Annotated in this window: 111 protein-coding genes, 3 tRNA genes and 1 pseudogene (1 of these 115 running past the window's edge); 55 read left to right on the forward strand and 60 right to left on the reverse strand. The window is 66.8% G+C overall.

Annotation, left to right across the window (positions count from 1 at the left end):
- Positions 1–1,392, reverse strand: the 5' portion of a protein-coding gene (locus MU582_00775; protein ID UPK75203.1) for an MFS transporter. Its footprint begins 6 nt before the window's first position; the window shows 1,392 of its 1,398 coding nt (coding positions 1–1,392); the start codon lies at positions 1,390–1,392; its stop codon lies beyond the left edge, outside the window.
- A gap of 175 nt (positions 1,393–1,567) precedes the next feature.
- Between MU582_00775 and MU582_00780 the strand changes: the two genes are divergently transcribed.
- The gene (locus MU582_00780; protein UPK75204.1) at positions 1,568–2,677 is read left to right on the forward strand and encodes a hypothetical protein; all 1,110 of its coding nucleotides are present in this window, start codon (positions 1,568–1,570) and stop codon (positions 2,675–2,677) included.
- A 9-nt stretch (positions 2,678–2,686) separates the two neighbouring features.
- A complete protein-coding gene (locus MU582_00785) occupies positions 2,687–3,712 on the forward strand; it encodes a hypothetical protein (GenBank protein ID UPK75205.1) in 1,026 nt (341 codons plus the stop codon).
- Between the two features lie 6 nt (positions 3,713–3,718).
- Here the strand turns inward: MU582_00785 and MU582_00790 are convergent, their stop codons facing one another.
- A complete protein-coding gene (locus MU582_00790; protein UPK75206.1) occupies positions 3,719–4,288 on the reverse strand; it encodes a TetR/AcrR family transcriptional regulator in 570 nt (189 codons plus the stop codon).
- Positions 4,289–4,380: 92 nt separating this feature from the next.
- Here MU582_00790 and MU582_00795 point away from each other — a divergent pair, with 92 nt between their 5' ends.
- The 7 genes from MU582_00795 (at position 4,381) to MU582_00825 (ending at position 12,489) form a co-directional block, all read left to right on the forward strand.
- Positions 4,381–5,631, forward strand: a complete 1,251-nt coding sequence (locus tag MU582_00795) for an SfnB family sulfur acquisition oxidoreductase (protein UPK75207.1) — start codon at positions 4,381–4,383, stop codon at positions 5,629–5,631.
- A 54-nt stretch (positions 5,632–5,685) separates the two neighbouring features.
- Entirely contained in the window at positions 5,686–7,230 is a 1,545-nt protein-coding gene (locus MU582_00800) for a methylcrotonoyl-CoA carboxylase (protein ID UPK75208.1), read from the forward strand.
- A 2-nt stretch (positions 7,231–7,232) separates the two neighbouring features.
- Positions 7,233–9,263 (forward strand): ATP-grasp domain-containing protein, encoded by a 2,031-nt coding sequence (locus MU582_00805; GenBank protein UPK75209.1) that lies wholly within the window; start codon positions 7,233–7,235, stop codon positions 9,261–9,263.
- A gap of 73 nt (positions 9,264–9,336) precedes the next feature.
- Complete coding sequence (locus tag MU582_00810; GenBank protein UPK75210.1) at positions 9,337–9,783, forward strand: AraC family transcriptional regulator; 447 nt, start codon at positions 9,337–9,339, stop codon at positions 9,781–9,783.
- Positions 9,784–9,785: 2 nt separating this feature from the next.
- On the forward strand, positions 9,786–10,265 hold the full coding sequence (locus MU582_00815) for a VOC family protein (protein UPK75211.1): 480 nt from the start codon (positions 9,786–9,788) through the stop codon (positions 10,263–10,265).
- 13 nt (positions 10,266–10,278) lie between these two features.
- Positions 10,279–11,217 carry a hydroxymethylglutaryl-CoA lyase gene (locus tag MU582_00820; GenBank protein UPK75212.1) on the forward strand — a complete coding sequence of 313 codons (939 nt, stop codon included), beginning with the start codon at positions 10,279–10,281 and terminating at the stop codon, positions 11,215–11,217.
- 114 nt (positions 11,218–11,331) lie between these two features.
- Complete coding sequence (locus tag MU582_00825) at positions 11,332–12,489, forward strand: hypothetical protein (GenBank protein UPK75213.1); 1,158 nt, start codon at positions 11,332–11,334, stop codon at positions 12,487–12,489.
- Here the strand turns inward: MU582_00825 and MU582_00830 are convergent.
- Complete coding sequence (locus MU582_00830) at positions 12,486–13,172, reverse strand: EcsC family protein (protein UPK75214.1); 687 nt, start codon at positions 13,170–13,172, stop codon at positions 12,486–12,488. The two genes, MU582_00825 and MU582_00830, sit on opposite strands and share 4 nt — an antisense overlap.
- 88 nt (positions 13,173–13,260) lie before the next feature.
- Here MU582_00830 and aat point away from each other — a divergent pair, with 88 nt between their 5' ends.
- From aat to MU582_00845, 3 genes are read left to right on the forward strand one after another with little or no spacing between them, the layout of a single operon-like run.
- Positions 13,261–13,941, forward strand: coding sequence for a leucyl/phenylalanyl-tRNA--protein transferase (gene aat / locus MU582_00835; GenBank protein UPK75215.1), 681 nt, complete (start codon positions 13,261–13,263; stop codon positions 13,939–13,941).
- A gap of 57 nt (positions 13,942–13,998) precedes the next feature.
- Positions 13,999–14,277: an HU family DNA-binding protein gene (locus MU582_00840; protein UPK75216.1), complete on the forward strand. Its 279-nt coding sequence runs from the start codon at positions 13,999–14,001 to the stop codon at positions 14,275–14,277.
- Positions 14,278–14,311: 34 nt separating this feature from the next.
- Complete coding sequence (locus tag MU582_00845; protein UPK75217.1) at positions 14,312–15,178, forward strand: Fpg/Nei family DNA glycosylase; 867 nt, start codon at positions 14,312–14,314, stop codon at positions 15,176–15,178.
- A gap of 171 nt (positions 15,179–15,349) precedes the next feature.
- On the opposite strand, the gene MU582_00850 is transcribed toward MU582_00845, so the two are convergent.
- Entirely contained in the window at positions 15,350–15,664 is a 315-nt protein-coding gene (locus tag MU582_00850; protein ID UPK75218.1) for a rhodanese-like domain-containing protein, read from the reverse strand.
- 118 nt (positions 15,665–15,782) lie between these two features.
- Between MU582_00850 and MU582_00855 the strand changes: the two genes are divergently transcribed.
- The 3 genes from MU582_00855 (at position 15,783) to MU582_00865 (ending at position 18,703) form a co-directional block, all read left to right on the forward strand.
- Positions 15,783–16,796 carry a hypothetical protein gene (locus MU582_00855; GenBank protein UPK75219.1) on the forward strand — a complete coding sequence of 338 codons (1,014 nt, stop codon included), beginning with the start codon at positions 15,783–15,785 and terminating at the stop codon, positions 16,794–16,796.
- Positions 16,796–17,740: an SEC-C domain-containing protein gene (locus MU582_00860; protein UPK75220.1), complete on the forward strand. Its 945-nt coding sequence runs from the start codon at positions 16,796–16,798 to the stop codon at positions 17,738–17,740. Before MU582_00855 ends, MU582_00860 begins: the two co-directional genes overlap by 1 nt.
- Positions 17,741–17,899: 159 nt before the next feature.
- On the forward strand, positions 17,900–18,703 hold the full coding sequence (locus tag MU582_00865; protein UPK75221.1) for an alpha/beta hydrolase: 804 nt from the start codon (positions 17,900–17,902) through the stop codon (positions 18,701–18,703).
- On the opposite strand, the gene MU582_00870 is transcribed toward MU582_00865, so the two are convergent.
- The 8 genes from MU582_00870 to MU582_00905 all read right to left on the reverse strand — a co-directional run bounded on the left by MU582_00870 (position 18,695) and on the right by MU582_00905 (position 29,221).
- Complete coding sequence (locus tag MU582_00870) at positions 18,695–19,897, reverse strand: arginine deiminase (protein UPK75222.1); 1,203 nt, start codon at positions 19,895–19,897, stop codon at positions 18,695–18,697. The genes MU582_00865 and MU582_00870 overlap by 9 nt on opposite strands.
- On the reverse strand, positions 19,894–21,912 hold the full coding sequence (locus tag MU582_00875; protein UPK75223.1) for a hypothetical protein: 2,019 nt from the start codon (positions 21,910–21,912) through the stop codon (positions 19,894–19,896). The genes MU582_00870 and MU582_00875 overlap by 4 nt, the downstream gene beginning before the upstream one ends.
- On the reverse strand, positions 21,909–22,997 hold the full coding sequence (locus MU582_00880) for a glycosyltransferase family 4 protein (GenBank protein ID UPK75224.1): 1,089 nt from the start codon (positions 22,995–22,997) through the stop codon (positions 21,909–21,911). Before MU582_00880 ends, MU582_00875 begins: the two co-directional genes overlap by 4 nt.
- Positions 22,998–22,999: 2 nt before the next feature.
- Entirely contained in the window at positions 23,000–24,616 is a 1,617-nt protein-coding gene (locus MU582_00885) for an MATE family efflux transporter (GenBank protein UPK75225.1), read from the reverse strand.
- On the reverse strand, positions 24,600–26,738 hold the full coding sequence (locus MU582_00890) for a hypothetical protein (protein UPK75226.1): 2,139 nt from the start codon (positions 26,736–26,738) through the stop codon (positions 24,600–24,602). The genes MU582_00885 and MU582_00890 overlap by 17 nt, the downstream gene beginning before the upstream one ends.
- Before the next feature lie 115 nt (positions 26,739–26,853).
- Positions 26,854–27,462, reverse strand: a complete 609-nt coding sequence (locus MU582_00895) for a LysE family translocator (protein ID UPK75227.1) — start codon at positions 27,460–27,462, stop codon at positions 26,854–26,856.
- 47 nt (positions 27,463–27,509) lie between these two features.
- Entirely contained in the window at positions 27,510–28,742 is a 1,233-nt protein-coding gene (nhaA, locus tag MU582_00900) for a Na+/H+ antiporter NhaA (protein ID UPK75228.1), read from the reverse strand.
- Positions 28,743–28,870: 128 nt separating this feature from the next.
- Positions 28,871–29,221, reverse strand: coding sequence for a helix-turn-helix transcriptional regulator (locus MU582_00905; GenBank protein ID UPK75229.1), 351 nt, complete (start codon positions 29,219–29,221; stop codon positions 28,871–28,873).
- 54 nt (positions 29,222–29,275) lie between these two features.
- Between MU582_00905 and MU582_00910 the strand changes: the two genes are divergently transcribed.
- The 3 genes from MU582_00910 to MU582_00920 all read left to right on the forward strand — a co-directional run bounded on the left by MU582_00910 (position 29,276) and on the right by MU582_00920 (position 30,756).
- Positions 29,276–29,695, forward strand: coding sequence for a DUF4440 domain-containing protein (locus MU582_00910; protein UPK75230.1), 420 nt, complete (start codon positions 29,276–29,278; stop codon positions 29,693–29,695).
- A gap of 42 nt (positions 29,696–29,737) precedes the next feature.
- Positions 29,738–30,199, forward strand: coding sequence for an SRPBCC family protein (locus MU582_00915; GenBank protein ID UPK75231.1), 462 nt, complete (start codon positions 29,738–29,740; stop codon positions 30,197–30,199).
- Between the two features lie 131 nt (positions 30,200–30,330).
- Positions 30,331–30,756, forward strand: a complete 426-nt coding sequence (locus MU582_00920) for a DUF4446 family protein (GenBank protein UPK75232.1) — start codon at positions 30,331–30,333, stop codon at positions 30,754–30,756.
- A 1-nt stretch (position 30,757) separates the two neighbouring features.
- On the opposite strand, the gene MU582_00925 is transcribed toward MU582_00920, so the two are convergent.
- From MU582_00925 to MU582_00940, 4 genes are all read right to left on the reverse strand, one after another.
- The gene (locus tag MU582_00925; GenBank protein UPK75233.1) at positions 30,758–32,011 is read right to left on the reverse strand and encodes an amidohydrolase; all 1,254 of its coding nucleotides are present in this window, start codon (positions 32,009–32,011) and stop codon (positions 30,758–30,760) included.
- A gap of 5 nt (positions 32,012–32,016) precedes the next feature.
- On the reverse strand, positions 32,017–32,739 hold the full coding sequence (locus MU582_00930; GenBank protein UPK75234.1) for a trimeric intracellular cation channel family protein: 723 nt from the start codon (positions 32,737–32,739) through the stop codon (positions 32,017–32,019).
- 5 nt (positions 32,740–32,744) lie between these two features.
- Entirely contained in the window at positions 32,745–33,293 is a 549-nt protein-coding gene (locus MU582_00935; GenBank protein ID UPK75235.1) for a hypothetical protein, read from the reverse strand.
- A gap of 808 nt (positions 33,294–34,101) precedes the next feature.
- Positions 34,102–35,142 (reverse strand): SIS domain-containing protein, encoded by a 1,041-nt coding sequence (locus MU582_00940; protein UPK75236.1) that lies wholly within the window; start codon positions 35,140–35,142, stop codon positions 34,102–34,104.
- Between the two features lie 112 nt (positions 35,143–35,254).
- On the opposite strand from MU582_00940, the gene MU582_00945 reads away from it, so the two are divergent.
- Together MU582_00945 and MU582_00950 are read left to right on the forward strand one after the other, a co-directional pair.
- The gene (locus tag MU582_00945) at positions 35,255–35,965 is read left to right on the forward strand and encodes a beta-phosphoglucomutase family hydrolase (protein UPK75237.1); all 711 of its coding nucleotides are present in this window, start codon (positions 35,255–35,257) and stop codon (positions 35,963–35,965) included.
- Positions 35,962–38,451 (forward strand): glycoside hydrolase family 65 protein, encoded by a 2,490-nt coding sequence (locus MU582_00950; protein UPK75238.1) that lies wholly within the window; start codon positions 35,962–35,964, stop codon positions 38,449–38,451. The genes MU582_00945 and MU582_00950 overlap by 4 nt, the downstream gene beginning before the upstream one ends.
- Before the next feature lie 2 nt (positions 38,452–38,453).
- On the opposite strand, the gene MU582_00955 is transcribed toward MU582_00950, so the two are convergent.
- Positions 38,454–39,260 (reverse strand): MerR family transcriptional regulator, encoded by an 807-nt coding sequence (locus MU582_00955; protein ID UPK75239.1) that lies wholly within the window; start codon positions 39,258–39,260, stop codon positions 38,454–38,456.
- Positions 39,261–39,325: 65 nt separating this feature from the next.
- Entirely contained in the window at positions 39,326–40,222 is an 897-nt protein-coding gene (gene bla / locus MU582_00960) for a class A beta-lactamase (protein ID UPK75240.1), read from the reverse strand.
- Between the two features lie 105 nt (positions 40,223–40,327).
- Here bla and MU582_00965 point away from each other — a divergent pair, with 105 nt between their 5' ends.
- The 4 genes from MU582_00965 (at position 40,328) to MU582_00980 (ending at position 44,157) form a co-directional block, all read left to right on the forward strand.
- The gene (locus MU582_00965) at positions 40,328–41,212 is read left to right on the forward strand and encodes a LysR family transcriptional regulator (protein ID UPK75241.1); all 885 of its coding nucleotides are present in this window, start codon (positions 40,328–40,330) and stop codon (positions 41,210–41,212) included.
- The gene (locus MU582_00970) at positions 41,209–42,135 is read left to right on the forward strand and encodes a class A beta-lactamase-related serine hydrolase (protein ID UPK75242.1); all 927 of its coding nucleotides are present in this window, start codon (positions 41,209–41,211) and stop codon (positions 42,133–42,135) included. Before MU582_00965 ends, MU582_00970 begins: the two co-directional genes overlap by 4 nt.
- 192 nt (positions 42,136–42,327) lie before the next feature.
- Positions 42,328–43,521 (forward strand): acyl-CoA dehydrogenase family protein, encoded by a 1,194-nt coding sequence (locus MU582_00975; GenBank protein ID UPK75243.1) that lies wholly within the window; start codon positions 42,328–42,330, stop codon positions 43,519–43,521.
- Positions 43,522–43,530: 9 nt separating this feature from the next.
- Positions 43,531–44,157, forward strand: coding sequence for a SagB/ThcOx family dehydrogenase (locus MU582_00980; protein ID UPK75244.1), 627 nt, complete (start codon positions 43,531–43,533; stop codon positions 44,155–44,157).
- Here MU582_00980 and MU582_00985 read toward each other — a convergent pair.
- From MU582_00985 to MU582_00995, 3 genes are read right to left on the reverse strand one after another with little or no spacing between them, the layout of a single operon-like run.
- Positions 44,146–45,198, reverse strand: a complete 1,053-nt coding sequence (locus MU582_00985) for a HAMP domain-containing histidine kinase (GenBank protein UPK75245.1) — start codon at positions 45,196–45,198, stop codon at positions 44,146–44,148. The two genes, MU582_00980 and MU582_00985, sit on opposite strands and share 12 nt — an antisense overlap.
- Positions 45,195–45,920: a response regulator transcription factor gene (locus tag MU582_00990; GenBank protein ID UPK75246.1), complete on the reverse strand. Its 726-nt coding sequence runs from the start codon at positions 45,918–45,920 to the stop codon at positions 45,195–45,197. Before MU582_00990 ends, MU582_00985 begins: the two co-directional genes overlap by 4 nt.
- Positions 45,886–47,565, reverse strand: coding sequence for a beta-lactamase family protein (locus MU582_00995; protein UPK75247.1), 1,680 nt, complete (start codon positions 47,563–47,565; stop codon positions 45,886–45,888). The genes MU582_00990 and MU582_00995 overlap by 35 nt, the downstream gene beginning before the upstream one ends.
- A gap of 166 nt (positions 47,566–47,731) precedes the next feature.
- Here MU582_00995 and MU582_01000 point away from each other — a divergent pair, with 166 nt between their 5' ends.
- Entirely contained in the window at positions 47,732–49,231 is a 1,500-nt protein-coding gene (locus MU582_01000) for an HNH endonuclease (protein ID UPK75248.1), read from the forward strand.
- 43 nt (positions 49,232–49,274) lie between these two features.
- Here the strand turns inward: MU582_01000 and MU582_01005 are convergent, their stop codons facing one another.
- The 8 genes from MU582_01005 to MU582_01040 form a co-directional block, all read right to left on the reverse strand.
- Entirely contained in the window at positions 49,275–50,534 is a 1,260-nt protein-coding gene (locus tag MU582_01005) for an IS256 family transposase (protein ID UPK77228.1), read from the reverse strand.
- 209 nt (positions 50,535–50,743) lie between these two features.
- The gene (locus tag MU582_01010; GenBank protein UPK75249.1) at positions 50,744–51,862 is read right to left on the reverse strand and encodes a winged helix DNA-binding domain-containing protein; all 1,119 of its coding nucleotides are present in this window, start codon (positions 51,860–51,862) and stop codon (positions 50,744–50,746) included.
- An 80-nt stretch (positions 51,863–51,942) separates the two neighbouring features.
- Positions 51,943–53,985, reverse strand: a complete 2,043-nt coding sequence (locus tag MU582_01015; GenBank protein UPK75250.1) for a CocE/NonD family hydrolase — start codon at positions 53,983–53,985, stop codon at positions 51,943–51,945.
- On the reverse strand, positions 53,982–54,977 hold the full coding sequence (locus tag MU582_01020) for an ABC transporter ATP-binding protein (GenBank protein ID UPK75251.1): 996 nt from the start codon (positions 54,975–54,977) through the stop codon (positions 53,982–53,984). The genes MU582_01015 and MU582_01020 overlap by 4 nt, the downstream gene beginning before the upstream one ends.
- On the reverse strand, positions 54,974–56,005 hold the full coding sequence (locus MU582_01025) for an ABC transporter ATP-binding protein (GenBank protein ID UPK75252.1): 1,032 nt from the start codon (positions 56,003–56,005) through the stop codon (positions 54,974–54,976). The genes MU582_01020 and MU582_01025 overlap by 4 nt, the downstream gene beginning before the upstream one ends.
- Entirely contained in the window at positions 56,002–56,895 is an 894-nt protein-coding gene (locus MU582_01030) for an ABC transporter permease (protein UPK75253.1), read from the reverse strand. Before MU582_01030 ends, MU582_01025 begins: the two co-directional genes overlap by 4 nt.
- Positions 56,892–57,842 (reverse strand): ABC transporter permease, encoded by a 951-nt coding sequence (locus MU582_01035; protein UPK75254.1) that lies wholly within the window; start codon positions 57,840–57,842, stop codon positions 56,892–56,894. Before MU582_01035 ends, MU582_01030 begins: the two co-directional genes overlap by 4 nt.
- Complete coding sequence (locus tag MU582_01040) at positions 57,842–59,452, reverse strand: ABC transporter substrate-binding protein (protein UPK75255.1); 1,611 nt, start codon at positions 59,450–59,452, stop codon at positions 57,842–57,844. Before MU582_01040 ends, MU582_01035 begins: the two co-directional genes overlap by 1 nt.
- 64 nt (positions 59,453–59,516) lie before the next feature.
- On the opposite strand from MU582_01040, the gene MU582_01045 reads away from it, so the two are divergent.
- Positions 59,517–60,158 (forward strand): TetR family transcriptional regulator C-terminal domain-containing protein, encoded by a 642-nt coding sequence (locus MU582_01045; protein ID UPK75256.1) that lies wholly within the window; start codon positions 59,517–59,519, stop codon positions 60,156–60,158.
- A 135-nt stretch (positions 60,159–60,293) separates the two neighbouring features.
- On the opposite strand, the gene MU582_01050 is transcribed toward MU582_01045, so the two are convergent.
- Genes MU582_01050 through MU582_01070 form a run of 5 tightly spaced genes read right to left on the reverse strand, consistent with a single transcriptional unit; the run spans position 60,294 to position 65,069 of the window.
- On the reverse strand, positions 60,294–61,274 hold the full coding sequence (locus tag MU582_01050) for a glycine betaine ABC transporter substrate-binding protein (protein ID UPK75257.1): 981 nt from the start codon (positions 61,272–61,274) through the stop codon (positions 60,294–60,296).
- A gap of 27 nt (positions 61,275–61,301) precedes the next feature.
- On the reverse strand, positions 61,302–62,096 hold the full coding sequence (locus MU582_01055) for an ABC transporter permease (protein UPK75258.1): 795 nt from the start codon (positions 62,094–62,096) through the stop codon (positions 61,302–61,304).
- Positions 62,093–63,085 (reverse strand): betaine/proline/choline family ABC transporter ATP-binding protein, encoded by a 993-nt coding sequence (locus MU582_01060; protein ID UPK75259.1) that lies wholly within the window; start codon positions 63,083–63,085, stop codon positions 62,093–62,095. The genes MU582_01055 and MU582_01060 overlap by 4 nt, the downstream gene beginning before the upstream one ends.
- Positions 63,082–63,726, reverse strand: a complete 645-nt coding sequence (locus MU582_01065; protein UPK75260.1) for an ABC transporter permease — start codon at positions 63,724–63,726, stop codon at positions 63,082–63,084. Before MU582_01065 ends, MU582_01060 begins: the two co-directional genes overlap by 4 nt.
- On the reverse strand, positions 63,723–65,069 hold the full coding sequence (locus MU582_01070; protein ID UPK75261.1) for an amidohydrolase family protein: 1,347 nt from the start codon (positions 65,067–65,069) through the stop codon (positions 63,723–63,725). Before MU582_01070 ends, MU582_01065 begins: the two co-directional genes overlap by 4 nt.
- Before the next feature lie 85 nt (positions 65,070–65,154).
- On the opposite strand from MU582_01070, the gene MU582_01075 reads away from it, so the two are divergent.
- Both MU582_01075 and MU582_01080 read left to right on the forward strand, forming a co-directional pair.
- Entirely contained in the window at positions 65,155–66,807 is a 1,653-nt protein-coding gene (locus tag MU582_01075) for a CocE/NonD family hydrolase (protein ID UPK75262.1), read from the forward strand.
- On the forward strand, positions 66,807–67,463 hold the full coding sequence (locus MU582_01080) for a GntR family transcriptional regulator (protein ID UPK75263.1): 657 nt from the start codon (positions 66,807–66,809) through the stop codon (positions 67,461–67,463). Before MU582_01075 ends, MU582_01080 begins: the two co-directional genes overlap by 1 nt.
- On the opposite strand, the gene MU582_01085 is transcribed toward MU582_01080, so the two are convergent.
- Entirely contained in the window at positions 67,457–68,086 is a 630-nt protein-coding gene (locus MU582_01085) for a superoxide dismutase (protein UPK75264.1), read from the reverse strand. The two genes, MU582_01080 and MU582_01085, sit on opposite strands and share 7 nt — an antisense overlap.
- A gap of 643 nt (positions 68,087–68,729) precedes the next feature.
- Between MU582_01085 and MU582_01090 the strand changes: the two genes are divergently transcribed.
- Positions 68,730–69,224 (forward strand): hypothetical protein, encoded by a 495-nt coding sequence (locus MU582_01090; GenBank protein ID UPK75265.1) that lies wholly within the window; start codon positions 68,730–68,732, stop codon positions 69,222–69,224.
- A 129-nt stretch (positions 69,225–69,353) separates the two neighbouring features.
- On the opposite strand, the gene MU582_01095 is transcribed toward MU582_01090, so the two are convergent.
- Positions 69,354–70,976, reverse strand: coding sequence for a phosphatase PAP2 family protein (locus MU582_01095; protein ID UPK75266.1), 1,623 nt, complete (start codon positions 70,974–70,976; stop codon positions 69,354–69,356).
- Between the two features lie 112 nt (positions 70,977–71,088).
- On the opposite strand from MU582_01095, the gene serS reads away from it, so the two are divergent.
- A complete protein-coding gene (serS, locus tag MU582_01100; GenBank protein ID UPK75267.1) occupies positions 71,089–72,372 on the forward strand; it encodes a serine--tRNA ligase in 1,284 nt (427 codons plus the stop codon).
- Positions 72,369–73,154 (forward strand): Cof-type HAD-IIB family hydrolase, encoded by a 786-nt coding sequence (locus tag MU582_01105; protein UPK75268.1) that lies wholly within the window; start codon positions 72,369–72,371, stop codon positions 73,152–73,154. The genes serS and MU582_01105 overlap by 4 nt, the downstream gene beginning before the upstream one ends.
- On the opposite strand, the gene MU582_01110 is transcribed toward MU582_01105, so the two are convergent.
- The 6 genes and pseudogenes from MU582_01110 to MU582_01135 form a co-directional block, all read right to left on the reverse strand.
- Positions 73,096–73,620 (reverse strand): DUF6220 domain-containing protein, encoded by a 525-nt coding sequence (locus tag MU582_01110; GenBank protein ID UPK75269.1) that lies wholly within the window; start codon positions 73,618–73,620, stop codon positions 73,096–73,098. The two genes, MU582_01105 and MU582_01110, sit on opposite strands and share 59 nt — an antisense overlap.
- The gene (locus tag MU582_01115) at positions 73,617–73,886 is read right to left on the reverse strand and encodes a hypothetical protein (protein UPK75270.1); all 270 of its coding nucleotides are present in this window, start codon (positions 73,884–73,886) and stop codon (positions 73,617–73,619) included. Before MU582_01115 ends, MU582_01110 begins: the two co-directional genes overlap by 4 nt.
- 72 nt (positions 73,887–73,958) lie before the next feature.
- Positions 73,959–75,524 carry a multicopper oxidase family protein gene (locus tag MU582_01120; GenBank protein UPK75271.1) on the reverse strand — a complete coding sequence of 522 codons (1,566 nt, stop codon included), beginning with the start codon at positions 75,522–75,524 and terminating at the stop codon, positions 73,959–73,961.
- Positions 75,521–75,961, reverse strand: coding sequence for a DUF6220 domain-containing protein (locus tag MU582_01125; protein ID UPK75272.1), 441 nt, complete (start codon positions 75,959–75,961; stop codon positions 75,521–75,523). Before MU582_01125 ends, MU582_01120 begins: the two co-directional genes overlap by 4 nt.
- Positions 75,958–76,221 carry a hypothetical protein gene (locus MU582_01130; GenBank protein UPK75273.1) on the reverse strand — a complete coding sequence of 88 codons (264 nt, stop codon included), beginning with the start codon at positions 76,219–76,221 and terminating at the stop codon, positions 75,958–75,960. Before MU582_01130 ends, MU582_01125 begins: the two co-directional genes overlap by 4 nt.
- Positions 76,222–76,361: 140 nt before the next feature.
- Positions 76,362–78,437: pseudogene (locus tag MU582_01135) on the reverse strand (MMPL family transporter).
- 358 nt (positions 78,438–78,795) lie between these two features.
- Here MU582_01135 and MU582_01140 point away from each other — a divergent pair.
- Both MU582_01140 and MU582_01145 read left to right on the forward strand, forming a co-directional pair.
- Complete coding sequence (locus tag MU582_01140) at positions 78,796–80,031, forward strand: histidine kinase (GenBank protein ID UPK75274.1); 1,236 nt, start codon at positions 78,796–78,798, stop codon at positions 80,029–80,031.
- Positions 80,028–80,717 carry a response regulator transcription factor gene (locus MU582_01145; GenBank protein ID UPK75275.1) on the forward strand — a complete coding sequence of 230 codons (690 nt, stop codon included), beginning with the start codon at positions 80,028–80,030 and terminating at the stop codon, positions 80,715–80,717. The genes MU582_01140 and MU582_01145 overlap by 4 nt, the downstream gene beginning before the upstream one ends.
- Before the next feature lie 17 nt (positions 80,718–80,734).
- On the opposite strand, the gene MU582_01150 is transcribed toward MU582_01145, so the two are convergent.
- The 5 genes from MU582_01150 to MU582_01170 all read right to left on the reverse strand — a co-directional run bounded on the left by MU582_01150 (position 80,735) and on the right by MU582_01170 (position 84,555).
- Positions 80,735–81,271 carry a hypothetical protein gene (locus MU582_01150; protein UPK75276.1) on the reverse strand — a complete coding sequence of 179 codons (537 nt, stop codon included), beginning with the start codon at positions 81,269–81,271 and terminating at the stop codon, positions 80,735–80,737.
- Positions 81,272–81,428: 157 nt separating this feature from the next.
- The gene (locus MU582_01155) at positions 81,429–82,007 is read right to left on the reverse strand and encodes a WhiB family transcriptional regulator (protein UPK75277.1); all 579 of its coding nucleotides are present in this window, start codon (positions 82,005–82,007) and stop codon (positions 81,429–81,431) included.
- A 156-nt stretch (positions 82,008–82,163) separates the two neighbouring features.
- The gene (locus MU582_01160) at positions 82,164–82,688 is read right to left on the reverse strand and encodes a bacterial proteasome activator family protein (GenBank protein UPK75278.1); all 525 of its coding nucleotides are present in this window, start codon (positions 82,686–82,688) and stop codon (positions 82,164–82,166) included.
- Between the two features lie 32 nt (positions 82,689–82,720).
- Positions 82,721–83,581: an aldose 1-epimerase family protein gene (locus MU582_01165; protein ID UPK75279.1), complete on the reverse strand. Its 861-nt coding sequence runs from the start codon at positions 83,579–83,581 to the stop codon at positions 82,721–82,723.
- A complete protein-coding gene (locus MU582_01170; protein ID UPK75280.1) occupies positions 83,578–84,555 on the reverse strand; it encodes an NAD(P)H-quinone oxidoreductase in 978 nt (325 codons plus the stop codon). Before MU582_01170 ends, MU582_01165 begins: the two co-directional genes overlap by 4 nt.
- A gap of 57 nt (positions 84,556–84,612) precedes the next feature.
- Here MU582_01170 and MU582_01175 point away from each other — a divergent pair, with 57 nt between their 5' ends.
- Positions 84,613–85,503 (forward strand): alpha/beta fold hydrolase, encoded by an 891-nt coding sequence (locus MU582_01175; protein UPK75281.1) that lies wholly within the window; start codon positions 84,613–84,615, stop codon positions 85,501–85,503.
- Positions 85,504–85,525: 22 nt separating this feature from the next.
- Here MU582_01175 and MU582_01180 read toward each other — a convergent pair whose 3' ends face one another.
- From MU582_01180 to MU582_01190, 3 genes are read right to left on the reverse strand one after another with little or no spacing between them, the layout of a single operon-like run.
- Positions 85,526–86,281: an ABC transporter permease gene (locus tag MU582_01180; GenBank protein ID UPK75282.1), complete on the reverse strand. Its 756-nt coding sequence runs from the start codon at positions 86,279–86,281 to the stop codon at positions 85,526–85,528.
- Positions 86,278–86,520, reverse strand: a complete 243-nt coding sequence (locus MU582_01185) for a DUF6457 domain-containing protein (protein ID UPK75283.1) — start codon at positions 86,518–86,520, stop codon at positions 86,278–86,280. The genes MU582_01180 and MU582_01185 overlap by 4 nt, the downstream gene beginning before the upstream one ends.
- Positions 86,517–87,068: a molybdenum cofactor guanylyltransferase gene (locus tag MU582_01190; protein UPK75284.1), complete on the reverse strand. Its 552-nt coding sequence runs from the start codon at positions 87,066–87,068 to the stop codon at positions 86,517–86,519. The genes MU582_01185 and MU582_01190 overlap by 4 nt, the downstream gene beginning before the upstream one ends.
- 34 nt (positions 87,069–87,102) lie before the next feature.
- On the opposite strand from MU582_01190, the gene MU582_01195 reads away from it, so the two are divergent.
- The 11 genes from MU582_01195 (at position 87,103) to MU582_01245 (ending at position 94,829) form a co-directional block, all read left to right on the forward strand.
- Complete coding sequence (locus tag MU582_01195; protein UPK75285.1) at positions 87,103–87,882, forward strand: carbon-nitrogen hydrolase family protein; 780 nt, start codon at positions 87,103–87,105, stop codon at positions 87,880–87,882.
- Positions 87,879–88,952, forward strand: a complete 1,074-nt coding sequence (locus MU582_01200; protein ID UPK75286.1) for a hypothetical protein — start codon at positions 87,879–87,881, stop codon at positions 88,950–88,952. Before MU582_01195 ends, MU582_01200 begins: the two co-directional genes overlap by 4 nt.
- 52 nt (positions 88,953–89,004) lie before the next feature.
- Positions 89,005–89,096, forward strand: a tRNA-Ser gene (locus tag MU582_01205).
- Positions 89,097–89,241: 145 nt separating this feature from the next.
- The gene (locus MU582_01210; protein UPK75287.1) at positions 89,242–89,730 is read left to right on the forward strand and encodes a hypothetical protein; all 489 of its coding nucleotides are present in this window, start codon (positions 89,242–89,244) and stop codon (positions 89,728–89,730) included.
- 69 nt (positions 89,731–89,799) lie between these two features.
- A tRNA-Ser gene (locus MU582_01215) sits at positions 89,800–89,886 on the forward strand.
- 76 nt (positions 89,887–89,962) lie between these two features.
- A complete protein-coding gene (gene ppk2 / locus MU582_01220) occupies positions 89,963–90,760 on the forward strand; it encodes a polyphosphate kinase 2 (protein ID UPK75288.1) in 798 nt (265 codons plus the stop codon).
- Between the two features lie 101 nt (positions 90,761–90,861).
- Positions 90,862–91,116, forward strand: coding sequence for a hypothetical protein (locus tag MU582_01225; GenBank protein ID UPK75289.1), 255 nt, complete (start codon positions 90,862–90,864; stop codon positions 91,114–91,116).
- A gap of 78 nt (positions 91,117–91,194) precedes the next feature.
- Positions 91,195–92,061 (forward strand): SDR family oxidoreductase, encoded by an 867-nt coding sequence (locus MU582_01230; protein UPK75290.1) that lies wholly within the window; start codon positions 91,195–91,197, stop codon positions 92,059–92,061.
- Positions 92,062–92,089: 28 nt separating this feature from the next.
- Entirely contained in the window at positions 92,090–92,863 is a 774-nt protein-coding gene (locus MU582_01235) for an isocitrate lyase/phosphoenolpyruvate mutase family protein (GenBank protein ID UPK75291.1), read from the forward strand.
- A gap of 98 nt (positions 92,864–92,961) precedes the next feature.
- On the forward strand, positions 92,962–94,191 hold the full coding sequence (locus tag MU582_01240) for a histidine kinase (protein UPK75292.1): 1,230 nt from the start codon (positions 92,962–92,964) through the stop codon (positions 94,189–94,191).
- A complete protein-coding gene (locus MU582_01245; protein ID UPK75293.1) occupies positions 94,188–94,829 on the forward strand; it encodes a response regulator transcription factor in 642 nt (213 codons plus the stop codon). Before MU582_01240 ends, MU582_01245 begins: the two co-directional genes overlap by 4 nt.
- Before the next feature lie 8 nt (positions 94,830–94,837).
- Here the strand turns inward: MU582_01245 and MU582_01250 are convergent, their stop codons facing one another.
- Together MU582_01250 and MU582_01255 are read right to left on the reverse strand one after the other, a co-directional pair.
- On the reverse strand, positions 94,838–95,485 hold the full coding sequence (locus MU582_01250) for a response regulator transcription factor (GenBank protein UPK75294.1): 648 nt from the start codon (positions 95,483–95,485) through the stop codon (positions 94,838–94,840).
- Entirely contained in the window at positions 95,470–96,708 is a 1,239-nt protein-coding gene (locus MU582_01255) for a sensor domain-containing protein (GenBank protein UPK75295.1), read from the reverse strand. Before MU582_01255 ends, MU582_01250 begins: the two co-directional genes overlap by 16 nt.
- A 111-nt stretch (positions 96,709–96,819) precedes the next feature.
- Between MU582_01255 and MU582_01260 the strand changes: the two genes are divergently transcribed.
- The 3 genes from MU582_01260 to MU582_01270 all read left to right on the forward strand — a co-directional run bounded on the left by MU582_01260 (position 96,820) and on the right by MU582_01270 (position 100,593).
- Positions 96,820–97,572, forward strand: a complete 753-nt coding sequence (locus MU582_01260; protein UPK75296.1) for an ABC transporter ATP-binding protein — start codon at positions 96,820–96,822, stop codon at positions 97,570–97,572.
- The gene (locus MU582_01265; GenBank protein ID UPK75297.1) at positions 97,569–99,944 is read left to right on the forward strand and encodes an ABC transporter permease; all 2,376 of its coding nucleotides are present in this window, start codon (positions 97,569–97,571) and stop codon (positions 99,942–99,944) included. Before MU582_01260 ends, MU582_01265 begins: the two co-directional genes overlap by 4 nt.
- Positions 99,945–100,008: 64 nt before the next feature.
- Positions 100,009–100,593, forward strand: coding sequence for a dihydrofolate reductase family protein (locus tag MU582_01270; GenBank protein ID UPK75298.1), 585 nt, complete (start codon positions 100,009–100,011; stop codon positions 100,591–100,593).
- 13 nt (positions 100,594–100,606) lie between these two features.
- On the opposite strand, the gene MU582_01275 is transcribed toward MU582_01270, so the two are convergent.
- Together MU582_01275 and MU582_01280 are read right to left on the reverse strand one after the other, a co-directional pair.
- Positions 100,607–100,903: a DUF503 domain-containing protein gene (locus MU582_01275; protein ID UPK75299.1), complete on the reverse strand. Its 297-nt coding sequence runs from the start codon at positions 100,901–100,903 to the stop codon at positions 100,607–100,609.
- A gap of 12 nt (positions 100,904–100,915) precedes the next feature.
- A complete protein-coding gene (locus MU582_01280) occupies positions 100,916–101,656 on the reverse strand; it encodes a hypothetical protein (protein UPK75300.1) in 741 nt (246 codons plus the stop codon).
- A gap of 167 nt (positions 101,657–101,823) precedes the next feature.
- Between MU582_01280 and MU582_01285 the strand changes: the two genes are divergently transcribed.
- Entirely contained in the window at positions 101,824–103,761 is a 1,938-nt protein-coding gene (locus tag MU582_01285; protein UPK75301.1) for an AarF/UbiB family protein, read from the forward strand.
- Here the strand turns inward: MU582_01285 and aroQ are convergent.
- Positions 103,742–104,206: a type II 3-dehydroquinate dehydratase gene (gene aroQ / locus MU582_01290; GenBank protein UPK75302.1), complete on the reverse strand. Its 465-nt coding sequence runs from the start codon at positions 104,204–104,206 to the stop codon at positions 103,742–103,744. The genes MU582_01285 and aroQ overlap by 20 nt on opposite strands.
- A gap of 119 nt (positions 104,207–104,325) precedes the next feature.
- On the opposite strand from aroQ, the gene MU582_01295 reads away from it, so the two are divergent.
- Entirely contained in the window at positions 104,326–105,246 is a 921-nt protein-coding gene (locus MU582_01295; protein UPK75303.1) for an NADP-dependent oxidoreductase, read from the forward strand.
- A 58-nt stretch (positions 105,247–105,304) separates the two neighbouring features.
- On the opposite strand, the gene MU582_01300 is transcribed toward MU582_01295, so the two are convergent.
- From MU582_01300 to MU582_01320, 5 genes are all read right to left on the reverse strand, one after another.
- Positions 105,305–107,131 carry a phosphoenolpyruvate carboxykinase (GTP) gene (locus MU582_01300; protein ID UPK75304.1) on the reverse strand — a complete coding sequence of 609 codons (1,827 nt, stop codon included), beginning with the start codon at positions 107,129–107,131 and terminating at the stop codon, positions 105,305–105,307.
- A gap of 286 nt (positions 107,132–107,417) precedes the next feature.
- Complete coding sequence (locus MU582_01305; GenBank protein ID UPK75305.1) at positions 107,418–108,455, reverse strand: glycoside hydrolase family 19; 1,038 nt, start codon at positions 108,453–108,455, stop codon at positions 107,418–107,420.
- Between the two features lie 69 nt (positions 108,456–108,524).
- A complete protein-coding gene (locus MU582_01310) occupies positions 108,525–110,105 on the reverse strand; it encodes a protein kinase (GenBank protein ID UPK75306.1) in 1,581 nt (526 codons plus the stop codon).
- Positions 110,102–110,857: a hypothetical protein gene (locus MU582_01315; GenBank protein ID UPK75307.1), complete on the reverse strand. Its 756-nt coding sequence runs from the start codon at positions 110,855–110,857 to the stop codon at positions 110,102–110,104. The genes MU582_01310 and MU582_01315 overlap by 4 nt, the downstream gene beginning before the upstream one ends.
- A gap of 121 nt (positions 110,858–110,978) precedes the next feature.
- Entirely contained in the window at positions 110,979–111,749 is a 771-nt protein-coding gene (locus MU582_01320) for a class I SAM-dependent methyltransferase (protein ID UPK75308.1), read from the reverse strand.
- Positions 111,750–111,859: 110 nt separating this feature from the next.
- Here MU582_01320 and MU582_01325 point away from each other — a divergent pair.
- The 5 genes from MU582_01325 to MU582_01345 all read left to right on the forward strand — a co-directional run bounded on the left by MU582_01325 (position 111,860) and on the right by MU582_01345 (position 114,617).
- A tRNA-Arg gene (locus MU582_01325) sits at positions 111,860–111,932 on the forward strand.
- Between the two features lie 214 nt (positions 111,933–112,146).
- Entirely contained in the window at positions 112,147–112,428 is a 282-nt protein-coding gene (locus tag MU582_01330) for a helix-turn-helix domain-containing protein (GenBank protein UPK75309.1), read from the forward strand.
- Positions 112,412–113,152, forward strand: coding sequence for an N-terminal phage integrase SAM-like domain-containing protein (locus tag MU582_01335; protein ID UPK75310.1), 741 nt, complete (start codon positions 112,412–112,414; stop codon positions 113,150–113,152). The genes MU582_01330 and MU582_01335 overlap by 17 nt, the downstream gene beginning before the upstream one ends.
- Positions 113,153–113,266: 114 nt before the next feature.
- The gene (locus MU582_01340; GenBank protein UPK75311.1) at positions 113,267–113,650 is read left to right on the forward strand and encodes a tyrosine-type recombinase/integrase; all 384 of its coding nucleotides are present in this window, start codon (positions 113,267–113,269) and stop codon (positions 113,648–113,650) included.
- A 118-nt stretch (positions 113,651–113,768) separates the two neighbouring features.
- On the forward strand, positions 113,769–114,617 hold the full coding sequence (locus MU582_01345; protein UPK75312.1) for a nucleotidyltransferase domain-containing protein: 849 nt from the start codon (positions 113,769–113,771) through the stop codon (positions 114,615–114,617).
- Positions 114,618–115,343 lie beyond the last annotated feature (726 nt).

Consider the following 115,343-nt stretch of genomic DNA (forward strand, 5'->3'; position numbering starts at 1 on the left):
CGAGGCCGTCGACGAGTCGCGTTCCGCAGCTGCCATCCGGTGAGCCTGCGCCACGCCGAACGCGGCCAGCGACGCTGCTGCTACGAAGCCGACGACGTACGCGATGCTTCCGCCGGCCTCGAGCAGCGCGAGGAAGGCGGTGCCGGTGACGGCCAGTGCGATCGTCGATGCGAGTGCGTCACTGATCTGTAGCGCCGACGTGTTACGCCCCTCGTCGCCTGCGTCGGACGCCGAAAGGGTGAGGAGAGACAGAGTCGGCATCACCATCCCCATGCCGAGTCCGGACAGCGCCCACGTCGGCAGCGCGACGAAAACCGGAACTTCGGGAATCGTCACCAGAGCCGAGCCGCCGATGCCCATCACAAGAGACAACGAGCCGATCTGAGCGATCCGCCAGCGAGGGATCGAGACAGCGTCTCGGCCCTGCCACCATGAGCCGGCAGACCATGCGATCGCAGCGGCGGTGAGGGCGAGCCCGGCGGTGCCGGGTGACAGACCACGCTCGCGATTCAGCAGCAGAAGTACGAGGACCTCCGCGGTGACGAAGGCGGCGGACACGACTCCGCGCATTGCGACGACGGCCGGCAACCCCGGGCGCATCCGCGATGTGCCCCGCGGGAGCAGCCTCGGTACGGCGACGATCAGTCCGGCGATGCCGATCGTGACGAACGCGACGGCCAAGAGGGCGCCGCTCTGCTCCTGGCCGGCGAGGTGGAGCGCGGTGGCCGCAACCGCCGCGACCACCGACCAGCCGATGCGCTTCTGGGCTTGGGGATCGGCCGGGTCCGTCCCCTGCTTGCGAAGACTGCCCGACAGGGACGGTACGAGTAGTCCGAGGGCGACGACGGCGAGCGCCGGAACGCCGAGGAACACCCAGCGCCATCCGATGTGCTCGACGATCAGCCCCGCTACCGCAGGCCCGACGAGTGCTGGAATCACCCAGGCCCCGGCGAATGCCGCGAACACCCGCGGTTGGAGAGTCGCCGGGAACCGTTGCGCGACGACGACGTACAACGCCACGATGAACACGCCACTCCCGAACCCCTGGACACCGCGTCCGAGGGCGAGCACGAGCATGTTCGGTGCAAGTCCGGCGGCAACGAGTCCGGCGGCGAAAACAGCGACGCCGCCCAGGAGCGAGCCGAACGGTCCGCGTACGTCGCTGCGGTTGCCGCCGACGGCCATGCCGACAATGCCGGCGGCGAGCGGTAACGCGAACGCGAGTGGGTAGAGCGCGAGCCCGTCCAGGGCGTCCGCAACCGTCGGCATGGCCGCGGTGACGGCCATGGCCTCGAATGCTGCGAGCGCGACGAGTGAGATCGTGCCGATAATGACAAGACGGTGGTCCCGGTCGAACAGACCGGCCCGCCCGACCGAAGTCGACGTGTGCATGCCCAGGACGCTAGAACTTGAACCATGGTTCAGGTCAAGCGAGTTTCCGGTCGGCCGCTGCGCTCGAAGCATCGTTCGTGCACGCACCGTAGTCGGTCGGTGACCTCATATCTGCAAAGCGGGTACAAGCCGCATCCGGCCATGCTCTAATGACCGAATCACACAGGGGGTAGTGATGAACAGACAAGGAACCCTGCTGATCGCAGGGGCAATGGCCGCGTCCGTCGCGTTCGCACCGGTTGCGCAGGCCAAGCCGTCAGAGTCGCCTTCGAGTCGCGCCGAGCCGGCGATCCACACGGTTCACGTCGATCCCGACCAGTTGCCCACCGGGCCGCTGCCCAAGGTGCCGTACTACCAGGAGGGTACGAAGGTCCTGCACGACGGCGACCGGGAGATCAAGGTCAAGTTGCCGCGCGACGACGCGCACGGCGCGAGCGGCCACCACGCGACGTACCCGGTGCGCGGCGGCTACATCGTGCAAACCCGCGCCTACAGTGCTCACCCGCGATTGTTCTATGTGCGTAAGAACGGCGAGCGTGCCCGTATCGGCGGCTTCGTGAACGGCTTCGAGGACCTCAACGTGGTCGTCGGAGCCGATCGCGCGCGAATCGCGTACATCCGTTGGCGGGGCGGCATCGGAGACCAAGTCGTCGAGGTTCGCCGCGTGAGCGACGGGCAGCTGGTCGCCCGGCGCGCGCTCGGTCAGGGGTCTTCGTACTCTCTCTCGCTGCTCGGTATGCGCGACGGCAAGCTCTGGTTCGCGGACGGCTACGGCACGCGGGTACGCACCTGGCACCTGGGCAAGCGCAAGGTCACGACCTATGACGCGCCACCGCGCGGTCGAGGTGGCCTGCGGGCGGATCTGTCCGCGCGCCGGGTGGTTGTCGATCGAGGGTTCAAACGCTGCGTGAGTGTGCTGAGCATTCCGAAGCGGCCGGCAAAGCGCTGGCTCTCGTGCGGCGGCGTCGTGCCGAAGGTGTGGTCACCCGACGACAGGTACGTGGTCGGGTTCGATGATCACGACACCGCGGTCGTCCGCAGGTCTGTCTCGGGCAAGCCGGTCGTCCGGTTCACCGGAATCACCGATGGCGGACCACTACCGGATGTCGTCTGGGAGTCGAACGACACCTTCATCGCCGATGCGTACGTCGAGACGGACGATCCGACGAACCCCGATGTCGCACTCGTGCGCTGCAACGTGAGCGGGGAGTGCGAGGTTGCCGCCCGGTGGTCAAGCCTCGACGACGATGAGCAGCTGTCCGTCGCTACTCGTACGCCGAGCTGAGGAGGCGTGATGAGACGACTGACAGGTTGCGTCGTACTGACGCTCACGGCTGCGCTTTCCATGACGGGTGCGCAAGCCCAGGCATCGGCGGACGTACGGCAACCGCCCGCGACGCCCGCGTACCTGAACACCAACACCATGGTGGTCAAGGACAACGGCCATCGCCGCGTTCTTGACGTCGACGGCTCCGCCGAGAGCTTCTACCGCACGGCACACGGCTATGCGGTCATGAGCGAAGTGCCGCGCGGTGACGATTCCGCGGTCTGGTTGACGATCTACGGCAAGCGCCGCGGTAGCGAAGTGTTGTCGCGTAGCGTCTCTCGAGCCTCTTACCCGACCGTCGCGGTGTCGGCGGACGGCAAACGCATCGCGTATGTGGCTCAACCGAGTACGCAAGGGCTCGCTCGACTCGTGGTGCGGCGCACCAGCGACGGCGGGCTCGTACGAAAGCGCCCGCTGGCCGATCCGAGCACCCGCGTTCTCGCGTTTCGTGCGGGCGAGGTGTGGTTCGCCCAGGATCGTCATTTCGCGGGTCGTTTCCAGGTCAGGTCGGGCAAGGTACGCCCGGTACGCAAGGGTCGCGCGCCGCTGATCGCGGTGTCTCCGGCCCGTGATCAGGCGGTGGTCCGCAACCTGACGACCCACAAGGCGTCGGTCGTGCCGCTGCCTCGTCACGGCCGGAAGGGCTGGCAGCTGCCGGAGCACGATGTGCTCGGCTGGTCGCCCAACGGCCGTTATGTGCTGACCTACAACTGGGACGACGAAGGTGTAGTGCGCAGGTTGGTCGTACGCAACTCCCGCAGCGGCCGACTGGTCCGAGGTGTTTCGTACAACTGGTTCGGAAGCCCGCCGCGGATCAGGTGGGCGTCGTCGAAGGCGTTCCTGGCGGTACGCGGCGGCGAGCACGGCGCGGAGCTGATGCGGTACGGCGCACGGAAGGGGGCGAAGGTGCTGGCAACCTTCCCGAGTTGGACGCCCGACGTGCCGGGTTGGCTTCCGATCGCTGCGCCGGGTCAGGGTGTCGCCACGGATTGATGGGTGTCAGCTGCCGTTGCTGCTTCGCCCGAGCAGGGCCGCGATGGCCATCTCCGTCAGCAGACTGCGCATCGCCTCGGCGCCGATCCGTGCCGAATGCGGTGTGGAGTTGATCAGTCCGAAGGCCGCCTGGGCGGCGGCGCGAGCCGAGCGTACGTCTCGTTCGGGTCTCAGCGAGCGCAACGCAGCGACCCAGAGGTCGATGTAGGCGAGCTGGGTCGCTCGTACGGTGTCCTGGCTCTTCTCCGGGAGGTTTCCCCACTCGCGTTCCTGCACGATGATCAGCGATGGATAAGTGAGCGCGAAGTCGACGTGCCAGTCGACGAGCGACTCGAGGGTCTCGAGCGCCGTAGAGGCCGCGTCCACTCGGCGCCCGCCCTCCTCGAGCAGGCGCTCGCTGATGTCGACGAGCATCTGCGCGAGGATCGCGACCTTGCCGTCGAAGTGGCGATACAGCGCGGGGCCGGATATTCCGACGGCCGTGCCGATGTCATGAACCGACACCCCATGAAACCCGCGTTCGGCGAACAGATCGGCCGCGGAGTCGAGGATCTGCTGCTTGCGGCCGTTACCCATGGCGCCAGGGTAGACCTCGCGCCGTCGTGCGCTCGGCGGCGCGATCTGTCGTGTGTACTTGATAAATAGTACCGAATTACTAGACTATCCGCATGACGGATACCGCAGCGCGCGTTCGACCCCTGGTCGCGACCAGCGCGGTCACGATCATCGGCTCCGATGACGAGGCCATCTCCGCCGCTCGTACGCTCGCTACGGAGTTCGCAGTCGACGCTGCCGAGCGCGATCTGAACCGGATCCTCCCGGCCGCAGAGGTCGATGTGATGTCCGCGGCGGGGCTGTTCGCGATCACGGTTCCGCGCGAGTACGGCGGGGCAGACGTACGCGCGTCGACGCTCGCGGAGGTGTTCCGGCTGCTCGCGACGGCAGATCCGAATATCGCGCAGATCCCGCACAGCCACTTCGTCTACGTGAACCTGCTGCGTCTCGCGGCCACATCCCGCCAACGCGAGCAACTCTTCGGGGAGATCCTGGCCGGCGGCCGGTTGGCGAATGCGCAGTCGGAGCGTACGAGCAAGACCGTTCGCGAGATCCAGACCATCCTCAAACCGATCGGCTCGGGCGGCTTCGTATTGCGGGGCACGAAGTACTACTGCACCGGAGCGTTGTTCGCCGATCGAATCCCGGTGCTCGCCCGCCTCGACGATCCGAACCAGGTCGCCGGCCTGCCTGAGGGCGAGTACGTCGCGTACGTACCGACCGCGACCGCGGGACTGACCGTCGAGGACGACTGGGACGCACTCGGACAGCGGCTGACGGCCAGCGGCACTGTGCGCCTCGACGATGTGCAGGTGGCGGCCGAGTGGTTGGTACCGCGTGACCAGGCTTTCGAGCAGCCGCACAGCTACGGTGCTCTGGCTCAGCTGCTGCACGCGGCCATCGACGTCGGTATCGCGCGTGGCGCGCTCGACGAGGCAGCCGCGTTCGTGAACACCAAGAGCCGTCCTTGGTACGAGGCCGAGGTGGAGCGGGCAGTCGACGATCCCCTCGTAGTGCAGCGATTCGGCGAGTTGGCCGTCGAGGTGGCGGCAGCAGAGTCGGTGCTGCGGACCGCCGGCGAACGGCTCGACCGCGCGCTGACGATGCCACACGAGCAGGCGGCGACGGATGCGTCGATCGCGGTTGCCACTGCCAAGGTTCTCGGCGAGAAGGCGTCGATTGCGACGAGCTCCGCATTGTTCGAGGTCTCGGGTACGCGCGCCGCCGCTGCGGAGCTGAACCTCGGTCGACACTGGCGAAACGCTCGTACGCACACGCTGCACGACCCGATCCGATGGAAGTACCACCACATCGGTAGGCACACCCTGTCCGGGATCGCCCCGCCGCGTACGGCTGTGATCTGAACAGCGCAGTCCACCGACTCGCCGTGGCGAGTTAACAACCGTTAACATGTCGCCATGCGAGAACTGGTCGACGAACTACGCGAACGCCTCGCCGTCGTACGACAAGGGGGCTCCGAGGCCGCCCGCGCCAAGCATGAGAGCCGCGGCAAGCTACTCGTACGCGAGCGTGTCGACCGGCTGCTCGACGCGGGATCACCGTTCCTGGAGATCGCGCCGCTGGCCGCCGGAGGCATGTACGACGACGCCGTGCCGAGCGCGGGCATCGTCACCGGGATCGGCCGCGTACACGGTCGCGAATGCGTGATCGTCGCCAACGACGCAACGGTCAAGGGCGGTACGTATTACCCGATGACGGTCAAGAAGCACCTCCGCGCGCAGACCGTTGCCGCGGAGAATCACCTGCCGTGCATCTACCTCGTCGACTCGGGCGGCGCGTTCCTTCCGATGCAAGACGAGGTGTTTCCCGACCGCGAGCATTTCGGGCGGATCTTCTTCAACCAGGCAACGATGTCGCAGCGCGGCATCCCGCAGATCGCCGCCGTGATGGGCTCGTGCACCGCCGGCGGCGCGTACGTGCCGGCTATGTCCGACGAGACCGTGATCGTCAAGGACCAGGGCACCATCTTTCTCGGTGGTCCGCCGCTGGTGAAGGCCGCGACCGGGGAGGTCGTCACCGCCGAGGAGCTCGGCGGCGGCGATGTGCACGCGCGTACGTCCGGCGTCGTCGATCACCTCGCGGGTGACGATGCCGAGGCATTGGCCGTCGTACGCTCCATCGTCGACACACTCGAGCCTCCGAAGGGTTCGAGCATCGCCCGGTACGAGTCGGAAGAACCGGTTGCAGACCCCGCAGAGCTGTACGACGTCGTGCCCACCGACTCGCGCACACCGTACGACGTACGCGAGATCATCTCGCGGATCGTCGACGGCTCGCGTCTGCACGAGTTCAAACAGCTCTACGGCGACACGTTGGTGTGTGGGTTCGCCCGCATCTGGGGTTACCCGGTGGCGATCATCGCCAACAACGGAATCCTGTTCTCCGAGTCTGCCTTGAAGGGTGCGCATTTCATCGAGCTCGCGAACCAGCGCGGCGTACCCCTCGTCTTCCTGCAGAACATCACGGGTTTCATGGTCGGCAAGGAGTACGAGAACGGCGGCATCGCCAAGGACGGCGCGAAGCTGGTGACCGCGGTCGCGAGCTCGGTCGTGCCGAAGTTCACCGTCGTGGTGGGCGGATCGTTCGGCGCCGGCAACTACGGCATGTGCGGCCGCGCGTACGACCCGAGGTTCCTCTGGATGTGGCCGAATGCGCGCATCTCCGTGATGGGCGGCGAGCAGGCGGCCTCGGTGCTCGCAACGGTCCGTCGGGATGGCCTCGAGGCCAGGGGAGAAGACTGGTCGGAGGCCGACGAGGAGGCGTTCAAGGCACCGATCCGCGAGCAGTACGAGCATCAAGGCTCGCCGTACTACTCGACCGCCCGGTTGTGGGACGACGGCATCATCGACCCTGTCGACACCCGGCGGGTGCTCGGTATGGGTCTGGCGGCCGCGTCTCATGCGCCTGTGCCCGAGCCGTCCTACGGCGTCTTCCGGATGTGATCATGAACCCTCCCGCGAAAACACCTTTCAGCACCGTCCTCGTCTCCAACCGAGGCGAGATCGCCGTGCGCATCGTCCGAGCGGCGCGCGCGGCCGGTCTGCGCAGCGTCGCGGTCTTCTCCGACGCCGACCGCGATGCGCAGCATGTACGAGAAGCCGACGCCGCCGTGCGGATCGGCCCGGTCTCGGCAGCGGAGTCGTACCTGTCGATCGACGCTGTCATCGACGCCGCATTACGCAGCGGCGCCGAGGCGATCCATCCCGGCTACGGCTTCCTGTCCGAGCGAGCGGCGTTCGCGCGAGCGGTCGAGCAGGCCGGGTTGGTGTTCATCGGGCCCGATGCAGACGTCATGGACGCGATGGGGCGCAAGGATCGCGCTCGCGAGATAGCAGTACGCGCGGGCGTACCCGTCGTGCCGCGGTTCGACGATGGCGGCGGCGAGCCCGACCCGGCGGCGTACCCGGTTCTGGTCAAGGCCGCGGCCGGAGGCGGCGGCAAGGGCATGCGGATCGTCCGAGAGCCGAGCGAGCTTCCCGATGCGATCGCGGCCGCGAAGCGCGAGGCCGCATCGGCGTTCGGTGACGACACGCTGCTGATCGAGAAGTACGTCGAGCGCGGTCGGCACATCGAGGTCCAGGTCATCGCCGACAAGCACGGCAACGTACTCCACCTGTACGAGCGCGACTGCTCGACGCAGCGGCGGCACCAGAAGGTGCTCGAGGAGGCACCTGCGCCGACGATCCCGGCGTCGGTGCGCGAGACCGTCACGGAGTCGGCGGTCGCCTTGTGTCGTGAGGTCGGGTACGTCGGCGCGGGCACGGTCGAGTTCCTGGTGTGGGACGAAGCGACGGATGCGCCGGGCTGCGCGTTCCTGGAGATGAACACCCGCCTGCAGGTCGAGCATCCAGTCACCGAGCTGGTGACGGGCCTCGACCTCGTTGCGTTGCAGTTCGCAGTCGCCGCGGGCGATCCGCTGCCGATCGCGCAGCGTGAGGTCACGTGCTCGGGGCACGCGATCGAGGCGCGCGTGTACGCGGAGGACCCGTACTCCGACTTTCTGCCGCAGGCCGGGCTCGCTCGCCTCGTACGCTGGCCAGCTCGCGATCGTGCTCGAGTCGATGAGGCCTTGCGATCCGGTCAGGAGGTCGGCACGGCGTACGACCCGATGCTCGCGAAGGTGATAGCGCACGGTCCGACCCGTGAGGCAGCCCGCCGTAACCTCGTCGCGGCGCTTGACGAGACCGCGGTGCTGGGTCTCACGACGAACGTCGGATTCCTGCGCAGGCTGGCCGCGAGCGATGCATTCCGCGACGCCGAGATCCACACGGCCTGGCTCGACCATGACCCTGCGGGCATCACCACACGCGAAGCCATGCCGGCCGCTGCGCTACCGATCGCCGCGTGGGCAGTCGCCCGGGTGAGTGTGCCGCGTGAGGCAGGCCATCCATTCGGCACCGCGGACGGTTGGCGGCTCGTCGGCACACCGGCTCTCGTACCGGTTGAGCTCTCGTACGACGACGAGAGCGTGACCGTGCACGTCGACCCAGGCACCGGACTCGTCACAACACCCGACGGTCGCAGCACGCGCATCGGCCTGGTCGAGCGCGTACTTTCGCCCGACGGGCAGGTCGAGCGAGTACGCCTCGATGTCGACGGCGTCACGCTCGACACGACGATGCTGGTCGATGCACACGAGATCACCGTGGCATTGCACGGTCAGCCGTGGACGTTCCAACGCCCCGACGCGTTCGGACCCGGCCTCGCTGCCGATGCCGGCGACGCCGATGTGGCCGCGCCGATGCCCGGGACCGTTCTGTCCGTCGGCGTCGAGGTCGGCGCGAGCGTACGCGCCGGTGAGGTGCTCGGCGTTCTGGAGGCGATGAAGATGGAGCTCGCGCTCAAGGCGCCGTACGACGGGACGGTTGCGCTCGTCCATGCGGAGACGGGTAAGCAGGTCGCGCTGGGTGAGGTGCTCTTCCGGGTCGACTCTGGAGACCCGCATGGGCACAGCCGGGTGGAGGAGGCCCCGTGAGCCGCACGTTTCGGCCCCAGATCTTGAGTTTTCGGGGCCGAAACGTGCGGGCCAGCGGGGGTACGGTGAAGGCATGGTGAGCGCGTCGGAGGATCAGAACCGCCGGATGCTGCGCGCACGCGATGCAATGGACCGCGACTTCGACAAACCGCTCGACATCGCTGCGCTGGCGCGGATCGCGTACGTGTCGGAGGCGCACTTCATCCGTACGTTCAGAGCGACGTTCGGCGAGACGCCCCACCGTTACCTGCAGCGGCGCCGGATCGAGCGGGCGATGTGGGACCTCCGTGCGACCAACCGGCCGGTCACCGAGGTCGCGTTGGGCGTCGGGTTCTCCAGCCTCGGCACGTTCAGCCGCACGTTCCGCGACATCGTCGGGGTATCTCCGAGTGGCTATCGACAGCGTACGGTCGGTGACGTCGGCCCCGCGCCGACCTGCTTCCGGATGGCCTGGGAGCGGCCACGAGAAGCGAGCAGTTTCGGAGAAGCGGATACTCGCCGCGGCGATCTAGTGTCATAGCCATGACGAAGTTCAACGCAATCAGCCATTCCGCTATCTACGTGACCGACCAGGACGAAGCCCTCGACTTCTACGTCGGCAAGCTCGGTATGGAGGTCAGCGCCGACGTCGATCTCGGCGTCATGCGCTGGCTCACGGTCTGTGTCCCGGGCGACGATCGACACGTACTCCTGGAGCTACCGGGCGGACCGGGTCCGTCGGGCGAGACCGCCGATCAACTGCGCGACCTGCTCAGCAAGGGCGCGCTCGGGCTCGCGTTCATCCTGACGACCGGTGACTGCAAGGCGACGATCGCCGATCTCGAGTCGAAGGGTGTTGAGATCACCCAGCAGCCCACCGAACAGCCGTACGGCGTCGACGCAGGCATCCGTGACCCGTTTGGCAACTACCTGAGGGTCACGCAGCCCGCCGCGGTGATGGGCGAGTTCACCCCCGAGGTGCTGGACAGGTACAAGAGCGAAACGATGGGTGTTTCCGACTGAACATGGAGCGACGATGACCCGACCTCTGCCGATGGTGGAGCCGACTGCCGGGCTACCCGGGCGTGTGACGATTTACGAGGTCGGTCCGCGCGACGGGTTGCAGAACGAGAAGACGGTCGTGCCGGTCGACGTGAAGGCCGAGTTCGTTCACCGACTGGTCGCCGCCGGGCTCCCCATCGTCGAGGCGACCAGCTTCGTGCATCCGAAGTGGGTGCCGCAGCTCGCGGACGCGGCCGAGCTCGCAGCGAGGCTCGACCTCGAGGGTGCGACGCCGATGCCGGTCCTCGTACCGAATGAGCGCGGTCTCGACCGAGCGCTCGAGGCGGGTTCGAAGCACATCGCGATCTTCGGCAGTGCGACGCAGACCTTCGCCGAGCGCAACCTCAACTCCGACCTCGAGACGCAGGTCACCATGTTCGAACCCGTGGTGTCGCGGGCTCTTGCGGCCGGTCTCGACGTACGCGCGTACGTCTCGATGTGCTTCGGCGATCCGTGGGAAGGCGCGGTGCCGATCGAGCAGGTCGTACGCGTGGGCAAACAGCTGCTCGAGCTCGGTGCATCGCAGCTGTCGATCGGAGACACCATCGGCGTCGCGACGGCAGGGCACGTCGGCGCGCTGATCGACGCTTTCGGCGCCGCCGGCGTCGGCGTCGAGCGGCTGGCGATGCACTTCCACGATACGTACGGGCAAGCCCTCGCCAACGCGTACGCCGCGCTCGGCAAGGGGATCACCACGTTCGACGCATCGGCCGGCGGACTCGGCGGGTGCCCGTACGCCAAGAGCGCAACCGGAAACCTCGCAACCGAAGACCTCGTCTGGATGCTCGACGGCCTCGACATCGACCACGGCGTCGACCTCGACTCGATGGTCGAGACGAGTGCCTGGATGGCCCAGCAGCTCGGCCGGCCGAGCCCGTCGGCGGTCGTCCGCGCGCTGGCCGGCGGTGCCTAGAGTTCGCCGACTTTTCGTTGTCACAGCGGGGTTTCCGCACCTGAAAGTCCGCGAACTCCGCTCAACGCGGGCGGGCCGGTGAGTGGTACGGAACGGAGCGGTAACCTTTCGGCCATGGCGAAGGTATTCCTGCATGTCGGGGCACCGAAGACGGGCACATCGATGGTGCAGGAGCTCCTGTACAACAACCGCAAGACGCTTGCCGAGCACGGCATCCTCTACCCGGGGCGACGACGAGACGCGCACTTCATGGCCGCGCTCGATCTTCTCGAACGCACCTGGGGCGGCCTCGAGGCCGATGCGCCTGGCTCATGGGACTACCTCGTCGGCAAGGCGCAGAAGTGGGACGGCACGGTCATCATCTCGCATGAGGTCTTCGCGGGTGCGACCGAAGAGCAAGCCAAGCGGGCCGTCAACTCACTCGCCGGGTGTGACGTGCACATCGTCTACACGGCCCGAGACCTGAGTCGTCAGGTTCCGGCCGAGTGGCAGGAGCAGGTCAAACACCGCAAGAAGCTCAAGTACGCGTCGTTCCTGAAGGATCTACGCCGAGAAGAGCCGCAGAGCTACAGCAGCCGCTGGTTCTGGGCCGTGCAGAACTGGCCCGACGTACTCCGCCGATGGGGTGCCGAGGTGCCCGACGAGAACGTCCACCTCGTGCCGGTGCCGCCGCCGGGTGCGCCGCGGGCCCTGCTCATCGACCGACTGATGAACCTGTGGGGCATCGAGTCGGAGTGGCTCACCGAGACTGCCGAGCGCGCGAACGTCAGTCTCGGTGCCGTCGAGACGACCGTCATCCGCAAGATCAACAAGCGCAACCCGCCGACGACGTACGAAGGCCCCTACTACCGCGAATGGGTACGTGAGCTGCTCGCGCACCGCACGCTGGCCGGTCGCGACGGCGCGCGGCGGCTGATTCTGCCGCCCAAGCATCGAGACTGGGCGCGTACGCTGACCGCGCAGTGGGCCGAGGAGCTACGCGAGCACGCGTACGACATCCGTGGTGACCTCGATGAGCTGGGCGTCGTTGAGGAGCAGGGCGAGTTCGTCGACCCGGACCAGGTCTCCTCCGGCGACCAACTCCGCGTTGCACTCGATGTCATCGACACCCTCCTGGCCGAGCTGGTGCACGAGCGCGAGCGCGGAGCGGGCGCGGCCAGGGAGGCCGAGCACCGCGGAGAGGTTCGACTGCAAGAGGCGATGGCCATGCATGCGAAGAAGCGCCGGCTCCGACGATTCGCCGGTCGGGTGCGGCGCAAGCTGCGCTTCTAGTTCTGTTGCAGGCGGCGTTCGCGGAGCTGTTTGCGCGCGTACGAACCGATCTGGTACGTCGAGAGTCCGTCGGTCGCAGCCGCGACTCCACCGCCCAGCAAGGGGATTCGGCGACTGACGACCAGTGCCGCCCGTCGCCCCGTCACCTTGGCGAGCAGCTCTGAGGTGACGGTACGCCCGATCATCGGATCGAGCTCGGGATCATGCACGGGCGAGGTCGCGATCGCCATCGGCGTGCCCGGAAGTCTCTTCTTCTTGATCAGCTCGTCGACGGTGTCCTCACCCAGCAGGCAGGCGAGGATCGCATTTCGTACGCGCGGGTCCGCGAGGTCGTAGCCGCGCAGATGCGCGATCGAGGCGACCAGATGGGACTGCAGCAGAGCCAGCCCGGTGACATTCGCCGGTATTGCGACGGCAACCGTGATGCCGCCTCCGAGATTGGTCACGAACCCCTGCATCCCGGCGTAGCGCACATGCTGGGAGATGCACGCATCGATGGCGTCTTCGACATCGCCGTCGGCACTGACCAGACGGGCGTCTGCTGAAGCGGCAGCAGCCTTGATCGGTCCGTAACCGTCGATCGCGCGCTCCAGGATCTCGCGCACGTACCCGGATGTGACCTTCGGCGCGACCTTCTTGCCGAGCGGCACGATGCCCTTTGCGGCCATCCGTCCTACGCCCATTGCTGCCTTTCGATGCGGGATACGACACCGAAAGAGTACCCGCGTGAGTTCCCGGCAGCGGGCGGCGCGGGGGTTACGCTGGCGCGCGATGTCACCTGTGTCCGACCTACCGCCGTCCCGGTGGACGTTCGACTCCGCCGCCTGGCCGGATGAGGATTGCGTAGCGGCCGGTGCCGACCTCGAACCGCAGACCGTGCTAGACGCGTACCGACATGGAGCATTCCCGATGCCGGTCGAGGAGATCGAGCCGATGCTGTGGTGGTCTCCAGTGAACCGCGGGGTGCTGCGGATCGCCGATGCCCACATCAGCCGGTCGCTGCGTCGCTCCATGCGCAGATTCGACATCACCGTCGACCGATCGTTCGCGGAGGTCGTGGATGCCTGCGGGGATCCACGGCGCCCCGGTGCCTGGATCACGACGGATATCCGCGACGCGTACGTACGGCTGCATGAGCTCGGTTGGGCACATTCGGTCGAGGCGCGTACGAAGGACGGCACTTTGGCAGGCGGCGTGTACGGGCTCGCAATCGGAGGCCTGTTCGCAGGAGAGTCGATGTTCCACCATCAGCGCGATGCATCGAAGGTCGCGTTGATGGGTCTCGTGGCGTTGCTCGACGACGAACACGCAGGTGAGCGGCTCATTGACGTCCAATGGCAGACCCATCACCTGGCGTCACTCGGAGTGACGGAGATGCCCCGACACGCCTATCTGAGTGCGTTGCCAAAGGTCTGCTCGGCGCCGTTACCGCGAGCCTTCGCAACGTTGTGAGGGTCCAATGCCTATGATCGTTCGTGTTTTGCACTCGAATCTGTCGAAGGAACTCACATGAACCGCTCTGAACTCGTCAACGCGCTGTCGGAGCGCACCGGCCGCACCAAGGCCGACGCCGACGCATTTGTCACCGCCCTCGGTGACGAGCTGATCGAGGCCGTCGGAAAGGGCGACAAGGTACAGATCCCCGGTCTGCTGACCGTCGAGCGCGTCGAGCGCGCTGCTCGCTCCGGCCGTAACCCGGCGACCGGTGAGCCGCTCGAGATCCCGGCCGGCTTCGGCGTCAAGGTCAGCGCCGGCTCCAAGCTGAAGTCCGCAGCCAGCGGTAAGTGACCTCTGGCTGTCTCATCTAGGGCACACTGAGGGAGTGCCAGAGCTTCCCGAAGTTGCTGCCCTGGTGGCAGACCTGCGACCTCGTCTCGAGGGGCGGGCGATCGTCAACGCGTACTTGACCGCGTTCAGTGCGCTGAAGACGTTCGACCCGCCCCTCGATGCGTTCACCGGACTCGTCGTCGACGGTGTGCACCGCCACGGCAAGTTCTTGGACATCGAGGCCGCCGGGCTCCACCTCGTCATCCACCTGTCGCGCGCGGGCTGGATCCGCTGGAAGGACGAGATGCCGGCCAAGCCGCCTCGTCCGGGAGGGCGTGCGCCACTTGCCCTGAGGGTCGTCCTCGACGACGACTCCGGATTCGACGTCACGGAGGCGGGTACGCAGAAGCGGCTTGCCGTCTATGCGGTCCGTGATCCGGCAGAGGTGCCCGGTATCGCCCGTCTCGGCCCCGATCCGCTCGATGATGCGTTCACGCGTGACGTGCTCGCACAGATCCTCACCGACGCCGGTCGCTCACAGGTCAAGGGCGTGCTGCGTACCCAATCGACGATCGCCGGTATCGGCAATGCGTACTCCGACGAGATCCTGCATGTCGCGAGGATGTCGCCGTTCAAACCCGCCAGCTCGATCGAGGGCGACGGTGTCGACGAGTTGTACGAGGCGATCGGCAGCACCCTGCGAGAGGCCATGGATCGTTCGGAGGGCGTCGCGGCCGCCGAGCTGAAGAAGGAGAAGAAGTCGTCGATGCGCGTACACGGGCGGGCAGGTCTTGCGTGCCCGGTGTGTGGCGACACGGTGGCCGAGGTGTCGTTCGCCGACTCCTCACTGCAGTACTGCCCGACCTGTCAGACCGGCGGCAAGAAGCTCGCCGACCGGCGGATGTCGAAGCTGTTGAAGTAGCGCCTGCCTAGGTCGTGTCTGGCAATTCCCCGCCGGGTCGCGTCCCTGCGCATCCGGACCGACTGCGTTGCGGTCCCTCGAAGGAGGATCGGCTACATCATCGCTCCCGCGCCTTGCCGGATCCGGCGCGCAGACCCGCTCCCTGTTCGACGCGGAATTGCCAGACACGACCTAGACGACCGCTCGGCCGGCGCGCTGCCAGGCGACGATGCCGCCGTCGAGGTTGACTGCGTCGATGCCGCGCTGCACCAGGTAACCGGTCGCTTGGGCAGAGCGTCCGCCCGAGTGACAGATCGCCAGGATCTGCTTGTCTGCTGGCAACTCGTCGGCGCGGGCCGGCAGCGATGCGAGCGGGATGTGCAGAGCGCCGTCGACGTGGCCGCTCTGCCACTCGTTGTCCTCGCGTACGTCCAGCACGACGACCGAATCCGGAAGCGGGTCGGGTACGCCCTGGATCTGCACGGTCGGGATCGAGATCTCGTTCATGGTCCCATCATGCCGGTGCGGACTGCGGCGCCGGCCGGTCGGTCGGCGCGCGATACGTCCAGACCAACTCTCCGATAGGCTGCGTGGCGACAGCACCGGAAGGAGAAGGGCCACGCCGATGCAGAACAACGATCCGAACACGCCGAGTGGCGGGGGCGGACGTCCGCAGCAGCCTTGGCCCGGTCACGCTGCTCCCCAGCAGTACGGTCAGCAGCCGCAAGGTCGTCCCCCCGGTCAGGTTCCGCCGCAGTACGCCCAACAGCAGTACGCGCAGCAGCAGAGCAGCTGGTCGCAACCGTCGGCCCCATCGGAGAGCGAGGGCCCGACGTCGTCGAAGCTCGGCGTCGTCGCCACCATCGTCGGCCTGTTGGCCGCACTGGCGGCGATCGTCTACGGAGCATTCGCCGCGATCATTCGCCGGGGGGTCTTCGCCGATCTCGCCGACGACAGCGGATCGGTTTCGGAGAGTGACGCCGCTGACAGCGACAAACTAGACATGTACATGATGTACGGCGCTCTCGCACTTGTGGTGATCGCCGTACTCCTGTGGCTCTTCGCCACCTTCTCGGCGCGCCGCGGGCGCTCCGGCCTCGGCTTCACCGGCCTTGGCGTGCTGGTTGTCGGCGCGATAGCGGCCGGCGTCGGCGCGTACCTCACCTCCGGCGACGATGCCGACAAGATCGCGAACGGCTACATCGCCGTCGGCGGCGGGTTCGTGCTGATGGGGGTAGGCCTGCTACTCGGGGCGGTTGCGCTTCGCCAACCCGATGAGACCCCGGCCGAGACCGGCGACGCGGGTCAGTACGAGGCGACGAAGCCGTTCGCCCAGCAGCCCAGCGCGTACTCCCAGCAACCGGCGGCCCAGCAGTCGCAGCAGGCAAGCCCGTACGGTCAGCAGCCGGTGTACGGTCAGCGTCCGCCGCAGCAGGGCGGCGGCTACAGTCAGCCGCCGCAGCAGGGCGGTCCGTACGGCAGGCCCGCGCAGGGCGGTCAACCGCCGCGAACGGGTCAACAGCCGCCACCGAGTGGGCCGCAGCAACCGCAGCAGGGTGGGCAGCAACCGCCGCAGGGCGGACAACAGCCGCCGCAAGGTGGACAACCGGGTAGTCCGTACGGAGGTCAGGGCAGTTGATGGCGAAGCGATCGCGCCGGCGCGTAGATGCACCGGCGACCACCGACGATCCCGATGCCCCTTCGCCGCGCCAGCCGTGCCCGTGCGGATCGGGTCGTCGATACAAGAACTGTCACGGTCGGCAGAATGCCAGCGCGCCGTTCGTCGCTCGTACCTTCGAGGGGCTGCCGGGTGAATGCGACTGGATCGCGCTCCGGGAGATCGTGCCGGCCGCTACGGCTCCGGTGACGCTGCGATCCGATCCGCAACGATCGGTGCAGGTGTGCTCGTTGCTCCCGATGGCGGCGCCGGCGATCGTACGCCCCGACGGTGCGATCTGGCTCGGTCTGCAGGTGCAGCACAACTTCGGCGATGTGAGCCGAGATCTGGCAGCTGTGCTGGAGCAGGCGCTCGAGACCGATCCCGGCACGACCGTACCCGCCGTCGATGATCCGGGCCCCGGAAACCGCCTACAGGATCTCGTCGACCCGGCAGGTGGGTTCGAGGTACAGGTCCATCCCGGCTTCGACTTCTGGGTGGCCGACGTCGATGACCCGTCCGGCGACGTCGCGGCCTCCTTGCAGGCGGCGAACGACGCGGCCGCGCCGACGGAGCGCCTGACGAGTGTTGACGCCGCGTACTGGACGCAGATGGGCGACCGCCGGTACCTGCGCTGGGTGATGCCGCACAGCGAGAGCACGCTGCTCGATGCGCTTGCCCGACTCCACGCGGTCGATGACGACCGGTTGGGTGACAGCACTCGACTGATCGGATCCTTCCGAGCGCATGGCGTACTCGTGCCGGTGTGGGAGCTCGAAGGCGATGTCGGTGCCGAGGCGCTCGAGGAGCCGGCGGAGGCATTCGCGGGGCGTCTCGAGGAGGCGTTGGCCGACTCGTCGACGCTGACCAGCGCACAGCGGTCGGCACGTGCGGGCCTCGCCAATCGGCAACTCACAATTCGCTGACGCGACTTGTTGTTGAGCACTTGCACAAGAGTGACCGCTCAATTACTGTAGATAGCACCCCGGTCGTCGTTGTATCCCCCGTCAGCGACGGCCGGGGCTTCCATGTCTCCGGACGGTTTCTCACTGCCGGCTGTCGGACGCGACTGCAAGACTCGACCCATGCACTACGTCGAGTACGGCACCGGCCGTCCGCTCCTCCTGCTACACGGCTTCAGCGTCGACCATCGTCTACTCAGCATGCTCGACGACCACCTCTTCGCTGACCGAGCGGAGTGGCGCCGCATCTATGTCGATCTCCCGGGCATGGGCCGCTCGCCCGCCGACTCGTCGATCGACTCGACCGACGCCGTTGCGCATGCGGTCGAGCGCTTCGTCGACGGGCTGCTGGGCGACGAGCCGTACGCGGTGTTGGGGCAGTCGTTCGGTGGTGCCATCGCCCGCTACCTCACCGCTCGTCACCGCGCCCGAGTACGCGGTCTCGCGCTGTTGACCCCGCTGATCGTGCCCCATCCCGACGTACGCCAGGTGCCGCCGAAGACGGTGCTGCGCACCGACCCCGACCTCATCGCCTCGCTCCCACCGGGCGACGCCGCCGACTACCTGGAGCTCGCGGTGATCCAGTCGGCACAGACCTGGGCGCTGTTTCGCGACTGGATCCTGCCGGGCGCTCAGTCGGCCGATGAGGCGGCGCTCGGCCGGATCAGGGCGCGGTACGCGCTCTCGACCTACCCTGAGTCGACCGTTCCGCCGTACGCCGGGCCGACCGAGATCATCTGCGGGCGGCAGGACCACGTCGCTGGCTACCGCGACGCGGTCGACGCGCTGCCTCATTACCCGCGAGCGAACCTCACCATCGTCGACGGCGCCGGCCACAACGCTCACACGGAGCAACCCGAGCGAGTCACCGAGCTCCTCGGCGACTGGCTCGACCGGGTCGCCACCGTCTGGGCCCACTCAGCGTGACGGTTGGCGCCGCACGATCGGGCACGACATGCATCGCGGTCCGCCGCGCCCGGAGCCCAGCTCCGAGCCGCTGATCGCGATCACCTCGATGCCCGATGCTTCCAGCCTTGCGTTGGTCTCGGTGTTGCGTTCGTACGCAACCGCCACCCGCGGCGCGATCGCCAGCGTGTTGTTGCCGTCGTCCCACTGCTCACGCTCGGCAGTGACCGGATCGAGGCCGGTGTCGATCCGCTCGAATCGGTCGATCCGCATCGCGACCGCGGCAGCGTCGAGGAACGCCTTCGGCGGGCCGACGGTCAACTCGTCACCGTCGCTGGTGATGGCGTACGCGACCAGGTTGTCGATGTTCGGATACATCACGACCTTGTCGACGTCGACCATCGTGACGACCGTGTCGAGGTGCATCGTCGCCCGCTCCTGCATGATCGGAACCGCGAGTACCGTCTCGGCGAGCCCGTGCTCGAACAGTTGGCGTGCGAACCTCTCCACTCCGGCGGGAGTCGTCCGCTCCCCGACTCCGATGGCGATCACGCCGGGTGCGAGCTGCAGTACGTCGCCACCCTCGACGTGTTCGAGCGAGCCGCCGTGCATCATCGGCGTACCCGCGAAACGCGGATGCTTATCGTAGATCAGGCCGGTCAGCTGGGTCTCGCGCCACCTTGCGGGCATCGCGAGGCTGGTGATCGCGACGCGGTCGCGTAGCCAGACCGACGAATCGCGCGTGAACAGCAGATTGGGCAGCGGGTCGATCAGGAAATCTTCCGGCGCCAGCAGGCCGGTCACGATGCTGTGCTCGAGGCGCACCTCGTCGTTGCGAAGACCCGCCGTCATCACGGCGGCGAGATCTTCGGGTGAACGGTCGCCGAGTGACTCGGTGAGGTACGCGCGCAACCTCGCGCCGAGACGCAGGCTGGCCGTGAGCTGCTCGATCGCGATCTGCCTGGTCTCGGGGTCACCGAGGGTCTCGATCAGCAGGTCGGTCAGGTACAGCACCTCGACGCCGTGCGTGCGCAGCGCATCGGCAAACGCATCGTGCTCATCCTGGGCGCGGTCGACCCAGGGGATTCCGTCGAAGAGCAGGGAGTCGTTGTTGCGAGGCGTGAGTCGCTTCAGCTCGGGTCCCGGGCGATGAAGCATCACGACCTCGAGGGCACCGACTTCGGTGTCGGCGCCGAGTTCGCGGGGTTCGCTCATTCCAAAACCTTATCCACCGCCGCGATCCACAGAGGGACGGCCACGGCACCCGCCGCGACCAACACCGCTATGCCCGAGTCGTTGATTGCCGTACCGAGGAGCGCGACGGTCGCGACGCCGACGTAGGTCGCGGCGACCGCGGGCGAGTAACGGCGCATGAGCATCCTGCCGGGAGCGTCGGCAGCGCGCAGCATCCACCAGGTCATGGCCAGCAACACCGGTACGAGCACAGCGACCGGGCTATGCAGCAACAGGTGCAGGTTGGCGTCCAGCTTGCGGTCGACGATCTGCCACGCCGTTCCATCGAGTACCTGACCGACGAACCTACCGAGATGCGTCTGGTCGGACTCCGGGCGCAGATGGTCGAGGATGGCGACTGCGCTGACGACCACCACACCGCCGGCGACCGCAGCCAGAACCCCTGCCCAGGTGAGTCGATGCCCTGCGGCCACGGCGGTCAGCAGCACGACCGCCGGCACGAGGGCCAGTACTCCGCCGAAGTCGGAGCCGACGCCCGGTGTGCCGTTCAGCGCGACCAGGGTGATGCCACCGATCGCGCCGATGACGTACGTACGACGTCGGTCGGCCGCACTCATCAGCGCGGCCAGCACGATCATCCCCGCCACCGCGTACACCGCGAACGGCATGTTGCCGAACCCGGTGAAGCGCCCGGCCACGATCGGGTTGTAGCCGAGCGTCGAGCCCAGCTGCAGTACCGAGCCGAGGGCGACGTCGATGCCGAGTACACCCACGGTGATGACGGCGACGGCGACCGGAGCGCCGAATCGAAGTCGTCGCCATGGTCCGAGCCAGGCTGTTGCGGTGACGAGCGCGGTTGCGGCCGCGATCGCACCGACGTACGCGGGCCAGTACGGATCGGCACGCCACCACGGGACGAGATTCGCCAGGAACGTGCCGACGGGCACCGAGGCGACCGCGACCCCGCTGACGCGGAGCAGCTCGGAAGCCCGACCACGATGCAACAGGACGACGGCCGCGATGCAGAACCCGGCGACCAGGAGGTCCCATGCCCAGAACGACGGGCTTGTCACCGAGCGATGCGCGTCCGCCTTGTCGGTGGCGTTGCGGAACGAGTCGATCCGATCCGCTGCGCTCGCGGGGGAATCGGTCGCTTGCCAGCTCCGGCCGGCCATCTCGGTCGGTTGGTCGATGCCCAATACGTCGAGGATCGTCGGCGCCACATCGATCAGCTGCACGTACGACGTGCGGCCGGTGCTCGCGGAGCGCAGCTCGCCCGCGGCGTCGCCGTCGGAGTCGAGGGCGATGGCGGCATTCAGGGTCGGTGCGCTGCCCGGTGTATCGGATACGCCGACGATGAGCAGCTGGGTGCTGTCGCTTCGGTCAAGCGCGTCCAGCAGCTCGCCGACGAGTCGATCGACACGGGCCAGCTGTGCAGGTCGCAGATCGCCATGCGTCAATGTGTGCGTGGGGATGAGAGTCAGCGGACACTCCTCCCACTGCTGCGCCCAGGTCTCGGCATCCGCGTCGCGAGGACGGTCCTTCGTGCGTACGTCGGCGCGGTCGGTGCCGTCGGAGACGGCCAACCGGGCGGCGTCGCCGAACACCGATGTGCACTTCACGCTGCGGCCGAGCAGCCCGACCTCAGAGCCGAAGGCGAGATCGTCGTTCTCGTTTGCGACGGAGCCAGGATCGATCGGATTCGCACGTTGCTCCGCACACCGCCGGCCGATATCGCTGTAGCGCGCGCGATTGCCCGCACCCAACGTCGTCCAGCCGTCGAGCGGACAGGAGAACGACGAGGCGCCGCGTGCGGTCAGTAGCCCACTCTGACCGCGTTGCACCGCGTCGGCAAGGTGTGGAGTCGTACGGGCATCGATGTCATCCCAAGTCAGCCCCGGTACGCCGAGCACAACCACGCGGTCGGCGGGTCCCAGCGGCTGTGCGTCGGGCCCGTCGGCGACGCGCGCCGCGGCCAACAGAAGTACGACGACCGCGGCCAGTAGCGCAGCGAGAGTTGCGTGCCTGCGCGTCATGGGGTCTGTCCGAGAAGTCGTACGTACTGGTCGACGATCTCTGCGACAACGGATTCGTCGGTCGGCAGTCGCTTCGCGGCAGCGCGGGCAGCATCGGACAACGCGGCCGCGTGTTCCGGCGAGTCGAGCACGCCGGCGATCGCGTCGGCCAGTGCGCGTGGGTCACGTGGTGCGACGAGCACGCCTGCGTCGCCGACCATGTCGGGCACCCCGCCGACCGACGTACCGACGAACGGCACGCCGGCGCGGAGGCACTCCGATACGACGAGCGGGCTCCCCTCCCACTCGCTCGCAAGGGCCATCACATCGGCGGCGCGGAGCAGATCGGGAATGTCGTCACGGTTGCCGAGTAGGCGTACGGGCGCGTTGGTTGCCGCGATCTGCTGCGCGATCGCCGCACGGTCAGGTCCTTCGCCCGCAACGAGGAACAGAGGCGCAGGCGTGCGCTCGGCGAGTAGGGCCGCAGCCGTCACGAGGTACGGATATCCCTTCTGAGCATGGAGTCTGCCAACCGACAGGATGACCGGCCGGTCGGCTGCACCGAGTGCGTTGCGTACGTCTGATGGCTCGGTATCGGACTCCGGCATCTTCGGCGCACTCACCGGTGCGAGGTGTACGTCGCGCCCGCTCAGGTCGCGTACGCGCTCGACCAGATCGGACGATACGCACAGCGTGGTCGATGCGCGACGGGCCACGTACCGCTCGAGTACGGCGTACGCCTGCCGCGCGCGTCCGGTCGCGAGAACCGCGTTGTGCCAGGTGACGACGAGCGGTGTGGAACGCGGCGTCGCAAGCCCGGCGACCGCACCAGCGCGAAGGCTGTGCGCGTGCACGATGGCGTTGGCCTTGGCCAGCCGGCGCAGCGTACGGACCGATGCCGCGGCGCCGACAGTCGGTCGGCTGCCGATCTCCACAGGTACAAAAGCAGCACCGGCCGCGGTGAAGTCGAACTGCTCCTCGGTCGTACGAGGCCCGCAGACCGTGACCTGCCAGCCTCTCTCGACGAGCCCGGCGGCGAGTACTCGCACATGTCTCCCGGTGCCGCCGGTTGTCGTCGCGATGACGAGAAGTACGCGTGGGTGCATGGTCAGGTCTCCGATCCGGCAGTTCGCAGTGCGCCGACAGCGTGGAGGATTGGTTGTCGCGCCACCGCGGCGACGATTGCGGTGAAGACGACCGCGGCGAGGAGTGCGGACGCCAGCCCCTGTAGGACCGCTGCCCAGGCGCTGCCGCCGTCGATGAGCCGCTCGAACCACCAACCTGCAAGCGCTGCTGCCAGTCCGGCGACGACAGAGGCGACTGCAACTCTTGAGACACCTGCAAGCGCGGGCGCACCCGCGCGGCGGAGTACCGCCAGCACCAGGCCGGCTCCGAGTACGGTCATGCCGACGCTGTTGCCGATCGACAGTGCGAGGACCCGGTGAGATTCACTCAGCGTCGATGCGAGCACGAGATCGGCAGCGATGACCACCATCCAGCCGGTGACGCAGGCGACGGCCGTCGTTGTGGTCTCGTGCGTCGCGTACAGAGCGCGAGACAGAAGTGCGAAGAGGCCGTAGCCGAGCAGACCGGGCGCGAAGCCGATCACCCCGGCGGTGAGCTCGTCGACGCTGTTCGTACCGGGCACTCCTTGGACCATCACCCGTGCGAGCGGCCGTGCCGCGGCAACGCTGGCGGCCGCGGAGGCGCAGGCCAGGACCACCACGACGCTTGTCGCTGCTCCGACCTGCGAGCGGTATGCCGACCTGTCGTCGGCTGCCCACCGGTCGGCGAGCCGCGGGAACACCGTCGTTGCCACCGGCACGGCGAGTACCGCCCAGGGCAGCAGATAGATCGTCTGTGCCTGTACGAAGACCGCCGTCGTGACGGGTGACACCGCGTTGCCGAGCAGAAGCGCAACGACCACCGAGGCCTGTTGTGCCACCAAGGCCGCGATCCCTGCGTACGCGAGTGCGCGGACGGAGCGGCCGACTCCGGTCGGGAACCGCATGGTCGGACGAAGCCGTAGACCGAGCCGAGACAGCGGTACGAGCAGACTCAGGCTCAAAGCGACAACGCCGAGGGTCGTGCCCACCGAGAGGATCAGCTCTTGTCCTTTGCTGATCGTCGCCAGGTCGGTGCCGCGGGGAGCCGCGATCGCGTACGTCAGGTACGCGCCGATGACGACCAGGCTGGACAACAGCGGGGCGAAGGCGGGTCCGCCGAATCGCTTATGTGCTTGGAGGATCCCGGTCAGCACGACGCCGACGCCGTAGAGCACGATCTGCGCGGCGAAGACCCGCAGCATGGATGCACCGATATCGACTCCCACACCGTCGCGGAGCATGAACCGTGCGATGGGCTCGGCCAGCAGGGCGATTGCCACGGCGATCGGTGTGAGAACGACGATCGTCCATGTCAGCAACGCCGAAGCCGTGCGGTTGACGTGCGAGCGGTCGTTCGCCTCGACGGCGTGTGCGAGCAGCGGTACGACGAGGCTTGCGAGTGCGCCGCCGGCCACGATCTCGTACAGGATGTTCGGGACCGTGTTGACGGTCATGTAGACGCCGTTGAGGTCGGTCTGACCCACGGTGTGGGCGAAGACCCAGTTGCGTGCGAAGCCGGCGATCCGAGCGAGGACGGTGAGCACGGTGATGAGGGCGGCGGCTCCGAGTACGGTGCCACGCCAGCCGGAAAGCCAGCGCCTGTCAGCGCGCTGCGTCATATGCGCTCACCTCGGTGCCGTGGGGTGACCTGGTGGCACACCACGCGCAGGTCGCGATCATCGGCGGCGCGACGGCGACCACCGCAAGGCCGGCGATGAGTACACCGGAGTCGTTGACCAGCGAGCCGATGCCACAGGTCACCGCGATCGCGATCAGCGCGGGCCGCAAGGCCGGCCACTCGGCGTACAGCTCGGCGAGCTCGGGTACGTGCAGGCGCCGGGGTCGTAACACCACCGCGATCCCGAGCGCGAACCCGGCGATCTCCAGCCACCCGACGGGCCCGCTGAAACTGGCGATGAGGGCGTCGATCTTGTTGGACAGGAGATCCCAGGCTTCACCGTTGCGCAGCCGGGCGACGAACGAGCCGAAGTGGCTTCGCTCGCCGGCGGGCCGCAGATAGTCGAGGTAGGACACGATCGCGACGACGATGGCGCCTGTAGCGGCCGCTGCGAAGAGTCGGCCGATCCCCAGGTGCACGCCCGCGAGGAGCAGCACGAGTACGAGCACGCCTGGCACGAGGGAGAGCATCCCTCCGAAGTCCGCCCCGAAGGTCGGCCAGCCGTCGACGGCGATCGCCACCAGGCCGATGCCCGCAGCGACGACCCACGGCCTAGACGTGTGGCGGCGAAGCTCCTGTGCGACGACGGCGGCGGTGAGCATCGCGCTCACGGCGTACACGACGAAGGTGACGTTGCCGAAGCCGAAGAACCTTCCGCCGTAAACGGGTCCCGCAGCGAGCAGGCTGCCGACCTGTAGCGGCGTCCCGATGACGCCATCGACGGTCAGTGCCGCGAACGTGATGCCCGACTGCACAGCGACGAAGCGGTACGGACGGTCCCAGCGGACGATGAGGCACAGCACCGTGATCGCGCCGGCGATCGCGACGACGACCGCGGCGAGGGTGACCGTGGGATGGTCCGTGTGCCACCACTGTGCCGCTGTCGCCAGGTACAGCGCGCTCGGGATCGCGGCGGCGAAGAGTGCGGCGACGATCCCGATCCGTACGAACAGCGGATGCCGCGCCCACGTTGCCCCACGGCGACGCGCGATCAGGGCCGCCAGGCTCGCCGCCATGACGGCGAGCGGTACGGCGACGATCCAAGCCCCGAACACCGGCCCGTCTTCGGGGATCACCTCGCTCAGCGCGGCGACATCCTCGCGATCCTCGACGGTCTCGGCGACCGACAGGTCTCGGTCTGCGGCAACGGTCATCGTGCGGGCGTCGAGCGCGGGCTCGATCTGTGTGGCCGCGAGTACGGTGGCGGCCACGTCGCTGAGGTGTACGTACCCACTGCGTCTGGTGGTCTCCGAGGTGAGCCATCCGGCCTCGTCCGAGCCGACCTGGTACGACATCGCGACCTGCGGCCGGGTGGGTACTCGAGCACTGTCAGCAGTTCCGCTGACGATGACGTACGACCCGTCGGGTGCGGCTCTGACGACGTCGGCAACCAGCGCGTCGAGACGGTGTAGCGCGCTGCTGGATGCGTCGTTGTAGCGGTCGGCGACAGCTGCCGCGTCGATCATGGTCACCGGGCACCGATTTTGCGCTTTCGAGCTCCAGCCGGCCGCGTACCGCTCGACGGATCCGTTTTTGCGCGCCAACGCCACGGCGGCGCCCGCACCGATCGCCGTACTGCACGTTTGCTCGTCGGACAACGCCTGGCCGAGCGTTCCCGGACGGCCGTACGAGCCGGTCGAGTCGGTCTGCAGGTCGACGTACTTCTGCCAGTCGGCCACCTGCCCATGCTCTACCGGCGGGATGGGCGGACACGACTGCGGCACTTCACCCTCGAGCTGGCCGGGGTTGAGGCTGCTGCGGTCGCCGGTCGGCTTCGCCGCGAGAGCCTTGCTGCCGGCGCTGATGCTGAGCCAGCCGTCGAGGGGGCAGGTCACATCGCGGGCGGAGCGTACCGACATCGACGCAACGGCCGACTTGCCGACGAGCCGCCAGAGGGTCGGCGTGATCTGCGGCGACAGCTGGTCCCACCGCAGGTTGCCGGTGCCGACGTACGTGACCGGTGCCGGCCGGATCTGATCGTCTGCCGTCGCCGCGGGCGCGTACATCCCGAGGCTCAAGACGACCAGGCACGTCGCGATGAGCGCCCGGCCGAGAGTGATCACTCCACCAGGCTAGGCGAGTGCGGGTATCGGGGCGGTGTGACATTCCGCCGCTGCCTCTCGGCGCGCTACCTCGACCGGTGCGACGCCCGTCGCTGTGGCCGGCAGGGGCAGCGGGCTAGCGGGAGCTGAACGCGAGCTTCGCTCCGAGTGCGACGAACGAGCCGGCGAAGACGCGCCGCATCCAGGCGAGCACCTTGGGCCGGCTGATGACCTGTTCGCGTACTGCGGCGGCGAAGACTCCGTAGACCGCGAACACGACGAACGTCACTGCCATGAACACGACGCTCAGCTCGACCATGGACAAGACTCCGTGCGGATCCGTCGGACTGACGAACTGCGGAAGGAAAGCGAAGAAGAAGATCGTCAGCTTCGGGTTCAGCACATTGATCAGCACACCCGACGTGATCACCTTGCGTGCGGAGTCCGGTGCCTTGTCGTCGACCGCCAAGGCACCGGTATCGCGCAGCGTGCGCCAGGCCATGTACAGCAGGTACGCGACCCCGAGGTACTTCAGCACGCTGAACGCGACCGCGCTCGTGTGCAAGAGGGCGGCAACGCCGGTGATCGCGGCGACCATATGCGGCACGATCCCCAACGTGCATCCGATGACTGCGATGAGGCTGGCGCGCGCGCCGCGGGTGAGCCCCGCGGCGAGGGTGTACAACACCCCGGTGCCCGGCGTGGCTGCGATGACGAGCGACGTGACCAAGAACTCGGGGCTCATGCGTTCGGAGCGTACTCCTGCCTCAGTGACCGGCAGCCCCGGGCAGCTCAGGCGCTGGCAGTACGTCGCGCGCGGAGCCGCATTCGTACCACGACCGAACCCGCCACGGCAGCGATGAACGATGCGGCGAGGACGGCGATGCGCGCGTGCTCACCGTGCGGATGATGGCCGAACGCCAACTCGGTGACCAGGAGCGAAACAGTGAAGCCGATACCCGCGAGCATGGCGAGTGCGAGCATGTCGGCCGGAGTGACGCCTTCTTCGAGATGCATCTTCGTCGTACGTACGAGGACCGCAACGGTGCCCCAGATGCCGAGGATCTTGCCGAGTACGAGGCCGGCAGTGACGCCGATCGCGACCGGATCGGTGACGAGGCTGTCGACTCCGCCGGCGTCGGCGACGGAGACACCCGCCGAGAAGAACGCGAAGACCGGAAGTGCCAGGCACTGAGACAGCGGACGCAGCGCGTACTCGAACCGGTGCGTCATCGCGTGCTGCTCACCGTCACGCAGGATGGCGGGAACGGTGAAGCCGAGCAGGACGCCGGCGATCGTCGCGTGCACGCCGGAGGCGTGCATGAGCACCCAGCAGACGATCGCGATGGGGGCCAGTACGTACCACGCCGTGACCCGCTTCTGGACCAGGAAGGCGAACAACGCGAGCGGTACGAGCATGCCCGCGAAGGCGAGGAACGAAAGGTCGTCGGTATAGAAGATCGCGATGATCGTGATCGCGAGTAGGTCGTCGACGACGGCGAGCGTCATCAGGAACGTTCGCATCGCGGTGGGCAGCCCTCGCCCGACGACCGCGAGCACGGCCAGCGCGAAGGCGATGTCGGTCGCCGTCGGAATCGCCCAGCCACGTAAGGCGTCCTCGCCCGAGACGAGCACGACTGTTGTGAAGATGATCGCCGGTGCGGTCATGCCGCCAACGGCCGCGATGATCGGCAGCGCCGCCTTGCGTGGATGTCGCAGCGAACCGGTGACGAACTCCGCCTTCAGCTCCACGCCGACCACGAAGAAGAAGACCGCCAACAGTCCGTCGGCCGCCCATTCGGCGAGCGACAGGTCGAGATGGATGGACTCGGGTCCGATCACGTAGCTCTGAAGGTCGAAGTACGCTTCGCGCCACGGTGTGTTCGCCCACGCCAGCGCGATCAGCGCGCCGATGATCAGCAGCGTGCCGCCGGTGGTCTCTGCTCGCGTCCAGCCGCCGCCGGAGCCGTACGCGCCGTAGACGTCATGGTCGGGATTGACCGGATCGGTGTGCTCTGCTGCCATACCTGCCTCGCTCGGGGTCGCCGGACTTGACGCCGACCAGACTTCCCGGCACACCAGGCGTCACTGTACCGAACGGCTCGATCAGGTGATCGTCGTGGCCGATCACGACCCCGCTGAGGCTGTATTCATCACGCGATGTCGTCTCGCAGCTCAGCGATCTTGCTGCCGGTGCGGTACAACTCGACCAGGAGCGGGCCGAGACTCTGCCCCGCGGGGGTGAGCGAGTAGCGGGTTCTGGAGGGGTAGCCGCGATGGACGTCGCGGTCGACCAGCGCCAGCGCACGTAGCTGCCTGAGTCGGTCGGTGAGGACCTTGTCGGACAGGGTCGGCAACGCGGTGCGCAGCTCGCTGTACGAGTGGGGACGGATCATCAGCTCACGTAGCAGCAATGTGGTCCAGCGGCCGCTTACGGCGGCCAAAGCGACCTCGACCGGGCAGTGCGGGTCGGGCCGCGGCACCTCGCCCCGGTCGTCGAGCACCAACTCCGAACGAACCGTTTGGTGAGGTACGTGCGCCGATGGGACTCTCGCAGCATGGACCATGCTCCCGAACGTATCCACCAGGGCCAACTGCGCCTGACATCCGTCGCACGCGAACATCCGCAGGTGTTCGCGGCGGCGTTCAGCTCCGGTGACCCCGACCTGTTGGATTCGGTCTACGCACCCGACGGAGTCTTCGTTGATCGCAGCGGTCGGGCGACGAGTGGTTCCGACCGGCGTGAGGCGAACGCCGAGTTCCAGCTACTGGGACTACCCATCGAGGTTCATGTACGTGAGGTCCACGAATGCGGAGACACCGCGCTGCTCATCGTCGACTGGCGGATCGACGGCGTACTTGCCGATGGCACCACATTTCAGCTGGCAGGAACGGCGACGGATGTCGCGCGCCGCGGCAGAGACGGACTGTGGCGCTACGTCATCGACAATCCCTTCGGCACAGCACGACGCGAATGAATTGATCTGGTGCGGGCGAGGAGCTGGTGCTTTGATTGGGGCATGAGTAGTCCCGAGGAGCCTGCGCGCATCGTCAGCGCCAGTCGTGAGATCGCAACTGACGCCGACCAGCTCTTCGAACTCATCGCCGATCCGTCCCAGCAACCCCGCTGGGACGGCAACGACAACCTGGCCGAAGCCGAGCAGGGTCAGCGGGTTCGGGCACTGGGTGCAGTGTTCTCGATGATGACGACCACGGGTGTCGTCCGGGAGAATCACGTGGTCGAGTTCGATGAGGGCCACCTGATCGCGTGGCTGCCGGCCGAGCCCGGCAAAGAACCACCCGGCCACCTCTGGCGCTGGGAGCTCGAGTCCGTCGGCCCGTCCCGAACGCGGGTCACCCATACGTACGACTGGACGCAGCTGACTGAGGAGAAGCGCCTGCCGCGCGCACGATCGACGACCGCGGACAAGCTCCGGGGCTCCATCGATCGTCTCGCGGCCTTGGTCGAGTCCGGCCGGTGACGCCGCCGGTCGAGATGCCGTCACGCAGCTTGAACGTACGCCCCGCGCTCTGATTCGTACCGCCGCAACTGGCCCGCAGCGGCCCGCGCGTTATGGACGGTCCGCGCACCGCCCGCGGTTAGGGTGAGCGCGTGCAGTCCGACTCCGTAGCGCTCGTCCTCGCCGTGATCGCGTGTGTGCTCGCCGTCGTCGGCGCGGCGCTCGCCGGCATCGCGTGGCGTGATGCGCGTGCGGTGCGCCGCCGCCGGGCGTCGACAGATGCGCTCCCTGCCGATGTCGAGGTGCTGCGAGACGAGGTGCAGGCCCTGCGCCAGGATGCTGCCGAGACGTTCCGGCACATGTCGGCCGTGCGCTACGACGCGTTCGGTGACATGGGCGGTCATATGTCGTGGTCGCTCGCATTGCTCGACGACGGTGGCGACGGGATCGTCATCACCTCGATCCACGGCCGCAGCGACTCTCGTACGTACGTCAAGAACATCGCCGACTGGTCGTGCGATCAGCAGCTCTCGCCCGAGGAGTCCGAGGCCGTCGAGCACGCGAAGGCCGGTCGCTGACTCACAGCCAGGCGAGCGCAGCGACGACCAGCGCCTGCGCGCCGGAGTCGAGCGTCGGCTGCATGACCGGTGCGAACGACGCCGAATGGTTGACCGGGATGTCCTCGTTGACGCGCCCCGACTCGACTGCCGCGCGGTACTGGTCGGGGTCGGTCCCACCGAGTCCCCAGTACGTGTACGGCGTGCCGAGCGCGTTCGGAATATCGCTGAAGTCTTCGCTGGCCGATTGCACGGGTAGCTCGCCCGCGCGTTCGCCGAAGAACTCGGCGAACGCCTCCGCCACCCGATCGGTGGTCTGAGCGTCGTTGTCGGTCAACGGATATTGGTCGTAGTAGTCGAACTCCGGCTCACTCGGTGATCCCGACGCCGCGCACTCGGCGGTCACGATCCGTTCGATTGCGCCGAGTACGTGGGTACGGGTGGCGTCGTCGTACGTGCGTACGTTCAGCTGCAGGGCTGCCTTGTCTGCGATGACGTTGCTCTTCGAGCCCGCCGTAACGCTGCCGACCGTGACCACCGCGGAGTCGCCCGGTGCGATCTCGCGGGCGACGATCGTCTGCAGCCGGAGAACGATCGACGACGCCAAGACGACCGGATCCACGGCCGCCTGCGGCATCGAGCCGTGCGCTCCGCGGCCATGCACCGTGATCCGCATGCTGTCCGCGGCCGAGAAGATCGCGCCCGCTCGCGTCCCGATCTGGCCGGCGGGCAGCGCGAGAACGTGCTGCGCCATTGCGACATCGACGTCACCGACCACCTCGGCGAGTGCGTCGTCGACCATCCCCCGAGCGCCGTCGGCGGTCTCCTCTGCCGGTTGGAACACCAGGATGAGGGTGCCCGACCATTGGTCACGCGCCGCGACCAGTACGGCTGCCGCCGCGAGCAGGCAGGCAACGTGAACGTCGTGCCCGCACGCGTGCATCGTGGGAACTTCCGTACCGTCGTCGTCGGTGCCCGTTGCCGTGCTCGCGTAGTCAAGGTCGGTCGCTTCTCGAACGGGAAGGGCATCCATATCGGCGCGCAACAGCACGCTCGATCCCGCTCCGTTGCGGAGGATCCCGACGACTCCGTGGCCGCCGATCCCCGAGCGGACCTCGTAGCCGTTGTCGCCGAGCCGATCGGCCACCAGGCGAGCCGTACGCTCCTGCTGATGCGACAGCTCGGGGTTCTGATGGAGGGTCCGGTAGGTGTCCTCCAGCTGCTCGCGGACCTCTTCAAGACCGGAACAAACCGTCCGTGCTCGCGACGTCGTCATGTCTCTCACCCTTCGTTGTTGTCGTCACCGTTGCGGCCCGAGCGGTTGCGCAGCCGTCTCGAACGGACGTACCGCCTGCGAACGGCAGCAAGCGCTACCCATTCGTCACCGGGCGGCAGCACCCAGTTCCGCCAACGGGCGATCAGCATGAGTCCGCCACCAACCAGGATTGCGGCGAACGAACCCAGCACCGGATACCCGGAGCGGTAGAAGATCACGAGCACTCCACTCCCAAGTAGTGCACACGTCGCGTACAGCGTGTTGCCTCCGAGGATCCCCGGGATCCGTTGCAGTACGACATCACGCGTGAAGCCGCCGCCGACGGCGGTGATCGTGCCGAGCATGACCGCCGGGAGCCAGCCCAGACCGAGATCGAGCGTCTTCTGGGCGCCCGCCGCCGCCCAACAGCCGAGCGCGATGGCATCGAGCCACGGCCAGAGGCCGTCCCAGACGCGTCCCCCGACGGGTAGGAGCAGCACGATCGTTGCACCCGCGACGGCAGTCAGCACGTACCAGTAGTCGGTCAGCGCAACGGGCGGACCGTTCTGCAGCAGTACGTCGCGGATCATGCCGCCGCCGAGCCCGGACATGATCGCGAGGATCGCGAAACCAACCGGGTCGAGGCGTGCGCTCCGGGCGATGACGCCGCCAAGAATCGCGTTCGCGAAGACCCCGGTCAGGTCGAGGACGCGCAGGAGGTCCGAGAGCGAGTCACTGCTGAGGTCCATCGGGGTCAGTCTTCGAGTAGCTGCTTCAGCACGCTCAAGCGCTCTCGCCACGTCGCCTTGGCGCGTTCGGCCGAATCGGTATCGGGCAGGCGCACCTGTTCGACGGCGACGACCGTGCGGTCGGCGTCCTTCGCATCGAACGTCACGTTCACCCGTGACCCGTCGCGCGCATCGAAGCGCACGGAGCGATGCGGCCGCGACGTACGTTCGCTCAGTTCCGGCTCGGACAGCCACTTGCGGCGACTCTCGGCGTCGGTGAACGACTCGAACACGGTCTCGGCCGGAACATGGATCGTCTTACTGGCGCCGCCGGCGAAGGTGCCTCCCGCCCGCGCACCCTTCTCCCGTACGCCGCGGCTCTGCTCGTACTCGACGATCAGCTTCTGCGCCCACCAGTCACTGACGCCCTGCCTCGTCAGCCACTCGACGATCTCGCGGTACGGACGCCCAGGGGGACTCCACTCGTCCAGGGCGGCGAACCAGGCTGCGTAGTCGCGGCCCGTGGCTTCCACGAGCGCATCGGACGAGCGAGGTTCCGGTGCGTGCGATGTCATGATGTCTCCCGTCGACGGCGGTTTGGTCTCACCATCTGTGTCGCGGCCGAGACCCCGGATTCGACATCAGGACTCGGATCTCTTCACCTCGTCTCGACGCGCATCGCGGATGCCGTCACGTACGCCGAGCCGGATGACCGAGTAGAGGAAGCACAGACCGAAGAAGCCGACCACGATCACAGCGAGTGCGTCCATGGGGGCACCCTAATACGTTCGCTGCGTGGTTTCCGGTTGCTCGGTGCGGCCACTCGTCTGCCTGGCTCCGGCCTCTTCTCGGTTCGACTACCCGTCTGCCCGATTCAGCGTCGCTGTCGGCCCTCGCCTTCTTCGGCTGGGGAAAAGACGCGGCGACGCGCGGAGGCGCCATTTCGGCTCGGTTGCTTGGCGGCTTTCCGCTCACCTTAATATGGGATCGGGGTAAGGTCCGGTTTGGGTGTCACACCAGTCTCGGTGGCCGCTTGCGTACCAGCGGGCATGGCAATCTGTCACTGTGCATGGCGTACGCGCCGTGCAGAGCGGAACGTTGCCGTGCAGAGCACGGAAGAAGTGGTGCTTCACCATGTTTACTTGGTGAACTACCACCACCGACCCCGCAAATGCCAACCGAATCGGGTTAGCCGGCAAGCAAGCCGAGCCCCGTAGCTGCGGCTCCCGCGTCGCCGCGTCTTTCACCCAACCGAAGGAGCAGGGATAGCCGACAGCGGCGAGAGGTGAAGCGACGGGATGTCGCCGAAGAAAGCGGGAAAGCCGACAGTGACGAGGAATTGGGCAGGCAGGCGGGTCGCACCGAAGCGAGCTCCGACCGCCGCTAGCGTTCCGTGTCGGTGCGGGTGACTTTCGAAAGCCCACGCGGTGCGTCGGGGTCGAGTCCGAGCGTACGAGCGAGCGACTCGATCGCCAGCTGTGCGGGCACGATGAGTCCGAGGGGTGCGACCGCCTCCGGCAGGTCTGGCCCGAGGAGGCAGGTGTCGCATGCGGTCCGGAAGTCTGCATCGCCGCCGATGCCCAGCACCGAGGCACCCCGTTCGCGCAGCTCGCGGGCGAGGTCGGTCATACCCGTGACCAGCGGGCCGTCGCCGGCGGCGACGAGTACCGCGAGTACATCGCGGTCGACGATCGCGATCGGGCCGTGCCGCAGATCGGCGTACGAGAGTCCGCGTACGGGGCGTAGGCAGGTCTCCTCGAACTTGAGCGCGGTCTCCAGTGCCGTGCCGAGCATGATGCCGCGACCGGTCACGAGCACCTCGCCGGCTCCGGCGAGCAGGTCGACCGCAGGCTGGGTTTCGGTGTCGAGGAGCCGCTCGACCTCATCCGGTACGCGAGCGAGTGCCGCGGAGAGGCTCTCTCCGTCGGGCATGAGCGCGTCGGTGACGACGGCGAGTGCGGTGAGCTGGGTGAGGTACGACTTGGTGGCGGGAACCGCGACCTCCGGGCCCGCTTGCGTCACGAGCGCGAGGTCGGACTCGCGGACCAGCCTGCTGCCGGCCACGTTCGCAATTGCGATGGTGGCTCCGCCGCGTTCGCGCGCCCACGCCTGCGTTGCGACGATCTCGTAGGTCTCACCCGACTGGCTGATCGAGACCACGAGCGTGTCCGATAAGTCGCGATCGCCCGCATAGTGCGTTGCGACGCTCGGCGCCGCGAGTGCGGCACTCAGACCGCAATGCGTCTCGATCAGGTAGCGCGCGTACACGGCGGCGTTGTCGGACGACCCTCGTGCGACGAGCAGCACGTGGCGGCGTCCCTGCGCCAAACGGGCGATCTCGGCCCGGTGCGGGAGCAAGGTCTGCAGCGTACGTGCGACCGCCCCCGGTTGTTCCGCGATCTCAGCGGCCATCTTGCTCGTCATGTGACCATTCCCTCCGATGTCGTGCCCATCGCGATACTTTCATCCGTCACCTGATGAGACGGGCGGGCGTCGCCTGGCCCCTACACACGGTGAACCCCTACGCTTGCTCGTTGTGAATTGGCAGGAATCCACGGCCGTTCTGTTCGACCTCGACGGCGTGCTCACACCGACCGCCGACGTGCACATGCATGCGTGGGAGCAGTTGTTCTCCGACTTCTTGTCCACTCGAGACGAGCAGGCGTACGAGACGGCGGACTACTACGCGTACATCGACGGCAAACCGCGTTACGACGGGGTGCGTTCCTTCCTGGAATCGCGGTCGATCGAGCTACCCGAAGGCGATCCGAGCGACCCGGTGGACGCTCAGACCGTATGCGGCCTCGGCAACCGCAAGGATGCGATGTTCAACAAGATCCTGACCGAGGAAGGTGTCGACCCGTACCCAGGTTCGGTTCGCTTCCTGGATGAGCTCGCCGCGCGCAAGACACTGGTCGCCGTCGTCTCCAGCTCGCGAAACGCACCCGGGGTGCTCGCGGCAGCCGGCATCGACGACCGGTTCGAGGTGGTCGTCGACGGAAGAGTCGCGTCCGAGCAGGGGTTACAGGGCAAGCCGTCGCCGGAGACGTTTGCGTACGCCGCGGAGCTTCTCGGCACCGACAATGCGCATTCGGTGGTCGTGGAGGACGCGTTGTCCGGTGTCCAGGCGGGCCGTGCCGGCGACTTCGGCCTGGTCATCGGGGTCGACCGCGGTGCGGGCGCCGACGCGCTGTACGGGGCCGGAGCCGATACCGTCGTAAGCGATCTCGGAGAGTTGGTCCAGTGAACATCGGCGCATCACACACACCGCCGCCCGTCGGCGACCCGCTCGACCGCAACCGCTTCCCGGTCGACCCGTGGCGGCTGCGCGAGACGGTCTTCAGCGACGACGACCTCGGTTCGACCGAGACGATCCTCTCGGTGGGCAACGGCTACCTAGGTATGCGCGGCAACGTGCCCGAGGGCCGCGAGAGCCACACGCACGGCACCTTCATCAACGGGTTCCATGAGACGTGGCCGATCCACCACGCCGAGGAGGCGTACGGGTTCGCGAAGGTCGGCCAGACGATCGTGAACGTACCCGACGCCAAGGTGATTCGGCTCTACGTCGACGACGAGCCGTTGCTGTTGCCCGTCGCGGACCTGATCGACTACGAGCGCAGTCTCGACTTCGCCGACGGCGTGCTGAGCCGAAACCTGGTCTGGCGTACGCCGGGCGGCAAGCGGGTGAGCGTGCGTTCGCGCCGGATGGTGTCGATGACTCAACGCCACCTCGCCGTCCTCACCTTCGAGGTGACGCTGCTCGATGCCTCGGCTCCCGTCGTGATCTCGTCGCAGATCCTGAATCGCCAGGATGGCGAGGACGAGTACCACGTACGGGACGCCGCGATGGGCGAAGGCATGGACCCGCGGAAGGCGTCGAGGTTCAGCGGCCGGGTACTCCAGCCGCAGTTCCAGGAAGCGGACGCCGGCCGGATGGTTCTGGGCTATCGCTGCACGAACTCCGGGATGACCCTCGCCTGCGCGGCCCATCACATCGTCGAGACCGACAATGCCCATCGGGTACGCACGTACGCCGAGGACGACATGGCGAAGACGACGGTTCGCGTCGACGCGAAGCCCGGCGTGCCCATCTCGCTGACGAAGGTCGTCACGTACCACACGTCACGCGGTGTTCCGGTGCGCGAGCTCGTCGACCGGTGCCGACGCACGATCGACCGCGCTCTGGACGAAGGCGTTGCCAAACAGTTCGATGACCAGCGCGCGTGGTTCGACGCGTACTGGCAGCGCGCCGATGTCGAGGTGGGTGGGCAGCCCGAGGTGCAGCAGGCGCTGCGCTGGAACCTCTTCCAGCTCGCGCAGGCGTCCGCGCGCGCTGAGGGCAGCGGCGTGCCCGCGAAGGGTGTGACGGGCTCCGGCTACGGCGGACACTACTTCTGGGACACCGAGGTGTACGTGATGCCGTTCCTCACGTACACGTCACCGCGGCTGGCGCGCAACGCACTGCGGTTCCGCTACCAGATGCTCGACGCCGCGCGTAAGCGTGCAGGTGAGCTCACCCAGCGCGGGGCGCTCTTCCCGTGGCGCACGATCAACGGTGAGGAGGCGTCGGCGTACTACGCGGCCGGCACTGCGCAGTACCACATCGACGCCGACATCTCGTACGCGCTGACCAAGTACGTCGCCGCAACCGGCGACGACGACTTCCTCATGCGCGAGGCGATCGACATCCTCGTCGAGACGGCGCGGATGTGGGTCGATCTCGGCTTCTGGCGTACGAACGGCGACGGCACGTTCCACATCCACGGCGTGACCGGGCCCGATGAGTACACCGCGGTCGTCAACGACAACCTCTTCACCAACGTGATGGCCCGCTTCAACCTGCGCCGTGCGGCCGCCGCGGTCGAGCATCTGCGTGACACCTGGCCGGAGGCATACCGGCGGATGCTCGCTCGACTCGACTTCGAAGACTCCGAGATCGCCGACTGGAGGCGGGCGGCTGAGGCGATGGCGATCCCGTACGACGAGCGGCTCGGCATCCACCCGCAGGACTTCCACTTCCTCGACCGCGAGGTGTGGGACCTCTCCAACACGCCGGCGGAGAACCGTCCGCTCCTGCTGCACTATCACCCGCTGGTGATCTACCGGTTCCAAGTGCTCAAGCAGGCCGATGTGGTGCTTGCGTTGTTCTTGCAGGGCAACCAGTTCACGCCCGAGCAGAAGCGCGCCGACTTCGAGTACTACGACCCGATCACCACGGGCGACTCGACGCTGTCGGCGGTCGTGCAGTCGATCGTCGCTGCCGAGGTCGGCTACCACGAGCTCGCGTTGCGCTACTTCAACATGGCGTTGTTCGTCGACCTCGTCGATGTGCACGGCAACACGACCGACGGTGTGCATGTCGCGTCGACCGGAGGTGTGTGGAGCGCGCTCACGTTCGGCTTCGGCGGTCTCCGCGACTACGACGGCAAGATGACGATCGACCCGCGCCTCCCGGAGTCGTGGGAGTCCCTGACCTACCGGATCACGTTACTGGGCACGCGGGTCCGGGTGGATGTACGCCAGTCGGAGGTCGAGCTGACCGTCGAGGACGGGTCGTCCGCATCGCTGTCCGTGCGCGGCAAACAGGTGACGGTCAGCGCCGGTCATCCGGTCGTCGTACCGCTCGCCGATCAGGGCCCGCGGCTCGCCGGCGGGCCGGGCTCGGCACCGCAGACCGGCGTACGCCGCGCCGACGGTACGTACATCACGGCCTCGGTGCCGCACGCCTGACCTCAGCCAGCAGACACCGGCTGTTGGAGCTCGGTCACCCAGTCGGACTGGTCGTGGTCGGGTGCTGCGCGTACGTAGAGTTCGCGGCACGGGCCGCTCGGCGTACGACCGCGGGCGATGATCTCGGCGTGGACGGCCTGCCACGATTCGGCGATCCCGTCCATCGAACCGAGGTGCACCCCGCATACCGCATCTTCGACCGCGGGCAGCTCGACGATCTCGATGCCCGGTTGTGCTTCGCCCGCATAGGCATACCCGACGGTGATCCTGAGCCCGCCCTCGCTCATCGCATACGAAGCGATCGGCGTGTCGAGAGCGCCGCCTTCCGCTGCGATGACGGTGGCGATCCGGTCGAACAACGGGCCGACAACGCCGGGCACCTCGGGTTGTTCGGTGACGACTGCGGTGCCTGCCGCGAGACGGACGGCGGGCAGGGACTTCTCGATGATCTCAACCGATGACATGGGACTCTCCTCTTCGATGAGCCGGAGCCTCCGCTCGACATCGACGAGCCGAGCCGACGCGATCGCGTGGTCCTGCTCGACCTCCGCACGTCGTACGCGCAACATCGCCTCGAGCCGATCCGGGCCGACGTCCTCGGCGAGGAAGACGGCGATGTCGTTGAGGTTGAAGCCGAGTTGGCGCAGCGCGACGATGCGGTGCAGGCGATCGAGCTGGGACGGATCGTACGATCGGTATCCCGTGAACTCGTCGATGTGAGCGGGTTCGAGGAGACCGGCTCGGTCCCAGTGACGCAGCATTCGGTGCGTCACCTGGCCGATCTGCGCGAAGGCTCCGATGGACAACATGACTCTGTTCTCCCGTCTGCCACCGTGTCAGGGTCAAGCCTGCCAGCAGACTTGCGCGTACGCATTCAACCCAGACGTTCGACGATCACCTGCGCGATGTCGCTGAAGAGGCCGTCAGGTGTCTCGGCGTCCTGCTCGTCGCGGCGGGTCAGCGCTGCGATCACGATCGGCTCGCCGGCCGGATTCCACGCGACTCCGACGTCGTTGGTGGATGCATACGCGCCCGCGCCGGTCTTGTCGGCCAACCGCCAGCCGTCGGGCAGCGAGTCGGCGAATCGCGATGTCTGATTGGCGAACATCCACTCGCGCAGCTGGCGCCGGTCGCGATGGTTGAGCGCGTCGCCAACGAGCAGTCGCTTGTACGTACGCGCGATCGCGCGCGGTGTCGTCGTGTCGCGTAGATCGCCTGGGCGCGCGGTGTTGAGCGCCTCCTCCCAGCGGTCGAGTCGAGTAGTGCGATCGCCGATCGAGCGGACGAATGCCGTCAACCCGCGCGGTCCGCCGACCTCACGCAGCAGCAGGTTGCCGGCGGTGTTGTCGCTGAGGGTGATCGCCGCCTCGCACAGTTCGCGTACGAGCATGCCGTCCTTGACGTGTTCGCCGGTCACCGGTGCGTACTCGAGGACGTCACGGTGCGGGTAGTACACCCGCCGGTCGAGCGTTTCGCCGGCGCGGTCGTGGTCGCGGAGGACGGCCGCGGCCACAACCGCCTTGAAGACCGAGCAGATCGCGAACCGCTTGTCCGGGCGATGCGTGATCCGCTTTCCGGTGCGTACGTTCCAGGCGACCACCCCGATCGTCGTTTCGTACGCACGCTCGAGGTCGCCGAACGCATTCGAGCGGCTCTTCGCCGCAGCAGGTGACGAGCTCACCAGGTTGGCGGCCGCGTACGCGGCTGGTGCCGCGGCTCCGACGCGGAGCAGGGTTCGGCGGGTGGTCGTCGGCTGGCCGGAATCGGGCACGGCATCTCCTCTGGTCGATGTGGATGCCTGAGCGTTGCCGACGATCGGGATCCATGTCCAAGACGGATCGGTCACCGATCTATGCGGTCTCGATATAGTCCCTGGATGGACTTGGTGTCACAGCTCGACGCGTTCGTCGCCGTCGCCGAGTCGGAGAGCTTCACCCGCGGAGCCGACGCCTGTGGCGTGCCGCAACCGGTGGTGAGCAGGCGGGTCGCGGCGCTCGAGAAGCGTCTCGGCGGGCGGCTGCTGAGCCGTACGTCGCGCAGTGTCGAGCTGACTCCCCTCGGCCGGTCGATCCTGCCGCACGCCGCCGATCTCGTGGCCAAGGCGGAGCACCTGCAGGAGCTCGCCCGCTCACATTCGGCCGAGTTCGTGTTCGGCGTACCTGCCGAGGTCGACGCCCGGGCTCTCGTCGCGGCGCGCCACGCCGCCGAGGCGGCCGGTCTCGCGCTCAAGTTCACGGAGGGCTCGGCCGCCGACCGGGCCGCGCTCGTCACGGCCGGCCGAGCATCCGCGGCATTGGTGCCGTGTCCACCCGATGAGGCGTGGATGAGCGCGCCGCTCGGAGCAGGTACTGCCGGCGACGACCTCCGCGGTCGACGGATCCATCTCGACCAGCTGCGTCGTCGTGACCGCACCGAGCGTCCCGGCCTCGTGCATGTCGACGCCGAAGATGACGTGCCGTGGATACGTGACGTGGTCCGTCGCGCCGCGCGTGGTGCGGGTCTGCGCCCGGATCAGGTGGTGGTCGGGTCGTCGCGTACTACCGCCCTCACCGCCGCGTACGAACATGGCGACGTGATCGTCTGCACGCAGGCGTGGGCGACTCGCAACGACCTGCGTTGGCGCGAGCTCGCCGGTGTAGAACTGCGCCGGTCGTACGCGATCGCGTTGGCGCCGGGCGCGTCGGTGCCGCATGGCGTGGAATCCGCGGCCCCGGCGCTCGCCCGCGCGGTCGGGCTGGAACCTGTGCGGGCGGCCTCGTGAACTCGGAAGCACAGTCGGCGTACGGCTATTCGGGTGAAGCGGTGCAAGTCGCCCATGAGGTACGCCGGATGTGGGACGGCGTCGGGCTGACGGGCGGGTTCGCTGCCCGCAACCTCGACACCGGGGAGGAGCTCGGCTTCGACGCCGACGTCGCGTACCCGCTCGCGTCAGTTGTGAAGCTGCCGCTCGCACTCGTGACGCTCGATCTGATCGCCAAGGGCGAGCTGGCCCGTGATCTCTGCGTCGAGCTGCGTCCGGAGGACCGTACGTCGGGTGCGACGGGTGTCTCCGCGTACCGGCACGCGACCACGGTTGCACTCGAGGACCTCATCTACTCGATGTTGGCCCTGAGCGACAATGCGGCCGCCGACGCGGTGTTCGACCTCGTGCCGCCGAAGCGAGTCACTGCGGCATTGTCCGGATGGGGCTGCGAGGGAGTCGTCATCCGTCATCCGGTCCGAACGCTCTTCGACGCGATCTACGCGGCCGCCGCCGATGAGCGGCTAGCGCTGGAGCTGGCGATCCGGGCCACAACGGGCGGCGGCGGACATGAGCTGCCTGCTCTCGATGTCGCGTCGGCGTCGTGCGGTACGGCGCGTGGTCTGGTGCTCGTGCTGGATCTGATCTGGACCGATCGGGTCAGCGTTCCCGAGGCGACAGAGCGCGTACGTACGCTGATGGCGCGTCAGCTCACCAGCAACCGGATGGCGCCCGCGCTCGCGTCGGACTCGGTACGTGTCGCCAGCAAGACCGGAACGTTCTTCAACCTGCGACACGACGTCGGCGTTGTGTCGACGGTCGGCGGCGACCGGATAGCGATCGCCGCGCTCACTGCCTCCTCGGTACCGGCCCTGCTGCAGCCAGAGGCCGACGGCGCGATCGGCGATGCCGCGCGATCGGCCGTTGACGTGTTGCGTCTCTAGCGGCGACACCGGGTTGACGATGGGCTGACGTCGCGGGCGTACTCGAACCGGCGTCCGGCGATCGGTATGTCCGCAGGTGCGGCCGGGTCGGTAGAAGCCGCGGAGTACGGTTGGTATACCAACGCCTCCGCCAGCGCTCGCGCAGCACTACGACGACGTCCGCCGTTCCCTGGCGGCCGAAACGAGGAGAACATGAGCACCGCAAGCACCCCGCCCGCGTTCGACCCGCTCGACCCTGCCGGCATCGACGCTCAACTGAGTGCCGACGAGAAGGCGGTACGCGCCTCCGTACGTCAATTGTGCGACGACAAGATCGATCCGTACGTCGCGGAGTGGTTCGAGGCAGGTGAGCTGCCCGACGTACGAGGTCTCGCGAAGGAGTTTGGCGCACTCGGCCTGCTCGGCATGCACCTGGAGGGCTACGGCTGTGCCGGGATGAGCGCGACGGAGTACGGCCTCGCATGCCTCGAGCTGGAGGCATCCGACTCGGGCATCCGGTCGATGGTCTCGGTACAGGGCTCCCTTGCCATGTATGCGATCTGGCGTTGGGGAAGCGAAGACCAGAAGCAGGCGTGGCTGCCGGGCATGGCCGCCGGTGATCTGATCGGCTGCTTCGGGTTGACCGAACCCGATCACGGATCCGATCCGGGCAACATGCGTACGCGCGCTCGACGCGACGGCGACGACTGGATCCTCGACGGTCGCAAGATGTGGATCACCAACGGCTCTGTCGCCGATGTCGCGGTTGTGTGGGCACAGACCGACGACAAGATCCGGGGCTTCATCGTGCCGACCGACACACCGGGGTTCTCCGCCCCCGTGATCAAGCACAAGATGTCGCTGCGTGCATCGGTGACCAGCGAGCTGGTGCTCGACGGCGTACGCCTGCCGGCCGACGCCGTCCTGCCCGAGGTCTCCGGACTGAAGGGCCCGTTGTCGTGCCTGAACGAAGCGCGGTACGGCATCGTCTGGGGTTCGATGGGTGCCGCGCGCTCGTCGATCCAGACCGCCCTTTCGTACGCGGGTGAGCGTGAGCAGTTCGGCAAGCCGATCGCCGGCTTCCAGCTGACCCAGGAGAAGCTCGCCAACATGGCCTTGGAGTACTCCAAGGGCGTACTGCTGGCCCTCCACCTCGGGCGGGCAAAGGACGACGGACGGCTGCGCCCCGAGCAGGTCAGCCTCGGCAAGCTGAACAACGTACGCGAGGCGATCGAGATCTGCCGCACCGCGCGTACGATCCTCGGCGCCAACGGCATCTCGCTGGAGTACCCCGTGATCCGGCACGCCAACAATCTCGAGTCGGTGCTCACGTACGAGGGCACGGTCGAGATGCACACGTTGGTCGTCGGCCAGGCGATGACCGGGCTGCCCGCGTTCCGCGGCTGAGCCCGAGTCATGACCGGGGGCCACGCCTTACCGGCCATCCGGCACGATGACCGGCTCGACCGCATCCTGCTCAGCCGTCGTTCGACGAAGGAGTTCACGGGCCGACCGCTGAACCTGGCCGATGTCTCGCACGCTCTGTGGACCGTCGCGGGTACGACGACGGGCGGGCGCCGCGTGGGTGCGTCTGCTCGGGCAACCTACCCCGTCGCCGCGACTCTGATTGCTGGAGACATCGACGGGCTTGCGATGGGCGCGTACCTCTACGACCCGGCCGAACACACCTTGGCGATCACGCGATCAGGTGATCAGCGGCAGGCCGTTGCGGACGCCAGTCTGGATGCCGGCAGTTGGCTCCCGGGCTGCCCGGCCGCGATTCTGCTGAGTGCCGATGTCGCCGCCGCTCGCGAGCGCTTCCCTGACCAGCCAGCGGACCACGGTGAGCGGTTCGCCTGGATCGAGGTCGGCCTCGCCGCACAGAACGCGTATCTCTGGGCTGCGGAGCGCGGTGTCGGCACTGTGCTGCTCGCCGGTCTCGACGATGAGCGTGCGGCCGGGTCATGTCGTGGACTCATCCCGCACCGACACGAGCTGCTCGGCATCCTGCCTCTTGGCGAGCCGGCGCAGTCAGCGCCGTAGGCGGAGCCGGAACTCACATCCGTCGCCGTCCGGCCCCGGCGACCGGAGGGTGACGTCGCCGCCGTGTGCAAGCGCGACCTGTCGCGCGATCGCGAGCCCGAGCCCACTACCGGACGCGGACTCGTCGGCACGACCGAATCGCTCGAATACGTTGTTCTGATCGGTTTCCGGGATACCCGGGCCGTGGTCGGTGACGGTGACATCGGCGTACGCGTCGGCCGCCGACACCGCCACGCGTACCGACGTACGTGCCGGTGCATAGCGGATCGCGTTGTCGACGAGGTTCGCCAATGCCCGCTGCACGGTTGCGGTGTCAACAGCACAGGCGAGGACTGCTGGTCCGTCGAGATCCAGGACGACCTCTTGCGACTCGGCGAGCACGCGTACGTCCGACGCAACCGATCGTGCGATCGACACCAGGTCGGCAGGTTTGCGATCGATCGTGCGCGCACGTCCGCGCGCGTCGACGAGAAGATCATCGATGGTCTCGCGCATCCGGGCGGCCGCCGATCGTGATCGTTCGAGACCTGCACGGTAGAGCTCGATCGATGGATCTTCGTGGTCGAGGAGTACGTCGGCATTGGTCGTGACGACCGTCAGCGGCGTACGCAGTTGATGGCTCGCGTCCTCGATCAGCTGTCGTTGGTCTCGAGCGGCGGTCTCCAAACGTTCGAGCATCGCGTCGAAGCTGTCGGCGAGGGCACGTATCTCCACGGGACCTGAGGTGAGGTCGATCCGCCGACTCAGATCGGATGCCTCGATGTCCTCGGCCACCCGACGTACGCGCTCGATCGGACGTACGGCGCGACCAGCGAGCCACCACGCGAGTCCGCCGGCAACGGGTAGCAGCGCGATCACCGTCCACATCGGCAGCGCGGAACCGTCCGACGTACTCGATGTGGTCGTCTCGCCGTCGCGGGTCACGGTCTGGTCGCTCTCGGTCGCGGACGTGACACCGAAGAGCAACAGCACCGGTACGTAGATCGCCAGAAAGCCCAAGACCGCGAGCTGCACCCGCAGCGACCGCCATGCGTTCCTCATGGTGCACTCCGCAACACGTAGCCCGAGTTGGTGATCGTGACGATCGGCGACGGATCGCCGAGCTTGCGCCGCAGTCGGCTGAGGATCACTCGTACGGACGCGGTGAACGGATCGGCGTTGGCATCCCACACGTGCTCCAGCAGGTCTTCCGCCGACAGCACCTCGTCCGGATGATGCATGAAGTAGCGCAATAGTGCGTACTCTCGCGAGGTCAGCGACAGGTCGGTGACGCCGCGGCTGGCTCGATGCGCTGCCAGATCGAGTTCCAGGTCGCCCACACGCAGTTTCGCGCCATCGGCGTCCTTGCGGCGAGAAAGCGCCCTGACTCGTGCTACCAGCTCCGCGAAGTCGAACGGTTTGACCAGGTAGTCGTCGGCCCCGGCATCGAGACCTGCGACGCGATCGGCGACGCTGTCGCGTGCCGTCAGGATCAGTACGCGGCCCGGACGGTTGAGCATTCTGTCGGTCCCCACGCGAGCGACGAGGTCTGCACCATTCCCGTCGGGGAGGCCGAGATCGATGCACGCAACGTCGTACGCCGTTGTCGTCAGCAGCTCGTCGGCCTGTGCGTACGTCCCGGCGACGTCGACGGCGTACGCCTCGTTGCGGAGGCCGAGTGCGACGACGTCGGCGAGGTCGGCATCGTCCTCTACGAGCAGGATTCGCATATCGCGAGTCTCCCAGGTTTCAGCCTGCCGCTCGGTCGGCGCGAACCGTGCCATCCGGCGAGGCGATGGCCACGTCCCGTTTCGAGAACGTGAGAGTCACGTCGGGGGCGTCTCCACTCGGGTCATCCGTACGGAAGCGGTCGCCGCCGATGGGTACGAAGCCCGCAGTCGGCGGATCGGTCGGCACCTCTGCTGCGGAGATCGCCCCTGCTTCGTCCAATGCGTACCATCCGAGCACGGACTCCGACTCCGTCTTCATCGTGACGTACGTACGCAGCTCGCCGTCGATGACCGCAGTTCCCGCAAGATCGATCTCGATGATCGTTCCGAAGTCGGATTCGAACAGCTCACGTTCCTTACGTCCTTCGGCGTTGTCGCCGTGCAGCAAATCGAGAACGGCATCCTCGTGCCGCGCCACGAGATCCGCCGAAACGCTTGCGGGCCTGGGAAAGAGAGCGTCGACTGCGTCCGGTCCATGTGGAGTCACGACGAGCTTGTCGTTGTGCACGGCGACGTCGATCGTGTCGTCGCCGAGCGTGTACGTACCCGCGGCTGCACGCAGGCGAGCCGGGTCGACGTCTACATCCGGTGTGCTCGGAGGCGGGACGGACTCGTCCTCGACGAGGGCGGGCGCGATCGCGACGAGTAGGTCTTCGGCGCGTACGACGGGGGTGTTGGATGCGATGGCGACGACGCGTTTGCTGCGCGGCAGCCAGGCGACGACTGCATCGTGGCCGATGTCTCCGCCGCCGCCCGAGGTCGCGATCACCGGCTCGCCGAACCGAGCCGCAGGGAAGCGAACCCAACCAGGCGTACCCGAAGATCCGTCCTCTCGGGTCACTCCAGGAGTGGCGATCGCGCGGGTCGAGCGCGGCGAGACGACGTCGTCATCGAACAGCGCGTATGTCCAGGACGCGAGATCGCGAGTCGTCATGGCCAGGTCACCATTGCCGGCGAGCGCCCAGTACGGGCCCACGAACTCGCCCAGCTGCGTCGACCTTCCGCCGTCGAGGTAGCCGATCGCGCGGGGGCATTCGGCAGCCGGTTCCCCGTCCCAGAAGCCGCGCGAGCCTACGCCGTCCGGTTGATCGAGAACCCGCGTCTCCTGGTAATCGCGGTAGTTCCCCGTCAGCTTGTCGATGATGAGCGCGAGCAGTGTGTACCCGGCGTTCGAGTACAGGAAGTGCTCCCCCGGCGGGTACGCGCGGTCCAGGCGTCCGAGGCGTCGGATCGCGGTGCGCCGCCCGAGGGGCGCGTGGTCGGCGCCGATGGATCCGGTGAGTCCGCTGGTGTGCAGCAACAGCTGTCGTACGGTTGCGTGCGCGGCCGGACCGCGTAGCGACGGGATGATCTCGCCGGCCGTCGCACCCAGCCGAAGGCGATGCTTGTCGACCAGGCTGTATATCCCCGCTGCGGTGAATGCCTTGCTGATGGAGCCGATGCTGAAGACGGTGTCGGGGGTGTTCGGTCGGTCGTCGGCCCGGTCGGCCGATCCGTATCCCGCAACGCATTCGAACACCCCGGCACGGGAGATGGCGACCGTACCGCTGAAGCCGGCCCTTGCCCAGGCATCAAGCCCCTCGGCGTACTTCTTCTCCGGGCACGATGCAGAAGTGCTCTCGGTGGGTGCTTCGTCGGAGTTGCTGCACGCCGATAGCAGCAAGGCCAATGTCATCAGGAGAACGAGAACTCGCGTCATGGCGACGACGCTAAGTCCGATGCTGTGAACCGGATGTAAACGCGGCGTCGCCTGATGCTCACCCACTTCGACTCGGCTACGACCGTAACCGAGTCGTGATACTCACCGTCGATTTGCGCCCTCTGTTCGAGCCGGACTGTCAGACCCAGGTGGGAGAGTGGGCGTCATGAAACCTTCCGCGCTTCCGTTGCCGTTCGCCGGTCCCGGCGATGCGTTGGAGCGTGCGGTTGGTGCGCATCGTCGCCTTGCCCGGGTGGAAGCAGAGAAGGTCGAGCATCTCGTCACGTATCTGCGCAAGGCCGCTGCAGAGGCCGCGGCTATGGATCCGTCAGCGTCGCCGGGCGCCGAGCGCGTGTGTGCGTACGGTGGCGAGGGGACACCCGAGGTTGCGGAGTTCGTCGTCTGCGAGATCGGCGCAGCACTCGGCATTTCTCAGCAGTCCGCCTCCCGGCTCGTGGCTGATGTGTTCGACATCGTCTACCGGCTGCCGATCCTGTACGCCGCTTTGGAAGACGGCCGCATCGAGCTGTGGCGGCTCCGCAAGGTCGCGGTGGCGACGCGAGACCTCTCCGAGCCGTTGGCCCACGAGGTCGACCTCCGGCTGTCGGCAGCGGGGAGTGTTGATGCGACGCCGCTGTTGGGGCGGGTGTCGACGGCACGGATGAAGCAGATCATCGATCAGGTCGCAGGAGTCGTCGACCCGGCCTCGCGTGATGACGAGATCAAGCAGAACCTCGAGAACCGCTTCGTCTCGATCACCGATGGTGAGCCTGGCGTCGCCGAGCTGAAAGCGTCGTTGTCGAAGGCCGACGCCGCGCGGCTGGATCAGCGTGTGCGAATCGTCACCGGCTGGTTGCGTGAGCTCGGCGACGAACGCCCCGTCGGGGTGTTGCAGTCCGAGGCGACCGGCTGGATCGCCGAGCCCGCCCGGCTCGCGATGCTGCACGAGCAGGTGCTCAACCATCGCTACATCGTCGCTCACACAGACACTCCCGACGATGAGCCTGCTGAGGCTGATGCACCGAACGAGGCCGACGTACCGAACGACGTCGACGATGATGGTGCCGCCGAGTCGGCCGCGACCGCTACGTCCTCCGGGCCTGCCGACGCTGACGTGCCCGCCGACAAGGATCCAGAACAGGCACTCCCCGATGCTTTCCGACGTGCGGCGATGCCCGCGACTCGGCTGTACCTTCACTGGGATCACGCCAGCGACACTTACAGCCCGGAAGGCATCGGAGCGATCAGCCGCGCCGAAGCTGCGGAGATCCTGAACCATTCACGGGTCACGCTCACACCGGTCATCGACCTGACATCGAACCCTACGTACACCGGCTACGTCGCTCCACCGCGATTGAAGGACCAGACGGCACTCGCGAACGCCGGGCTCTGCACCTTCCCTTCGTGCAGTAGGAGCGCCCGCACCGCCGAGTACGACCACATCACCGACCACCACGCGGTCGGGTCCACCGATGCCCGCAACGGTCATCGATTGTGCAAGCACCACCATCGATGTAAGACCTTCACCGACTGGCGCGTGTACTCTCCCGCCGCTGGCGTCTGGCTCTGGCGATCACCGAAGGGCCGCCACTATCTGGTGACCGCGGGCACCACCACGCGCCTCGACACCCGGCCCATCGACTGGGCCGCCGCTCACGCAGCCTGACCCGGGTCTGTCAGATGAACGGTGGATCTGACCTTGGCGGTTCTTAGTTGCTGGTCGGGTCCAGGCGTCCGGGGAACGTGATCGCGAACGCGTTCAGCGGCGCTTTCCAGCGCATCGTCCATCGTGCTCGGCCCTTCCCGGTGGGGTCAAGGGATCGGGTGACGAGGTACAGGCATTTGAGCGCCGCGGCTTCGGAGGGAAAGTGGCCGCGGGCCTTGACCGCGCGGCGGTAGCGGGCGTTGATCGACTCGATCGCGTTCGTCGTGCAGATGACCTTGCGTATCTCGACGTCGTACTCGAGGAACGGTACGAACTCGGCCCAGGCGTTGCGCCATAGCTGCACGATCGCCGGATACTTGTCCTGCCACTGTGCCGCGAACTCGTCGAACCGGTCCTTGGCCGCCTGCTCCGACGGTGCGGTATAGATCGGCTTGAGACCTCGCACGATCGCATCCCGGTGCTGGCGCCCGGCGTAGCGGAACGAGTTGCGAATCAGGTGGATCACGCACTGCTGCACGATCGTGTGTTCCCAGGTCGTGGTGATCGCTTCTGGCAGGCCCTTGAGCCCGTCGCAGACCGCGATCAGCACATCGGTCACGCCGCGGTTCTTGAGCTCGGCGAAGACCTGCAGCCAGAACCGTGCACCTTCGCCACCATCGTCGCCGGCCCAAATGCCAAGGATGTCGCGTTCACCGTTGGTGGTCACACCGACGACGACATAGAACGGCTTGTTCACCACCTGCCCATCACGGACCTTGATCACCAGGGCGTCGACGAAGATCACCGGGTAGATCGAATCGAGCGGCCGCGATGACCACTCGGCCATCTGATCGACGACCTTGTCGGTGATCTTCGAGATCGTCTCCTTGGAGACCTTGGCCCCATAGACCTCGTCGAAGTGCGCCGCGATCTCACCGGTGGTCAGCCCGCGGGCGGTCAACGACAGCACGACCTCGTCGATCCCGTCCAACCGCCGTTGCCGCTTACGCACGATCTTCGGGTCGAACGACGCGTCAGTGTCGCGGGGAACGTCGATCTCGACCGGGCCGATCTCCGTCAGCACTGTCTTCGACCTGGTCCCGTTGCGGGAGTTGCCGCTGTTGCGGCCCACCGGGTCATGGCGTTCATAGCCGAGATGGTCATCCATCTCGGCCTCGAGCGCCGTCTCCAGCACATTCTTCGTCAACTGGTTGAGCAGCCCGTCCGGGCCAACCAGATCGATGCCCTGTTCCTTGGCCTGCGCCAGAAGCTGCTCGGCCAACTGCTGCTGATCAATGCCCTCTTCGCTCACGGGCTCGATCATCTCGCCCGCTGCGACCTCACGATCTCTCGGATCGGTCGTCGTCATGGTCATTCCTCTCGGTCAGACCAAGACCAGATCCACCATTTTCCTGACAGTCCCCCTGACCCTGCGTACGGCCCTGTCCACGCGAAGGCGGAAGTCTGTCCTGACGGTGCCGGGCAGGTTTCTGAGCCACTGCGTCAGGGCTGGGCCGCGGTGTCGGCGGTCGATTAGCTGGCTGACCGCAGGTTCAGGTGGTCGTGGCCGAGGGCGGTTGCGAGGCGCGCGGCCTCCTGCGTGATTACTTCGTCGGGTCGATGTCGTTCGTCGCGCCAGGTGATCGTGAGTTCGTCGCGTTTGCATGACCATGTTCCGCGGACGACGCCGCCGACGATCAGCGGGTTGGCCTTGCGGGTGATGAGTTCCCGTCGAGATTGCGGGATGACATGGGCGTCTTTGGTACCGGTGCCCATCACCCACTGGTCATGTCCGGGAAGTAGCCGCACGCTTTGCGATGGCTGTGCGGCGACGAGGGAATCGACGTCCTCGCGTAGGACATATGTCGTGGTGCCTTCGATGTCGACCGCCACCAGCCGATCGCCTAGCCCGGAGATCCAGCTGTTGAGGCGTCTGCGGCCCGCGCTGAGTCCCTCGCCAAGCCAGTAGTGGAGTTGGTCGAGGGTCGCCGGCCCGTACGTCTGGAAGTATGCGGTGATGGCACGTGGACCGGCGTCGTCGAGGTCGGGGACACCCGGCCATCGTGGGTTGTCGTCGAGGCCTTGAACGGTGGGCCGTCCGTCGCGAGGCGGACCGAAGCTCAGGTCCCCTTGCCAGCTTAGGGGCTTGATCAGGGTGCCCGCGCCATCGTCGAATACCGACCTCAGGTGGCGGTACGCACGGTGACGTGTCAACACATCACCGAGCTCGGCAATCGTCAACGGCCCGCCGCTGACTGCGGCGCGCACCGCCGCTCGAAAGTCGGGCCAGTCCGACGGCGCGAGCTGGTAGTACTCGACCCAGCTCGGCAGCTCCCATTGCCGTCCAGCCGATCGGAGCGCGAGGTATATGCCGCCGTCCTCGGGCGTGACGTAATGCATCGAACCGCGAAACGCGAATACCTTGATCACGCTCCCGTCTGCCAGAGACCTCGCGAGCTCACCGGGCCGTGATGTCGCACGACGGGTCCGTACCGCGAGCTCAGCCAACGACTCATCCATCGATAGCACCGCACCGAGCCTGCGCACTACCCCGGCGGACGACTCCGAACCGACCGGGTCGAGCAGGTGCCGCGCCATCCGCCAGGCCAACGCCTGCGCCCAAGTGACCGTTGCTCCGACCGAGATCGTCATCCCCGGATACTCACACCGATCCCGAACCGAAACAACGGCGACCCGCCTGGCACCCACCGAACCACGTCATACCGCCGGCGTTAGGTGTAATCGCGTGCGAAGGACATTTCCCAGCGTCGTGTGAAGACTTCGTGGTCGTCGCTGTAGGCGTGTAGTTCCGTGGTTACGTAGAAGGTGTCGGTGTCGCAGGTCATCTGGGCGGTCGCTTCGATCCGCGTTCGCCAGGTGCCGCGCTCGATTTTGATCTCGCGTTCGGACGTTGCACGTGCGGCCGTGGGGTCGGTGTCCTCGATGTCGAATGTGTCGCGTTCCCATGCCCAGTGGGTAAGGCTGCCGTGTTCCTCGGGAAGGCGGTCGCCACCGCTGTTCTCGTACACGACCGTGGTACGCCCGCTGGCGAGGTCGCGGGTGACGGTTCCCGTTTCGTCGGCGGGGAGCTTGGTGTGTGAGTACGCGGCCTGTTCGGGAGCGGTGAACGGAAAGGGCACCTCTGCGGCTGGTACGTGGACGGGCAGGTGCACGGCGGACTGTGCGGCGGTGACTCCGAGCGTGACGGGCGTCGGCGACGGCCACACCATCGGCCAGAGAGTCGGCGCAATCGCTATGCGCAGTCGGTGACCGGGCGGGACTTTGTATCCGATCGCGTGCAAGGGAAAGCGGACGGTGATAGGTGTGTCGACCGGCACGTCCGTTGGTTCTTCGTGTGAGTCGCGGTGTGCGAGGTTGAGCAGTCCGCGGGTGATTAAGGTGGCCGTGCCGTCGGGAGCAACGTCGACGAGGCGGACGGCGACCATGGCACGGGGGCGGTTTGAGGTCAGAGTCAGTTCGGCTTCGGGAATGCCGAGAATGTCGAGTGGTTCGTCGAGGGGGCCGGTGTCGAAGCACAGTGCGTAGCCGTCGTCGATGCGCTGGTCGACGGCTTGTTCGTACGACAGGGAGTACCCGATCGAGCGCCCGCCTGCGATGCCGTGTGGTTGTACCGAGGTCACCGACAGGGTGCGGTCGTCGTTGGTTGCTTCGCCGTTCACGACCGCGGTTTGTTGTGAAGTCAAGCGTGCCGGCTGGACTGTCACGTGTTCGGACGGCCAGTGCTGGTCGGCCAGCCATCGTCCTGGGCGCTCGTCGTAGGACGCCCGCGGCGGCACGGTGTCTTGTAGATAGCTCAGGAGCACCGGTTCGTCCTCGATGCCGTTCGGCTCGTCCTTGAGCCAGCGATCCCACCAGCGCAGTGCCTCTTGGAGGAAGCCGATCTGCGGCCCGGGAGGCGCGACCTGCGGCCAGAGATGTACCCAGGGGCCGATGATGCCGCGACGTGGCACGGTCAGCGTGGCGAGCATCCGCAGGACCGCGTCGCGGTAGGCGTCTGCCCAGCCGCTGACGAGCATCACGGGACATTGGATTGCTTCGGGGTTCTCGCATACGGAGCCGTGCTGCCAGAACTCGTCGCGCCGCTGATGCGTCATCCACGTGTCGATGAACGGCGGTGTGGCGTCGAGGCGCTGCTTCCATGCGTCGAGCCAGCCGTCGCCCCACACGTTGGGGTCCGGCGGGCGCGCGTCGTAGGCGAGCATCGTCGTCGCCCACGACAGTTGCTGGTCGGCGAGGAGTTGGCCGCCGAAGTAGTGGACGTCGTCGGCGTAGCGGTCGTCGGTCGAGCACAGGGTGAGGACCGCAGCGAGTTCGGGTGGCTGTTCGGCGGCGATCTGGAGTCCGTTGAATCCGCCCCAGGAGATTCCCATGATGCCGACCTTGCCGAGGCACCACGGTTGCGCCGCGATCCATGCGATCGTCGCGACGCCGTCGTCGAGTTCTTGTTGGGTGTACTCGTCTTCGATGACGCCTTCGGAGTCGCCGGTGCCGCGCAGGTCGACGCGGACGACGGCGTACCCATGGCCGGCGAAGTACGGCGCCTTGGTGGCATCGTCCTGATGGGTTCCGTCGTTCTTGCGGTAGGGGATGAACTCGAGGATCCCGGGTACGGGGTTGTCAACAGCGTCCTCGGGCATCCAGATGCGGGCCGCGAGCCTGGTGCCGTCGGGCATGGGGATCCAGGTGTGCTCGGTCTCGGTCACGGAGCGGGGAAATGTGTCCAGGGGACGATCGGTGATCGCGGGCGAGGTCATGTGGTCGGTTCCTCCTTGGTGGCGTCGAGTACCTGGCTGCTGAGGTGACACGCGGAACGCCGAACCTCGGCGACGGGGAGTAGTTCTGGCGTCTTGGTGCGGCACCTGTCGAACACCAGGGGACATCGGGTATGGAAGCGACACCCCGGCGGTGGTGTGCGCGCACTGGGAATCTCGCCGCCGAGCAGCGGCTGGTCGCGGACGCGCGTCGGATCGGCTTCCGGGACCGCGTCGATCAGGGCGCGGGTGTACGGGTGCGCGGGGTGGTGTAGCACGTCGCCGACCGGCCCGAGCTCGACGATCGAGCCGAGGTACATGACCGCGATCGTGTCGGCGGCGAAGGCGACCGTGTTGAGGTTGTGCGTAACGATCATGGAGCCGATGCCGGACTCGGTCGAGACGTTCTTGATCAGATTCAAAATGTCGCCCGCCGCGGACACGTCAAGCCCGGCGGTGGGCTCGTCGGCCACCAGCAGCTTCGGCCGCAGCGCGAGTGCTCGCGCAATACCGACCCGGCGTGCCTGACCACCCGACAGTTCGTGCGGATACTTGTCCGCCTGCTCGGGGTTGAGACCCACCATTTCGAGCAGTTCGCCGGCGCTCCACCGCTCGGTCCGGGGGATCCGGTGGATCCGGTATGGCTCGGTGAGCAACGAGCTCACCTTCGATCGTGGGCTCAGGCTGCCTTGCGGATCCTGATGGACGAACTGCGCGGTGCGTCGCAGCCGCCGCCGGCTATCCCCTGTCAGGTGACGTACGTCGATTCCGTCGACGGTGATCGAGCCGTGGGTCGCAGGCGTGAGGCCGAGCATCGAGCGCGCCAGCGTGGTTTTGCCCGACCCCGATTCGCCGACGAGCGCGAGCCGCTCCCCGAACTGCATCGCGAGCGAGACATCGTTCACGGCCTGGACGGCGGGCGTACGGTCGAGCAGGGAACGGCGCGAGAAGTGGGTCGACACCGCCTTCGCCGACACAAGGAGAGATTCGCTCACTGTTCCGCCCCCACCACGAGATCGGGCTGTGCTCGGTACTCCGACTCCGGGTCGTGGATCAAACACCGGGCGACCCCGCCGCCTGCCGGTAGGAGCGCGGGCTCCGCGGCCGTGCACGCGTCGCGTACGGCGCCGCATCGGGGAGCGAACACGCAGCCGGGCAGTTCGTCGGTCAGCGACGGTGGACGGCCCAGAATCGTCGCGAGATTGTCCACTCGGCGCCGCCAGGACGGCACTGCCTCGAGCAGGGCCCGCGTGTACGGGTGCTGCGGTGACGCGTACAGCTGGCCGGTCGGCGCCGACTCGACGACGCGGCCGCCGTACATGATGGTGACCGCGTCGCACAACTGGGCGACGGATCCGAGGTCGTGAGACACGAATACGATCGCGGTGCCGTGGTCGTCGCGAAGTTTGCGCAGCAGCGTGAGGATCTGCGCCTCCATCGTGACGTCGAGCGCCGATGTCGGTTCGTCGGCGATCAACAGTTTCGGCTTCAGCAGCAGGGCCATCGCGATCATCACACGTTGGCGCTGCCCGCCGGACAGCTCATGCGGATGGGCCGCCATCGCGGCCGCGGCATCGGGGATGCCGGCCTCGGTCAGCGTCGCCTGTGCGAGTCGACGTTGCTCGCGACGTGATCCGCCGGTGTCGTGGGCGGCTTGGACGATGCAGAGCTGATACCCGACGGTGAATGCAGGGTTGAGGCTAGTGAACGGGTCTTGGAAGATCATCGACGCGCCGGGTCCGCGAAGCCTGCGCAGCTCCTCGCCGCCGATAGCCGCCACATCGGTTCCGCACACGTCAACGGTGCCGGCAGTGATTGAGCCGCCGGGCGGGAGGATGCCCAGGATGGCGGCGGCAAGGGTCGACTTGCCACAGCCGGACTCTCCGACGACACCCATGATCTCGCCGGGTCCTACGTCGAGATCGATGTCGCGCAAGGCGGCGTACTGCCGACCTGCCATGCGGTACGCAACGCCCAGGTCCCTTACCTGCAGTGCCGGTCTTGTTTCGATCGCGTTCGTCACAGCGCCTCGCTCTCGGAGTCGGTGCGTACATCGAGCACGTCGCGCAGCCGTTCACCGAGGAAGGTGAAACCGAGCGTCACGATCGCGAGAGTCAGGCAGGTCCACACCACGGGCCACGGTGACAGGAAGATCCGCTCGAAGCCCTCATTGAGGATGACGCCCCAATCCGGCGTCGGCGGCTGCACTCCTAGACCGAGGAACGCAAGGCCCGATTCGACGGCGACCGCGGACGGTATGTTCATTGCAGTCAGCACGAGCAGCGGCGCAACGACGTTGGGCAGCACGTGGACGAACAGGATCCGGAGGCGACCTGCGCCGAGACTGCGTTCGGCGTCGATGTACGCGTTCTGCTTGACGGTGAGCACCGACGCGCGCGTGACGCGCGCGAAACCCGGCACCATGGCGACGCCGATGATGAGGATCATGCCGGTCGTCGATGAGCCGAGCAGCGCGAGGACGGTCAGCGCGAGAATCACCGCGGGGAACGACTGCACCGCGTCGAAGACGATCACGAGGACGGTGTCCACGATGCCGCCGAGGTATCCGGCGATGAGTCCGAGGAGAACCCCGATCAACAGGCCGATCAGTACAGACACTCCGGCGATCTTCAGGGCGATGCGTGTGCCGCCGATGATCCGTGACAGCAGGTCGCGCCCGAGCTGGTCGGTGCCGAGCCAGAAGTCGGTCGAGGGTCCTTCCATGCGGCGGGGAACGTCGATCGCAGTCGGGTCGTACGGCGAGATCCACGGTGCGAAGATCGCGACCAGGATGACCATACCGACGACGACAATGCCGAACGTGCCGGCGCCGCTGCGGGCGACTCGGCGCACGAAACGCCCCGGAGCGCTGAATCTGCTCGGTCGTGTCGACGCGGCAACTGAATCTGTCATGACGCCGCCCCCTCCTTGGTACGCGGGTCGAGGGCTCGGTTCGCGAGGTCGGCGAGCAGATTCGCGACGACGAACAGCACGGCGATGGTGACCACCCCGCCGCGGATGACGGGATAGTTCCGGTCGGTGATCGCGTTGTAGACGAGCGTGCCCAAGCCGTCGCGCGTGAAGATGACTTCGATGAAGATCGCGCTGCCGATCAGCTCGCCGAGGGCGATGCCGAGGAGCGCCACCACCGGCATCATCGCGTTGCGGAGTGCGAGTTGGTACAGCACACGGCGCCTCGGGATTCCGTACGCGCGCGCGGACCGGATGTAGTTGGTCGACAACACCTCGAGCATCGAGGAGCGCACAATTCGGGCCAGGTACCCCACCCATACCAGGGCCAGCGACAGCACCGGGAGCACGAGGTGAGACAGGTAGTCGAGCGGGTCCGTCAAGTCGCCCGTACCGATGGCGGGAAACCACTCCAGCTGGACCGCGAACACCAGCAGGAGCAACAGACCGACGACGTACGCCGGGATCGAGAGGATGCCGACCGACGCCGTACCGACAATCCGGTCGAGCCATCCACCGGGGCGGTTGGCCGAGACGACGCCGAGTAGAAGCGAGCCGACGATCGCCACGCACAACGAGCCCACCGCGAGCAACAGGGTATGCGGTAACGCCTTGCCGATAAGGGACATCACCGGCTCGCGGCTCACAAAATCACGGCCGAGGTCACCGTGAGCGGCGCCGACGATGAAGTCCCATATCTGCGCCGGTATCGACGAGTCCAGACCCATCTCCTCGCGCGCCCGAGCCGACAGCGCCGGCGGCGCCTTTGGCCCCAGCATGAGCCGAACCGGATCTCCCGGGAGGATGTGCACCAGTACGGAGACCGCGGCGAGGAGAAGGAGAACGACCACGGCGGCCGACAGGATCCTGCGAAGCGTGTACGAGAGCATCAGGCCTGTTTCCTGAAGTTCCACGGCAGCATGCGGCCGTCTTTGCCGATGCTCGGCGCGACCTCGGTGTTGCCGGCGTAGGTCGTCGTCTGCCAGGTCACCCACACGGTGTTGCAGGCATCGTCCCAGCGGCGCTGCATCTCCACGTAGAGTCGATCACGTTCGTCCTCGTCCAACGTGCGGGTGGCACGGTCATTGAGGTGGTCGAACGTCTTGTCGCAGTAGCTTTGGTAGTTCCACTTGTCGATCTGGCTACACGTGAACCACACGGTGGAGTAGAACGGATCGGGCAGTCCGTTGAAGCCGGCGTAGAAGATCTCCCGCGCCGCCTGCACCCTGCCGCCGAGGGTGTAGAAGGTGCCGGGCTCCTGCATGGAGATCTCACTCGCGATTCCCGCTTCTCGCAGATTCGCCTGGACTACCTGCAGGACGACGTCCGACGCCTCCTGGTCGGTCGCGGCCGTCAGATTGAACGTCGTGTCGGTTGCACCCGCCTCGGCCATCAGCTCGCGCGCACGCTCAGGGTCAGGCTTTCGTACGGGGGCGTCCTCCCAGTAGCCGATTCCCATGGTGGGCGGGACGATCGCCGTCGCCCGGTCGTAGGCATTGTCGAAGGCTGCGGCGAGGATCGAGTCGACGTCGATGGCGGCGCGAACCGCCTCCCGCACGCGTTTGTCTTGCAGCTTCTCGTGTTTCTCGTTCATACCTATGAACGTGTAGTCGAACGACAGGTGTCGATCGACGGCGAACCCGTCGTCGCCGCGCAGACGGGGTGCGTCGATCGGCGCGATCGCTCCGTAGTCGAGCTCCCCGGTCGTCAACCCGATCGCGGCGGAGTTGTCGTTCAGGATTCCCCTGATCTCGATCTCATCCCAGATCACCGGGTGCGCGTACTCGGAGTTCGAACCCGAATAGCCGTCGAACTTGCGCAGTAACGCGTACTGCCGCGGTTCCCATTCGACAAACTCGTACGGGCCGGTTCCGATCGGACTGGTGGCGTAACGATCTCCGCGCTCGGTCGTCGCCCGCTTCGACAGCACGAATCCGGAGAACAGCGGCAGCGTCGTCCGGAACAGCGGCGCGAACGGCGCCTTCAGGCGAATCTCGCCCGTGTAGCGTCCGGTCACCCGGACCTGCTCAAGAGTCCCCCAGTCGAGGGCGTACGGCGAACTCAGATGGTGACCGTCGACACCGGCGATGCGTTCGAACGAAAATTTCACGTCCTCGGCCGTGACCTCGCCATACCCTGCGTGGAACCGTACGCCCGGCCGGACACGGAACCGTATCCGCGTACCGTCCTCGTTGACGTCCATTTCCTCGGCAATCGTCGAGACGGAGTGCATCGTGCCGGGTGGATAACCCACCAGACCCTCGTACACGCAGACCATCAGCTCGTAGTCCGGCTGACCGACGGCGAACGCGGGATCGAGGTTCGACATCTCGCCGAGCTGGCGAAGCACGAGGCGCTTACCCAGGCCGTCCGAAGTCGACTCGACACCACATGCGCTCACGCCGGCGCCGAGTAGCACCCCGGCCGCCGCAGCGGCACGCAAGAACGTCCGACGGTCGACGGAGCCCGCGCGGGCTTCCAATCGCTGCGACCAAGCCATCGAACTCTCCAGCCATCTCTATCGGGCGCGTGCCCAATAGCGTATTGGACACTCATCCAATAGCATGGTCGCCATGACGTCAAGCCCTCCACCGCAACGCACCCGTAAGCGTCCGGCCGAGCGCCGCGCCGAGATCATCGACGCCGCCACACAGTTGGCGTTGACCGAAGGCCTTGAATGCATCACGCTTCGGCGCATCGCCGACATGCTCCAGATCCGGCCAGGCACGATCGGGCACTATTTCCCCGTCGCCGAAGACCTCGTCGCCGAGACCTTCGGCACCGTCGCAGAAGCCGAACTGTCGAGCCTCTTACCTCTAAACGAAGACGACACCCCAAAGCAGCAACTCGCGCGGTTCCTATCACTCGCGCTCTCCGCGAAGTTCCATGACGTCAACCGCCTCTGGCTCAACGCTCGCCACCTCGCGCGCTACCGACCAACCCTTCGATCCCGCGTCATCGTCCAAGGCGACCACTGGCGCGACCGACTCGCCAAACTCATCCAATCCGGCGTCGACGCTGGCGACTTCGACACCGCCCAACCTGAAACCGTCGCGCTGAAAATCCTGGTCGCCGTCGATGGCCTGAGCGCCGACCTCAATGCCGACCCGAAGCTGCCACTCGAAGTCCTTCTAATGGCAACCGACGTCGCCGAGAAGGAACTCGACCTGCCACACGGGTCGCTCCGCGATCCGGCAGTTCAATAGGTCTGGTCACCGATACATGTGCAGCACGGGACCGATGTTTCGGATTCATGCCCCAAACGCTTGAAGACATGTGCGCCAGGGCAGTTGGACCTGCCCTGGCGCACACGCAGTCGTTTAGCGTTCTTGCGTCCGGCGTCAGCCGATGAAGTCGTGCTCCTGCAGCCATTCCTCGGCTGCGTCCTCGGGCTGGAGGCCGTCGATGTCGACCTTCGCGTTGAGCTTCTGGATCGCTTCCTCGTCGAGCGCGGCGGCGATCGGGTTCAGTACCTTGGCGATGTCGGGGTTGTCGGCGAGGACGTCCTTGTTCACGTTCGGTGCGGGGTTGTAGATCGGGAAGAAGCTCTTGTCGTCCTCGAGCACGGTGAGGTCGAGGGCGGGGATGCGGCCGTCGACCGACGTCATGTCGCCGAAGTTGCAGGGGTTGCCCTCGGAGACTGCCTTCGGAATGGTGCCCATGGCGATGGTCTTGACTGCGCTGGAGGGCAGCTCGAACCCGTACTTCTTCTCCAGGCCGGGCAGGCCGTCGTTGCGGGCCTCGAACTCCGAGTTCACACACATGGAGGCGTCATCGGGGTTGGACTTGGCGAGTTCCGCGTAGTCGCTGAGGCTCTTGACGCCGAGCTCGTCGGCCTTGTCGCTGGCGACGGCGATCGCGTACGTGCTGTTGTACTGCGCCGGATCGAGCCACTCGATGCCGTTCTTCTTCAGGTCTTCCTCGGCGACGGCGTCGTACTGCTTCTGCGCATCGGGGATCGGATCGGTGTGCTTGAGGTAGCTGATCCAGGTGGTGCCGGTGTACTCCCAGTACATGTCGATGTCGCCGGACTTCAACGAAGCCTGGGTTGTGTTGCTGCCGGCCAGCCCGCACTTGCGGTTGACGTCGGCGCCGGCGGACTCGAGAGACTGCGCGGTGATCTCGCACAAGATGAGCTGCTCGGTGAACTCCTTGCCGCCGACGGTCAGGCTGGCGCCGTCGAGGTCTGCGTCTTCAGCGAGGTCGCCCGACTTGGCCTTGGGTTCGTCGTCGAGTCCACAACCGGTCAGAACGAGGCCGATTGCGGCCAGTGCGGCCAACGAACGCATCCGCAGCTTAGGGAGGTTGGTTGAGGACTTCATGGTTGCGATTTCCTTTCGGATCTTCATTCAGAGGCCGTGTGGCCGCAGTACGCGTTCGGCGATGCCGGCAAGCCAGTCGATAGCGAGTGCGAGGCAGGCGGTGAGTACGCCGCCGGTGATCAGGATCGGATCGCGCTGCAAGGTGATGCCCTTGTCGATCAGATCGCCGAGCCCGCCGGCGTTGGTGTACGTGGCAAGCGCCGCGCTGCCGACATTGAGGATCAGCGCTACGCGAATGCCGGCAAGGATCACTGGTACGGCGAGCGGAAGCTCCACCTGGAACAGTACGGCCGTCTTGGACAGGCCCATCCCGCGGGCAGCATCGACGTACGACGGATCGACCCGGTCGATACCGACGATCGTGTTGCGCAGCACCGCGAGGAACGAGACCAGGACAAGGGCGATGACGGCGTACTTGAAGCCGACCGAGAACCAGATCGCAAACAGCGTGAGCACGCCGATCGACGGAATGGCCTGACCGAAGTTGGCGATCGGGAGCACGACGGCCGACGCACGACGGATGCCGGGCCGGGTGAGGAGTACGCCGATCGGGATTGCGAGCACGACCACGATGGCGCTCGAGACCGCGACCAGCTCGAGGTGTTCGCCGACCAACGTGACGATCTTCTCTCGAGTCAGCTCGCGTGCCTCGATGTCATCGAGCGTGAGGCCCTGGATGTACACGTACAACGCGATCAGGGCCACGATCAACACGACCGGGATGAACCCGATATCGAAGTAGAACGCAAATCCCTTGCGTGGCTGGCTCTCTGCGGTCTCGATGTCCGTGTTGGAATCGAGAGTGCGCGTCAACTCACTCATGTCGAACCACCGCCGGCACCCGTACGGTCGAGCACCGTGCGCCAAGCCAGCTCGCCGACGACGCCGTTGTCATCCACAACGACAGCGACATCGTCGTGCGCCTGCAGCATTGCATCAAGTGCCGCGTGCAGACTCTGGTCGCGTCGCACAACGGCTGCTTTGCCCTGTTGATGCCGTGCTGTCAGTTCCGCACTCACCTCGCGCAGCGGCATCGAGCCGGCGGTTTCCAACCGCAGCAGGCGTACGGCCGCCCCGGCTCCGATGAAGGAGGCGACGAAGTCGTCGGCGGGGTTCGCGAGGATGTTCGCGGGAGTGTCGTACTGAGCGATGCGCCCGCCCTCGGCGAGGATCGCGATGCGGTCGCCGAGCTTGACCGCCTCCTGAATGTCGTGGGTGACGAACACGACGGTCTTCTGGATCTGCTGCTGCAAGGCGATGAACTCGTCCTGTAGGCGATCTCGAACGATCGGGTCGATCGCACCGAACGGCTCGTCCATCAGCATCACCGGCGGGTCGGCGGCAAGCGCCCGAGCGACGCCGACGCGTTGCTGCTGCCCGCCAGACAGCTGCTTCGGATAGCGGTTGCGGTACTGGGAGGGGTCGAGCCCGACGAGGTCGAGTAGCTCGTCGACCCGCTCCCGGGTGCGCGGTTTGTCCCAGCCCAAGGTACGAGGGACCAGGCCGACGTTCGACGCAACGCTCAGATGCGGCAGCAGGCCGACCTGCTGGATGACGTAGCCGATACGCCGACGCAGCTCGTCGGCATTCACGTGGGTGACGTTCTCGCCGTCGAGGTAGATCTCGCCGCTGGTGGGCTCGATCATCCGGTTGATCATGCGCATCGTGGTCGTCTTGCCACAGCCGGAGGGCCCCACGAGTACGACGATCTCGCCGGTGCGGATGTCGAGCGAAAGCTCGTCAACGGCGGGTTTGCCGACCCCGGGGTAGGTCTTCGTCACCCGGTCGAGTTGGATCATGGTGTCGGTCATCGGATGCCTCGCGGAGTGGTGAATCGAGCAATCAGGATGAACAGCAGGTCGAGTACGAGCGCGACGACCATGACGCCGACGACGCCGGTCAGTGCGGCGTTCAGCGAGTTCGCGCCGCCGATACGTGCCAGACCCTCGAAGATCAGGTTGCCCAGGCCGGGCCCGTTGACGGCGGCGGCGATCGCGGCGATGGCCACGCACAGGATCGTTGCGACCCGGATGCCGTTCAGTAGCACCGGCCACGCCATCGGCACGCGTACGACCAACATGCGTCGCCCGGTCGAAAGGCCCATGCCTTTGGCGGCCTCCTCTACCTCGGCCGGCACCGCCTCGAGACCCGTCACGACATTACGGAGGATGGGGTAGATCGCGTAGAGCGTGAGCGCGACGATCGACGGAAGCGCGCCCAACCCGAACGGTTTGATGAACAGGCCGAGCAGTGCGAATGACGGAATGGTCAGCATCGTGGCCGTCACGGTGAGCACTATCTGCCGCGGGATGGGTCGGCCCTGCACCAGCAGCCCGAGAACGATCGAGATCAGTGCCGCGATGCCGACGGAGATGAGCACGACCTGGATGTGCTGGAGCGTGTAGAGGACGATGTCGGCCCAGCGGTAGTCGAGATACTCCTGGAGCGTCACGACGTACGCCCGAGATCTTCGAGCGAGACCTCCGTCGCCGTGCCGGCGACCGGCCTGCCCTCTTGGAGTACGAGCCAGAAGCGGTCACGGTCGCCGAGAAGCTCCGGCTCCTGCAGCGGATCACCGTCAACGACTGCGATATCGGCGATCTTGCCGGGTTTGATGCTGCCGAGGTCGGATAGCCCCAATGCGTGCGCGGCTGCGGATGTCGACGCGACCAACGTGTCGTGAGCCGGCAGCCCGTGATGGATCATCCGCTGGATCTCGATCCAGGCTCCTCCGCGGCGCAGCTCGAGGTCGTCGCCGCCGAGAATGATCGGAACACCGGCTGCGTACGCTGCCTGCAGAGTCTTCTCTGCGGAGGCGATGTTGACCTCGGCGACCCGGTCGAGCTCACGTGTCGAGAACTGCTCGGTCGGGCCGTCGGTACCGACCTGTAGGTCGCGGCCGGCGAACACGTACTGACTGGAGAACGTGGGTACGAGCGCGATGTCGAGCTCTGCCATTCGCTCCAACAGATCGGGGCGTTGGTAGAGGTAGAAGCCGTGTTCGATCGTGCGCATACGCAGGTCGATCGCGATCTCGCAGCCTGCTAGCCCTTCGGCGTGCGCGACGACCGCGTAGCCCATCCGGTTCGCTTCCTCGACAGCGGTTTCGAGCTCGCCTCGGGTGAGCTGCTCGGCCATGCCGTGTGCGGAATCGTGCTTATCGCGGTTGACCCCCGCCTCGAGCTCGACCGAGCGTGCGCCGGTCGCCATCACCTTGATGAAGTCGGCCCCGCGCCGGATCTGCTCACGCACACCCTTGCGTACCTCGTCGTTGCCGTCGGTTGCGCGATACATTCCGTCGAAGATGACGTCACCGGGTGCGGTGCTCGAGATGATCAGGCCGCAGGTGAGGATGCGGGAGCCGCGGTACGCCCCGTAGCGCATCGCCTGCCGGTTCTCCATGACCTGATCGCCGTACGTACCCATGTCGCGCACGGTCGTGACGCCGTACGTCAAGAACTCGCGAAGTTTCGCGCCGAGTGCATGGCCGAGCGTGCCGGGGAGCACGGGCTGGACGCCGAAGCCGAGGTCGGGCACGGCTCCGATCGCGTGCAAGTGGCCGTTGATCAGGCCCGGCATGAGGGTTCGGCCGCCGAGATCGATGGTGGTGACACCTTCGGGGGCGCCGTCACCGCTTGCGCCGACGCGGGTGATCCGACCGTCTTCGATGAGGATGCCAGCTCGGTCCCGCACCGGCGTAGAGGTGCCGTCGAACAGTCGCGCATTCGTCAGCCAGACCGGCCGCTCGGGGCGGTCGTGGTGGGAGAACAGCAGCGCAGGGAGCTGGACTTCCATTGATCTCCTCTCGATCCCAGTCGCAACGTCGCCCGTACACTATCAGCCCATCGGTATACATCCATAGTGTTGGTATTCTTCTCAGGTGGACTCCAGCCTGGATGCGCTCGCGCCGAGGCCGCATCGTGAGGGTGCGGTGCGGCGGCCGTTTGCCGACGTCCCGAGCGATGCGCGCCCTTACGCGGTACGGATGCGCGACGGCGTACGGCTCGCCACCGACGTGTACCTGCCGACCGGCCGAGCCCCTTGGCCGGTGCTCCTGTCGCGCCTGCCGTACGACAAGGCCGGCGATGAGTGCTTCATGCCGGCGATCGCGCACTGGTTCAACGAGCGGGGCTACGCCGTCGTCGTACAAGACGTACGAGGAAAGATCCGCTCAGGTGGCGAGCTGGAGCCGTTTCGTTTCGAGCTCACTGACGGCTACGACACGATCGACTGGATCACCGAGCAAGATTGGTCTACCGGCGCCGTCGGGATGTTCGGCGACTCGTACTTCGGGTGGACCCAATGGGCGGCAGCGTCCTCTCAGCACCAAGCGCTGCGGGCGATCGCGCCGCGGGTGATCTCGGCGGACATCGGCGACGTCGTGACCCGAGGAGGCCAGTTCAGACTCGAGATGATGGGCCTGTGGGCGCTCGAGACGTGGGTCGACGAGTACCTCTACGGCTACGAGGACACCGTCGACTGGAGCGCTCGACCACTGAGTGAGGTCGTCCCGCAAGCACTCTCGGGACGCCGGTCGGAGTTCCTGGATCGTCTTGCTCAGGAGGGGGTTCCGGAGTCGGGGCAATTGTCTGTACGCGGTGACGTGCCGGCGCTGCATCTCGGTGGTTGGTGGGACATCGTGCGCGACGGACAGCTCGACACCTGGCGACGGGCGGCCGCTGCCGGCAAGGCGCCACAGTTCTTGGTCATGGATGCCGTCGACCACGGCTGGACCCGCCTCCGTACGCCCGGTGAGCCGTACGTCGACCCGTCCGCAGACCCGTCCGCGATGTCTGCGTTTCTCGAGGACTATCTCGGCCCGCTGGTGCCGTTCTTCGATCACTACCTCGCGGGTAGCGGCGCGTATGACGCGCCGCCGGTTCGCTGGATGCTCACCCACGCCGGCTGGCAGGCCGATGCCGAGTGGCCTCCAGAGCGCAGCGTGCCGATCGACTGGCACCTCACCGGAGATCGCCGCGGGTTGCTATCGCCGACACCCGAAGAGCGCGAGCAGGTTGTCGAGTGGATTCAGGAGCCCGACGATCTGGTGCCGAGCCTGGCACACGCGTACCACCCGCTCGTCGAGCCCGCAGACGACAGGGCGCTCGACGATCGCGGAGATGTACTGATCTTTCACAGTGATCCGCTGCCGTACTCGCTTGACCTGGCCGGGCCCGTCAGCCTGACCGCTTCGTGCGACTCGTCATCGCCGGACGCGCGGATCATGGTGAGCTTGTGCGACCTCACGCCGGACGGTTCTGCGCTGCGTATCGTCGACGGAGTCGCCGCGGTCGAGTCGCGCGCCCCGCTGACCGTACGTCTCGGCGACACCGGCTACCGGGTTCGGGCAGGACACAGGCTACGGCTGCAGGTGTCTGCGTCGGAGTTTCCGCGCTACCTGCCTGACACCGGCACGGGTGATGATTCGTGGACGGCGACGGAGTTTCTGGCGACCCATCATCGGGTGGTCATCGGCGGCGAGCGCGGCGCGCGACTGCAGTGCTTCGCCATACCAGCTAGGGGAGACGACTGATGAAGGGCTTTCACCCGCACCAGACCGCCAAGCCCACGTCGGTCAAGGTTCCTACGCGCGGACGTGTCTACGACACGCTCCGCAATGCGATCCTGCACGGCGAGCTCGCCGCCGGCACGAGCCTCGGCGAGGCTCAGATCGGCGAACGGATCGGTGTCTCACGTACGCCCGTACGCGAGGCCTTCGCCGAGCTCCTGAACCAAGGCCTCCTGGTCGAGGGCGCGCGACGGCAGGTGGTCGTCGCCGATCCGTCGCCTGAGTTGATCGCCGAGATCGTGCTGATGCGCGATGCGTTGGAGCCGGTGATCGCCCGAGAAGCCGCACAGCGGATGGATGTCTCGGACGTCGACCAGTTGCGCCTCGTGATGATCAGGGCGCGGCGCGCGATCGATGCCGGAGATGTCAACGCAGCAATGGATTGCGACGACGACTTCCATCTACACGTGCCAAGGTCGGTCGGGTTGGGCCTAGCCGCCGACGCCGTGCAGAGGTTCCGTGGCCTCACCCGGCTTGCCGTACGCGAGGCGGTCACCGACAGCGATGCACTTCGTACGATCGCCGACGAGCACGACGCGATCATCGAGGCGCTCGCCACCGGCGACGGAGAGCGAGCCGCCGAGGCGATGGCTGCGCACCTCGCATCGGCCCCCTACTGACCTGCGATCACCAGTTGCCCGGAATTCGTACGGGCACGCTCGAACCGCTCGGCGACTTCGGCCCAGTTCGCGAGATGCCAGAACGCCTTCACGTAGTCGGCCTTGACGTTCAGGTAGTCCAGGTAGAACGCGTGCTCCCACATGTCGAGCATCAGCAGTGGGACGACACCAACCGGCACGTTCGCCTGCTGATCGAAGAGCTGGAAGATCAACAAGCGCTGGCCGATGGAGTCCCAGCCGAGAACCGACCAGCCTGAACCCTGGATTCCCGTCGCCGTAGCGGCGAAGTGCGCTTGGAAAGCCGCGAAGGACCCGAACTGTTCGGCGATCGCCGCGGCGAGTTCGCCCTCCGGCTCCCCACCACCGTTCGGTGACAGGTTGTGCCAGAACACCGTGTGGTTCGTATGCCCGCCGAGATGGAACGCGAGATTCTTCTCGTGCAGGTTCACCGCGGCAAAGTCACCCGAGTCGCGGGCCTCGGCGAGCTTGTCCAGCGCGGTGTTCGCACCAGCGACGTACGCGGCGTGGTGCTTGTCGTGATGTAGCTCCATGATCTTGCCACTGATGTGTGGCTCGAGAGCTGCGTAGTCGTACGGCAGGTCGGGCAGGGTGTAGATGGTCATCTCTGAAGTCCTCTCGGTCGTCTCGAGATCGAACCTAGAACCTCAAGTCCAGCTCAGCTCAAGAATTGGTGAGGAGGGACACCTTTTGGGGTGAGCCCCCTCATCGCTTCAGTGCGCTGCGGTTCCCTTCTTTGGCGGCGACGACGCGGGTACGCGCCGGTGGCCGCCCCTTCCGCAATCTTCCCGCTTCACCGGTTGGCACCTTCACAAGTTGGTCGCTTCCGATCCTGTTATCCCTACAAAACAAGGTGGGTCGGTACTCACAGCTGTTGTCAGTTCTTGCGTCCTCTGAACCGAAACCTACGAGTCAGGTGCTGCTTGCGAGGAACCCAGTCACCCACGAGGGACACGATGATGCGACGCATGCCTACCCTCCTACAAACATCCGTCGCCATAGTCCACCTTCGTCTAGAAGGCGCGCATAGGAACGCCGCGAGACTGCCCGACATGACCATTCGCGGGCGACACGGAACGGGCTGCTTCGACTCGATCTCTCATCCGTCACCGAGGCAGACGGTCAGTGCACCGTCAGCGCACTGACACCGAGATGTAAGGCCACCGTTCCATCGTGGGGTCCATCAGCACAGCGGGATCTTGGTTTGGCCATGCCCGACCGGCTTCCTTGGGAGGAGAAGGAAACAACATGAACAAGTTCACGACACTCGCGGTCACTCTGCTGGCCAGTGGCGCGGCACTCGGAGCCACCACCGCTAGCAGCGCATCTGCTGCTGAGTTGACCAGCAGCACCACGAACGCATCATCCGCTCAGACCACAATGTCCACCGCAGCGCAGTCGGTTGACACCACCGGGACTTCGTGCACCTGGGTACACGCGAAGCGGTACATCCCTGACGGCGAGGGCTCCAATGCAGGCTGGATCGGCTGGGTTGACTACAATCAGGGCGGATACGACCAGGACAACGTTGTCATCCACGACAAGATGCTCGACGCCCAGTCTGCTTCTGTCCTGGTGAAGAACAACCACACGGGTGCGACTGCGTACAAGCACGTGTACAGCGGCGATGTCGAGTGCCTGGACGTGGGAAACGTTCCCAACGGAGAGACCGTGAGCTGGAAGGCCTGCGGCTGGGACAACGGCGCCGTTCAGGAGTGCAGATACGGCACGTTCGAGGAGTAGGAGCGGGTTCGCTGAACACGGACACGGCGGCTTCACGTTCCACAGCTCGACCGGCGCGATCATCGACGACCGTACCCGACGCACCGAACCGCCGAAGCCCGTCACCAGCGGGCCAATCGGCACGCGTGCTCAGCTAGGGACGCGAATGAGTAGTACGCCCGGCTGTACCTCGGCGGTGAACTCGGTGCCCTCACCGATCGGATCGCCGTCGAGCTGACGGGGCGTCGGACGCTCGGCGCGTACGACGACCTTGCGGCCGGTGAGACGGTCGAGCTTCTCGTCGGTGCGCCGACGGCGGGTGAGTACGCGCGCCACGAGGCGTACCCAGCTCCAAGCGCGGGGCGGTGCGATGACCACGACGTCGATCTTGCCGTCGTCGATGGTGGCGTCCGGCAGCAGCGGGATGCCGCCTTGCAGTTGGCCGACGTTGCCGACTACGACAGTGCGTGCGCGGTACTTCTCGAACTCACCGTCGTCCACGGCGATCTCCACCCGCACCGCGGGGTATCGCAGCTGCTGAAAGGCCGACACGACGTACGCGAGCCAGCCGACCTTGGCCTTCATCTCGTCGCCGACACCGGTCATGATGGCGGCGTCGAGGCCTAGCCCGGCCATCACCAGGAAGCTGGTGTTGGTGATCGTCTCGGCGGCACCCTCGTCCTCCGGGGTGTCGGGGCTGCGGAACGACGCGAGGTCGATTGCGCGGTCCTGGCCGTTGAACGCAACGTCGATCGCATCGCCCTTGTGCAAGGGGATACCCAGATTGCGCGCGAGTAGGTTGCCCGTACCCAGGGGGATGACTCCGACCGCCACGCCCGTACGCGCGAGCTCAGCACACACGACGCGCACCGTGCCATCGCCACCGGCGACGAGGACCAGATCGACGCCCGCTTCGAGAGCTTGGTGCGCCATTGACGTGCCGGGGTCCTCGATTCGGGTCTCGTAGAAGGTCGGCGTACGCCAGCCTGCGGCCGTGGCGGCGTCTCGTACCTGTTGGCGGAAGACAGCGTTGTCGCCGACCTTTATCGGATTGAACACCACGGCGACGCGCTTCGACCCCGTGCCGGTCGTGGTGATGCGCGGGACGATGCCGTCGACTGCGGCGCGCATGACGATGACCCAGGGAATGAGCACGAGGAGAGATCCGAGCAGCAGCCCGGCGACCACGTCGCTGAGGAAGTGCACTCCGAGGAAGATGCGGTCGACGGCGATCAACGCGCCGACGGCACCCCACATAGCGATCAGGGCGTAGCGAATTGGGCCGCGAGCCGTGATCACGATCGTGAGCAGAATCATCGACGTGACCAGGACGCCCGCGCTGAGCGAATGCCCGCTCGGGTACGAAGTGCCGCCGATCTCGACAAGACGGAGGTCCAGGCCCGGGCGTGGTCGATCGAGCAGGCTCTTGGCGAACAGCGCGGCGAGCGTCGCGAGGAGCCCGGTCACGAGCAACCAGAGCACCGTGCGGTAGTGCCGGCGGGCGAGAAGCGCGATCGCGATCGCGATGATCAGCACGGTGACGTAGCCGCCGCGGCTGACGTTCTGAACCACGGTCCAGAAGTCGATCCACGTCTGTCGGCCCGCACCCAGGTCGTACGCCCATTCGGCGACGGCATCGTCGAGGTCGATCAACGGCGCCCACTCGAAGTGGACGGCGAGCGTCAACAGGGCCAATACGGCGACCATCGCGCCGATGACGACCCACCAGATGCGCGGCCGGGCAGGATGGGCTCGGCGAAGGTCGATGGGCACGGAGGACGTCCAGATGGTCGGAGACGGGCCCGACCAGCCTAATCGAGACGAATGGGGCAGACGCGCTGCGTACCGGAACAATCGCGTTGACGTGCGCCGATAGGCTTACGTCGTGATTGACGTACGCGTACTCCGTGATGACCCACAGGCGATCAGGGCTGCTCAGGAGCGGCGCGGAGAGTCTCCCGCCATCGTCGACGATCTGCTGGCAGCAGACGAGCGGCGCCGGTCGAGCATCGCGGCGTTCGAAGAGCTGCGAGCCGAGCAGAAGCGGCTCGGCAAGCTGATCCCGAAGGCACAGGGTGACGAGAAGCAGGCGCTGCTCGCTCAGACCAAGGAGCTCTCGGCAAAGGTGAAGGAGGCCGAGGCGCAGCAGAACGCCGCGGCGGAGGCCTTCGAGGAGTTGCTCAAGGCTGTCCCGAACATCGCCGCGCCGGAAGCGCCCGTCGGTGGCGAAGAGAACTTCACCACGATCGAGACCCATGGCGTCGTACGCGACTTCGAGGCGGAGGGGTTCGAGCCGCGTGACCACCTCGAGCTCGGCGAGCTGCTCGGTGCTTTCGACGTCGAGCGTGGAGCGAAGGTCAGCGGGGCACGCTTCTACTACCTGACCGGTGTCGGTGCGCAGTTGGAGCTCGCCCTCGTCCAGCTCGCCATGCAGCGCGCGGCCGAGTGGGGCTTCACCCCGATGATCCCGCCGTCGCTGGTCGGACCCCAGGCGATGGAAGGCACCGGCTTCCTCGGCCAAGCGGCCGACGACGTCTACTACCTGCCGAAGGACGACCTGTACTTGGTCGGTACGTCCGAGGTGCCGCTCGCCGCCTACCACGGCGGGGAGATTCTCGACGCCGAAACGCTGCCCCGCCGTTACGCGGCGTTCAGCCCCTGCTTCCGACGCGAGGCAGGCTCGTACGGCAAGGACACCCGCGGCATCTTCCGGGTGCACTGGTTCGACAAGGTGGAGATGTTCGTCTACACGACGGTCGAGGAGTCGTACGCCCATCACGAGCGCCTGCTCGGCTGGGAGAAGCAGTGGCTCGACGACCTGGAGCTCCCGTACCGCGTGATCGACACGGCTGCGGGCGACCTCGGGCTGTCGGCGATCCGCAAGTTCGACTGTGAGGCGTGGCTGCCGACGCAGCAGCGCTACCGCGAGGTTTCATCGACCTCCAACTGCACCGACTACCAGGCGCGTCGACTCAACACCCGCGTACGCACGCCCGAAGGAACGGTGACGGCTGCGACTCTCAACGGCACACTGATGGCCAGCACTCGTACGATCATCGCGATCCTGGAGAACCATCAGCAGCGCGACGGGTCGGTCGTCGTACCGGCAACTCTGCGGCCGTTCATCGGAGGCCGTGACGTGCTCGAACCTCTCGGGAAGGCAACATGACATTTCGTCCGAAACTGTTGGCGCTCGACGTCGACGGCACTCTCGTCAACGATGCGAACGAGCTTTCGTCCGAGGTGTACTCCACCGTCCGCGCCGCGGTCGACGCCGGCATCCAGGTGGTGATCTCGACCGGGCGATCTCTGCCGGGAGTGATGGACGCCGCGCGCAAGCTCGAGCTCGGTGACGAGTTCGCCGTCGCATCGAACGGCGCGGTGGTGTTCGAGTACGACCCGATCGATGTGATCCACACGGTGACGTTCGATGCGCGCGAAGCGGTCAAGCTGCTCCTCGAGCACGTTCCCGACGCCGCCGTGGCCGTCGAGGAGATCGGCGTCGGCTACCGCATCAACAAGCCGTTTCCCGACGGCGAGATCAACGGCCGGATGACCGTGCAGTCGATCGAGGAGCTCGTCGCCGAACCCGTCACTCGTGTGATCATCCGCAGCCCGGAGAAGTCGGCTGAGGAGTTCGCCGAGATGGCGCATTCGCTCGGCCTGGTCGGTACGAACTACTTCGTGGGCTACACGGCATGGCTCGACCTCGCACCCGAAGGCATCTCGAAGGCATCCGGGCTCGAGGTCGTCACCGAACGCCTCGGCCTGACCGCGGCCGACGTACTCGCCATCGGCGACGGGCACAACGATATCGAGATGCTCGAATGGGCCGGGCGAGGTGTCGCCATGGGCCAGGCTCCTGTGCAGGTTCAGGATGCCGCCGACGACGTCACCGAGACGGTCGAGAACGACGGTGCGGCTCTGGAGATCGCTCGTCACCTTCGATGACGGTTGGCGTGATCTTCGGGCCCGCAGATCCGTACGATGCGCGGCTCTGCTCGAGACCGCCCAACCGAGTCGTGAACGCGAGTCTCGACAGGATGCCCATGATGAGGAGTCCGTTGAGTGCGTGGAGCCCTCCGAACCAAGCGTCCTGGTCGCTGCCGAGCGACGCCAGCCCGTACTGACCGAACGTTGCCAGGACGACGAGCAGCACGGTGACTCCCACCGCAGACTTGCTCGGGCGCGCGATCAACCCGAGGACCAAGATCACGACCGTCAGCGCCTCGATGATCATCCCGAGGAAGCGGTGGTCGTCGTAACCTGCGCCGAACGCACCGTGCCCGGCGAGGACGATCTGGAGGACGCACGCGACCAGGGTCAGCACGCCGAGCGCGCGGAATGCGGCGAAGGCTCCGCGCCGGATGCTGCTGGTTGCCGGCTGCCCGACGGACCGGTTGGCGGTCTCCGTCATGGCGTGACACTGCCCGGTGACTCTGGCGATGCGAAGATCGGCTCGACAACGGGGTGCAGGCCAGGTCGCCGACGCACCGCGTCGAGAAGAAGCCGTTGCGAGAGTCGAGCGAGTGCCTCGTCGACCTGTACGAGGTCCGCGTCCGTGAGGTTCGCTCGCCGACGTAGCCGCTGTAGCTCCGTCGCGATGATGTGATCGCAGTCGCGTGCGATGCGTTCCGCGAGCCGTGTCCCGTTCGCCCGTGAGGGCGCATGCTTGGTGGTCATACCTGCATGACGAAACGGCACCCGGGTCCGTGACATAGCGGCAGCCGTAGGCGTTGCTGGGCAGACGCGAGATCAGACGATCTCGAAGTTGGCCATCATGGCCATGTCCTCGTGCTCGAGGTTATGGCAGTGGAGGACGTACTTGCCCGGATAGCTGTCGAACTTGACGAGGATGCGCGCCGTCTCGCCCTCCTTGAGGTCGATTGTGTCCTTCCAGCCGGCGTCGGTCGCCAACGGCTCGTCGTCGTTCTTGTTGCGTGACAACACCTTGAACGGCACCTGGTGCAGGTGAATCGGATGCGCCGGATCGCTCGACAGCTCCCAGATCTCGACCGAGTCGCGTGCGGGCTTTGCGTCGATGCGGTCGACATCGAACAGCTTTCCGTTGATGGTCCACATGTCCATCCCGTCGCGTTCGCCGTCCTGATCGAAATCGAACTTGCGGGTCACCTCGGCATCGGCCTCCTTCAGCTCTTCGTACGCGCGCAGGTCTGCGAGGGTGTCGGGGATCGGCTCGGGCTTCGGCGCCTTTCGTACGACGCGGAAGCGCATGACCTCCGCCATGTCGTCGTCGCCTGCGTCGTTCGTCATCGTTATCTCATCGCCCAGGTCGTAGCCGCTGAAGTCGATCACGACATCGAAGCGTTCGGCCTGTGCGATCGGGATACTGTCGTGGGTCACCGGCGATCCGAGTAGGCCGCCGTCGCTACCGATCTGGATGAATCCGTCGTCCGGTGCCGGATCGAGGCCGAGCTCGAGACGCCTTGCGTTGCTGGCATTCAGGATGCGGAAGCGGTACGTGGTTGCCGCGACCTCAAAGACCGGCCACGGAGCGCCGTTGACGAGCATCACGTCGCCGAGCACGCCGTCCAGGTACTCTTCCTCGACGCCGGGGTCACCCATCAGAGAGTCGTCGCGTGCGGGGTACTTGAACGACCCGTCGGACTCGAAGGCGCGGTCGCAGATCATCAGCGGCACCTCGCGGTCGCCGGACGGCAGCCCCAACGCTTCCTCCTCGTCGTCGCGCACGATGTGGAAACCGGCCAATCCGCGCCAGACAGCCGGACCGGTGAAATCCATCCGGTGGTCGTGGTACCAAAGCGTCGATGCCCGCTGTCGCATGGGATAGACGTACGTACGTTGACCTTCGGAGATGTCGCCGCCTGCCATGTGCGAGTGGCCGCCGTGCCCGCCACCGCCTGCCGGCAGCACCAGGTCGATCGGGTAGCCGTCGTGCTCAGGCGACGTACGAGCTCCGTGCAGGTGTACGACCGTCGGTACCGGTAGCTCGTTGCGGTGGCGCACGACGGTACGCCGGCCGCTGCGCGACTCGATCGTCGGACCGGGGAAGGTGCCGTCGTATCCCCACACGGATGTCGTCGTACCGGGCACGATCTCCTGCTGCTCCGCACGCTGCACGATCTCGAAGTAGTCCGTCGTGTCGTCCGATCGGACAGGCCGCAGCTTCTTCGGGATCGGCAGCGCGCGTTCGTACTTGGCGGGTAGGTTGATCGCGCTCTCGAGCGACTTTCCCGTGGTGGTTGACCTGTCCGACAGCGAACAGCCGGTACTGACGAGCGGTAACGCGATCGCCAGTCCCCCCGATGCTCGCAGCAGCGTGCGCCGGCTCAGAGTCACGAGCCCGCCTCCGTACGGGTCGAGGCGAAGCCCTTCTCGCCGAACGCAAGCCGGGAGAGCAGACCCATGATGACCAGGCCGTTGAGGGCGTGGATGCCGCCGAACCACGCGTCGGTGTCGTCGCCGAGCTGTGCGAGTACGGTCTGGCCGACGGTGGCGAGCAATACGACGAGCACGGTCAACCCGACCGTCAACCAACTCGGGCGGGCCATCAGGACGACGATCAGCATCACGATGGTGAGCAGCATGATGATTCCGCCCAGGGCTCGGTGCGCGTCGAAGCTCGCTCCGTACGCCCCGAGCCCGGCGAAGACGATCTGCACGACGCACGCCAGCAGCGTGAGCGCACCGAGCGCGCGGAACACGGTGAGCGAACCCCGTCTGAACCCGCCGGGTCCGGATGAGGTCGGTGTGGGATGAGTCGAGGTGTCGGTCATGAGATGCCCCTTCTTTGGGTTTCGAGCGGCGAGAAGACCGGCGCGACAGCGTCGTGCAACGCGGGTTGCCGGCGGATCGAGTCGAGTAGCAGCCGGTCGGCGAGATCGGTGAGCGCCGCGTGGAGTGCGGCGAGATCCGCGGCCGAGAGTCCGGGACGCCGCCGGCGGAGGCGGTCCACCTCAACGGCGATCACGCCGTCGCAGTGCCGCGCTACGTGTGCCAGCAGCTCGTCGCCGTCGTGGGTCGTCAGCCGTGCCATGTCCGCCCCCTTAGCCGATCTTGCAGCCCGACTCTGCCGCTGTTTGGTGCGTCAGCGCGTCGGCCGAGGAGCGACTCTTCGCGTACGTCAGAGGGAGTACTCCGCTCCATGACGTACGCCGTGTGTGTCGATCGGGCGACTCAGGAGTGAACACTCGCGTGCCCGGCTCGGTCGCGACTCTCGGGCAGGTACGTGTTCGCTCGGCCCTCGACGTGTAAGCGGGGAACCCAGCGATCCAATACGCGCGGCAGCCACCAGTTCCAGCGCCCGAACAATTGCATGACGGCAGGGACGAGGAGCATTCGGACGATAGTCGCGTCGACGAGGATCGCCGCCACCATGCCGATGCCGAACGACTTCATTATCACGTTGTCGATCGCGATCATCGCGGCGAAGACCACGATCATGATCGTCGCCGCGGCGGTGATCACGCTGCCGGTTCCGGCGAGTCCCTGGAGCACGGCCCGGCCGTTGTCGCGAGTCCGGGACCATGTTTCGCTCATCCGGCTGATCAGGAACACCTCGTAGTCCATGGAGAGCCCGAACAGCAGCGCGAACATGATCACCGGGACGTACCCGGCAATCGGGGCCGGATCGTCGATGCCGACGAGCTCGCCAGCCCAGCCGCCGTCCAGGAAGAACGCCAGGACGCCGAGGGCAGCACCGACCTACAGGAGGTTCATCAGGGCGGCGGTGAGTGCGATGAGGACACTGCGGAACGCCACCAGAAGGAGCAGCATCGACACGATCACGACACCGCCGATGAGATAGGGGAGTCGGTCGACGATCTCTGAGTTCATATCGATGGTCGTTGCGGTACGCCCACCGACATGGACCTTCGTGTCACTGTCCGCGACCGCAGCCGGTATTGCCTCGTCCCTGACCGCGTGCACCAAGTCCTCAGTTGCGCCATCCTGTGGCCCGGTTGACGGCACGACACTGAGCATCGCTGTGTCCCCGCCCGCATCGAACTGCGGCTGGGAGACGGCGGCAACGCCGGCCGTGTCCTGGAGGTGAGCGCGAAGCCGTTCGATGACAGCGCCGTCGGCGTTCGTCGTGTCGGCGACGACGAGCAGCGGGCCGCTCGTACCCGCGCCGAATGCGTCGGCGACCATTTCGTACGCCTCCCGATTGGACGTGCCGGCAGGGTCGTTGCCCGCATCGGGAATCGCGAACCTAGCACCGAAGAACGGCAGCGCCAGCAGGATCAGTACTGCGAACGCGCCCGTGGCGGCGAGACTGCTGCGCCGTTGCACGAACCGGCTCCATCGCACCCATCCCGGCGCGGCGACCAGGTGACCATCGGCATCGACGTGAGCAGTCGGTCGGCGGCGGATCGGGAGCCGAAGCCGGTCGATGCGCGTACCCAGGTAGCCGAGCATTGCCGGAAACAGGGTCAGGGCAGCGATCAGTACGACGAGTACACCCATCATCGTCACGACGGCTGTCCCGTCCATGATCGACATGCCCATCGCGAACAGTCCGGCCATGCTGACCATCACCGTTGCGCCGGCCACGAGGACCGCCCGGCCCGCGGTGTCGAGTGTCGCAGCCGTCGCGGACTCGGTGTCGAGCCCCGCCGCGCGCCATTCTCGGAACCGGGTCACCATCAGCAGGGCGTAGTCGATCCCGACGGCAATACCGAGCATCGCCATGATCAGCGATGCGTAGTCCGGTACGTCGAACGCCGCTGCGACGAGCCCGACCAGGCTCATGCTCACGGCCAGTCCGCCGATCGCAACGCCGAGCGGCAGGCCGGCGGCCACAACGGACCCGAAGGTGAAGAGCAGGATGATCGCGGCCGCGGCCAGACCGATCAGCTCGGTGTGGTTCTCCGGCTGCTCGGCAATCTGGACCGCTTGCCCGCCGAGGGCGATGTCTACACCGGCTCCCTCCGCTTCGTCGGCGAGTGACAGCAGCTCGTCGGTGTTCTCGACGGGCATGTCGTTGGGGTTCGTTACGCCGAGGTGCACTCTGGCCACCAGAGTGCGACCGTCGGGCGAGACGGCGGCATTGGCGGCGTACGGATCGTCAACGGCCACGACGTTGGGCACGGCCTCCATCTCGTCCAGGAGGGATTCAACTCGGCTCTGCACACCATCGACGGTCACGTCGTCGGCCTGGACTACAACATCGATCCGGTCGCCGGCCTGGTCCGGGAATCGCTCGCTGAGCAGTGTCTGTGCCTTCGCCGAATCCGATCCCGAGAGCGTCATCGCGTTGGTCGGCTCATCGCCGAGGGTCTGCGAAAGCCCGATGGCAAGGCCAAGGCTGAACAACCAGGCGAGCAGGACTGTTCCTCGTCTGCGGAAGCAGAGCCGTGCGATTCTGCCCAACGGGCCGGGCTCGTGGTTGACCCTTTGGCGCGGGCTGCCGTCGGCCGCGGTGGCTGCCTGTGGTGGTGAGTTCATATCAGCGATCGTCGCGTCGACATCGGGTTGGTCGCGTCGGCCCGCTGCTGAATCCGTGTACGCAGTTCTACGTACGTCTGGCGAGGCGACCACGCCGATCGACGTACGCCGCCACCTCATTTGGTGGACTCGTCCGGGGTCACCGAAACCTGGAATCAAGGCCATGCGAGAGTTTGCGGCCCGGCTCGGCCGGTCCACCCTGATCCAAGACGCGCTCCTTGCCGTCTTCATCACCGCCATGCAGGTGCAAGGCGTCCGACAGGCCGCCGAAGGGTCGGAGGTGGCGGCGCGATCTCTCGGCGCGTTCGGTGATCTCGGGTACGTGCTCCTCGCGCTGAGCGGCCTCGTGCTCGTCGCCCGACGACTGTTCCCCACTACGGTTTTCGTCGTCACCGCACTGATCAGCATGCTGTACTTCTCGCTCGACTTCCCGGACGGCCCGGGCTGGATCGCACTGTTCGTGGCGACCTACACCCTGACCGCTCATGGAGACGGGCGACGGTCATTGGTGATCGCCGGAGTGGGCATCGCGACGCTCGCTGCGAGCTGGCTGATCGCCGATGCTGACATCGAGCCACGGGCGGCCATCGGCTGGGTGTTCTTCCGGATTGGTGCGTCGATCATGAGCGCTGCGCTGGGCGAGTCGGCGCGGTCGCGGCGGGTCATCGCCGCCGAGGCTCAGGAGCGTGCGGAGCGCGCCGAACGCACCCGGGAAGAGGAGGCGCGGGCGCGAGTCGATGCCGAGCGACTCCGGATCGCACGTGAGGTACACGACACGGTCGCCCACTCGATTGCGATCATCAACGTCCAGGCAGGTGTCACCGCGCATGTCCTCGACAAGCGCCCGGAACGTGCGCGGGAGACGCTGGTCGCCATCGAACACACGAGCTCCGCAGCCCTCCACGAGATGCGCGCGATTCTCGGTGTGCTGAGGGATGCGAACGACGGGCGGGCGCCTCATCCTGGCCTCGGACAGATCGACGAGCTGATTGCGAAGGCGCGGGCAGCTGACCTCGACGTCGAATGCGGCGGCGATCCGGCAGGGACCGAGCTGCCCACCGCGGTCGGCAGCGCCGCGTATCGCATTGTGCAAGAGTCGTTCACGAACGTGATCCGTCATGTCGGACCCACCCGGGTCGTTGTCGTCGTCGAACGCACGCCAGATCATCTCGACGTGAGCGTGACCAACGAACCTCCCCGGCACGATCGCGGCCGGGCAAGAACCGCGCACGAACGGGTCGGCGAAGATACGGAGGGCGGACTCGGTCACGGGATCGCCGGTATGCGTGAACGCTGCGAGCTGCTGGGCGGTGAACTCGACGCGGGCCCGACTCGCGACGGCGGATTCGAGGTCAGGGCGCGGCTACCTCTCGCGCCCGTAGGGGCGGTTCCCGCATGAGTGCTTCGACTCCAGCCCGACCGGACGAGCCCATCAAGGTCCTGCTCGCCGACGACGAAGGCCTCGTACGCTCCGGATTCCGGGTCTTACTCGATACCGAGGACGACATCACTGTGGTCGGCGATGCCACCAACGGACTCGACGCGGTCGAGCAGGCCAGGGCAACCCGACCCGACGTCGTGTTGATGGACATCCGGATGCCGAAACTGGACGGGATCCAGGCGACGCGAGCGATCGCCGCGACGCCGGGGCTCGAGCAGGTGCGGGTGTTGATCTTGACGACGTACGACACCGATGCCTATGTGTACGAAGCGCTGCAGACCGGAGCCAGCGGTTTCCTGCTGAAGGATGCCGGTCCGGCGGAGCTGCTCCACGCCATCAGGGTTGTGGCTGCCGGCGACGCCCTCCTCGCGCCACGGATCACGCGGCGTCTGATCGGACAGTTCGCGGCCCGACGTACCGCCGAGGCGGAGGGTGAGGCGACGCTTGGCTTGTTGACCGAGCGCGAGCGCGAGGTCCTCGCCTTGCTCGGCCAGGGCCTGAGCAACGACGAAATAGGCGCACGGCTGTTCCTCAGCCCGGCAACCGCGCGTACGCACGTGAGCCGTGCGATGGGCAAGCTGGGCGCCCGCGACCGTGCGCAGTTGGTGGTGATCGCGTACCAGACCGGACTCGTCACGCCGTGATGTCTGTGGTGACGCGATCAGCGTGACGCCTGTTTGCGGATCCGCCCCCACGGCTTGAACACCGAGAGGGTGACCGCGATCGTCAGCGCAGTGAGCGAAACGGTCGGCGGAAACCCCATCTGCCCCGTATCGACCGGGCTCGGGGTCTCACCGGCGAGCACGGCGCGACCGTACGCATCCAGGTCGTTGACGCCGGGTCGCAGCGCAACCAGCACCAGAGTGGTGAGGATGATGTTCAGACACAGTTTGATCGTCACCCACCAGTAGCGGAGCAGGCCGTACTTCGTGCCGAGCCCGAGCAGTACGCCGGTGGTGAGGCAGACCAACCCCGCAGTGAACATCGGCCATACCGCGATCATGCCGAGCGCGCGGTACGCGACTGCCTGTGTCTGGACGTCGTCGGTGACGAGGCTGACGACCGTCAGCAGTGCGATGACCACGTCGATGCCGATCCACGCGGCTGCCGACGCGATATGTGTCACGAGCATGGTCTTACGCAGTCGTCGACTGACCGTCAGCGTCGGTCGTACCTTGTGGGCCGTAGCGGTGGACATCACGATCTCCAGGTTCTGGCAGAGCCGGGTGGCTCGGTGTGATGTCGACTATCGCGTCGACTGGCCGGGCACCGCGTCCCATGGGAGACGGCATCGCGCGTACGTCAGCGGGCGCAGCACGGGCTGCGGGCCGAGGCCGACGGTGGTAGTGCCGTGATCAGCGATCTGCTTCGACGACAGAGTCGAAGCAGTCGAGCACATCGTCGACGGTGGGTACGTTCTTGCGCTTGGGCTCGGGGCGCGCGGGCGCGGCCTCTGCCTCGCGTGCCCTGCGCAGATGCCGCTTCACCGTCGACAGCGAGCAGCCGAGGCGCTCGGCGATCGACTCCAGCGAGTCGGCGGGGAACGCCGCCCGGGTGGAGAGCACGGTCTGATGGTCGATCGGCTTGCCCTCGGCGCGTACGCCGGCGATGGCGTCGAAATCTTCGGTCTGCACCGAGACACCGAGCATTCGACGGATGCGACGGCGTTCGCGGGCCGTCGTGCAGCCGACGTACCCGGAGACATCGACGTGTACGACCGCGCGGTACAGACAATCGATGAACAGCGGGCATCCGGCGCACGCGTTGCGGACGGTCTCCAGCCGCTCGCGATACTCAGCCCAGACCGCCTTCGCCACCTTGGACTGGACCGGCGGGTTGTCGAGCATCTCATCGAGATACAGCTGCGGTTGCGCGGCGCAGGGCGGCACCTCATCATCGCCGGGTGCACCCGGCGTGGATGGAGTGACCTGCATTTGTGTCCCGTCGTCTCTAGGCAGAACTACGGCTCGTGCGGCTCAGCGTACGCATGCTCGATGCGCAAGATACTCGGCCACGGGGTGTTCCGGACACCCCGCCGTCCGGTTGAGACGCACTATGCCCGCACAGGGTTCACCCAAAGCGCATCCGAGTCAGAGATACATCCCGCGTCCGCCGGGCGACTCTCCCTCGCCGACACCTTGCCCTTGCGCGCCGGCTTCCAACCCTCCGGGCAACGCGCGGCGGATCTGCTGCAACTGGGACTGCGCAGCCATCTGCTGGGCGTAGATCGCGGTCTGGATGCCGTGGAACAGGCCCTCGAGCCAGCCGACGAGCTGGGCTTGCGCGATGCGCAACTCGGATTCGGACGGTGTTTCGGACCCGAACGGCAGGCTGAGCCGCTCCAGCTCCTCGATCAGCTCGGGCGCGAGCCCGTCCTCGAGCTCCTTGATCGAGGTCGTATGGATCTCACGGAGCCTCGCCCTGCTGGCGTCGTCGAGCGGCGCGGCCTTCACTTCTTCGAGAAGCTGCCGGATCATCCCGCCGATCCGCATCACCTTCGCCGGCTGCTCGACGAGGTCGGTGACCGACGGAGGCGTGTGCTCGCCGTCGTCGGACAACGGGACCGGTTGGCCGTCGGGTCCTATCACGGTGTGTTCGGATGGCGTCTCGGACATACGGCCACTCTACTGAGTCCAGCTGGCCGAAATCAGGCGACTGCGCGTACGCCCCAATCGACGCGGTACGTCGCACCCGGCGCGATCACGACGAGGTCGTTGCCACTTCGGAAGGCGTCGGGCGGGCTGGTGCAGGGCTCGACCGCGATTGCGTCGCGGTCGGGTGGCGTGAAGAGCTGCACCCACGGCATGGCCGGTGACCACCACACCTCTACTCCGCCGATGCGGAGGCGATGACGCCCGTCGTCTGATGCCGCGATTCCGCTGAACGCATCGTCGAGGTGAAGCGGCCCGATCGGATGAGCCGAGGTGAAGTCGTACGGGGTGTCGACGGCGGACTCTTGGCCGATCGGCAGGAGGCGCACGTCATCGGTGAGCAGGCGTTCGGTGGCCTCGAGTCGCAGCGGCGCGGCGTCGATCGGCGTGACGCCCGGGCGGATGTACGGATGGAAGCCGCAGCCGAACGGTGCGCGGGTCGCCCCGGTGTTGCTGGCATCGAGGCGCACGGTCAGCCCCGAATCGGTGAGTGCGTACGTGAGCGTCAGGACCAGCTCGAAGGGATAACCGGCCGGCTGCGCGAGCTCCAGGCGCAGCGTCACCGTGTCGTCGGCGCGCTCCGAACACTGCCAGTCCCGGTCGAGTACGAGCCCGTGCAGCGCGTTTCGGCGCTCCGGCTCGGTGACCGGCAACACGTGTTCGTTTCCGTCGAAGCTGTATCGCCCGTCGGCGATACGGTTCGACCATGGCGCCAGGACGGCGCCCCGAAAGTGCGGCGGCCCGGACTCGCCCGCCTGCGGAGTCACCAGGTCGGTGCCGTCATGGGTGAGCGTCGCGAGGCCTCCGCCGTGTCGGTTGACCTGCGCGGCGTACGCGCCGGCGGCGAGCTCGATCACGTGGTGAGGAGTACCTTGCCGATGTGCGTGCTGTCCTCGAGCGTTTGGTGCGCATCGCGTACCTGCTCGAGCGGGAAGGTAGTGTGCACGATCGGTCGAATCGCGCCTTCGGCGACCAGCGGCCACACGTTCTCGCGTACGCTCGCGACGATCGCGGCCTTCTCGTCGGCTGGGCGCCCACGCAGCGAGGTCGCCAGGACCGCGCCCCGCTTGCGTAGCAAGGTGGCGATGTTCAACTCGCCCTTGACCCCGCCCTGCATGCCGATGATGACGAGACGTCCGGACGTTGCGAGCAGATCGACGTTGCGGGGCAGGTACTTGGCACCCATGTTGTCCAGGATGACGTCGGCGCCGTGCCCGTCGGTCGCCTCTCGTACAACCTCGACGAAATCCTGGTCGCGGTAGTTGACGGCGATGTCTGCGCCGAGCTCACGGCATGCGTCGAGTTTCGCCTCGGTGCCCGCAGTAACGGCGACCCTTGCCCCGAGGGCCTTTGCGAGCTGGATCGCCATCGTGCCGATGCCGCTGCTGCCACCGTGTACGAGGAGCACCTCGCTCGGCTGTAGGCCGGCGAGCATGAACACGTTGGACCACACCGTGGAGGCAACTTCGACAAGGGAGGCGGCCTCGGTGGTCGTGATGCCGTCGGGCACGGGGAGGAGTTGTCCGGCGGGCACGGCCACCTGCTCCGCGTACCCGCCTCCCGAAAGGAGAGCGCACACCGGGTCACCGATGGTCCACCCGTCGACTCCCGCACCGACCGCGCTGACCTTGCCGGCGCACTCGAGGCCGAGTACGTCGGTCGCGCCGGGCGGGGGTGAGTAGTTGCCCATCCGCTGCAAGAGGTCTGCACGGTTGACTCCGGCGGCCTCGACATCGACCACGACCTCGCCCGCGGCAGGTTCTGGGGAGTCGCGGTCGACGAGCTCGAGGGCGTCGACACCGCCCGGCTCGGGCACAATCACTGCACGCATGCCGCAACCGTAACCGGCCGCGCGCCACCGCTTGAGGGAGTGGTCTACGGTGCAGGCATGAAGCGGTTCGACGTGAAGTTCGCCTCAGGCCCAGATGCCTGTGCAGGTTGGCTTTACGAGCCCGACAGCGCCCCTCCGCGTACCCCTGTCGTGGTTCTCGGCCACGGTCTCGGCGCGACTCGGGAGATGGGCCTCGCTGCGTACGCCGAACGCTTCTGCGAGGCGGGCTACCGAGCGCTCGCATTCGACTACCGCCACTTCGGCGACAGCGAGGGCGAGCCGCGACAACTTCTCGACCTACGGCGCCAGCTCGACGACTGGACGGCGGCCGTTCACTACGCACGTACGCTGCCCGGCGCAGACCCGGAGCGGGTCGTGCTCTGGGGTACGAGCCTGGGAGGTGGTCTCGTACTGTCCGTCGCCGCTCGTGACCACCGCATTGCCGCGGTGATCGCACAGTGTCCGTTCACCCACGGGATCGCGTCGGCCGTCAAACTCGGCCCGACCAGCAGTACGAAGGTCCTCCTTGCCGGCCTGCGAGACCTCGGAGCGCATCTGCGTCATCGCAAGCCGGCGACGGTGCGCATCACCGGTCAGCGCGGTGATGCGGCGCTGATGGTGACGAGCGATGCGGCCGACGGCTATGCGTCGCTCGTGCCCGTCGGCGGCAGCGTGCCCGATCGAGTCTCCGCGCGGGCCGGGCTGACGATCCCGATGTACGCGCCGGGCAGAGCGGTGCGGAGCATCGAATGTCCGGTGCTGTTCTGCGTATGCGACAACGATTCCGTCGCGCCCGCGCGAATCACGCGCTGGTACGCACGGAAGGCGCGTACTCGCGAGGTGCGGCGCTACCCGATCGGTCATTTCGACATCTACCACGGTGACGCGTACGAGTCCGCGATCGCCGATCAACTGGCCTTCCTGGAGCGCCGCGTACCGGTCGGCTGAGACCCGAGCACGGTGCGGTTCGTCACGACCTCGCCGGGACCCAGCTCCCCGTCGGTTGCGTGTGCGCCAGCCACTCGATCGCGATGACCACCGCGATGACCTGGGCCGCGAGAATTCCCACCAGTACGAGGATCTGTGCCGCTCCCGCCTCGGTCGGAGAGCCGCCGCCGAGGAGCACACCGATGAATGCACCGGGCAAGGTCACCAGCCCGACCGTGCGGGTCTGGTCCATCGTCGGGATGAGGGCCGTGGTCGCGGACGGGCGCATCAGCATCAGCGCGGACTCGCGATCCGACAGTCCGAGGGCGAGAGCCGCCTCGTACTCACCGAAGCGTTCCGACAGCGCCTGCAGCGAGAGCCGCCCGGCGACAGACGTACCGACCATCGCGTTGCCGATGATGATGCCCGAGATCGGGAGTACCGCTTCGGTCTGCCACGGTACGACGCCGCTCGCGAGCACGACCGTGAGGACCGGCGCCACCCCGACGGCGATGGGAACGATCGGCCACAGCGGTGGCCCGCTTGCACGGCCGATTCGCCCCCACGACGTCCACGCCCCGACGATCAGCATCAGCGCGATGAACGCGGCGGTCCAGTAACCCGAGCGAAGCACCCAGACGAGAACCAGCGAAACCGCGGCGAGTTGGACGACCGCGCGCACAACGGAGTACGCGAGCCGCCGCGAGACCTCGAGTCGGCTGACCGCGCCGATGACCACGGCGAGCAGCGTCAGACCGGCGAGGACCGGCCCGAGCGCCCAGCTCGTCGCGTCGATCACTCGTCGTCGGAGGTGGGCGGGACGAGTGAGCGGATGACGGCATCGACGTCGGCGATGTCAGCGAGGGATCCGCCTCGCGCCGCGGCTGCGTAGCCGATCAAGAACGCCGTGACGGGTGCCGCCGGCCGCTCGACGGCGTGAGCAACGTCGCGGGCGGTGTCCAGGATCGTGCGAAGGTCGGGCTCGACGTCGATGTCGAGTGCCTGGCGTGCCTCGTCGGTCCACTGCTGCAGGTTCATGGCTCAGACGGTATGTCGTCCGGTGTATCGATGTCGTGCGACTCGTCGCCGACCGCTGAAACGCGCGTTAGTTCGAGGGCTCCGAGCAGGTCTCGCATCGCGGCGCCGGCCCAGGTGTCCCGCGTACTGACCCGTCGCTGGAGCGAGGACGTACGTACGACCGCGCACAGCCACTGCGGTCGTGCGGCGGAGTCCTGCAGCACCGCGCCGTCTCCTGCCACGCCGTCGACCAGCCTGGCGACGGTCGACCGCTCGACGTAGGGAAGGTCGCCGGCGAGAACGGCGACAAGGCCCGAGTCGAGGTACGGCACCGTACAGGCCACACCGTTCGCCGGACCCGTGCCGGGCGGCTCTTCGCGGACCCAGCGAATGCGCGCGTCGTCTTTGACGGGTCGCGCCGGGCCGACCACGAACCGCGTGTCCGCGTCGTCGACGGCCGCGAGCACCCGGTCGAGCACGGAACGGCCCCCGACCGTCACCCGCGTCTTGTCGGTGCCGAGGCGTGACGAGCGGCCGCCGGCGAGGATGACGGCGTCATAGGGGGTCACTCGCCCATCTTGGCAGTCCTGCCAAGATGGATGGATGCGCATCGCCTTGCACCAGATGAGTGCGACGACCGATTCGGCCGAGAACCGCGAGGCCGTCGAGAACGCTCTCGACGGCGTACGTTGCCCGGTCGATCTGGTCGTGCTCCCTGAGGCGGTCATGCACGACTTCGGCGCACCCGATTACGACCTTGCCCCCGTCGCCGAGCCGCTGGACGGCCCGTTCTGTTCGCTGCTCGCGCGCCACGCCGAACGCCTCGCCACGACGATCGTCGCGGGCATGTTCGAGTCGAGCGACGGGCTGCCGTACAACACACTGGTCGCATTCGGCTCGGACGGTTCGCTGCGTGCCGCGTACCGCAAGATCCACCTGTACGACTCGTTCGGCTACCTGGAGTCGGAGCGGCTTTCGCCGGGGGAGGTCACGACCACAACGATCCCGGTCGCCGATCGCACGATCGGGCTGATGACCTGCTACGACCTGCGATTCCCGGAGTATGCCCGCGAGCTCGTCGACGCCGGCGCCGATGTGTTGGTCGTACCCGCAGCCTGGGTTGCCGGTCCGCTCAAGGAGGACCACTGGATCACCCTTCTCCGCGCCCGCGCGATCGAGAACACCGTCGACGTGATCGGCGTCGGCCAGAACGGTCGCCGCTACTCGGCCGGTACGTCTGTCGTCGACCCGTTGGGTGTCGTCAGCGTTGCTGCCGGTGAGCGTACGACGACCGTCTACGCCGAGGTGGAGGCCGGCCGGCTGGCCGAGGCGCGCGCCACGAACCCGTCGCTCGCCAACCGCCGGATAGGGCGGCCTCGATGAGCCATCGCAGCCCGATCGAGCCGGCCCGCGACAGCGAGACCGGCATGACGGGCCTCTACAACCTGCCAACGGTCGGCAATCAGCGCCCGCGATCCGGCCGGTGGTATTCGGTGTTGTGCTGGCTCGTGCTGTTGGTCGCGGGCACGGCGGCCGCTCTGACCGGTTTGGTCGACCTCGGGATCGACGTGACCGACCGGGTTGCAGCGGTCGGCTCGGCGTTACTGACGGTGCTGTACATCGTCGCGCTGGCGCATCGCTGCGGTGGCCGCGTGGTCCTGTGGGGCGGTCTCACGCTCATCGCAGCAGTCACCTGGCTGGTCTGGGACCCCTCTTGGCTCACCGCCGGGATGGCCGTTGCCGGCGCGGTGTCGTCCGGCGTACTCGCGGTGATGCTCACCCGTCCCGCACGTACGTGGTGGCAAGCGGCGATGGAAGCACTCATCGCTGCCGTCGTCGCGGGAACCGGCGCGGTGGCCGTTGCGGGCTTCGAAGCCGACGTGATCACCCAGCGCTACAACATCAGCGTCCACATCCTCGCGCTGATCCTCACCATCAGCGTCGTCTGGGGCCTCGGGGCCGGCCTGCACGGCCTCGGCCGCCGTGGGTTCGTGACGATCCTGGGCGGGGCAGTCCTGATCCTCGTCGTCTTGACCTACGGCACGATCTTGCGGACGTACGGCTCCTCGACCGTCGTCGACGGGGTCGACGATCTGATCGCCTGGTTGCGTGACACCTTCGGGGGCGTACCCCGGCCGAGCGAGGTGCTGGTCGGGTTCCCGGCCCTCGTCTGGGGTGTCAGCACACGCTCGACCCGGCGCCAGGGCTGGTGGATGTGCGCGTTCGGCGTCATCGGCACCGGCACCATCGCAACCTCGCTCGTCTCACCCGATGCAGTCACCGACTACGTCGCCTGGTCGTCGGTGTACTCGGTCGTTCTCGGCATCCTGCTCGGCCTCGTCGTACGCCGCATCGACCAGCTGCTCACCGGCGGCACCGGACGCCGCGCTCGCCGCAACGAGGCCGAGGCACAGATCCGGCCCGAACCGCCACGTACGGCGGCCTTGCGGTAGCCCGGCACTCCTCGGATGCGACAATCGGTGCCGGCGTCGTACGCGGCGCCGAGGAGGGGTGCCGGAGCGGCCGAACGGAACCGCCTTGAAAGCGGTCACTGGTAGAGATATCAGTCGCGGGTTCGAATCCCGCCCCCTCTGCCACGGCGGCTTCCCGCCCACCGAAGTTTGGTACGAATTGCACCACCGAGACGGTGCTGCGTGGTGCAATTCGTACCAAACTCCGGTCGACGGAGCGTCCGGTCCACACGGCGGCCGACCTGCAGGGCTGGGCTAGTCTTCGTACGCCATGTCTGATCAGCCCTCCGAGCGCCCCTCGGTTCCCGCCACCGTCTACCGCCTCGACGCCCGCCCGGGTCTGCGCCTGTTCGGGCTCAGGTTCGTTCTGGCAGCGGTCCTGGTGATGGCGGCCTGGTTGCTTGCCGGGATCTTCGATGACGGTTTCGGGCGGGTTGCGGCCTGGGTGCTCGGGGTGCTCGCGGCGCTGCTGGTCCTCGCCAGCGTGCTCCTCCTTCTCCTCCCGCCCGTGGTCGTACGCCTCGACGACGATGGGTACGCGCTGGGCCGAGTCCCGCAAGGGGGCGTACGTCAGGCGCGCTGGCGTGAGGTTTCGCGCGCGTCTACCGGAGACTCGATCCACGGGTACGCGCTCATCATCAGGGTCGGCGACGGCTCGTCCACGATCCCGCTGCTGCTGGTCGCCGCCCGCTCCGAGGAGCTGCAGCGCGAGGTGAACGAACGCCTCAACCGCGCACATGGATACCGCCCGTTGGAGTAGCCGGCCGGCGACCTAGTAGTCTGTGGCGACGCCACTTGTTGTACGCGAGTTCGTGCGCTCCGGTGGCATGGAGGTGTCGCATAGTGGCCTAGTGCGCCCGCCTGCTAAGCGGGTTGAGGATGAAACCTCTCGCGGGTTCAAATCCCGCCACCTCCGCCGCTGCGGCCAGCACTTCTCGAAGTGCTGGCCGCTTTGCATGCCCCCGCCGAGAAGCGATGCGATGATGCGGAGTGTGGACACCGTCGACCAGCGCGCGAGGTCGGGCGATCTGGCGCATCCCCCGAAGCTCAAACATTCGAAGTATCGCCACGAACTGCACGAGCTCCAGGTCGAGCTGGTGAAGCTGCAGTCATCTCTTCACGAGCACGGCCAGCGGGTGCTGGTGATCTTCGAAGGTCGCGATACGGCCGGGAAGGGCGGCACCATTGCGCGCTTCCAGGAGCACACGAATCCGCGATCCGTACGCCATGTAGCGCTCGCCAAGCCGAACGACACCGAGCGCAGTGAGTGGTACTTCCAGCGATACGTCGCACACCTGCCGTCGGCCGGTGAGCTCGCGCTGTTCGACCGGTCTTGGTACAACCGTGCCGGAGTCGAACGCGTGATGGGCTTCTGCACTGAGGAGGAGCACGCGCTGTTCCTGCGGCAGGCGCCTGAGCTGGAGCGATCGCTGGTGGAGTCCGGTATCAAGGTGTTCAAGCTGTGGCTCGCGGTCAACTACGACGAGCAGGCGCGACGTCTCGAGTCGCGCCGGACCGACCCCCTGAAGCGGTGGAAGCTGAGCTCGCTCGATCGGTTCGCCCAGGAACGCTGGGACGACTACACCGAAGCGATGGAGACGATGTTCCGGTTCACCGACACCGTAGAGGCGCCGTGGTGGGTCGTGAACAGCAACGACAAGCGGTCGGGTCGGCTGAATGCGATCCGGCTCGTACTCGACGGCCTCGAGTACGACGGAAAGGATCCCGACATCGCGCGACCACCCGATCCCGGACTGGTCTGTCGTCCGGCTGATGCATTCCCCCTGTAGGTCTAGACCCACTGCCGATCTAGAGGTACGACCCTCGTTGCGGCCGGATCAGCCTGCCAGACTCGAGGAGTAACGACCGAACGTCCCGAGGAGACCGACCGATGAACGAACAAGCCGCCGACGAATGGCTCCTCCCTTCGATCGTACTCAAGGTCGTGACCGTCATCGCGGTGTTGGTCTCGGCGGTCCAGGCGTCGGTATGGGCCACCATCTGTCTGCTGACCTGGGATTTGAAGTACCCGTGGTGGTTGTGGTCGACGCTCATCGCCGCCGCGGTGGTCGGGTCGTTCTGGGCATACAACGCGATTCTGCGACGGATTCTGGCCGACGAGCCCGCACCGTCCGAGGAGCATTGAGGCGCGCTCACGACGGCGCTCGTCGCGTGTGTGTCGCAACTACCGGGTAACGCTGGTCGCGTCGCCTAACCTGGACCTATGTTCGCTATCACGGGCGCGACGGGGGCGGTGGGCAAGCGAGTCGCCGCGCGTCTCGCCGCGGCGGGCGCGCAGCAGCGTCTGGTCGTCCGCGACCCGACCCGCGCACCGTCGTTGTCGGGCGTCGAGGTCAGTGCGCCGGCGGAGTTCGCCGACCGGGAGTCGATGGTCCGTGCATTCGACGGCACCGACACTGTCTTCCTGGTCTCCGGCCGCGAGGCGGCGAACCGGGTCGACGAGCACCGCAGCGCCGTCGACGCCGCTGTGCGCGCGGGCGTCTCACGCATCGTCTACCTGTCGTTCCAGGGCGCGGCGGAGTTCTGCACGTTCACCTTCGGTCGCGACCACTGGCATACCGAGCAGTACATCCGCGACTCTGGACTCGAGTTCACGTTCTTACGCGATTCGCTTTACCTCGGGGCGGTGGTTTCGTTCGTCGGTGACGACGGTGTCATCCGTGGGCCCGCCGGCGACGGACGGGTAGCGGCCGTCGCACGCGATGACGTCGCCGACGTCGCGGCGTCGATTCTGGTCGACGGCGACACCTCGGGTCGCACCTACGACGTCACCGGTCCGGACGCGATCTCGCTGGCCGAGGCCGCGCAGATCATCGGTCGCGCCTGCGGACGTGACATCACCTACCACGATGAGACGATCGAAGAGGCGTACGCGTCGCGTGCTCAGTACGCGGCCGAGGAGTTCGAAGTGACCGGCTGGGTGTCGTCGTACCAGGCGATCGCGGCCGGTGAGCTGTCGAAGGTGAGCGAGACCGTCGAGCGCATCACCGGCCACGCACCGATGGGCCTTCCCGAGTACCTCACTCGCCATCCGGCGAGCATCAGCCGGCTGCTTCCTCGCTTCGGCTGAACCAGCGCGAGCGGCGTACGCTCGGGCAATGACGATCACCGGCCGCGCTGCGCGGCTCCTCGAGCTTCACAATGCACCCGAGCTGCTCAAGCTGGTCAACGTCTGGGACGTCGCCAGTACGAAGGTCGTCGCGGACGCGGCCGGCACCCAGGCGATCGCGACGGCGAGTCATTCGATCGCCGCGTCGTACGGCTATCCCGACGGTGAACAGATCCCGGTCGACCTGATGATCGAGGCCGTCGGCCGCATCGCGGCCGCGACCGAGCTGCCCGTCACGGCCGATCTCGAGGCCGGATACGGCGCCCCTGGCGAGACGGTACGAAAGGCGATCGGTGTCGGCATCGTCGGCGCCAACCTCGAAGACCAGATGCGTCCGTTGGACGAAGCGGTCGCCGCGGTCGAGGCGGTCGTCGCCGCAGGCGAGAGCGAGGGAGTGTCGTTCGTACTCAACGCGCGTACGGATGCGTTCCTGCGGGGCGGTGACCGTCCTCGCGCCGAGGTGCTCGCGGAGGCGATCGAGCGCGGCCGGGCATTCCTCGACGCCGGCGCGGTGTGCGTGTTCGTACCCGGCATGCTCGACGAGCGGACGGTCGGGTCGCTGGTCGACGGCCTCGGCGAGCAGCGGGTGAGCGTGATCGGTGCACCGGGCGCCCTCTCCCATGCCGACCTCGAACGCCTCGGAGTCGCGCGCATCTCGTACGGACCGTTCAGCCAACAGGTCGCGCTGACGGCGTTGCAAGACTTCGCGTTCGACGTCGTCGCCGGCGGTTCACTGCCGGCGGGCACGCGTCCGCTCAACTGACGCCTGAGCGCCTCTCCGTCGCAGAACCTCTTCCGGGCGACCGGCCTCCCTCGCGCGGGTGACGTACCCGCGCGAGGGCCGTGCCAGACTCTTGGATCGTGACGACCACTCGGATCCGGCAGATCCTGCTGGCACCCATACGCCCGCGCGCCTGGCGCCATTGGGTGTATCTCGTGCTTGGTGGGGCAGTGATGCTGCCGTACGTGTTCGTCGCAGCCACTCCGATCGGGTTCAGTACCGAGCTGCCGACGGGGCCACTCGTCGGATTGCTCGCCCTCGTAGTGCTCGCGACGATCGCTGCCGTTGCGGCGACCGGCACCATCGATGCCGTACGCAAGGTGGAGATGTTCACCGCTCGCGAGCTGCTCGGTGGTGGCATCCGGGACATCGCCGTGCCCGACCGCCCGCCGCGCGAGGATCGTTGGCGGGCCGGTACGTACTTCACGATCCACCTGCTTGCGGGTGGCATCATCGGCACGCTCACCATCACGATGGTCCCGCTCGCGATCTCCTGGATCGTCTACCCGCTCACGGGCTGGGACGGCGATATGGGTGTTGCTCGTCCGACGTACCTGATGCCGGTCTATGCGGCGGGGATGCTCATTGGCTTCGGGTATCTCATCGCGATACTCGGCGAGGTGCTCGCTCGCCTGGCGCCGCGGCTGCTCGGGCCGTCGCAGGCCGCCCGGATCGCGCAGATGGAGCGGGTCGCCGATGACCTCGCCGAGCGCAACCGGCTCGCCCGAGACCTGCACGACTCGGTCGGCCATTCGCTGAGCGTGGTGACCTTGCAGGCAGCGGCCGCGCGCCGCATGTGGAGCAAGAATCCGGACTTCGCGTACGAGGCGTTGGGCGCTGTGGAGCAGTCCGCGCGTACCGCGCTCGCCGACCTCGACCATGTGCTCGGTCTGCTCCGCGAGGAGACGACCGAGGAGGCGTCCGCGACGCTGCAGCAGCTCGACACGCTGGTCCGCCGCAACCGCGCAGCCGGTGCGACGATCGAGGTGGATGTCGACGGGGCGTTCGACAGTGTCCCGATCGGCGTCTCACGAGAGGCGTACCTGATGGTGCAGGAGTCGCTGACGAACACGACCCGCCACGCCGCCGGCCGCCCGGTGGACCTATGCGTCCGCGTGCGCGATCATTCGCTCAGCTTGGTGATCCGCAACCCGCTTCCCGCGGCCGAGGCTCACTCTCGACCGAGTGGCGGGCGTGGTGTGCGCGGCATGCGTGAGCGCGTCGAGGCACTCGGCGGCACGATCGACATCGGCGCCGACGGCGACGATTGGCGGGTAGACATCCATCTCGACTGGGAGGCAGTCACATGACCATCCGAGTGTTGCTCGTCGACGACGAGTACCTCATCCGTAGCGGGCTCCGCGCGATCGTCGACTCCGAGGATGATCTCGAGGTCGTCGCGGAGGCGTCCGACGGCACTGAAGTGTTGCCGCTCGTACGCTCCTTGCGTCCCGACGTCGTGATGATGGACGTACGAATGCCGACGATGAACGGCATCGACACGACTCGGATGCTCATCGACAAGCTCGACGACCCGCCAGCGATCCTGGTCGTCACGACGTACGAGAACGACGAGTACGTGTACGACGCCTTGCGCGTCGGCGCCCGTGGCTTCGTGCTCAAGCGCATCACGCCCGAGGGCCTGATCGAGGCGATCCGGGTGGTCGCGAAGGGTGAGTCGCTGCTCTTCCCCGCCGCGGTACGCCAGCTCGTCGCCGCCCAGGCCGATAAGCGCAAGAAGCGTGAGCTGCCCGCGCTGACCGACCGCGAGGGCGAGATCCTGCGGCTGATGGCGACCGGGGCGTCGAACGCCGAGATCGCGAAGGAGCTCTACATCACCGTCGAGACCGTCAAAACCCATGTCGGTAACGTGCTCGCGAAGGTCGGCGCGCGCGACCGTACACAGGCGGTCATCGCGGCATACGAGTCGGGCTTCGTGGAGGCCTGAGCAGGAGGTTACTCGCGCAGATAAGCCAGCACGGCGAGTACCCGCCGGTGTCCGGCGGCGTCGGGCGGGAGGTCGAGCTTCGTCATGATGCCGCCGACATGCTTGGCAACGGCAGCATCGCTGACCACCAAGGTCGTCGCGATTTCTGCGTTCGAGCGGCCTTCGGCCATCAGCGAGAGCACCTCGCGTTCGCGCGGGCTCAGCCGGCGCAACGGGTCACGCTTGTTCGAGACCATCAGTCGTACGACGTCAGGGTCGAGCACGGTGCCGCCCGCGGCGACGCTCGCAACCGCCGATGCGAACTCCGTGACGTCACCGATGCGTTCCTTGAGCAGGTAGCCGACCCCGGCTTCGGACGGTATGTCGAGCAGTTCGGTCGCGTACGTCGGCTGTACGTACTGGCTGAGCACCATCACCGCGAGGCGGGTCCAACGGCGACGAAGTGCGATCGCGGCGACGAGGCCCTCGTCCGAGAACGTCGGAGGCATTCGTACATCGGTGATGACCAGGTCGGGCTGCTCGTCGGCCACCGCAGCCTCGAGGTCGCAGGCGTCGCCGAGGTCCGCGACGACCTCGTGACCGAAGCGATTCAGTACGCCGACGACTCCTTCGCGCAGCAGCAGGGAGTCTTCGCACAGCACTACGCGTAGACCCACGGCAACTCCACCTCGATCGTGGTCGGCCCACCCGCCGGACTCGACACCGAAATCGTGCCACCGACGACCGCGAGCCGGGCCTGCAGACCCGCCAGTCCCGACTGCGGACGCGGCTCGGCTCCACCGTGGCCGTCGTCGGTGATCTGGAGGGCCAGTACACCGCCGCGTACCCGACCGGACACGTGCGCCTGCGTGGCCTCCGCGTGGCGGTCGACGTTGGTGAGTGCCTCGGCGACGCAGAAGTACGCGGCGGTCTCGACATCGGCGCTTGTACGACCGGGCAGGTCGATGTCCACTCTCACCGGTACGCCCGTACGCCCGGCGATGTCGTGCACAGCCTCCTGCAACCCGCGCTCGGTCAGCACATGTGGGTGGATACCGCGGATCAGGTTGCGTACATCCTCCAGCGCGAGGCGGGTCTGATGCTGCGCCTTCTCGAGCTGAATCGCGGTATCCGATCCATCGCTCACGTCGAGCCGTGCCATGCCGAGGGCGACGTTGAGTGCGACCAGGCGTTGCTGCGCGCCGTCGTGCAGGTCGCGTTCGATGCGCCGACGTTCGACGTCGAACGCCTCCGACAAGGCCGCGCGCGAAGCCGTCACCTCCGACAGCCGCCGCCCGAGCGCGAGGTCGTCGGGGCTCACCACGGCGCGAGTGATCTCGGCGCGAGCGGTCGCCCATCCGGCGATCACGTAGAAAGCGAGTGGCGTCAACACCACTCCGATGCCGCAGGAGAACAGGTACCAGTACCAGGTTTCGTAGTAGATGGTGCTCTGCACGAACACGCTGGCGACGAGGCCGAGGGTGATCGCCAGTACGCCCGCGTCGATCCAGCAGAGCGCGGCGGCACTGACGACGGCGTACCCCAGCTCGCGCCACGTTGAGCGTTCGCGCAACCGGGTCAGAATCCAGGCCCGCAGGCCGGGAGCGTCGGGGGTTCCGTGCGGATCGAACGTCGGACGTTCGTCAACGAGTCGCAGTCGCGAGCGTTCCCAGCGAGCGACGAAGATCCCGCTCAGGAGGCAAGCCGCGAAGAAGCCGAATCCGATCAGCACGATCGCAAGCGCCGCGCCGGCGAGCACCATTGCGATGATCGCCGCTGCAGTCAGCGCGCCGAGGACCACACCGCTCGCCAGGTATGCGAGGCAGCGCCAGGGCCATGCCGACAACAGGAATCTGCGCGGCGGCAACAGCATCGCCTGGCGCGCGGTCGTGACGATCACGGCTCGACGGTACAGAGCGCGCCGGCCTCGGCGCGGTAGTGCACGGTATACCTCGATCACTCGTCCCTACATGACTGCGCAGGGGGAACGCGTCGCGGTTCGCTTGACCACATGACAGAAACCCTCACCAACGTCACACACGCAGTCGCTGTCACGGGCGTCACCAAGGCGTACGGCAGCGCGGCGCAGCCCGTCGTGGCGCTCGACGACGTGTCGTTCACCGTCGCCGCGCGTACGTTCACGGCAGTGATGGGGCCGTCCGGCTCAGGCAAGTCCACCCTGATGCATTGCGCCGCCGGCCTCGAACGCCCCGACACCGGTTCCGTGCGAATCGGCGGTACCGAGATCGGCCAGTTGGACGAACGACGGCGTACGGAGTTCCGCAGACGCCAGGTCGGCTTCGTGTTCCAAGCGTTCAACCTGGTCGCGTCGCTCACCGCGCAGCAGAACGTCGCTCTCCCGGCGCGCCTCGACGGCCGTCGGCCAGAACGCGACGACGTGCTCGCCGCGCTGGAAGCGGTCGGTCTCGGCGACCGGTCGGGACACCGCCCGGCCGAGCTCTCCGGAGGACAGCAGCAGCGGGTCGCATTGGCGAGAGCCCTCATCACCGAGCCGGCCGTGCTGTTCGCCGACGAACCGACCGGTGCTCTCGACCTCCGTTCGTCGCGAGAGGTGTTGCGCAGACTGCGCGAGCTGGTCGACACGAGGCAGCAGACGGTCATCACGGTGACGCACGACCCGAATGTCGCGGCCGCAGCCGACCGGGTCGTCTTCCTCGCTGACGGTCGCATCGTCGATGACATGCGTACGGACATCGACGCGCGCACGATCGCCAATCGCATGACGCAGTTGGAGGACCGATGATCGCCTGGTCCACCGCCCGCTACCGCTGGCGTACGCTCCTCGGCAGCTTCATCGCGCTCGCCTTGGGAATCGGGCTGCTCGCGTCGGCCGCGATCGTCATCGCGTCTTCTCGCGCGCAGCCGGATCCGAGATACGCAGCGGCCGATGTGCTGGTGGCACCCGAGGCGATTGGCGATCCGGCGACGCTCACCGACCGCCGGTTGCCGTGGTCCAGCTCCGAGGCGGCTCGACTCACCCAGGAGCTCTCCGGTCTGGAAGGTGTCCGCACCGCTGCGGCCGACCGTGCATATCCCGTCGAGGTCTCCTATGACGGCGAGCAGCGCAGCGACGCCGCCGACGATGAGCTTCTCGGCCACGGTTGGTCGAGCCACCGCTTGGGTGAAGACTCGCTCGTAGACGGAACCGAGCCGGGCGAAGAAACCCAGGTGGTGGTTCCTGCCTCGTACGGGATCAAGCCGGGCGAGCGGGTCGAGTTGTCGACACCGATCGGTCAGCAGGACATGACGGTTGCGGGAACGAGTACGGGGTCATCGGTGTACGTCGCCGATGGACTGGCGAGGAAGTGGTCGACGGGGGCGAGTGCGATCGGTGTCGTGCTCGACGCCGACGCCGATGTCGGCGACGTGGAAGCGGCCGTACGTGAGGTGGTCGGCGCGGACGCGTCTGTGCTCACCGGCCCCGATCGGTCTGAGCTCGAGAACGCCGTCGACCGCTCGAACCGCAACGTCGGTGCGCAACTGCTCACGGCAATGGGCGTACTGTCCTCGTTCGTCTCCGTGTTCGTCGTGGCCACGACCTTCGCCTTCGTCGTCGCGCACCGTCGCCGAGAGATCGGGCTGTTGCGTGCGATCGGAGCGACACCCCGGCACGTACGTCGGATGCTGCTCGGCGAGGCGCTCGTCGTCGGCATCGTTGCCTCGGGCGTCGGCGCGTTGCTCGGGCTCGTCGGCGCGCCCCTTCTGGGCGGTTGGATGGTTGATTCTGGCATGCAGGCGCGCGATTGGGAGCCGACAACGATCGGGATGCCCTTGCTCGTCTCCGTTGTCACGGGCATCGCCGTCGCCCTCGCGGGCGTTTGGGCAGCATCGCGTCGGGCTGCGCGCACCTCGCCTCTGCAGGCCCTGCGAGAGTCGAGCGTCGAGCACAGGGCGATGACCGGCGCTCGGTGGGTCGTCGGGTCGGCGGCCGTCACGGGCGGCATCACTCTCGCGGTCCTGGCACCGGGCGCCGAGGGCGGCGCAGTCGCAGGTTTTGCGGTCGGGGCGGTGGCGGCTTTCGTCACCGGCCTGACGATGCTCGCTCCGGTCCACCTTCCGCCGCTCGTGCGGTTGTTCTGCCCGGGCCGTACGACTGCCGCCGAGCTCGTCCGGGCCGAGTCGAAGGTTGGCGTACGCCGGCTTGCATCGCTCGTGGCGCCGGTGTTCGTGACCGTCGCGTTCACGGTGACTATCACCGGCATGACGAACACCATGGACGGTGCATTCTCAGCAGATGTACGCGACGACGTGCCCACCGATCACGTGGTCGTACCGGACGACCCGACCGTCGGTGTCCCGGACTCGGCAGTACGCGCCGCCGAGCGCTCTGGAGCGAGGGTCGCTGCGGATCTGGCGACCGGTGTCGTCGTCGGTGGCACGTGGCAGGAAGCGCTGGGATCGGAGCGGATCGCGGTCGAGCGGGGGGCGATCGCGGTCAGTGCTGCGGCTTCGGCAGACCTCCAGTGGCGCGACGGCGATCGCGTGCCGTTGACCTGGGCCGACGGCCGCCGCTCAACGGTTCGGGTCGCGGTCATCGAGGACGCGCCGGCGCCGATCGTCGTCAACCGGGCTCAGGCGCGGTCGCACGATCCGGCGGCCGTCGCCGACGTTGGGTACGTCGAGCCGACGGACCTTCACGACCTGAGTACGGCGGTTGCGTCGACGGCGGCATCGGTCCTGTCGACCGACAGCTATGAGTCGGTCGACAACGCCGATGAGGAACGGTTGCTGCGGTTGTTCGTGGTGGTTCTACTCGCGCTGTCGACGGGGTTCACCGCGCTCGCGATCGCCAACACGATGCTGATGGCGACGGGCGAACGTCGCCATGACTTCGGCGTGCTCCGGATGGCTGGCGCAACGACGCGACAGATACGGCGATACGTCGGGGTGGAGGCAAGCGTGGTCGTGCTGATCGGGTCACTGCTCGGAGTCGTTGTCGCCTGGCCTGCCGTCTACGGCATTGCAGCGGGACTCTCCGACGACCTGGGTTTCGACGTCGCGGTTGCGATGGACTGGCGAGCGGTGATCGTGGTCGTAGTCGGCTGCCTCGCGATCGCGGTCGCGTCGAGCACCTTCTCGGTCGGATCAGCCGTTCCCAGATCCACCGAGAAATGATAGAAATGCAAACAGTTCTGAATTGGAATCATCGTCTGGCACAGCGCCACGTGAGGGATTCGCAATGACTGCTACGTACACGTTCGATGTCCTCTCGACCCTGGACGGGTTCGCCTCGTACGACGAGAACGGCGACTGGGGTGGCTACTGGGGCAAGCACGGGCCGGAGTTTCTGGACCGCCGCTCCGCGTGTTACGACGCCGACCAACGGATGGTTCTCGGTGCCAACACGTTTCGTCAGTTCATGGCGCTACTCGGCCCCGACAACGGCGAGATCCAGGACGTCGACCCGGTGAACGACCGGATGCGGCGGATGCCGACGACTGTCGTGTCACGCACCGTGGAAGGCCCGCTCGACTGGCCGGACGCGACGGTCGAGAAGGCTGACGCGGTGGAGGTCGTCGCGCGACTGAAGGAGGAGTCGCCGGTACCCCTGCGCTCGCACGGCAGCCTGTCCATGAACCGGGCGCTGCTGGCGGCCGGGCTCGTGGATCGTGTCCAGGTGACGATCTTCCCGGTGATCTCGGGCCGCACCGGATCGGACCCGGTCTTCGCAGGTGCAGGGGACTTCGATCTCGAGCTGATCGAGAGCCGCACGCTCGACGGGCGTACTCAGGAGCTCACGTATCGACCGACCCTGCACGGGTGACTCTGCTGGATCTCTAAGCATCGTCCATCGTCGTGAGCGTACGACGGGCAGAGAGCAACTCGAACTCGGGCCGAGCGGCGGCGAACCGCTCGACCCGATCGAGGATCTCCATGACGTGGGAGCGGTCGGCGGCGACGCACGATGCGCCGACCGCCGACCGCCGGTGCAGATCGAGATGCCCGACCTCGGCGACGCTGAGCTCGAACCGCTGCCGGAGCTCGCGTACGAGCGGGCGAACCAGGCCACGCTTGGTCTTCAGCGAATGCACATCGCCGAGTAGCAGGTCGAGTTCGACCGCACCGATCCACATGGTGACCGAACCCTACGTGGCCGAGTATCCCGACCCTTCGTCGCCGCTGGACCCCTTCGCGTTTCGGGTCTCGGACTCGATGTTCGACAGCCAGCCTTCCCAGCGCTGGCGCATCGGGGCGATGAGCCCACCGCCGACGCCGACGACAACGACGCCGCCGATCGTCGCGAGCACTGTGATCAACACCGGTGTCGTGACCGTCGTGGCGATGCCGACCTGGTTCAGCGCCGCGATCACGCCGAGGGCGACGATGAACACGCCCACGATGTTGGTGAGCACGTCGCCGTACGAGACTCCGCCGAGAACACCGCGCAGGATGTCCTTCACGGCGTTGGCGATCGCAGCGACGATCACGATGATCACGATCGCGACGACGGCCTTCGGCAGCCAGGCGACGATGTCATTGATGATGTTGCTGACCGGGTTGGACTGGCCGAACGCCGTCAGCGCGAGCTGGAGCGCGATCAGCAGGATGAAGTAGTACACGAGCTTGCAGATGAGGCTGATCGGGGTGAACGACGACTGAGCGAAGAACCTCGAGAGGCCCGCCTTGTCGAGCAATCGGCCAAATCCGAGACGGTCAAGCACTTTGCCCAGCACACCGGCGACCACCTTGGCGATGATCCAGCCAATGAGCAGGACGATCAGGAATGCGACAAGCTTCGGAATGAAGGTGGCGAAGGACGACCAGGCGTCCTCGATGCCGGTACTCCATTCAATGGCTTGCGTTGATGTTGCCGCGTGCGATGACATCTGTGCCTCCCGAATAGGACACTCAGAGGACTATCCTCCGGGCGGTTCGCACGCTAGCAACGTTGAACCGGTCCCGCAGATGTGCGAAACGGCCGTCATCCGTACGGGGGAGCCGTTCGGTACACGAGGGTGAGGCCGACTCGTACGGTGGGCGCGAGGCTAAGGGTATGAACCTCCTCGTACTTCCGCTCGGCGCCGTAACGGCGTTGGCGTTCGCCGTTCTCGGCGGGCGTGCCGTGCGGCGACTGATGGGTGTCGACGTCGGCACGATCCGGATGCTGGTCGCTGGTGGCATCATCGTCGGCCTGCAGGGTCCGTTGGTCCGCTCGATCGCGGGCGGTCAGTACCACGGCGAGAATGCGTACATCGGGCTCGGTCTGCTCGTGCTCTCGCTCGCCGGGTCGGCTGTCATCGCGATGATCGTGTTGGTGATCGCCGAGGCCCTCGTACCAACGGGTTCGGTCGCAGGGCCCTTCACTGCCTGGCGAAACGGGCGCGGTTCGGTCGCACGACTGCGACGATATGTGCAGATCGGGCGCATCGTCGCTCGACACGGCCTCGGTCCGTACGTACTCCGCCGCAACCGACGTCGGCGTACGACCCGCGACCAGCTGGCGCGTTCGTTGCGGCTGGCGTTGGAGGACGGCGGCCCTGCTTTCGTGAAGTTCGGGCAGCTGCTGTCCACCCGGGTCGACCTGCTTCCCGAGGCGTTCATCGGCGAGCTCGCATTGTTGCGCGACCGCGTGCCGCCCGCAGACTGGGCGGCCGTGGAACCCGCCCTTCGTACCGAGCTGCCCGAGTTTGACGCGACGTTCGAGTGGATCGACCGCAAACCGCTCGCTGCCGCATCGATTGCGCAGGTGCATGCGGCCATGCTCACCGATGGGTCCGAAGTGGTCGTGAAGATCCAGCGGCCGGGTGCTGCCGCAACGATGGCCGCCGATCTCGACATTCTCACGCGGCTCGCCCGCTGCTTGCAGCGTCGTACGACGTGGGCCCGGCGCTTCGGCCTGACCGATCTCGTCGATGCGTACGCGATCGCGCTGCGGGAGGAGTTCGACTTCGAGCTGGAGGCGGCGAACGCGAGCGCGATCGAGGCTTCGGCGCGACGTGCGTCGACGACGCCGGCCGTCCGAGTGCCGCACGTGTACAGGTCGTTGACGACCAAACGCGTCCTCGTCATGGAGCGCCTTCGCGGAGCACCGCTCGGGCAAGCACCCGTGGATGACGACGCCCCCGCGGTCGCCCGGGCGCTGCTCGCGTGTGCCCTCGACCAGATTCTCCAGAACGGGGTCTTCCACGCCGATCCGCACCAGGGCAACATCATGCTGCTCGACGACGGTGACGTCGGGCTGCTCGACTTCGGGTCGGTCGCTCGGATCGACGCCGAGCTTCGGGCGGGGCTGCGACGCCTGTTGCTCGCCGTCGACCGCGACGACCCGCGCGACGCCACGGATGCTTTGATCGCCATCGTCGAGTGCCCCCGCGAGTTGGACCATGGCCGGCTCGTACGCGAGGTCGGACGCTGCCTGGTTCGCCACCTCGGTCCGGGTGCCGCGGGAGGTGCAGGTCTACTGGTCGATCTCATCCGGGTACTGACCCGGTTCGAGCTGCGCGTACCTCCTGAGGTGGCGGCGGCGTTCCGCGCGGTCGCGACCCTGGAAGGCGTGCTTGCGCAGTGGATCCCCGGTTTCGACGTCATCTCGGAGGCGCGTGCCGGCGCGTCGCGGGTACGCATGCCGTCGTTCGGGCCGGCAGACGTGCAACGCGAGCTGGCGCGCGTCTTGCCGACGATCCAAGCGATTCCTCGTACGCTCGAGCGTCTCGGTCATCTCGTCGAGTCGGGCAGTATGACGGTACGACACGAGGTCGCCGTCGACGACGAGGTACGCGGACGCGTACAAGGCACGGTGCACCAGGTGCTCGCCGGCGCGATCGGCACGGCTCTCGGGTTCATGGCGCTGATGGTGCTGCGGATGCCCGGCGGTGCACAGGTGACGAGCCGGCTCGACGTACCGGAACTGCTCGGGTACGGGCTGCTGACCGTTGGCGCGATCCTCGTGACCCGATCACTCGTACCTGTCTTCAGGACTCCTGCGCGCTGAGTACCTGCGCCAAGTGGTCGACCGCCAGCGCGTAACCGTTGATGCCCGCGCCGATGATCACGGCCTCGCTCACCGCAGAGAGGTACGAGTGGTGCCGGAACTCCTCACGCTTGTGCACGTTGGAGATGTGCACCTCGATCGTCGGCAGCGCGACGGCCGAGATCGCATCCAGGATCGCGACTGAGGTGTGCGTGTACGCACCGGCGTTGATCACGATGCCTAAGCAGTCGAGGCGTGCCTCCTGGATCGCGTCGACCAGCGCACCCTCGTGGTTGCTCTGCACGAAGCGGCATTCGTACCCGTGCCGCTTCGCGCTCGCCTCGGTGACGCGCTCGACGTCGGACAGTGTCGCGGAGCCGTACGTCGCGGGCTCGCGGGTGCCGAGCAGGTTGAGGTTCGGCCCGTTGACGATCAGGATCGTGCGCTGCGGGTTAGGAGAGTCCACCCGCCTAGTTTCGCATCCTGCCGTTGTCCGTGTGTTACGTCGCAGTGGCTCTGCCGCCGGAATAGCCGGTGATCGCGTACCGCTGCACCTGGCACGACACCACGTAGAAAGGCGAAGGCATGCGGGCAACAACGTATCCGGCGTACTCGAGTGATCTCAGCACGCTCGAGGTCGTAGAGCTTCCGGAGCCGAAGCTGTTTCCCGGCTCGGTTCTCATCGAGGTACGGGCCGCCGGGGTGAACCCGGTCGACTGGAAGGTCATGAGCGGCGGGCTCGACCCACTGGTCGATGCAGTATTTCCGGTGATCCCGGGTTGGGATGTCGCCGGCGTCGTCACGGCCGTCGGGATGGACACCCCGGAGTACGAGGTCGGTGACGAGGTCATGGCGTACGCGCGCAAGGACGTCGTCGGCGCAGGTACTTTTGCCGAGCAGGTTGCGGTGTCCGCGGCCGCCGCCGCCCGCAAACCGGCGTCGCTGTCGTGGTCGGAGGCCGCTGGCCTACCGCTCGCGGGAGGCACCGCGTTGCGGACGATCGACGCACTCGGCGTACAAGAAGGCGAAACGCTGCTGATCCACGCTGCTGCCGGTGGGGTCGGCAGTCTCGCCGTACAGATTGCGCGAGCCCGTGGTGTACGCGTGATCGGGACTGCCTCCGAGCGCAATCACGAGTTCTTGCGCGGGCTCGGCGCAGAGCCCGTCGCGTACGGCGACGGTCTGGTCGAACGCGTCGGCGCTCTTGCTCCAGGTGGAGTCGACGCGGTTGCCGACTTCGTCGGTGGTCAGCTGGAAACGACATTGGGCGTACTGAAAGCAGGTGGGCGCCACGCATCGATTGCGGACGGCGAGGTCGAGCAGCACGGTGGCCGGCTGATCTGGGTACGCCCCGACGGCGGCGAGACCGCACGGCTCGCAGCGCTGGCGGATGCGGGCGAGCTGACCGTCGAGATCGCGGCGACGTACGGACTCGACGGCGTCGCCGAAGCGTTCGAGTCGAGTCGATCGGGTCACGTACGCGGCAAGGTCGTCATCGTTCCGTGACGGTATGAAACGGCCCCGACTCCCAAGGGAGTCGGGGCCGTTGAGGTCGCGTCGAAGGTCAGCCGAGCCGCGACTTCAGACCGTCGAGCTCGGTCCAGAAGCTCGCCGGAACCTTGTCGCCGAACTTCTCGAACCACTCGGTGATCTGCGGGATCTCCTCGCGCCACTCCTCGGGCTTCACCGCGAGAGCCTTCGCGATTTCGTCCTCGGAAAGGTCGAGGCCGTCGATGTCGAGCGAGCCCGGTGCCGGGACGTTGCCGATCGGGGTCTCGACTGCGTCCACCTTGCCGTCGATCCGGTCGCAGACCCACTTGAGCACTCGGGAGTTCTCGCTGAAGCCCGGCCACAGGAAGCCGCCGTCGTCGTCGCGACGGAACCAGTTCACGTAGAACACCTTCGGCAGCTTGCCGGCGTCGGCGGACTTGCCGACGTTCAGCCAGTGCTGGAAGTAGTCACCGCCGTGGTAGCCCAGGAACGGCAGCATCGCCATCGGGTCGCGGCGTACGACACCGACCGCACCGGTTGCGGCGGCGGTCGTCTCGGAGCTGAGCGTCGCACCCATGAAGGTGCCGTGCTCCCAGTCGCGTGCCTCGGTGACCAGCGGGATCGTCGTCTTGCGGCGGCCGCCGAACAGGATCGCGTCGATCGGGACGCCCTGCGGGTCGTCGTACTCGTCGGCGATGATCGGGCACTGCCGGATCGGGGTGCAGAAGCGACTGTTCGGATGAGACGACGGCTCGGCGGACGCCGGTGTCCAGTCGCGGCCCTTCCAGTCGGTCAGGTGCGCCGGAGGCTCCTCGGTCATGCCCTCCCACCAGACGTCGCCGTCGTCGGTGAGCGCGACGTTGGTGAACACCGAGTTGCCCTGCTCGATCGTCTTCATCGCGTTCGGGTTCGTACCCTCGCCGGTGCCCGGAGCGACGCCGAAGAAGCCGTACTCGGGGTTCACGGCGTACAGACGGCCGTCCTTGCCGAAGCGCATCCAGGCGATGTCGTCACCGAGCGTCTCGGCCTTCCAGCCGGGAATCGTCGGGGTGATCATCGCGAGGTTGGTCTTGCCGCAGGCGCTCGGGAATGCCGCGGCAACGTACTTGACGACACCCTCGGGGTTCGTCAGCTTCAGGATCAGCATGTGCTCGGCGAGCCAGCCCTCATCGCGAGCGATGGCCGAGGCGATGCGCAGGGAGTAGCACTTCTTGCCGAGCAGGGCGTTGCCGCCGTACCCGGAGCCGTACGACCAGATCGCGCGCTCCTCGGGGAAGTGCACGATGTACTTGGTGTCGCTGCATGGCCACGAGACGTCGGCCTCGCCCGGTTCGAGCGGGGCGCCGACGGAGTGCAGGCAGGGTACGAAATCTGCTTCGGTCGACTCGATCTTGTCGAGCACCTCCTGGCCCATGCGGGCCATGACGCGCATCGACGCGACGACGTACGCGGAGTCGGTGATCTCTACGCCGAACATCGGCTCATCTGCGTCGAGATGGCCCATCACGAACGGGATGACGTACATCGTGCGGCCTCGCATCGACCCGCGGTACAGGTCGGTGAGGACGCCCTTCATCTCGCCGGGATCCATCCAGTTGTTGGTCGGACCGGCATCTTCCTCGTTCTGGCTACAGATGAAGGTGCGGTCCTCGACGCGAGCGACATCGCTCGGATCGGAGGCGCACCAGAACGAGTTGGGCTTCTTGGAGTCGTCGAGTCGGACGAACGTACCTGCCTGGACGAGGTCGTCGGTGAGGCGGTTCCACTCCTCTTCGGTGCCATCGCACCATTGGATGGAGTCGGGCTGCGTGAGCTCCGAAACCTCGTCGACCCACGCCGCTAGCTTGGCGTGGGTCGTGCGGTAGGTGTTCGTCAGGTGGTCTGTGGTGGCTGCGGCCATGTGATTTCTAGTCCTTCTCGCGCATCGCGAAACGAGCGTATCGAATCGCAATGTCGGGCATTGCCCGACAAATTGATGTGGATAGGTGACCCCGACTGGGATCTGGCTCCTCACCGTACGCGTCCGACGGCGTGCGTGGTGTCGAACGGCTTGTGAAAAGCCTCACCAAACACGGCGTGTCGTGAGTTTCGTCGGCGTGTCGACGTGACGTTGCTCCCATGTGCTCGCGCAGACGACAGCGGCGGCACCCCTTCGCGGGGTGCCGCCGCCAGAACTTGCGGAACGCTCAGCCGTGCTGAGTGCGCCGCTCTGCTCGCCGCTCGGACTTGGCGGTGAGCTTGTCGCCGTACTTCTCGAACTCCTCCGGGCTGAGGCCGCGGGTGTTCTTCGGCATGCCCGCGATGTTCGGACGCGAGCAGCTGAACGACCCGGAACCGCCGAAGTGCGAGAGTGCGCGGTTGGCGACGTCGCAGCGGGCGGCGTCCTCCGTACCGTCACCGACCGGGTAGCCGATCGCGGCATTGACCGCGCCCATGTCGAGGTTGTCGGCCATCGTGTTGATGTCGCGCGCCTGGGTCCAGTACCAGGTGGCGATCTTGCCGCTCCAGTCGATCGACATCGCCAAGTCGGGATCGCCGAGGAGGTCGATGCCGAGGTACTCGCCGGCGGGCCCGTAGTTGAAGTCACCGGTCAGCTGGATGTAGCCACGGCCGCCGTACGTGCGCGTGTCGCCTTCTTCGCGGCGGTCGTACTCGACGTTCGACTCATGCGAGAGGGTGGCGATGAACGCGGCCTTGCGCTCGGGCGTGTTGATGCCGGCCTCTTCCATCGCGGCGTTGAGATTCGGCATGCCCTCGTCGATCTTGGCCAGATCGCGTACCTTCTCCGGCACGATCGCCTCAACGTCGTCGGCCGTCACTCCGTCGTCGCTGGGGGGTGGCTCGTCACCCTCGCACTCGGGTACGCCGGGGAGCTTGCTCTCGACGACATCGACGTACGCGACGGTCACGTAGCCGTTGAGGTCGGGGACCTTCGCCCACCAGTTGCTCTTCGCCCCGTTTCCGAGGTCGATGGTCTCGCCCGACGCCTGGCATTCGACGTCGATCGTCGTCGGGCCGGGCAGCGACCCGACGACCGATGACTGGGTATTCGGTTCGGCGCGAACGTTGACGTTCGTGCCGTACGTGGTGAACTCGGCGGCATGCGCAGGGCCCGCAACGACAAGCGTCGTCGCGCCGATGGCCACGGCTCCGCCTATCGCGGCGATCGGTCGAAGTTTGCGGATCACGGTGTTGTTCCCTTCGTCGATGTCGGTACGCGACATCGACCGCGTACCCCGACGAAGGTGACCTACCCCAGGCACTGGGTGCTTACACCTGTGACCGCGTTGGGATCAGTCTGCGGAGAACTCGTCGAGGTGGCCGGCCACCTCGCTGGCGTATTCGCGGTATTCCGGTGGAACGCCGCCGAACTCGTTGACGGTCTTATCGCTGGTGCGGAACGCGACCGCGCGATAGACGGGGTCGTTGGCCGGAACCTTCTTGAGGCGTCCGCCGACCCAGCAGAGGTAGTCGGTGAGGGCATTGATCGAGTCTCGGGGGTCGAACACCGATCGGTTCGGGTGGTTCTCGGTGTCGGCCCAGGCGTCGAAGATCGACGGGGTCCACATCGCGATGCCGAACTCGCCCGTGCTGGGCGAACGCTTGTCCGGGTTGAAGCCGGACTCCGTCGCGACGACTGCCGCGACGAACGCCGGCGTGACTGCGGGGTCGCTGCACCGGTGTGCGCTGTTGGTGATCATCGCGCGGTACTTGGTTGGGACCTCGGCGTAGTCGGCGATCTCGCCCGACGAGACGGACGCGGCATCGACGGTGCCGGGCTGGCCAGATGGGTTCTCGCGGGTGGTCTGCGAGGCGTTCTCAGGAGAGTCATCCTGGCTGTAGACGAGCGCGCTGGCACCGGCGGCGGCGAGCGCGGCAACGACGGCGGCTGCGACCCCTACGGAGATGTGCATGCGCAGCGAGCGGAGTCGTGTCGGGAGGTCTCGGGCGGCAGCGTCGGCCTCGATCGGCTTCGATGCGAGGTCGTGGATCCGCTTCGCGAGCGTACCGGCAAGGGCTCCGCGTGCCGCAGGATCCGGGTTCAGGCAGTTGGCGATGAGCGTACGCCAGGCGGGCGCGAGCGACGGGTGGATCTGCATGCCGTCGCCGGTTGCGGCGAACTGTCGAACAGCCGTTGCTCGCGTACGCGGATCGCAACCGGGGAAGGGGTGTCGCCCACCGCTGAGCAGTCGATGCGCGAGTACGCCGAACGCCCAGATGTCGCGGCTCGGCCGGGCCTCGACGCCGCGGTCGTCGACGGGAGCCGACCACCATTCGGCCGGCGTGTAGTCGAACGAGCCGAGTTGCGGGATGAAGGCGTGCGTACCGTCGAGCTCCGCGCTGAGGCCGAAGTCGGCGAGTCGGACACTTCCATCGTCCATGACCAGCACGTTGGATGCGGAGACGTCGCCGTGCACCCAGCCGGCGGTGTGCACATCGTCGAGGGCTTCGGCGAGGCCGCGCAGCATGTCGACCGCGTCGGGCACGGGGCCTTCGCCGGTGGCGTCGGCGAGGATGTCGCGAAGGCTGCATCGAGCGCGCTCCATCACGATCACGGTGCAGCCGTCGAGGTCGGGATCGCGCTCGTCTTCGATGGTGTGCACTTCGTACGTGCGTACGAGGTGGTCGCCGCGGACGTTTGCGCCGAAGGCGCGCTCGCGATCGGCGAGGTCTTGGACCGTTGCGCGCTGGGCGGGCGTCAGCGCGTTGCCGGGAAGGAACTTGCACGCTGCTGTCGACGGTGTGCCGTCGTCGGTGCGGACGGCGTCGTACACGCTTCCCCAACAACCGCTGGCGATCGGCTTCCGGATGCGCCAGGTGCCTACCTGGTAGTCGACTGGTACGTCGACTGCCCAGCCTGCTCGGTTGCTCATGCGTCGCTCCCTTCGCGTCTGCTCAGGATGCCCAGGTGGTCTTCGGTGACGAGATTGAAGCGCAGGGCGAGCGCGACGAGGGATGCGCGTTTCGACTCGGCTCGGTCTGCCTCACCGGCCGCGCGGAGGCGCAGTTTGGTCTCGGCGAGGTAGTTGATGTGGTAGTCGACGGCAGAGCGACTCATCCGCTCGCCGGACGGAGCGAGGCGCGCCGCCACATCGTCGCTGCTCGGGATCGCGACACTCGAGGGGTCGCGCAGCCGCGGCTCGCACAGAGCCACGAGAACTCGGAAGTACTTCGATGTCTCATCCAGTACGAACGGTTTGACCGTCGTATCTCCCGCAACCGCCGGGCCGCTGTCGAGGTACGCGTGCTGCGGCGCGTACACGTGGAGGTCGTACGTGCCCGCGTCGACCGGGATGAGGAGGCGGGACAGCTCGAACGGCACCGGCGCATCGACCCGGCGCGGCGGGACCTTGACGTGTTCGCCTGCGCCTTCGAGGTTCTCGACGACGTACGTGACGGTGCTCGTGTTGGTCAGCAACCAGTAGTCGGCAACCGCGCGGATGCTCCCGGCGCGTCGAGAGACCTCGGCGCTGTGCAACGCCATGTCGACGTCGACGTCGGGGCTGCCACGGCCGAAGGTGAGCGACTGGCCGGGCTCGAGGTCGCGCACAGCGTCTCGGCGGGTGGCTTCGTCGCAGCCCGGACTGCGGGTGATGGTGACGTCTTCGACGGTGACGGACGACAAGACGATTGCTTTCGGCGAGAGGGCCGCGCTTGTGGCGTGGCTGGCTTTCTTCGGGCAAACACAGTTTTACCGCAATCGTCCCACTTTTAAACACCCTGCAGCGAGAATTAGTGGGTGAACGTCAGTTGACCGGAACCCTTCCTTGCGCGTACCAAGCCCGCGCATCGAGGCTGAACGGACCGTTCGGCACCGACGCCCGGCACGCCTCGCGTACGACTTCGCGTTCGGTGGGAGCGAGGCCTGTCAGGTATCGACCAGCCGGGCCGACACCGAAGGTGAACGGCTCCCAGAAGTCGTCGAAGTCCACGTAATCGGCGCTGACGGTCAGGGCACCGTCCAGTACGTCGTCGAGGCCGGCTTGGTCGAACAGCCGCGCTAGGTCGCCCCCGGCCGTACCCGGTAACGCGTGCTCACCAGCTGCGTCAGTTCTGACTTGTTCGACGGCGGACCAGAACGTTTTCAACATCGTCATCCCGCCGGTTGCGATGTCCCACATACAAGCGGCGACGGTGCCTCCGGGAGTTGTCACACGCACCATCTCTCGTACGCCCTGCTCGGGGTCGTTCATGAACGCGACCACGAGGCAGCACAGGCTGACCTCGAAGGTGTTGTCGCCCCATGGCAACTCCTCCGCGTACCCCTCGCGTACGTCAGCGCCGGGATTTCGCTCGCGGCATGCCGCAACGAACAGCGGTGCGGGTTCGATCGCCGCAACCTGGTGCGCGCCCAGCCGGCCGACGAGCTCATCGGTGAGCGCACCAGGACCGCAACCGACGTCGAGTACGTGCTGTCCTGATACGACCCCTGCCATGTCGGCGAGTGTCGCTGCGAGGTTTCGGCTGTAGCGCCCCATGAACCGGTCATAATGCTCGGCAGGCGCCGAGAACTGCATGCCTTTCATGCTACGTACGACTGCTCTCCCGGGGGCGGGAACGCAGAACCCGCCCCGATTTAGTCTCAGCGACGGAGAGCGGCTAGACTCTGCGAGGCCACAACGCCACTGCGCTCGTAGCTCAACGGATAGAGCATCTGACTACGGATCAGAAGGTTGGGGGTTCGAATCCCTCCGAGCGCGCCCACCTCAAACGGCCTCTGACCTGCGTAAACGCAGTCGGGGGCCGTTTGCACTTCTCGCCCATCCCCGCCTCGACGGTCTCAACAACGGTCCAAGAACTCCGGCCGGACAGTCGTGGCGCCGCGAGTGACACTGGGCCGCATGAGGTCGCACCCGATACCTGAAATTTCCGCGAACGTGAACGCCAGCGGGCTGCTCGTTCCCGTGGGTGGGTATGAACACGATGACTGACACCGACCCGACGCCCCACTCGTCCCACTCCCCCGGCTGGCGAGCGCCCCAGGAGACGCACACCTCCCCGGACACCCTGTTGCTGAATCTGAACGAGGTCGCTGAACAGCTGCGTTGCATGCGCCGCAGCGTCGAGCGCTACATCGCAGCGCGACGCCTTTTCGCGCTACACATCGGCCGCTCCGTGCGCGTCGAACGCCGTGAGCTCGAAGAATTCATCCAGCGCATGCGTGCACGAGAGACTCGCTATGGGCAGACCGCGTAGAGCACCCGACGAGACGACGCCGTCGATCTACAAGGGCTACGACGGTCTGTGGCATGCCCGGGTCGCTATGCGGATCAGGGCCGACGGCAGCACCGAACGCAAACACGTCCGGCGTAAGGACCGTGCAGAACTCGTCAAAGTCGTACGGGGGCTCGAGCGCAGCCGCGACAACGGCAGCTACGCCTGGACCGAAGATGACCCGACGCTCGCACAATGGATCGAGCATTGGCTGTCTGCCATCTTGCCAATGAGCGCACGACCCAAGACCCTGGCCACTTACCGATCACAGATGGTCCGTCACCTCCTCCCAGCGCTTGGTCACTGCCGACTCAGCGAACTTCGGCCCGAGCACCTGGAGAACCTCTACATCTCGCTCGGGCACGATGGCGCATCGGTGCCCACGATCCGTGCCGTGCACCGCGTCGTACGCTCCGCCCTCAACGAGGCGATCCGACGTCGCCGGCTGCTCCACAACCCGGCCCAGGTGGCGCGACCACCCCGACTCATCGAGAACGAAGCTGACCCGCTGACCGTCGACGAGTGCCGCCGAGTCCTGGAAGAGGCCGCAACCAAACGCAACGGTCCACGATGGGCGATCGCCCTGTCGCTCGGTCTACGCCAAGGCGAAGCGCTCGGACTGCTGTGGTCCGACCTCGACCTCGACGACGGCACACTGACCGTGCGCCGCTCCGCCCAGCGCCTCACCTGGCAGCATGGATGCTAGCCCGGACTGGAAGGCCCGTCATGCGAGCGCACCCGAGGCGGAAGCTGCCCGCAGCGGCGCGACGGAGGACTGGTTCTGGTCGAGCCCAAGACGAAGGCTTCCCGTCGCACCATAGTGCTTCCCCGCCCGCTGCGTGACGAACTCCGTGCCCACCGCGCCGAACAGGCGCGAGAACGTCTGGCTGCGGGGCCCGCCTGGGTCGGCGAACACAACCTGGTGTTCGCCACCGAGTGGGGCCAGGTCATCGACCCCGTCAATGATGGGCAGTCCTGGCGACGCCTCCTCGAGTCGGCGGGCGTGCGCAAGGCGCGAGTCCACGACGCCCGCCACACCGCCGCCACCCTCCTTCTCCTCGAGGAGACCGATCTGCGCACCGTGATGGCCATCATGGGATGGACCGAACTTGCCACCGCGCAGCGCTACACCCACGCCGTCGACGAGCTGAGAAGTCGCGCAGCGGCACGGATGGGCAGCCTCCTCTGGAGCAGTGCACGGTGAGGCCTGAACATGATAAGAAGCACGACCGGAGCAGGGTCACCGCCCTCCGAATGCTCAACTGGGCGGATCTATCGCGCCAACGAGGGAACGTGGTGAACCGCGGATTATGAGCACGGCCGTGCGTATCCTGACCCCCGTACTATTGTGCGACAAATCGTACAATAGTATGATCAAGGTCATGGACATGAGCGAGCCACTCCGCGCCTTGACACCGACGTTGGATGCGCCCGTGCTGCGCGTGCTCGCCGGTACCGCAGGAGAGATGACTCGCCAACAGGTCACTCGGCTGGTGCACGACGCCAGCGAAGCGGGCGTCCGCAAGGTGCTGCGCCGCCTCGCCGGTCAGGGGATCGTCCTCGAACGACGGATCGGAACGCAGTACACGTACGCAGCCAATCGGGACCATCTCATGTGGCGCGCCGTCGATGCCGCCGTCACGGCGGGCGAGCGTCTGGACGGCCGGATCCGAACCCACATCGAGAACTGGGCCGTCGCTCCCCTGTCGGTCCAGATCTTCGGATCGGCCGCAACCGGCAGTGCGACGGGGGAATCGGATATCGATCTGTTGCTATACCGGTCAAACCTAAACGCCGCCGACCAAGCAACGTGGGATGAACAGACCACCGCACTACGCGCAGCCATCGAACAGTGGACGGGCAATGCATGCGAGATTCTCGAGATTGACCCACCGACATTGGTGGACATGGCCGCTGAGGCCGAGCCCGTGCTCGGCTCGTCGATGCGACGAATCGCCGGTGTCCGGCTCGAGAAGGCCACACCGAGCGCCTCGCTCGCGAGAACCCTTCGCGATACGGCATCGAGCAGGGCTCGTGGTACCAACTGGGCCAAGATCCCAGAGGTCGCCAAGAGCGTCTCGCCGGAGCTACGGAGGACAATCGAAGAGCTGTTCACCTCGATGAATACGACGGTGCCACCGCAACTGGCGAAGGCGATGCGATCACAGTGATGGTCCGCGCTGACAAGACCCGCCCTGCCAGCCGAACCCAGGCGGCGACCCGACTTGCCGATGCGCGCGCGTTCCTGCAGCAGGCCGAAATCAGCGCCGAACTCATCGATAGCTCTCGACGCGATGCCGCCGTCGTCTCATCAGCAGTCCTTGCCGGAATCGCCGCCGCCGACGCAGCTTGCGGCGCACGACTCGGCGAAATCGCTGTGGGATCACACGACTACGGACCGCGCCTCCTCAAACGAGTAGCGGGAAGCGAACGAAGTGTCACGGCGCTGTCACGTCTCCTGAGTATCAAAACGAGTTCGCAGTACGCAGGCGAGTCGATCGGCGTCAGGCACGCGACCGAAGCCACCGAACGCGCACGTCGGATCGTCGAATTCGCCGAAAGCTGTCTGCAGTGACGTCACGTCAACCCACAACCTGGACCGAGAGGAAATCGAGAACTGGAACCGGACCAGATGTAAGCGGCCCGAACAAGTGCAGCAACACCTGCCCGGGCCTTGTCAACCACCTGAACCAGCAGGAGGCCGACCATGCCGAACACTACCCATTGCCGTGTCCTCGAGGTATCAGTCCTCGGACCCATCTCGACTAGCACTCTCCCCCCGTTTCCTGCCGACGATGGCGAGGTTCTGCGACGTCGCGGCTGATCACCGACTTCGTCGTCTACCTCGCACTCAATGGAGGACGGACAAGCGAGACGATCGACGGCGAGTTCTTCCA

The organism is Nocardioidaceae bacterium SCSIO 66511 (assembly GCA_023100825.1).
Taxonomy (GTDB): Bacteria; Actinomycetota; Actinomycetes; order Propionibacteriales; family Nocardioidaceae; genus Solicola.

Coding starts and splice junctions, on each gene's coding strand:
- MU582_00780 (UPK75204.1), top strand. CDS start 1,568: ATGAACAGACAAGGAACCCTGCTGATCGCAGGGGCAATGGCCGCGTCC.
- MU582_00785 (UPK75205.1), top strand. CDS start 2,687: ATGAGACGACTGACAGGTTGCGTCGTACTGACGCTCACGGCTGCGCTT.
- MU582_00790 (UPK75206.1), bottom strand. CDS start 4,288: ATGGGTAACGGCCGCAAGCAGCAGATCCTCGACTCCGCGGCCGATCTG.
- MU582_00795 (UPK75207.1), top strand. CDS start 4,381: ATGACGGATACCGCAGCGCGCGTTCGACCCCTGGTCGCGACCAGCGCG.
- MU582_00800 (UPK75208.1), top strand. CDS start 5,686: ATGCGAGAACTGGTCGACGAACTACGCGAACGCCTCGCCGTCGTACGA.
- MU582_00805 (UPK75209.1), top strand. CDS start 7,233: ATGAACCCTCCCGCGAAAACACCTTTCAGCACCGTCCTCGTCTCCAAC.
- MU582_00810 (UPK75210.1), top strand. CDS start 9,337: ATGGTGAGCGCGTCGGAGGATCAGAACCGCCGGATGCTGCGCGCACGC.
- MU582_00815 (UPK75211.1), top strand. CDS start 9,786: ATGACGAAGTTCAACGCAATCAGCCATTCCGCTATCTACGTGACCGAC.
- MU582_00820 (UPK75212.1), top strand. CDS start 10,279: ATGACCCGACCTCTGCCGATGGTGGAGCCGACTGCCGGGCTACCCGGG.
- MU582_00825 (UPK75213.1), top strand. CDS start 11,332: ATGGCGAAGGTATTCCTGCATGTCGGGGCACCGAAGACGGGCACATCG.
- MU582_00830 (UPK75214.1), bottom strand. CDS start 13,172: ATGGGCGTAGGACGGATGGCCGCAAAGGGCATCGTGCCGCTCGGCAAG.
- aat (UPK75215.1), top strand. CDS start 13,261: ATGTCACCTGTGTCCGACCTACCGCCGTCCCGGTGGACGTTCGACTCC.
- MU582_00840 (UPK75216.1), top strand. CDS start 13,999: ATGAACCGCTCTGAACTCGTCAACGCGCTGTCGGAGCGCACCGGCCGC.
- MU582_00850 (UPK75218.1), bottom strand. CDS start 15,664: ATGAACGAGATCTCGATCCCGACCGTGCAGATCCAGGGCGTACCCGAC.
- MU582_00855 (UPK75219.1), top strand. CDS start 15,783: ATGCAGAACAACGATCCGAACACGCCGAGTGGCGGGGGCGGACGTCCG.
- MU582_00860 (UPK75220.1), top strand. CDS start 16,796: ATGGCGAAGCGATCGCGCCGGCGCGTAGATGCACCGGCGACCACCGAC.
- MU582_00865 (UPK75221.1), top strand. CDS start 17,900: ATGCACTACGTCGAGTACGGCACCGGCCGTCCGCTCCTCCTGCTACAC.
- MU582_00870 (UPK75222.1), bottom strand. CDS start 19,897: ATGAGCGAACCCCGCGAACTCGGCGCCGACACCGAAGTCGGTGCCCTC.
- MU582_00875 (UPK75223.1), bottom strand. CDS start 21,912: ATGACGCGCAGGCACGCAACTCTCGCTGCGCTACTGGCCGCGGTCGTC.
- MU582_00880 (UPK75224.1), bottom strand. CDS start 22,997: ATGCACCCACGCGTACTTCTCGTCATCGCGACGACAACCGGCGGCACC.
- MU582_00885 (UPK75225.1), bottom strand. CDS start 24,616: ATGACGCAGCGCGCTGACAGGCGCTGGCTTTCCGGCTGGCGTGGCACC.
- MU582_00895 (UPK75227.1), bottom strand. CDS start 27,462: ATGAGCCCCGAGTTCTTGGTCACGTCGCTCGTCATCGCAGCCACGCCG.
- nhaA (UPK75228.1), bottom strand. CDS start 28,742: ATGGCAGCAGAGCACACCGATCCGGTCAATCCCGACCATGACGTCTAC.
- MU582_00910 (UPK75230.1), top strand. CDS start 29,276: ATGGACCATGCTCCCGAACGTATCCACCAGGGCCAACTGCGCCTGACA.
- MU582_00915 (UPK75231.1), top strand. CDS start 29,738: ATGAGTAGTCCCGAGGAGCCTGCGCGCATCGTCAGCGCCAGTCGTGAG.
- MU582_00925 (UPK75233.1), bottom strand. CDS start 32,011: ATGACGACGTCGCGAGCACGGACGGTTTGTTCCGGTCTTGAAGAGGTC.
- MU582_00930 (UPK75234.1), bottom strand. CDS start 32,739: ATGGACCTCAGCAGTGACTCGCTCTCGGACCTCCTGCGCGTCCTCGAC.
- MU582_00935 (UPK75235.1), bottom strand. CDS start 33,293: ATGACATCGCACGCACCGGAACCTCGCTCGTCCGATGCGCTCGTGGAA.
- MU582_00940 (UPK75236.1), bottom strand. CDS start 35,142: ATGACGAGCAAGATGGCCGCTGAGATCGCGGAACAACCGGGGGCGGTC.
- MU582_00955 (UPK75239.1), bottom strand. CDS start 39,260: ATGTTGTCCATCGGAGCCTTCGCGCAGATCGGCCAGGTGACGCACCGA.
- MU582_00965 (UPK75241.1), top strand. CDS start 40,328: ATGGACTTGGTGTCACAGCTCGACGCGTTCGTCGCCGTCGCCGAGTCG.
- MU582_00975 (UPK75243.1), top strand. CDS start 42,328: ATGAGCACCGCAAGCACCCCGCCCGCGTTCGACCCGCTCGACCCTGCC.
- MU582_00980 (UPK75244.1), top strand. CDS start 43,531: ATGACCGGGGGCCACGCCTTACCGGCCATCCGGCACGATGACCGGCTC.
- MU582_00985 (UPK75245.1), bottom strand. CDS start 45,198: ATGAGGAACGCATGGCGGTCGCTGCGGGTGCAGCTCGCGGTCTTGGGC.
- MU582_00990 (UPK75246.1), bottom strand. CDS start 45,920: ATGGCACGGTTCGCGCCGACCGAGCGGCAGGCTGAAACCTGGGAGACT.
- MU582_00995 (UPK75247.1), bottom strand. CDS start 47,565: ATGACGCGAGTTCTCGTTCTCCTGATGACATTGGCCTTGCTGCTATCG.
- MU582_01000 (UPK75248.1), top strand. CDS start 47,732: ATGAAACCTTCCGCGCTTCCGTTGCCGTTCGCCGGTCCCGGCGATGCG.
- MU582_01005 (UPK77228.1), bottom strand. CDS start 50,534: ATGATCGAGCCCGTGAGCGAAGAGGGCATTGATCAGCAGCAGTTGGCC.
- MU582_01010 (UPK75249.1), bottom strand. CDS start 51,862: ATGACGATCTCGGTCGGAGCAACGGTCACTTGGGCGCAGGCGTTGGCC.
- MU582_01015 (UPK75250.1), bottom strand. CDS start 53,985: ATGACCTCGCCCGCGATCACCGATCGTCCCCTGGACACATTTCCCCGC.
- MU582_01030 (UPK75253.1), bottom strand. CDS start 56,895: ATGACAGATTCAGTTGCCGCGTCGACACGACCGAGCAGATTCAGCGCT.
- MU582_01035 (UPK75254.1), bottom strand. CDS start 57,842: ATGCTCTCGTACACGCTTCGCAGGATCCTGTCGGCCGCCGTGGTCGTT.
- MU582_01040 (UPK75255.1), bottom strand. CDS start 59,452: ATGGCTTGGTCGCAGCGATTGGAAGCCCGCGCGGGCTCCGTCGACCGT.
- MU582_01045 (UPK75256.1), top strand. CDS start 59,517: ATGGTCGCCATGACGTCAAGCCCTCCACCGCAACGCACCCGTAAGCGT.
- MU582_01050 (UPK75257.1), bottom strand. CDS start 61,274: ATGAAGTCCTCAACCAACCTCCCTAAGCTGCGGATGCGTTCGTTGGCC.
- MU582_01055 (UPK75258.1), bottom strand. CDS start 62,096: ATGAGTGAGTTGACGCGCACTCTCGATTCCAACACGGACATCGAGACC.
- MU582_01060 (UPK75259.1), bottom strand. CDS start 63,085: ATGACCGACACCATGATCCAACTCGACCGGGTGACGAAGACCTACCCC.
- MU582_01070 (UPK75261.1), bottom strand. CDS start 65,069: ATGGAAGTCCAGCTCCCTGCGCTGCTGTTCTCCCACCACGACCGCCCC.
- MU582_01080 (UPK75263.1), top strand. CDS start 66,807: ATGAAGGGCTTTCACCCGCACCAGACCGCCAAGCCCACGTCGGTCAAG.
- MU582_01085 (UPK75264.1), bottom strand. CDS start 68,086: ATGACCATCTACACCCTGCCCGACCTGCCGTACGACTACGCAGCTCTC.
- MU582_01090 (UPK75265.1), top strand. CDS start 68,730: ATGAACAAGTTCACGACACTCGCGGTCACTCTGCTGGCCAGTGGCGCG.
- MU582_01105 (UPK75268.1), top strand. CDS start 72,369: ATGACATTTCGTCCGAAACTGTTGGCGCTCGACGTCGACGGCACTCTC.
- MU582_01110 (UPK75269.1), bottom strand. CDS start 73,620: ATGACGGAGACCGCCAACCGGTCCGTCGGGCAGCCGGCAACCAGCAGC.
- MU582_01115 (UPK75270.1), bottom strand. CDS start 73,886: ATGACCACCAAGCATGCGCCCTCACGGGCGAACGGGACACGGCTCGCG.
- MU582_01125 (UPK75272.1), bottom strand. CDS start 75,961: ATGACCGACACCTCGACTCATCCCACACCGACCTCATCCGGACCCGGC.
- MU582_01130 (UPK75273.1), bottom strand. CDS start 76,221: ATGGCACGGCTGACGACCCACGACGGCGACGAGCTGCTGGCACACGTA.
- MU582_01140 (UPK75274.1), top strand. CDS start 78,796: ATGCGAGAGTTTGCGGCCCGGCTCGGCCGGTCCACCCTGATCCAAGAC.
- MU582_01145 (UPK75275.1), top strand. CDS start 80,028: ATGAGTGCTTCGACTCCAGCCCGACCGGACGAGCCCATCAAGGTCCTG.
- MU582_01150 (UPK75276.1), bottom strand. CDS start 81,271: ATGTCCACCGCTACGGCCCACAAGGTACGACCGACGCTGACGGTCAGT.
- MU582_01155 (UPK75277.1), bottom strand. CDS start 82,007: ATGCAGGTCACTCCATCCACGCCGGGTGCACCCGGCGATGATGAGGTG.
- MU582_01160 (UPK75278.1), bottom strand. CDS start 82,688: ATGTCCGAGACGCCATCCGAACACACCGTGATAGGACCCGACGGCCAA.
- MU582_01170 (UPK75280.1), bottom strand. CDS start 84,555: ATGCGTGCAGTGATTGTGCCCGAGCCGGGCGGTGTCGACGCCCTCGAG.
- MU582_01175 (UPK75281.1), top strand. CDS start 84,613: ATGAAGCGGTTCGACGTGAAGTTCGCCTCAGGCCCAGATGCCTGTGCA.
- MU582_01185 (UPK75283.1), bottom strand. CDS start 86,520: ATGAACCTGCAGCAGTGGACCGACGAGGCACGCCAGGCACTCGACATC.
- MU582_01195 (UPK75285.1), top strand. CDS start 87,103: ATGCGCATCGCCTTGCACCAGATGAGTGCGACGACCGATTCGGCCGAG.
- MU582_01200 (UPK75286.1), top strand. CDS start 87,879: ATGAGCCATCGCAGCCCGATCGAGCCGGCCCGCGACAGCGAGACCGGC.
- MU582_01210 (UPK75287.1), top strand. CDS start 89,242: ATGTCTGATCAGCCCTCCGAGCGCCCCTCGGTTCCCGCCACCGTCTAC.
- MU582_01225 (UPK75289.1), top strand. CDS start 90,862: ATGAACGAACAAGCCGCCGACGAATGGCTCCTCCCTTCGATCGTACTC.
- MU582_01230 (UPK75290.1), top strand. CDS start 91,195: ATGTTCGCTATCACGGGCGCGACGGGGGCGGTGGGCAAGCGAGTCGCC.
- MU582_01235 (UPK75291.1), top strand. CDS start 92,090: ATGACGATCACCGGCCGCGCTGCGCGGCTCCTCGAGCTTCACAATGCA.
- MU582_01245 (UPK75293.1), top strand. CDS start 94,188: ATGACCATCCGAGTGTTGCTCGTCGACGACGAGTACCTCATCCGTAGC.
- MU582_01260 (UPK75296.1), top strand. CDS start 96,820: ATGACAGAAACCCTCACCAACGTCACACACGCAGTCGCTGTCACGGGC.
- MU582_01265 (UPK75297.1), top strand. CDS start 97,569: ATGATCGCCTGGTCCACCGCCCGCTACCGCTGGCGTACGCTCCTCGGC.
- MU582_01270 (UPK75298.1), top strand. CDS start 100,009: ATGACTGCTACGTACACGTTCGATGTCCTCTCGACCCTGGACGGGTTC.
- MU582_01275 (UPK75299.1), bottom strand. CDS start 100,903: ATGTGGATCGGTGCGGTCGAACTCGACCTGCTACTCGGCGATGTGCAT.
- MU582_01280 (UPK75300.1), bottom strand. CDS start 101,656: ATGTCATCGCACGCGGCAACATCAACGCAAGCCATTGAATGGAGTACC.
- MU582_01285 (UPK75301.1), top strand. CDS start 101,824: ATGAACCTCCTCGTACTTCCGCTCGGCGCCGTAACGGCGTTGGCGTTC.
- MU582_01295 (UPK75303.1), top strand. CDS start 104,326: ATGCGGGCAACAACGTATCCGGCGTACTCGAGTGATCTCAGCACGCTC.
- MU582_01300 (UPK75304.1), bottom strand. CDS start 107,131: ATGGCCGCAGCCACCACAGACCACCTGACGAACACCTACCGCACGACC.
- MU582_01305 (UPK75305.1), bottom strand. CDS start 108,455: ATGTCGCGTACCGACATCGACGAAGGGAACAACACCGTGATCCGCAAA.
- MU582_01310 (UPK75306.1), bottom strand. CDS start 110,105: ATGAGCAACCGAGCAGGCTGGGCAGTCGACGTACCAGTCGACTACCAG.
- MU582_01320 (UPK75308.1), bottom strand. CDS start 111,749: ATGCAGTTCTCGGCGCCTGCCGAGCATTATGACCGGTTCATGGGGCGC.
- MU582_01330 (UPK75309.1), top strand. CDS start 112,147: ATGAACACGATGACTGACACCGACCCGACGCCCCACTCGTCCCACTCC.
- MU582_01335 (UPK75310.1), top strand. CDS start 112,412: ATGGGCAGACCGCGTAGAGCACCCGACGAGACGACGCCGTCGATCTAC.